The organism is Rhodoferax sp. P2_H8_2, assembly GCF_056403235.1.
The window spans coordinates 57436-170608 of the sequence record NZ_JBFUFW010000007.1; the positions used below are offsets into that span (position 1 = coordinate 57436).

Here is a 113173-nt window from a genome sequence, read left to right on the forward strand (position 1 = left end):
CGACCGCAAGCACACCGCCATCCTCAAAATCAACTACGCACCCATCGAGCAATACGCCGATTCGACGGACTTGCGGGAGGGGCCATGGACGGACTTGTATTCCATCGCCGCCGTGATGCACGGGTGTCTGCGCAACGAGCCGCCGTTGCCGGCAACGGTGAGGGCGGTGAAAGACACTTTGCCCAGCTTCGCGAAACTGGCCGAAACCACGGCCAGCCATTTCGGTACACCCTATTCAGCAGGTTTTGTTCGCACCATTGACCACGCCTTGCTGCTCGCGCCCAATGACCGGCCTGCCAGCGTGGAAGCATTCTGCGTCGAGATGCGCTTGCGGCGTCCCGCACACATTGCGCGCTTTGACTGGCGGGAAGCGTTGGGTGACCGTTTGCTGCATTCTGCGCCGGAGGGGCTTCTGGACACGGGCGCAACGCAGGAATTTGTCACCACCCAGGCCCAAGCCCTGCCGGATGTTCCCCATGCCCCACAGGCCACCATCGTGGTTCCCCGTGCTGAGCGCTCCCGTGGCAAACGCCGAAGAGACAAATCGTCACGCCCTGACAGTTCCAAATCCCCCGCATGGCTTCCGCCATTGTTATGGGCGGGCGTCGCTCTGGCATTTGCAACGGCCATATTTTGGGGATTGTCGGGTCGCGGAAAGTCAGTGCCCACACATGTGCCATCGCCAGTCAATACAGTGGTTGAGGCGGAGTCCAAACCGATGGCTCCAGCCATAAGTGCGCCGGTTGACTTGGCTCCTGTCGCTTCGGAGCCCGCAAAGCCAGCTAGCGCAGTGTCCGTAGCACGGGATGCGATGACGGTTCCTGCTGCAAAACCAGTACCGCCTGTCAAAGTCACGCGGGCGCAACCCAAGCCGCCGCCCACTCCCGCCTCGGCGCCGAAGCCGGAAGTTGCGGTGGTTCACGAACCCGTCAGCAAGCCTGTCAGCGATGCCAAAGTGGAGTCGGCTGCCAGCATCAAAGAGAACGCCTCACACGCACCGGTTGTTGCGGGGCACAAGGAGCTTTGCCGTGACAGCAACTTCTTCACGCGCCCCATGTGCATTTATCAGGAGTGCCAAAAAGCCGAAAACACCAAGCTTCCTGTCTGCATTGCAGACCGAAAACGCTGGGAAAACCGGGATAAAACGCAGTAAGCGGGCCTACGGTCGCGCAAGGTACTAGCCAAAACGGGCGGGTTTTCGTATAATCGAAGGCTTCGCAGCGCTTTTGTGGTTCCGCGGCGAAGAGGTTGCAGTGCATGCCGCTGCAGCAATCCCCACCTAAGAGATTCCCATTAGAGGAACGCCGACCGTGGAAAAGAGCCCGACAAACCCTCCTTTAAAAGAGAAATCTCATGTCTACTTTCAGCGCAAAACCCGCTGAGGTCGTGCACGAGTGGTTTGTGATTGACGCGACCGACAAGGTCCTCGGACGAGTAGCCAGCGAAGTTGCTCTCCGTTTGCGCGGCAAACACAAGGCCATTTACACGCCTCACGTCGATACCGGTGACTTCATCGTCATCATCAACGCATCCCAATTGCGTGTCTCTGGTGCCAAGCCCATTGACAAGGTGTATTACAGCCACTCTGGCTACCCAGGTGGCATTTCTGCCATTAACTTCCGCGACATGCAAGCGAAGTTCCCTGGCCGCGCTTTGGAAAAAGCCGTCAAGGGCATGCTGCCCAAGGGTCCTCTCGGCTACGCCATGATCAAGAAGCTCAAGGTTTATGGTGGTGCTGAGCATCCCCATACCGCCCAGCAGCCCAAGGTTTTGGACATCCCCGGTATTTCCGCCAATGCAGTGAAACGTGAGGCCGCCAAATGATCGGTGAATGGAACAATGGCACAGGCCGTCGCAAATCCAGCGTCGCCCGCGTGTTTCTGAAAAAAGGCTCCGGCCAAATCGTGGTGAACGGCAAGGCCATCGAAAAGTTTTTCGGTCGCGCAACCTCCATCATGATCGCCAAGCAACCTCTGTTGCTGACCAACCATGCAGAAACCTTTGACATCATGGTCAATGTGGCTGGTGGCGGTGAGTCGGGTCAAGCTGGCGCTCTGCGCCACGGCATTACCCGCGCACTGATTGATTACGACGCAACCCTCAAGCCCGTCCTGAGCCAGGCCGGCTTCGTGACGCGTGATGCGCGTGAAGTCGAACGTAAGAAGGTCGGCTTCCACGGCGCTCGCCGTCGCAAGCAGTTCTCCAAGCGTTAATACGGACCTGCTTCCAAGAAAAGGCCCCCAGAATCCTTCTGGTGGCCTTTTTTGCTTTTGCCGCTTTCACTTTTTTTGGGAATCCCGTTGTGTTTACTGTCTTCGAGAATTTGCTGAGTGCTGCGCAAGTGAGTCAGTTGCGGGAAGTTTTGCTGCCTGAGCGATTTACGGACGGCGCCGCCACCGCGCATGGTGATGCGCTACGGGTCAAGAAGAACATGCAATTCACCAGCACGCATCCGAAATGGGCGGCGTGCTCGAATATGGTGATCGGCGCAGTCAATGCCTGCCAGCCACTGATGCAATATGCGCTGCCCATTCGGATGACGCCACCGCTCTTCAATCTGTATGGCGAAGGCATGCACTACGGGCAACACACCGACGCAGCCATGATGAGCGCCAATGGCTGGCCCATGCGGACCGACTATTCGATGACCATTTTCCTGAGCCCGCCCGGTGAATACGAGGGTGGGGAGCTGGTCTTTACCGATACAGGGAAATCCCACAGGGAAGTCAAGCTGGGCGTAGGGAGCGCCGTGGTCTACCAAAGCAATACGCTGCACGAGGTTCGCACGGTCACCCGCGGCCAGCGTTTTGCGGCCATTATGTGGATGCAAAGTGCATTGCCTTCCGAGACGCAACGCAATGTCGTGCAGACGCTGGACCAGGTACGCGAGCTGCTGGACGGCAATAAGACTGCAGATGCGCGTGACCAGCTGCGTTTGGCTCGGGAAAATCTCGTCCGAATGTTCGCGCAGCCCTGAACTAGATTCGCAACGCGCCATGCGCGTGAGGTCGAGCGGAATAGGGTCGGCTTCCACCGCCCGCCGTCACAAACAGGTCTCCTAGCATCAACACGCCTCTGAAACGCTCAGTTGCAAAGCAAAAGTCGTCATGGTGCAAGCTCTTACGGCCCTTTTGCCTTTGGGTGCCGCGCTTAACTTTGTTTTACAAAGTAGCCGTTGACGCTAGTGGACTTGTGTTTTCGGGCTGCTAGACTTCGCGCTCCATGAGATTCCGCCTGCTCCGCCGCCGCCTCACCATCAGCGCTCCACGTATGGCGGTACGCAGTGCACTGCCTTGGCCGTTCCGTTGGGCTGTGGCGGCCATCGTGCTGGGATTTTGTGCTGCGATTGGGCTGTGGGCATTCGAATTTGGCAAGGACATTGCGGGCCTTGATAAAGGATCCAAGGAAGAGCTAACCCGGCTGCGCACGGACCTCAGTGACACGCAGGCGGAGTTGGCCCGGATCAAGGAAGAGCGGGACCATGCCCAGTCGGTTGCCAACACGGCGGGAACACTGGTGACCACTGAGAAGGCCTCGTATGAAAAGATACTGGCCCAGGTCAAATTGCTGGAAATCGAAAATCGGACTTTGCGTGATGATTTGGGATTTTTTGAGAAATTGATTCCTGCCGGGGCGACAGACGGTGTCGCTATTAGGGGTTTGCAGGCTGACATTCAGGACGCCAGAACGATAAAATGGCAGGTCTTGGTGATCCAGCCCGGCCGCAATGTACCGGAATTCAGCGGCCAACTCAGTCTGGAGTTCAATGGGGTCTCCGATGGCAGGCCCTGGATTGCCAAGTTGAGTGAAGGGTCCCTTCCAATCAAGATGCGCCAATACGGGCGCATGGAAGGGGAGTTTGAGATCCCGCCCCAAGTCGTTGTTCGGGGTGTCACAGCCAGAGTGATGGATGGCGCTGTCGTCAAGGCAACCCAGTCCATCAAACTATAAATTCAGTTTGGGTTTATCCATGTTCAATAAAAACAAGCAGCCTCCGATCAAGAGTTTGATTGCCGAGGGCAGCCATATCACCGGGCATATCCAGTTTTCCGACGGGTTGCGCGTAGACGGCGAAATAAGTGGCAACGTTCTTGCCAAGACCGAGGCCCCCAGCATTCTGGTGATATCGGAAACTGCCAAAATTACGGGCCAGGTCAGTGCGGACCACATCATCATCAATGGCTCCGTCAAAGGTCCGGTGGTCGCTCGGTTGATGCTGGAGCTGCAGCCCAAAGCCCGTATCGAAGGCGACGTGGAGTACGCTGCCTTGGAGATGCACCAGGGAGCGTTGATCACGGGCCAATTGCGCCCTGTTCTGGTTGGCGAGGAAAAGCCCACACTCAAGCTGGCGGCGAATAACCTGTAACAAGCAATCCCGAGTAAATTGCTGTACTATTCTCCCCAACAAGACATTTGACCGGAGTTCGCCATGAGCGCCTTAGCTGAAAACATCACCACCGAAATGCCTTCGCCCATCCTGTTTACCGACAGCGCGGCGGCCAAAGTAGCGGATTTGATTGCCGAAGAAGGCAATCCCGATTTGAAATTGCGCGTATTCGTTCAGGGTGGCGGATGCTCGGGTTTCCAATACGGATTCACCTTCGACGAGATCACCAACGAAGACGACACCACGATGACCAAAAATGGTGTGTCTTTGTTGATCGATGCGATGAGCTACCAGTACCTGGTAGGTGCCGAAATCGACTACAAGGAAGACTTGCAGGGCGCGCAGTTCGTGATCAAGAACCCGAACGCCACCACCACCTGTGGTTGCGGCTCTTCTTTCTCGACCTGATATTTCAAGCGGGGTAAATTGCCCCCAGAACGCGTGCCGCGCTGGCGCCCGTGACCTCTTTCACACTCGAGGCATTGCGCTCCATAGCTTGTTGCGCAAGCCACGCGAAGGCAGTCGCTTCCACCTGCAACGGCGGCAGCCCATAGTCTGACGATGGCGTGACTCTGCAGGCCGGCAAGTGCATGGCAATGCGCCGCATTAGATCCCTGTTCAGCGCGCCGCCGCCACATACGATCAGCAACGAAAGCCCCGCTCGGCCAGTCGCAACGCTTTGTGCACAAGCGCGCGCGGTCAGCTCGGTCAGCGTGGCCTGAACATCCTGTGCGGATGCGGTGTCGAAACCCTGCAGATGGCTTTGCAGCCAGGGCCCATTAAACAAATCGCGTCCAGTGCTTTTGGGCGGCTTGCGCGCAAAGAATGGCTCTTGCAGCATGTTGGACAGCAGCAATGGAATGACATTTCCGCCGGCGGCCCACGCACCGTCCCGGTCAAACGGCTCGCCCGTGTGCGTCTTGCACCAGGCATCCATCAGCGCATTGCCCGGGCCGCAATCGAATCCGAGCAACGCACCTTCATTGGAGCTGTCGATCAGCGTGATGTTGGATATTCCGCCAATGTTGAGCACGCCCACCTGCGGCGCAATGCTCCCAAAAAAAGCACGGTGAAAGGGCGGCACCAAGGGCGCGCCTTGGCCGCCAGCTGCCACATCACGACTACGGAAATCAGCGACCACATCGATGCCGGTCAGCTCCGCTAATAGGGCTGGCTGGTTCACTTGAATCGTGTAACCCGTGCCGTCAAATTCCTGCGGGCGATGCCGCACGGTTTGGCCGTGGGCGCCAATCGCTCGCACTGCGGATGCTCCTACATTGCCTGCTTTCAAAACGGAGTGGACAGCTTGCGCATAAATGCGCGCCAATGCATTGCCAGCCAGCCAGGCGCGGTGCAATTCGTTGTCGCCAACGCTGTTGAGCGCCAGCAATTCATCGTGCAATGTGGTGTCGAAAGCGACCGTGCTGTGGGCCAACACGTGCGGACGTTCAGAAGAAAAGTCTGCAAGGACCGCGTCTACGCCGTCCAGCGAGGTGCCGGACATCAAACCGATGTAGAGAGAAGAAGCGGCTGCCGACATGCAGGTCGGCAGCAATTACTGGGCGCTGCCAGCCTGCATATTGGCTGCAGCGGCGAGTTGGGTGCGTACCATTTGGGCCGCTTTGTCGAACATGGGCTTGGACGCCGCTGCGACCGGAATGGCTTCGCTCTGGCGCGCAATCATCAGGGGGTCCTTGAACTGCCCGTTGACGCGGAATTCGAAGTGCAGATGGGGGCCAGTCGCCCAGCCTGTCTGGCCCACGAGACCGACCGTCTGACCTTGGGCGATGGATTGGCCACGTTGCACCAGAATTTTGCTCAGGTGCGCATAGACGGTGACATCGCTGCCGCGGTGCCTGACCATGACCACGTTGCCATAGCCGTTTTGCACTCCGGCAAATTCGATCGTGCCATCACCAACGCTACGCGCGGGCGTACCCGTGGGAGCGCCGTAGTCCACGCCGGTATGCGCACGCCAGGTCTGCAAAATCGGGTGAAAGCGCATCGAAAAGCCGCTGGTGACCCGTGAGAACGCCAGTGGAGACGCTAGATAGGCCCGGCGCAGGCTGTCGCCAGCCAGTGTGTAGTAGCCGCCCTTGGTCAGGTTGTGGGTAGCTGCCGATTGCTGGCTGTTACCCGGAGCAGGCTCCTGGAACCACATAGCTTGATGGGCTTTGCCGGCATTGACGAACTCTGCACTCAACACACGGCCTGCACGCAAAGGCTCGCCGTCACCTTCCAGTGTTTCGTAGACCACCGAGAAACGATCGCCCTTACGCAAGGAGCGATGAAAGTCGACATCACCCGAGAAGATTTCAGCAATCTGCATGGCCACGGCATCCGGAATGCGTGCGTCGTCGGTCGCGGCAAACAATGACGATGTAATGTTTCCGCTGGCCAGACGCGACGATGCGGTCATTGGCAACGTCTCCAGACGCGAGACGAGTCCTGCGGGTGACTGTTCAACGGTCAGGCGCTTGAACATGCCGTCGTCTTCAGGGCTCCAGCGGGCTACCAGGCGTTGCAGGCTGCCGTTGGCGGCTGTTTCTGCGGTGACGTAACGGCCATAGCGGCCCAACAGTGTTTGCTGCACCTGGCGATCCGAACGCAGGAAGGCAGCGGCCTGTGCGTCAAAAATACCGAGGCGTTTGAGCAAGGTGTCCGCGGTATCGGAAGAGCGGGTGACGTCGGAGCGGTACAGCAGCATGCTTTGCTGCGCCAATGCGTCCATTTGTTCCTCTACCGGCAGAGGTTGTACGGCTTCCACGACGGTGCGTACGGGCAGATCCGCTGGGTCTGGCGCCAGACTGGCGACTGCGTAGGTAGCTCCGGTGCCGCAGACCAACAGGGCAGCAACGACTGCAGTGGCGTGGCGGGGGTAGGCTTTGAGCACATTCGCGGCATCGCGAACGCAGTCATCGGCAATACGAATCCATTTAGCTATCAAAATGGGGCTCCAGTTTTGGGATGCGGCACGACTAAAATTGCGCCGCTGGCAACGCGTGCGTTGCAGGAGGGAGGACGCAGTATAGCGGCCTACCGCACAGACATAGTAAAAAAACCTTATGAATCAAGCCTCAAGCCTCCCTTTTGTTGTAACCGACCGTGTCCGGGAAGCCCTGGCCGTGAGCCTGCGCGGCTGCGAAGAACTTCTGCCCCAGGAGGACTGGATCAAGAAACTGGCCCGTTCGGAGGCGACAGGCACCCCGTTGCGCATCAAATTGGGCCTGGATCCGACAGCGCCAGACATCCATATCGGCCACACGGTGGTGCTGAACAAGATGCGTCAGCTGCAAGATCTAGGCCATACGGTGATCTTCCTGATTGGTGATTTCACCAGCATGATTGGCGATCCGTCGGGTCGCAACAGCACGCGCCCTCCGCTGACGGCCGAGCAGATCAAGATCAACGCGGAGACTTACCGCGCCCAAGCCGACAAGATTCTGGACCCGACCAAGACCGAGCTGCGCTACAACAGTGAATGGAGTGACCCGCTGGGCGCGCGCGGCATGATCCAGCTCGCCAGCCGCTACACCGTGGCGCGGATGATGGAGCGCAACGACTTTCACGACCGCTTCAAGGCCGGTACGCCGATCGCGGTGCACGAATTCCTGTACCCGTTGATGCAAGGCTATGACAGCGTCGCGCTGAAGAGTGATCTGGAGCTGGGCGGTACCGACCAGAAGTTCAACCTGCTGATGGGTCGCACGCTGCAGGCTGAATACGGCCAGGAGCCACAGTGCATTTTGACGATGCCTTTGCTCGAGGGGCTGGATGGCGTCGAGAAGATGTCCAAGAGCAAGAACAACTACATCGGCATTTCAGAAGACCCGAACACGATGTTTGCCAAGGTGCTTTCCATCTCGGATGTGCTGATGTGGAAGTGGTACACGCTGCTGAGCTTCAAGTCTGAGGCCGAGATTGCGGCGCTGAAGGCCGAGGTGGATGGCGGACGCAACCCCAAGGATGCCAAGGTGGCGCTGGCCAAGGAAATCACAGCGCGCTTCCACAGTGCAGCGGCGGCCGACGCCGCGGAGCAGGACTTCATCAACCGCAGCAAGGGCGGCGTGCCGGACGAGATTGACGAAATCACATTGCCATTGGGCGAAGGTGGTGCCGCAGTGGGAATTGGCGCGTTGCTCAAGTCCGCAGGACTTGCCGCTTCGTCGGGCGAAGGCAACCGTCTGATCGATGGCGGTGGTGTGCGCATCGACAGCAATGTGGTCAGCGACAAGGGCTTGAAGCTGTCCGCCGGCACCTACGTGCTGCAAGTGGGCAAGCGCAAGTTCGCGCGCGTGACGCTGGGTTAGTGGTTTAAGGGACTTCAGTGCTGGCGCTGGTTCAACGGGTACGTCGCGCCAGTGTGGTGGTCGATGGCAATACCGTAGGTGCGATTGAGCGGGGCCTGCTGGTATTGGTCTGCGCCGAGCAGGGCGACACCGAAACGCAGGGCGACAAGCTGCTGGCCAAACTGTTGAAGCTGCGCATCTTCAGCGATGCACAGGGCAAGATGAACTTGAGCGTGCAGGACATGGATGGCACCGGTCAACAAGGTGGGCTGTTGATCGTCAGCCAGTTCACATTGGCCGCGGACATAAGTGGCGGCAACCGGCCCAGTTTTACGAATGCCGCCGCACCCGCCGAAGGGCGTCGGCTGTATGACTACTTTGTAGGCCAAGCCCGTGCAGCGCATCCCATTGTGCAAACCGGCATCTTCGCCGCAGACATGCTGGTGGAATTGGTCAACGATGGTCCGGTGACGATACCGATGCGGATAGCACCCACTCCGTAGTTGCTATCAATACAGTAGCTGCTTACGCAATCTGTATGCGCTCTGCAGGCCATTTTCACTGGAATTTCAATACGGATTCTTGAATCCCAGTCGGGCCATGATCTCGGTCTCGCGCAACTCCATCACTTCGGCGTCCTCGTCCATCTCGTGGTCCCAGCCTTGCGCATGCAGCGTGCCGTGCACGATCATGTGGGCGTAGTGGGCTTCCAGTGTTTTCTTTTGCTCTTTGGCTTCCTTGCTGATCACTGGCGCGCATAGCACCAGGTCTGCAGTAACCGGCTCCTGCGTGTAATCGAAGGTCAGCACATTGGTCGCGTAGTCCTTGTGGCGGTACTCGCGGTTGAGCGTCTGGCCTTCTTCGGCGTCGACGATGCGCACGGTGATTTCGCCGTCCACTTCCAGCGTGTTGCGGATCCAGCGGATCACCTTGTGGCGCGGCAGCGCGGCGCGGTGTTTGTCGGCGTCCTTGAATTTGCCGAATTGCAGGGAGAGGGTAAGTTCGGGCAGCATCAGCGCGCTTTCGGGGTTCGGGTTTTGGGCAGGCCTACGCGGGGCAGTTCCGCTTCTGGCTCCGGGATCGTGATACGCGGCAGGTCTTCCAGCCGCGCAGCGTCATAGGCGTCCACGATGCGCGCGACCAGCGGATGCCGCACGATATCGGCGCTGGTCAGTCGCGTGATCGCGATGCCGGGCGTGCGGCGCAGGATGCGCTCCGCTTCCACCAAGCCGCTGATTTGAGTCTTGGGCAGATCGATCTGGCTCACGTCACCGGTGATGACGGTCTTGGTGCCAAAGCCCACGCGGGTCAGAAACATCTTCATCTGCTCGGGCGTGGTGTTTTGCGCCTCGTCCAAAATCACGAAAGCGTTGTTCAATGTGCGCCCGCGCATAAAGGCCAGCGGGGCAATTTCCAGTTGCTGGCGCTCAAACGCCTTGTACACCTGGTCATAGCCCATCAGGTCGTACAGCGCGTCGTACAGCGGGCGCAGATACGGGTCGACCTTCTGGTTTAAGTCGCCCGGCAGAAAGCCCAGTCGCTCACCAGCTTCCACCGCGGGGCGCGTGAGCACGATGCGTTGTACCGAATTGCGTTGCAGCGCGTCTACTGCGGCAGCTACGGCGAGGTAGGTCTTGCCGGTACCGGCAGGGCCGATGCCAAAGGTGATGTCGAACTCGGCGATGTTGTCCAGATAGACCGCCTGGTTCTGCGTGCGCGGCTTCAGATCGGCACGGCGCGTGGCCAGCGCGGGACCCTCGGATCCATCCGCAGAACCATCGCCCGACAACATCAGTTGCACGGTAGAGGGCTGAATCGGTCGCGCAGCGATTTCGTACATCGCCTGCAGCATGTCCATCGCCCGCTGTGCTTTGGCCTTGGGGCCTTCGACCTTGAACTGCTCATGCCGATGTGCAATGCGCACCTCCAGCGCCAGCTCGATCGTGCGCAGATGCTCGTCGGTCGGGCCACACAAATGGGACAAGCGTGTGTTGTTAGGCGGTGAAAAAATGTGTCTGAGAATCAAGCTGATAATTCCTTACGGAAACGAGGCGACTAACGCCACAAGAACACCCATGATAGGCACAAAATGATTGGCAAGCTAACCGGTATCCTCAGCGACAAAAACCCGCCCCAGATCATTGTGGATTGCGGTGGCGTGGGTTACGAGGTGCAGGTGCCCATGAGCACCTTTTACAACCTGCCTGCCGAGGGGCAAAAGGTGTCGCTGCTGACGCATTTTGTGGTGCGTGAGGACGCACAGATTCTCTACGGTTTTGGCAGTTCTTCCGAACGCGAAGCCTTTCGGGAACTGATTAAGATTTCTGGCGTAGGCCCACGTACCGCGTTGTCTGTGCTGTCCGGCATGGGCGTGGCTGATCTGGCGCAGGCCGTGACTTTGCAGGAGGCAGGTCGCCTGATCAAGGTGCCAGGCATCGGCAAGAAAACCGCCGAGCGCTTGTTACTGGAACTCAAGGGCAAGCTGGGCGCCGACATAGGTGTGCCCGTTGGCGGTGCCCATGACGCGCAGAACGACATCCTGCAAGCGCTGTTGGCGCTGGGCTATAGCGACAAGGAAGCAGCGCTGGCGCTGAAGGCTTTACCCAAGGATATCGGTGTGAGTGACGGTATCAAACTCGCTCTGAAGGCGCTGGCCAAGTAAACCCATTGAAGCGGTTTTGCTACAAGGCCTCGCGTACGGGGCGCCCATTTAACGGCTGTATCGGCCGCGCATTGTTGGGGTAGAGCTGCTGGAACAGCCGCATCTGGGCTTTGCTGATCTGCACTGCTTGCTTCATCACCAGCCACAACACACCTTCGGTGCAGGGCGGCGTGGTCAGTGAACCCATGAACTGGTAGTAGCGCCGGTCTTTGGGCAGTAGGTCTGCCAGATTGAGCGCCTCGGCGGGCATGCGGACCCGGTCATTCGCGTCCAGCGGCATATAGGTCCACACCCGGTCAATCACGGCGTTAGAGTCGCCTTGCTCCAGCAGCACGGCGACCACCGCGAGCTGGCCTTCGGCATTCTTGTGCACCAAGTGCGCGACCATGGGGTAGCGCTTGAAGTTGATCTGCTCTTCGGACGGTGTGTGGAAGTGAAATTGCAGCAGGCGGTAGTTGGAGCCACGCACCGTGATGGAGTTCTCGCCCTGCACATCAACCTGAATCGTGTGGCCGTTATTGACGACGGCTGCATTGCTGGGCAGATAACTGAACTGGATGGGCTCGGCCGGGCCTTGCAGCGTGGCACCATCTTCAATGTTGATCGGTGACTGGCGTTTGCCGATCGCGCAGGTGTTGAGGTCCATCTTGAGTTTGCCCCAAGACTGTGGCCCGGCTTCGCCTTCGTAGGCCCATTGGACATCGCCGCCAGATGTGGCTGCCAACTCCCGCGGCATCAGGGCGTCTTTCCCCATTCCCAATGCCCTTGCCTTGCCTTCCAGGTAATGGCGATTAGTCTCACGCGCTAGCCCGCTGTTGGCGCTGGATGCTACGCCCGGTTTGCCCGCTACCACCACTTTCAACTGTTTGTTCGGTGCAACGCTGGTACCCAGCGCCTCCCTTACTTGTTCCCCCACCTCTTTGGGGTTGGCGGCAGAAGTGGTGGAAATGTCGGCCGCCATCTTCTTGGCCGGTGCTATAGCGCGCTCGTCGGCGGCCCAAAGGGATGCATGTACCAGCATGCACAGTGCACCCGCCAAGCCCCAAGACGCAGCCGAAGTGCGTGGATTGCGAAAACGGGACAGAGTATTCATGGCGGGGCCTTTAGACGGGAGCATCCAACATACTATCGGCCACCACGAGGTGCAACTTGAATTGGGCAACTCGTTCGTGTGCCGCGCTATAGTGCGCAGGTGAGTATCCAGACCGATGATTTTGCGGCAAGCCCCCTGCGGGTTGTGTCCGCCAGCCCGACTTCCCCCAATGAAGAAGCGATTGAGCGCGCGCTTCGCCCCAAGCTCCTCGACGAGTACGTCGGCCAGGCCAAGGTGCGCGAGCAATTGGAGATTTTTATTGGCGCTGCCAAGAAACGCTCCGAAGCGCTGGACCATGTGCTGCTGTTTGGCCCGCCCGGCCTTGGCAAAACCACGCTGTCACACATCATTGCGCACGAGCTGGGCGTGAATCTGCGCCAGACCAGCGGGCCGGTGCTGGAAAAACCCAAGGATCTGGCGGCGCTCCTGACCAATCTGGAAAAGAACGACGTTCTTTTCATCGACGAAATTCACCGCCTCAGTCCGGTGGTCGAAGAAATTCTCTACCCCGCGCTGGAGGATTACAAGATCGACATCATGATCGGCGAAGGCCCAGCGGCGCGCTCCATCAAGCTCGATTTGCAGCCCTTCACCCTCGTCGGCGCGACCACCCGTGCCGGCATGCTGACCAACCCGTTGCGCGACCGCTTTGGCATCGTGGCGCGGCTGGAGTTTTATACGTCGGAAGAATTGGCGCGCATCGTCAAGCGCAGTGCGGGCTTGCTGAATGTACCGCTGGTGGACGAAGGCGGTTTCGAGATTGCCCGCCGTTCCCGCGGCACACCGCGCATTGCCAACCGCCTGCTGCGCCGTGTGCGTGACTATGCCGAGGTTAAGGGCAACGGCACGATCGATCTGGACATCGCCAACCGTGCGCTGGCCATGCTGGACGTGGACCCGCAAGGCTTCGATCTGATGGACCGCAAGCTGCTGGAGGCGGTAATCCACCGCTTTGATGGTGGGCCGGTGGGGCTGGATAACATTGCGGCCAGCATTGGTGAAGAGCGCGAGACGATTGAGGATGTGATTGAGCCGTACCTCATTCAACAGGGGTACTTACAGCGGACGCCGCGGGGGCGGATTGCTACTTTGGCGGCCTACCGCCACCTGGGCGTTGCGCCGCCAGCCAACCCTACGCCTGAGTTGATTTAGTTCTTTTGCTCTCTGCGAGGGCTTCTTAACTCCCCACTCCCCCCAACCCCCTCGCCCCCGTCGGGCGAGGGGGAGCCTTAACAGCCGATTTGGTGGTTTCGCTCCGAATACGGAATTAAATGCGTGAGGTTGCCACTGCTACTTCTCGGAGCGGCATGAACCGACGGTTGGGGCTGCCTCGCATGAAGTAACTCGGAGCGGTCTGGCGCGCAGCGCCAGCAGCGAGACACGGGCGCCGAGTCATGCTTGATGAATCGTTACTGGCCGCAAGCGGCCAGCAGTGCCACACGACTCTGTTGGAGGTCACCGCCACCGCAGGTTCACGCCGTGGTGCGCCAAAAATGGTGGCAACCTACCCCAGTAATTCCATAGCCGGCGCGACGAAACAAGATCGGCTGTTAAAGGCTCCCCTCGCCGACGGGGCGAGGGGCTAGGGGAGTGGGTGTTAGAAACCCCGCTGGGAAAGCAGAAGCATCACTTATCCTGAGGCCGTGCAAAATGAACAATCAACATCTGCGCCGCAAAGTAAGTCAACAGAATCCACAACGCTGACAACGGTACCGGCGTCAAAAACTTATTGACTGCAATCAACGAGTCACTGAGCATGAAGATGCAGGCACCCGCTGCGACCCAGCGCGAGGCCGAATCGCCACGCACCTTGGCTCGCCCTATGGCCTGCGCCGCCATCAGCGAGATCACCGTCACGTAGGCAGCCACTGCGCCCTTCAGGATGGGGTCGCCCAGGCTGCTCCACAAAATCGCGTACATCACTGCGCCAAAGCCCAGTACGACGGCCAGCGCACCTTTGCTGGGGAACCAGGGCTGGTTTTGGCGGAACAGGGCAATGTAAAAAACGTGGGCTACCAGGAACGATGCCAGGCCCGGAATGAACAGGTCGCCTGGCAGCATCAGGAAGATGTCACCACCCAAAGAGAACACCGCGGCACCCAGCAGCAATAGGTCCAATTTTCCGATTCCACCCGTGGATATTGCGCGAGCAGCTATAAAAACAATAGCGATTGACATGGGCATGGGTTTGAACACCATAAAAAATTGCAGCATGCCGATCGCGCTCACGGTGGCGAGCGCTGAACTCTCCAGCAGCAATACCTCCAGCATGGACAGGCGCCCTTGCATGAACAGGCCCAGGCTCCACATGCAGGCGGTCAGCGCGGCGCACCAGATGGCCGCTTCGCCCCAGGGCATTGCGTCGGCGTGCCACAAGAAGACCGATACCGCCGCAATGGCGAGTACGAACTGCAAAACGGCAAACATGTGCTGACCGGTGCTCATGGGCGGGTTGTAGGTGGTGACCTCCTGCAGCCGGAACACGGGATAAGGGTGATTGCGTGCCAGGTCCGCCGATTGCCAGCCCGGTGGCTTGAACCAGACGCGTACTTTGTCGCTCCATTTTTCGGCATGCCAGGAGTTCTTCACCAGCGTCCAGTAGACCGCCATGTTCGCCCATAGCGGGTCCCAACTGTCGAGCTGGCCGCGGGTGCCGTAGACACAGGGATGTTTGTCATCCTCTTCCTGGAAGCTGCCGAAGATACGGTCCCAGATGATCAGAATGCCGCCGTAGTTGCGGTCGATGTAGGGATCATTGACCGCGTGGTGCACGCGGTGGTTGCTGGGGGAACAAAACCATCGGTCGAACCAGCCCAGTTTTCCCACTTGCTCGGTGTGGACCCAGAACTGGTACAGCAGATCAATCAGCGCAACGATGCCAAAGATCAGCGGCGGTACACCGGCTATGGCCATCGGAATGTAGAAGATCCAGCCGAAGAAGGCCCCGCTGGAAGTCTGACGCAGCGCGGTGGACAGGTTGTAGTGCTGACTCTGGTGGTGCACTACGTGCGCCGCCCAGAACAGGCTCACCACATGGCCGGCACGATGCAGCCAGTAGTAGCAGAAGTCATAAAAAATCAGCGCTAGCACCACACCGTACCAGGTGCTCCAGAACTCCAGATTCGGGTAGATGGCGAAAGCGCCAAACACCACGGTGTAGGTGCCAATGCTCAGCAGCTTGGTCAGTACGCCGCTGAGCTGGCTGATGATGCCCAAACTGATGCTGTTGATCAGGTCATTCAAACGGAACGCCTTCGAACCAGGTACGCGTGCTGTGGCGCGTCGGCTCCAGGCAAATTCCGCGGCGATCATCAACAGGAAAACAGGGGTGGCTAAAACGATGACTTGGAATGGGCTCATGCGGTGATTTTCACCGAGCAATTGCTTTGTCAAATGCGTATCTACCCTTAAGCGCAGGGCAGTAGGGCGTTTTCAGAGGACGCACTCTAAATCTTTGGCACATCGGTTGCTTGACGTAGGGCGAGCGCTTGTGCTCGGTCTATTGGAGGCTCTCATGAAACATCCATCGCAAAAACCTACTTCCCTGCTGGCGCCTGTGGCGCTGACATGGGCTGTCCTGTTGTCTGCGGCCGTGTTCCCGGTTGCAGCGATGGACGCGGAGCAGGTCTCTGGCACCACGCTGGTGCTCCGTGGTGCAGGCACCCGCACACAAGGTGCGCAGGCGCTGTACACAGCAAAGCTGTATTCCGCGCAGGCGTCAGCAGATGCGAGTCAGATTCGCGTTGTGATGTCGCGTGATGTGCAAGCATCAGAGATTACGGGCTTGCTGGCCCGTGGTTTGGTGGCAAATGCTTCCGAAGAAGAGTTGTCCCATCTGATCCCCGAATTGTTTGGCCTGGGTGCAGTAATAGGCGAGCAACACAGTTTGCGTGCCGGCGACAGCTTCCAGATCATTGCCAATGCCGACGGCAGCACAACCATTCGCATCCACGCGCGGGGTGCTGCGCAGCCGCTGGAGGTGAGCTTTGAGCAGCCGGAGCTCTTTCCCGTGATGCTGAAGATCTGGCTGGGTCCGCAGCCGGCGGATAGTGCGTTGAAGCAGGCACTGCTGGGGCAGGCGATCTGATCCATAGTGGGCATTGACCCGCGCTGGTCGCGGGAGGATACTTCTCTCGGGGCTTTCAATGCCCCGTGAGGAGATGCCACCATGGTCAAATTCCTTTGTGCTGGCGCGCTGTCATGTGTGCTGTGGGGTTGTGCCGCGCCCCAGGTAGCCACGCTTCCCACAGATCGACTGTGGCAGGACGCCACGTTTCAGTACAACCCGGCGTTGGTAGAAGAAACTCCGCAAACCCTGTTTGCGGTAGACCAATCCATCATTGCCGAACTGCGCACCCACACCGGGCGGGTCATGAGCACCGAGCGCAGGCTCAATGAATTACTCACGCTGCTGTATGGAGAACAGGGGATCCGGTTGGGCTATGCCGCCGGGCACTCCACTAGCGCCATCCAAACCTGGGAGCGCAAGCAGGGGGACTGCCTGTCGCTGACCATACTGACCTATGCGGTTGCCAAGGCGCTGGATATTCGGGCAGTGATGCAGGAAGTGATTGTTGCGCCGGTGTTTGACCGGCGCGATGGCGCGGATTACGTCAGCCACCATGTCAATGTTCTGATTCCAACCAATGCCACCATTCTCATCAACGATCAGGTGATTGATGCTGGCGGCATTGTGGTGGACTTTCAACCCCAAGTCGGGGCACGCTCCAGAGGGCGCGCGCTGACGCAGGATCAGATCGTGGCACGCTTCTACAACAACCGTGCCAGCGAGTATTTGGCGAAAAAGCAGGATGACTTCGCTTACGCCTATTACAGAGCCGCCATTGCGGCGGACGTGCACTACGGCCCGGCCTACAGCAATCTGGCGCAGTTGTATTACCGGCGAGGTTTGCAAAAGAGTGCCGAACAGTTGTTGTGGCACGCTGTTGCACTGGACCAGGTAAGTGACGCGCCGATGCGCAATCTGCACGCTCTGCTGGTGGCCCAAGGACGCGATCAGGAGGCGCTGGAAGTCAGCGTCATGATGGAGCGCTTGAAATACCAGGATCCCTACCACTGGTTGCGCACTGGCGTTGAGGCTTTACAGAAGGGCAATACCCGCAGTGCCATTTCGGCGTTGGAGCGTGCTGAAACGTTGGCCATCGGGTTTCAGGAAATCCATTACTACCTAGCGATTGCCTACGTAAGAAACGGACAACGTGAGAAAGCGGCCAAACAGATCGCTGCGTTAGACGCGATCAAGCATGATGATCCGAGTGTTGCAGTGTTAAACAGAAAACTGCAAAACATGAGTGCAAAATCGACATTCTTCTGACCGTCGATGGAAAGCCCTCACTATGGTGCCCAGCGCACACGATATCTACCGCACGCCGTTTGAACGCGGCAACCAGAACCAGACTACCGAATGGAGTGAATGCATTGCGTTCTACGAGCGCCTTGCAAAAGACTTCCCGGATGTACTGCGTTTCTTTCAAATCGGCATTTCGGACAATGGCGTACCGTTGCATGCTGGGGTCGTCAGCTCTGACGGTGTGCTTGATCAGGCGCAACTCAAACAGGCCGGGCGACCGGTATTCTTCAACAACAACGGCATCCATCCGGGTGAACCTGAAGGCATAGACGCCTGCATGGCGCTGGTGCGCGATTTCTGTGTTGAACCCGAGCGTCGCGCCGCTCTTGGGCAAACGGCGTTCCTGTTCATTCCGGTCTACAACGTGGATGGTTGCCTTAATCGCCAAAACACTTCCCGCGTAAACCAGCTGGGACCGGAGCAATTTGGCTTTCGCGCCAACGGCCGCAACCTGGATCTGAACCGCGACTTCATCAAATGCGACAGCCTGGCCGCGCAGGCCTTCAACCGTTTCTTCACGGAGTGGGACCCGGACGTGATGGTCGACACCCACACCTCCAACGGTGCCGACTATCAGTACACGATGACACTGATCCATACACAGACCGACAAGCTGGGTGATGGACTTGGTACTTTCCTGCGCGACACGATGCTGCCCGCGATTTATGCTGATATGGAGCAGCGTGGCTGGCCGACCTGTCCTTATGTGAATCCGGTCAAAGCGACGCCGGACGATGGCATTGAAGATTTCCTGGAGGTGCCGCGCTTTTCTACCGGATATGCGGCTCTGCACCACACGATAGGTTTCATGCCCGAGACGCACATGCTCAAACCGTTTGCGGACCGTTATGCGTCGATGCGGGCGCTGGTGGAATCGGTGCTGGCGTTCACCGTAAACAATGCCACAACAATTCAGGCCATGCGGCGCGCGGCGCGCGAAGCCAGCGGCTCGCAGCGGCAATGGCCCGTGACGTGGAAGCCCGACTACAGCCGCCCTGACACGTTCCGGTTCAAAGGGTATGCAGCAGTCTATAGACCGAGTGTGTTGGGGCAGTACAGCCGACTGGCGTATGACCGCAACCAGCCGTGGGAGCGCGACATCGCTTGGTTCAACCGCTGCATGGCTGATGTAGTGGTCGACACGCCCAAGCACTACCTGATCCCGCAAGCCTGGCGCGAAGTGATTGATCGGCTGCTGTGGAATGGTGTGGTGATGGAGCGTCTGTCGGCTGATCAAACTATGCAAGCGCAGGCCTATGTGATGGAGTCCATCGTGTCGCGACCCGGCCCGTATGAGGGGCATATGTTCCACGACGAAGTGCGGCTCAGCAGCCGCGCGGTGACGTTTCAGGCACGTGCTGGCGATGTACTGGTGTCGTTGGATCAGCCGCGTGCCCGCTATGCCGTGGAAACGCTGGAACCGCAGGCGCACGACAGCTTTTTCCGCTGGGGATTTTTCAACAGCATTCTGGAGAAGAAGGAAAACTTCTCCGACTACGTGTTTGAAGATACGGCACTGGAAATGCTGCAGGCCGAACCCGCATTGCGCGAAGCCTTTGAGCGATGGAAAGTGCAGAATCCGGACAAGATGACCGATCAGGAGGCCGTGCTGTCATTCATCTTTGCTCACGGCCAGCGCCATGTAGAGCTGGAATGGCGGCGGTATCCGGTGTTGAGGATTTACTAGGCGGACGTTTCGTCCAGCGTGTCTTCGAGATGCCGTGTGTCGGACCAGCCTACCAACGTCAGTCCATTGGGCGTCCACAACAGGCGGTTGATCGCTGCGTTGCCCAGTTCCCAGGTGCGCGTTGCACCGACTGTTTGTTGCGTGGCCAACCGATACAACATATCCATTACGCCGCCATGCGCCACCAGAACAATCTGCTCGCCCATATGTGGCGCTGCCAAGGCATTGACGGTGGCGGCTACGCGTTCCAGAACCTGGGTCGGTGTTTCTCCACCGGGCGGCGCGAAATGGGGGTCACGCTGGCGCCAGCGTTTGGAATCTTCCGGCCATTTGCTTTCAATGTCCGCGTAGGTCTGGCCTTCAAACATGCCAAAGCCACGCTCGCGCAGGCCGACATGCACTTCCACCTCTTGCGCCCGCGGGTCAGTGCTGTGTTGGGCGATCGCCAATGCGGTGGCATGGGCACGTGACAGGTCGCTGGAGTAGATGCGTGCAATGGACTCCTCCGACAGGGCTTGCCCTGCGCGCTGCGCCTGCCATCGCCCTTTGGTGTTCAGGCCAATGTCCAGTTGACCCTGGATACGGGTCTCCACGTTCCAGGCGGTCTCACCGTGGCGAACGGCGATGATGCGTGTGGCCACCATCAGCGCTGAGATGCGCCGGTCTGGCCCAGTTCCACCTGGACTTTGCGGGTGCTGGTAGGGGGCACGGGATAGTCCCGCAGTGCCGCCTTCAGCAGCGCCGGAATCATGTTGATCGAGTCGGACCACGGCACTTCGAGCTCCGCGGTTGTTTCGTAGGCGACTCTGGCGGTGCTGGTGTCGCGCATCACCAGTCGCAACTGGTAGCGATACGAAACACTGTCCATCATGGACGGGTAATAGCCGGGCCAGAAAAGGCGGTCGGAGGGCATCACAAAACGCGAATAGCGGCCCATGACCACAAAAGGCTGGCGCAGGAATTGCTCGCTGACCATGCTGATTTCCACGCTGTAACGGGCCGCCGCATCGTCGCGCTTCAAGCCAGTTTCCGAAAGCGCTTTTTCTGCCATGGCCTGGATCTCGCCATACAAAGGCTCTTTGCTTTGCGATGGCAGTTGTTCAAAGCGATAGGTCGCCCCGCTCACCGCCGCGGCTTGACCGGCAAAGCTGGTCACGCTGCTGTCGGCGGTGCGCACCGTAGAACATGCGCCCAGCACAATGGCCAGCAGCACAGCCGATGCAACTTTCAATCCACGCAACGCATTTGCAGTTTTCATAGTGTCACTACCTGTAATCCCGGCAAGCCGGAAAGGGTTGGAGGCGTGAACTCCTCGGCATCGAAGGCCTTGTCACCCTCTTCATCCGGAACACCCGTGGTCTGGATGTTCTTGAAGTCGTGGTGCTTGGCGTCCATCAAATGCGAAGGCACCACGTTTTGCAGGGCAGTAAACATGGTCTCGGCACGCCCGGGGTATTGCTTTTCCCACTCCCTCAGCATATTTCCGATTTGCTTGCGTTGCAAGTTCTCCTGGCTTCCGCACAGTGTGCAGGGAATGATAGGAAACGCTCTGTGCGCCGCCCAACGAACCAGATCTTTTTCGGCGACATACGCGAGGGGGCGGATCACGATGAATTCGCCGTTGTCGCTGGCCAATTTCGGTGGCATGCCTTTGAGTTTGCCGCCGAAAAACATGTTCAGGAAGAATGTTTGTAACATGTCGTCACGGTGGTGACCGAGTGCAAGTTTGTTGCATTTGAGGCGGCGTGCGACGTTGTACAAAATACCCCGGCGCAGGCGGCTGCACAGGCTGCACATGGTCTTGCCTTCGGGGATGTTCTTCTTGACGATGGAATAGGTGTCCTGCGTCTCGATGTGGTACTCCACGCCAAGATTTTTCAGGTATTCGGGCAGGATGTGGTCAGGGAAGCCGGGCTGCTTCTGGTCCAGATTGACCGCGACGATCTCGAAGCTGATGGGCGCGCGCTGCTGCATCTTCAGCAGGATGTCCAGCATGCCGTAACTGTCCTTACCACCGGACATGCAGACCATCACGCGGTCGCCTTCCTCGATCATGTTGTAGTCGATGATGGCCTGGCCCATCTGGCGGCACAGGCGCTTCTCGAGCTTGTGCGTTTCGCGCTCGATCTTCATTTCCTTGTCGTGGTTCGACAGGGCCACTTCTTCATCTATCCACACTGCATTCATAAGCTTTCTCCTGTTACCACTGGCCGGCTTCGACCCGTATGGCAACTTCACAATCGTCAAAAATTTCCAATTTCGCAATCTTCACCCGCACGCCCAGCACGCCGGGCAATTGCAGCAGGCGATTTGCCAGCTTGCCAATCAGGCTCTCCAGCAGGTTCACATGCTCGGCGGTGCATTCGTTGATGATGATCTGGCGTACCTTGCGGTAGTCCAGCACATGGTGAATGTCATCGTCATGCGGCAATAGCGGCTGCTTGCCCAAACTCAGTTCCGCATCGACCTGGATCGGCTGCGGCGCGCGTTTTTCGGATTCCAGAATGCCCAGGTTGGCGTCAAAGCGCAAACCGGTGAGCGTGAGAATCTGGCTACCCGTTGTGGGCGTCGTGTGTTCTTGGGTCATGGGTGGGTCACATCAGCGAAAAATCGCGTTCAAAACGCATCAGATGCTGCCCGCCGTCAACCAGCAGGGTGGTGCCGGTGATGGACTGGTTTTGCAGCGCAAACAGCACCGTACTGGCAACATCTTCAGGCGTGGAGGACCGGCCCAAAGGTGACATTGTATGCAAGGCCTTGAATTTGGCCTCGTCCAGCAGGTGGCTGGTCAGTGTCAAACCGGGGGCCACGCCCACTACGCGGATCGAAGGGCTCAGCGCCAGCGCCAGCATTGTGTTGGCTGCTTCCAGCGCGGCTTTGGACAGCGTGTAGCTGAAAAAATCGGGGTTCTGGTTCCAGAGTTTCTGGTCCAGCAGGTTGACTACTGCGCCACGTGCATTCGAGTCCGTTGCAGAGCGTTCCGAGATGTGGGTGTGCAGCGCTTGCGCCAGCAAAATCGCCGCGCCGGTATTGGCCCGCAGGTGCTTTTCCATCGCAGCAAAGCTGAAGCTGGCGGCATCGTCGTGCTCAAACGTGGAGGCGCTGTTGACCACCGCGTCCACGTGGCCCAGCGTTTCCACCACTTTGGGCAGCAATTGGCGGGCTGCGGTCTCGTTCCCCAAGTTTGCACGAAAAGCCGCTGCACCGCCCGTCAAACGTGCGCAATCAGCTACTGTTTTTGTAGCATCTTCAAGCGAGTCCCGATAGTGCACAGCGACCCGCCAGCCGCTGGCGGCCAACTTCAGCGCGATCTCGCGCCCCAGCCGCTTGGCTGCGCCGGTGACGAGAACGGTGGGGATACGGGTGGGGGAAGACATTGGGAGACAATCCTTTGCGCCATGACAGCAACCCCGATTTTACCGACCCCCCTTCCTTCACACGTTCACAAGGACTCTTTGGCCCATGGTCAGAGCCTGGAAGCCCATATAGCGCAAGAAATCGCGGCACACGGCGGCTGGTTGCCGTTTGACCGCTTCATAGCGCTGGCGCTGTATGCGCCGGGGCTGGGTTACTACACCGGCGCGCGGGAGAAATTCGGCCAAATGCCTGCCGGTGGCAGCGATTTTGTGACCGCACCCGAGTTGTCGCCGCTGTTTGGCCAGGCGCTGGCTCGGCAGGTGGCGCAGGCGATGGATGCAACGGGGACCGATGAAATCTGGGAATTTGGCGCGGGCACGGGTGCGCTGGCGCGACAACTGCTGGATGGGCTGGGCTCCAAGGTGCGCCGCTACACCATCGTGGATCTGTCGGGTTCGCTTCAGGCACGCCAGCGCGAGACGCTGCAGGCCCATGCGGACAAGCTGCATTGGGTGAGCGAACTGCCTGCCCAATTCAGTGGGGTCGTGGTGGGCAACGAGGTGCTGGATGCGATGCCGATTCAGTTGCTGGTGCGCACCCAAGGGCAGTGGCATGAGCGCGGAGTTTCATGGCGCGAGACAGGCGGATTTGTCTGGAGTGACCGGCTTACAGAACTGCGGCCACCATTGGAAGTGGATGGCGTGCACGACTACCTGACCGAAATCCATACCCAAGCCGAAGCCTTTGTACGCACTCTGGGTGACCGCTTGCAGGCCGGGGCCGCGTTTCTATTGGACTACGGCTTTCCAGAGAGTGAGTATTACCACCCACAGCGCCACATGGGCACCGTGATGTGCCACCAGGCGCACAAGGCCGATGCCGATCCGCTGGCCGATGTGGGCAACAAGGACATCACCGCGCATGTGAACTTCACCGGCATTGCCGTGGCGGCACAGGACTCTGGCCTGGAGCTATTGGGCTACACGAGCCAGGCGCATTTCTTGATCAATTGCGGTTTGGCCGAAGCGATGCAGGCAGCGAGCTTGCCCGATCGCGTCGCAGCCAACAAGCTCTTGATGGAGCATGAGATGGGCGAGTTGTTCAAGGTCATTGGTTTGTTCAAAGGGCCGTCCTTTGATGCGATGGGTTTTGCCCAAGGCGACCGTACCCACCGGCTCTAGCGCGAAGCTTCGCGTGCAGCCACCATGTTTTCAAACTCGCCAGCGGGCATAGGCTTGGCAAAAAAGTAGCCCTGCCCAAAGTCGCACCCCGCTTCTTTCAACAGATCGCGCTGCTGCTCGGTCTCCACGCCCTCGGCAATCACCTGCATGCCCAGCGCATGGGCCATGACGATGATGGCCTTGCACAGCGCAAGATCCGTGGAATTGGGGATCAGGTGGCGCACAAATGACTGGTCGATCTTGATGTAGTCAATGTCAAATTTCTGCAAGTAGGAGAGTGAGGAATACCCGGTACCAAAGTCGTCCAGCGACATCTGGATGTTGGCATCAATCAGCTCCAGCAACTCTTCAGCCACGCCTTCGTTGGTGTCCAGCAGCAAGCCCTCCGTAATTTCTACGACGATGCTGTTGCCCGGCAAACCCAATGCCTCAAGCTGTTTGGGCCAGGGCGCGTAGCCAGACTCGTTGCGATGGAACTGCACCGGAGAGCGGTTCACGCTGATCTGGAATCGCGCATCCAGCGAATTGCGCCATTGCAGCACCTGCTGTGCCGCCTGGCGAAACACCCACTCGCCAATGTCCACGATCAGCCCGCTGGATTCCGCAATCGGAATGAACATGGCGGGGCTGACCATGCCGCGCACCGGGTGCTGCCAGCGGATCAGCGCTTCGGCCTTGTGGATGGTGTCGGTCGCAAGCTCCACAATGGGTTGGTACACCACGCGAAACTGCTGCTCGGCAAGACCCATGCGCAAATCGTTGGCCAGCCGCACCCGGGTTTGTGCCGCTTCCTGCAATGCGGGTGTGAAGAAACTGAAGCGGTTGCGCCCCGCGCCTTTGGCCACGTACAGCGCCTGGTCGGCATTTTTGAGCAGGTCTTCCACATCGCCACCGTCTACCGGGTACATCGTGATGCCGATACTGGCGGAGACAAACACCTGCTCGTCCCCCAACTGGAACATCAGCGCCATCGAATCCAGAATGCTTTTGAGCACGCGTTGGAGATCGACGTCCTCCGACAACTCGGTCAGCAGAATGGTGAATTCGTCGCCGCCCATGCGGGCAACGGTGTCGGTATCGCGTACACAGTGGCTCAGGCGCCGTGCCGCCTCGATCAACAACAGGTCTCCCCGGTCGTGTCCCAGCGTATCGTTGACTTCCTTGAAATGGTCGAGGTCGATAAACAGGATAGCCAACTGGGTCTGGTCGCGTTTGGACTTGCGGATTTCCTGATCCAGCCGGTCGCGCAACATGCGGCGGTTCGGCAAGCCGGTCAGCGCATCGAAATACGCCTGCTTGCGGATCATTTCCTCGGACGCTTTGCGCTCGGTGATGTCTGTGTGCGTGCCAATCATGCGCAGCGGCTTGCCAAGCGCATCGCGCATCACCACCAGGCCGTGTGTCAGTACCCATTTCCAAGTGCCGTCTTTGCATTGCACCCGGTGCTCGTTCACATACGTGGGTGTCAGCCCATCAAAGTGCGCCTTGCGATCAAGCTCCATCTGCGAGCGGTCATCCGGGTGGGTGCGGCGGTCCAGTTCGTCGGGGCGTTGGGCCAGTTCATGGACGTCAAAGCCGAACATCTCGATCAGGCGCCGCGAGAAGATTTCGGTACCAGTTTGCAGGTTCCAGTCCCACACGCCATCGCTGGTGCTTTCCAGCACCAGTTTCCACGGATCCTTCTGCGGATCTCCGGGTTCGATGGTTAACGGAGTGGACATGTCAATGCGTAACAGTATGCGCTTGGAGTATTACGCAGTTGTCAGCCCGTTGGCAACTGCCGCAACCCTCGCCTCGCGTATCTTTTCTCCAATCTGTTGGCCGCTAGCGCCCGTGGATTGTGCGTGAGCAGCTATTGAATTGGTAGCGACGCCGAGAGCGCGCTGCAATGCTTCATGCAGCCGCACGCCCTGTGGGTACGCGCTGTCCTGCAATCCGGTGCGGCCACGCGCGTCGCATTCGCAGGCCAGCAGCACGTGTGCAAATCGCTCCGGTTTGCGCAGCGCGTCGCAGCGTTCCAGCAGGCGCATCACGGCTTCGGCGCGCAGTTCGCCGCTACGGTGGATGTTGCCGTGCTCGCGCGCCACCACCTCCGCCAGCTCGGCGCACTCGTTAGGTACGCGCAGGCGCTCGCACACGGCGTGCAGCAGACGCACGCTGCGCGCCTCGTGGCCAATGTGGCGCGGTAGCACGTCGGCAGGCGTCGTGCCCTTGCCCAGATCGTGCGTCAGCGCGGCAAAGCGCACGGGCAGGGGGGCCAGCAGTTGCGCGGCCATTTGCAGCACCAGCATCACGTGCACGCCGCAGTCAATCTCGGGGTGATGCTCTGGGCTTTGCGGCACGCCCCACAGGCGGTTCAGCTCGGGCAATATTTTTTGCAGCGCGCCGCAGTCGCGCAGCACCTCAAAGAAGCGTACAGGCTGCGGCTCCATCAGCGCGGTGGCCATCTCTTGCCAAACACGTTCCGCCACCAGATGGTCGACTTCGCCACTGTCCACCATCTCGCGCATCAGCACGAGCGTTTCGGGGGCTACCTGAAAATCCGCAAAGCGTGCGGCAAAGCGTGCCACGCGCAGGATGCGCACCGGGTCTTCGCGGAACGCGGGGGTGACATGACGCAGCACCTTGGCCTCAATGTCGGCCTGCCCCCCGAAAGGATCAATGATTTCGCCCGGAGTGCCGGTGGAATGTGCGTAAGCAGCTATGGAATTGATAGTAAGGTCACGCCGCGCCAGATCCTCTTCCAGCGTCACTTCGGGTGAAGCATGGACGACAAAACCGCGGTAGCCCGGTGCGCTCTTGCGCTCGGTGCGGGCCAGCGCGTACTCCTCTTTGGTCTCTGGATGCAGGAACACCGGAAAGTCCCGGCCCACCGGCGTATAGCCCGTGTCCAGCATCTCCTGCACGGTGGCACCCACGACCACCCAGTCGCGGTCCTTGACGGGTAGCCCCATCAGCGCATCACGCACTGCTCCGCCGACCAGCCAGGTTTTCATGCTGGATCTCTATGCCTTGAGGCGGTAGGGCTCGTCGCAATCGACAAACGTTTTTTCTTGAAGCGCCTCGTGCACCCAGGCTTTCACCCCGGGCAGGGCGCAGACGCGGTCCATATAAGCGGCGATGTCGGCAGGTACGGGCAATGCGTAGCTGCGTATGCGCATCACCACCGGTGCAAAGTAGGCATCGGCCACCGAAAAGTCACCAAACAGCATGGGCCCGCCATGTTTGCGCAGCAGCTCCGACCACATGCGAACGATGTAAGCCACATCGGCCCGCACGGCGGGCTGGTCGCGCCAGATGATGGCGCCCGTGTCTGCCAAATCGGCTTCGATATTCATGGGACAGGCCGAGCGCAGCGCGGTGAAGCCAGCATGCATTTCCGCGCAAATGCTGCGCGCATGCGCACGCGCTGCGCGGTCGGTCGGCCACAGTGCAACAGAGGGCGTTTTCGCCGCCGCATATTCAGCGGCGTACTCAGCGATGGCAAGCGTGTCCCACACGGCCAGCGTGCCGTCTTGCAGTACCGGCACCTTGCCCGTAGGGGTCAGCGCGGCCAGCGTCTTCTTGAAAATCGATTCGGCGTTGAAAGAGTCGAAGGGCACCATGACTTCTTCAAACGGAATGCCAGCCTGCTTCAGCAGCACCCAGGGGCGCATGGACCAGGACGAGTAGTTCTTGTTGCCAATATAGAGTTTGAGCATGTGGTTCTCCCAACCATTAGAGATGCGCCAAAACGCGTTGGCGGCTGTAGACTGTACCTGTGATGTCGTCCACCTCCGCCATGACAGTATTGCGCCGTGCAGCTGTATTGTGCCTTTGGCTGGTGGCCGGAATGCTGCCCATCGTGGTCTGGAGCCAACCCTCCGCAGTGCCATTGCGGGCGCAGGCTGGTGGACTTTCCCTGGCGGGGCATGTTGGGTATTTCGTTGATGAGACCGGGCAATTGGGGATCGATGATGTACGCAGCGATCGCCTTGCAACCAGGTTTGCGATTCCTGAGACGAGCTTGGCTATGCCTGGCAGTGCTCAAGCGGTATGGTTCGCGATGCGTTTTCGCCAGGACACACCCCATGGCGACTGGGTCCTGAGCCTGCCCGCAACCGCCATTCAAGACCTGCGTTTTTTCGGCCCCTTTGATGCCACGGGTCAACCTGTGCAGGCGCCTGTGACCACCGGCTCCTGGCGGCCCTTTGATACGCGCCCCCTGGCCAGCGAGTTCCTGTCCTTGCGCATGCAATTGCCAGCAACCGGTGAGTACACGCTGTATGTCCGTGCGGTATCTCTGACTTCTCGCGTTTACGACTTCCGCGTGGCCGAAATTACCGACTTCCACGTGCATTCGCAGGACAAGCGCATTTTCGATGGCCTGTGCTACGGCGTCATTTTGTCGATGCTGATTTACAACCTGGTGTTGCTGATGGTGTTTCGCGATCGGACGTATGCGCTGTATGTCATCTCTGGTGCCTTTGCATTGTTGTCATTAGCAAGCTTTAACGGTCATGTGTCGCACTATCTATTGCCCAATATGCCGCAGCTCAGTGACCGCTTGAACGTGGTGGTGCCGTCTTTATGGATATTGTCTGGCGCGTTGTTCGCGCACAGCTTTCTGGATCTCAAGCGCCTGGCACCCAAACTGGGATGGATCGTGTTGGGCGTGGTCGCGGTAGCTACCGTGAACACCGTGGTCGGCATGGCAGGCTTCCAGACACTGGCGCAGGCCGTCAATGAGTATTCATCATTAGCCGGAACTGCGATCATTTTTGTGGCCGCCTTGCTGTCCTTGCGCGGCGGCTTTGTTCCGGCACGCTGGTACGTCAGCGGACAGGCCGCACTGTTTGCCACCGTCATCATCACCGTGCTCAACAACTGGGGCTATCTGGACTGGTCGTTCATCGGAGAGAACGGTCTACAGATTGGTGTCAGCATCGAAGTCATGGTGTTCGCAGTGGCTCTGGGAAGTCGCGTCCGCCTGATGCAGGCTATGCATGCCGAGCTGACCCGCAAGGCTGCGCACCTGGCCATTGCCGCCGAGACCGATCCTTTGACGGGCGTTGCCAACCGCGCCGGGCTGGCTGCGCGTGCGCAGGAGTTGCTGCAAAACCCGTTTGAGCGCACTTTGCTGTTGCTCGATCTGGACAAATTCAAACCGGTCAACGACGTCTACGGTCACGACGCGGGCGACGCCGTACTGGTGGAAGTCACCAAGCGTATCAAGGCACAGATCCGCAGTGCGGACGTAGTAGCGCGGATTGGCGGCGATGAGTTCGTAGTGCTGCTCAGCGAAACCCTGGACCGCAAGACGCTGGAAATCATCGCCAATCGCCTGATGCAGACCATTTGCCAGCCGGTGCCATTCGGCGCACACCAGTTGTCAGTAGGTAGCAGCGTAGGTATCGCGCGTTACCCGGGCAATGGGCTGGCACTGGCAGACCTGATGCAGGCAGCCGATGTGGCGATGTACCACGTCAAGAAGAATGGCCGGGCTGGCTTTGCGTTTTTTGATGACTTGTCGGGGGAGCAGGCGCAGGTGGCGGCGCAGACTGCGGCTACCAGCAATGCGAAAGAAGACGACGTAGTCCTTTTTTAGGCTTTTTAAACGCCCACTCCCCCAACCCCTCGCCCCGTCGGCGAGGGGAGCCTCTTAACAGCCGATCTTGTTTCGTCGCGCCGACTACCGAATTACTGGGGATAGGTTGCCACCGCATGAAGTACGCCACGGCGTGAACCTGCGGTTGGAGCAACCTGGGAAGAATGTAATGCGGCACTGCTGGCCGCTCGCGGCCAGTAACGGGTCATGGTCACTCCGGCGCGCGTGCCTCGCTGCTGGCGCTGCGCGCCAGATCGCTCCGACCAGCGTTGTTGGAGGCAGCCCCAACCGCAGGTTCATGCCTCTGCAAGCAATAACAGTGGCAACGCCACGCACTTAATTCCGTATTCGGCGCACAGCCGCCAAATCGGTTGTTAAAGGCTCCCCTCGCCGACGGGGCGAGGGGCTGGGGGAGTGGGTGTTAAAAAAACAGGAAGAAAAAACCTAGATGGTTTCGTTCTTCTTCACTTTGCTAGGCGCGTAAATCATGGCCTGCTTGGCGAGTTCTCCAGGTGCCTGGGTCGGTACGATGGGAGTCGGCGTGGTGAGCTGGTTGTGGACCTGCTCCACCTGAATCGCGCTGGCGCTGGCGGTCCACATGGTCTTCAAGTGGTCCATCAGGATCTGCGAAATCGGCTTGGGTGGCGGGTTTTCCACCTTTTGCTGCGGCGGGCGGTGAATCGTCCAGTCCTTGGGCACGGCTTCTGCGATGGATTTCTGTTCGATCGGGTCGGGCAGGGCGACATGCACCCGGTCCAGCTCAGGCGACTTCAGCGCCGGATTCACGGCGTCAATGACGCCCGGCTGCTGCACCTCCAGTTTGGGGCTTGCATGCACCGCAGGATTGACTGGCGCCACCGGAATCACCCTGCTTGCGCCAGACGAAGCCACATCTGCGCCGGAGGGGCGCACATTTTGGGTTCGATCAATGGTTGGCAATTGCATTTTGCATAAGGGCTTGGAGGCCCCTCCGGTGACTTTTAGCTGTTGACGTACGTTTCTTAACGGCAGATTTAGGGGGTTATTTAGGCCTATTTCAAAAATAAATCGAAAAAAGATGGGTTTTCCACAGCTATTTCTACTTTTCATGCACCGTTTTGGTGCTGCGTAGCCATTACCCATCTTTACACCGATGTGCTGGTCACACCGCGCGTTTAGGTCATTCGACCGTCACGCTCTTGGCAAGGTTGCGCGGTTTGTCTACATCCGTACCTCGCGCACAGGCTGTGTGGTACGCCAGAAGTTGCAGCGGCACCACGTGCAGCAACGGAGACAGCTCCCCATAGTGCTCGGGCATGCGGATCACGTGCAGGCCATCGCCACTGTCTATCCGTGTATCGGCATCCGCCAACACATACAAAACCCCGCCGCGCGCGCGCACCTCGTGCAGGTTGCTCTTGAGCTTCTCCAAGAGCGCATCGTTGGGTGCGACGGTGACCACGGGCATCTCGCCCGTGACCAGCGCCAGCGGGCCATGCTTGAGCTCACCTGCTGGATACGCCTCGGCGTGGATATAGCTGATCTCTTTGAGCTTCAAGGCGCCTTCCAGCGCAATCGGGTAATGCAGGCCGCGGCCCAGGAACAAGGCGTTTTCCTTTTTCGCAAAGTCTTCCGACCAGGCAATGACTTGGGGCTCCAGCGCCAGCACGGCCTGCAATGCGGCAGGCAGATGGCGCATTGCCTTCAGGTGGCGTGCCTCTTCGGCCTCGCTGAGGCGGCCCTTGGCATGCGCCAGTGCCAGCGTCAGCAGGAACAGGCCCGCGAGCTGTGTTGTGAAGGCCTTGGTGGAGGCCACACCGATTTCGACACCGGCGCGCGTGACATAGGCCAGGCTGCATTCGCGCACCATTGCGCTGGTCGCCACATTGCAGATCGTCAGCGTGTGCTGCATGCCCAGGCTCTTGGCATGGCGCAGGGCGGCCAGCGTGTCTGCGGTTTCGCCGCTCTGTGTGATCGTGACCACCAGCGTATTGGGGTTGGGTACCGAATCGCGGTAGCGGTATTCGCTGGCCACTTCGACTTGCGTTGGCACCTTGGCAATGCTTTCCAGCCAGTACTTGGCTGCGCAACCGCTGTAATAACTGGTGCCGCAGGCGAGGATCAGTACCGAATCAATTTTGGCAAACACGCGCGCCGCATTGCTACCTGGCGCGTGGTTCATCTGCGCATCGAATAGCTCCGGCACGATGCCTTCGACGCCTTCCAGCGTGTCGGCAATCGCACGCGGTTGCTCGAAGATTTCCTTTTGCATGTAGTGCCGATAGGGTCCCAGCTCAGCAGCCCCACTGTGCGCCACCACGGTTTTCACCGGCCGCTGCGCAGGCGCAACTGCCTTGAGCGCCTTGTCCAGTAGCCAGTACTTGCCCAGTTGCAAATCGACCAGGTCACCTTCTTCAAGGTAAACGATCTGGTCGGTGACGCCAGCCAGCGCCATCGCATCGCTGGCCAGAAAGTGCTCTTGCCCGTCCTTGCCCACACCCAGGATCAGCGGCGAGCCCGCACGTGCCCCCACCAGGCGGTGCGGCTCGTCCTTGCAGAACACTGCAATCGCGTAGGCGCCATGCAGTTGCGCCACCGCGGCTTGAACGGCCTCGAACAGATCGCCGTCATACAGGCTGTCAATCAGATGGGCAATGACCTCGGTGTCAGTTTGGCTGTCAAAGACATAGCCTTTGGCTTGCAATGCGGCGCGTAGCTCGTCGTGGTTTTCGATGATGCCGTTGTGCACCAGCGCAACACGGCCGGCCTTTTGCGCCGCATCGGCACCCGTACCGTGGCTGAAATGCGGATGGGCGTTGTGCACCGCCGGCGCGCCGTGGGTCGCCCAACGGGTGTGGGCGATGCCCAAGGTCCCTTGCACGGTGCCGTTGGCGACCTGCTGAGCCAACTCCGCCACGCGTGCCGTGCTGCGAGCTCGGCGCAGGCCCGGCGTGCCGTCTTGCGCATACACGGCCACGCCGCAAGAGTCATAGCCCCGGTATTCCAGTCGCTCTAGCCCCAGAACCAGCACAGGAACGATATCGCGCGTAGAAACTGCGCCAACGATGCCACACATAACGCTCTCCTCATTTGTTAATGGGCGCATCGTAGGACTGGCGTGAAAAAATAACTAATTGAAATTTACATATTTATGAATGAAAATTTCATGAAATAGAATTAATTGAATTAAATTCCGAAAAATTAGTGTTTATGGAATCATTGGCGTTAGATGCAATAGATCTGCAACTGCTCACCCAGCTGCAGCGCGATGCCAGTTTGAGTAATCTGGAGTTGGCCCAGCGGGTCAACACCTCACCACCTACCTGTCTTCGCCGCATCAAACGACTGCGCGATGCGGGGCTGATTGAAAAGCAGATTGCGATCCTGCAACCCGAGCGCATGGCTGATGCAACGGGCTACGGGCTAACCGCTATCGTTGAAATCACGCTGGACCGGCAAGACGCAGACGCGCTGGACCGATTCGAAAACCGCGTTGCAGATGAAGAGACGGTTCAGCAGTGCTACCGCGTGTCGCCGGGGCCGGACTTTGTGCTCGTGGTGCACGCTGCCCATATGCCGGATTACCAGGCGCTCACGCAGCGCTTGTTCACGGCGGACGCGAATGTGCGCAACGTGAAGGCTTTCTTCAGTGTGAAGCGCAGCAAGTTTGGGGCGGAATTGCCGTTTAAGGCAGCGTCAAAATAACCTGGCAACCCGCATCCAGCTTCGCTTCAATCCGGATGCCTCCACCCATACGCGCAATGCTTTTGTGGGCTAACGCCAGTCCCATACCCAGTCCGGGAAATTCCCGCACGGAGTGCAGGCGTTGAAAGGGCTGCAGCAATTTGGATTGCATGGCTGGATTGAATCCTGCGCCGTTGTCCGCAAACTCCAAAGCCAAATGCCCGCCATCCGGAATGGCACGTACTGAAATCTCGGCCATATCCTTCTTCGCCGTGAATTTGACCGCGTTCTCCAACACCTGCTTGAGCGCTCCGCGCAGCAACGCAGGATCAGCCTGAACAACGGGCAAGTCATGGGCAATACGCCATTCAATCTGTCGAGTCGGGTTAGCCGCAACCAGTTCGTCAGCGACTTCCTGCGCCAGCATCTGCAATGACACCGGCACAGGCTGCAACGGAACCGTGCCTACGCGCGACAACTCCAGCAGCGCGTCCAGCATTTGCGTCAGGTTCTGCGCGGAGTCGGTGATGGTTGCAAGAAACCCCTGTACCTCGCTGCTCAGCTGTGGGCCGGCATCTTCCTGCACCAGCTGTGCGAACGACACGATGTGCCGCAGTGGCGCGCGCAAATCGTGCGACACCACATAAGTGAAATCCTGCATCTCGCGTTTGAGTGCGGCCAGCTCGGCTTCGAGGTCGGCAATGCGTGCTTCGGGATCCATATCCGTTTGGGCCATGGCGAAAAGGATCAGGCCTTGGGCTGCTTCTTGGGGCGCGACCAGTTCGCAATGCTGACCTGCTTGCCGCGCGCCACACTCAAGGCCCCGGGCTCTGTGCTCTTGGTGATCGTCGATCCACCACCCACTGTGCCGCCTGCGCCTATCGTCACTGGAGCGACCAGCACGCAGTTGCTACCCACGTGCACGTCGGCCTCGATCACCGTGCGGTGCTTGTTGGCGCCGTCGTAGTTGGCGGTAATGCTGCCAGCGCCATAGTTGACGCGCTCACCCACAGTGGCATCGCCCAGATAGGCCAGATGGTTGGCCTTGGCACCCTTGGCCAGCGTGGAGTTTTTCACTTCCACGAAGTTGCCGATATGCACCTCTTCGCCCAAGCGTGCACCGGGGCGCAGCCGTGCAAACGGGCCTATCAGCGCGCCGGCGCCCACGGTCACGCCCAGCTTCTCGCCATCGATATGTGTGAACGGGTGGATCACCGCACCTGCATCAATCACCGCATTCGCAATCACGCAGTTCGCGCCAATCGACACACCTTCGCCCAGACTCACCTGGCCTTCAAACACGCAGTTCACATCGATGGACACATCATGGGCACACAGCAGATCACCACGCACATCGATGCGAGCGGGGTCGGCCAGTCGTACGCCTTCTTCCATCAGACGGTGCGCCTGCTGCAATTGATAGGCACGCTCCAGTTCGGCCAGTTGCACCGGGCTGTTGACGCCTGCGACCTGCACCGCGTCCGTAATCTTGTGGGCGACCACAGCCACACCATCCGCCACCGCGAACTTCACGATGTCGGTCAGGTAGTACTCGCCTTGGACGTTCTTGTTGTCCAGTCGCGCCAGCCAGCGTTTGAGCTGGGCTGCGGGAACGGCCATGATGCCGCTGTAGATCTCGGTAATCTGCCGCTGCGAATCGGTAGCATCCTTGTGCTCGACGATGGCTTGCACAACGCCGCCCTGCGAACGTTCAATGCGTCCATAGCCGGACGGGTCCGGCATTTCCAGAGTCAGCAGTGCAAGGCTTCGGCCGGCGCTGGCCTGGATCAGATGGAATAGCGTGTCGGCTTGGGTCAACGGTACATCGCCGGACAACACGATCACAATGGCGTCATCGGTCAGCGCAGGCACGGCCTGTTGCACGGCGTGGCCAGTTCCCAGTTGCGGCTCCTGCCTTACAAAATTGATATCAAAACCGGCTGCAGCGCCCGTCGAATGTGCGCAAGCCGCTTCTACTTCTATAGCACCGTGGCCGGTGATGACGACCGCTTTGCGGGCCTGCAGGCTGCGCGCTGTGTCCAGTACATGGCCGAGCAAAGGCTTGCCGCCCAGGCGGTGCAAGACTTTGGGCAAACGGCTTTTCATTCGGGTGCCTTTGCCCGCCGCCATAATGACGACGTCGATGGGCATGCCGGTTTGGGCTGGTGTGGCCTGAAGCTGGGGTGTCACGTGTCAGTCTCTCTTATAGGCGTTGTACTGTGCGTTCATTGGGCAGATGGGTTTCCATTATCGGCTTGCTTTGGCTGGCTTTGTTGATGCAAGGTTGCAGCGCCGTGCGGCTGGGCTACAACAATTCACCGCAGCTCGCCTACTGGTGGCTCGATGGCTACTTCGATTTCGACCGTACCCAATCCGTCAAAGTACGCGCCGATTTGCAAACCCTTCTGAACTGGCACCGCAAAGAAGAGGTGCCGCTCCTGGAGCAGCAACTGGCGCGCCTGCTGGTGCTGGGTCCGCAAGACATTACGCCAGCGCAAGTCTGTAGCGTTTATGCAGACCTGCAGGCACGGGCGGTTGCGGCGATGGACTCAGCCGCGACCACACTGGCGGCGACGGCGACCACGCTGCAGGAGCCGCAAATCCAGTATCTGGACCGCGCCTTCGAGAAAAAAGACCGCGAATGGCGCGATGAGTGGCTCGAGGGCACGGCGGAAGAACGGGCCGAGCGCCGCCTCAAACGCGCAGTCGAATGGTCGGAGTGGTTTTACGGCAGTTTGTCAACAGCCCAGGTGGCGATGCTGACCAGCCGCTTTGCCAACTCACAGTTTGATCCCGAGGTGCAACACCGCGAAAAGTTGCGTCGCCACCAGGACCTGCGCACCACGCTGCGCAGCCTGCTCGCCAAACCCGCGCCACAGGCGCAGGCCGATATGCGGGCGCTGCTGCAGCGTACCGTGGTCTCCGCCGACCCGTCCTACCGCCAGCACCTGGAGTTGCTGGTGCAGGAAAACTGCGTCACCGTCGCGATGCTGCACAACAGCAGCACGCCGCGCCAGCGCGCCAAGCTGGTCAAAACCCTGCAGGGTTACCAAGGCGACGCGCAGGCGCTTGTCAATCCATCCTGAAACACCATGGCCGGTATTGATTCCGAATTTGCGCAGTACTGCTGCGAGTTGTTGTCAGGTGTCGGGCCGTGCACCGCCAAGCGCATGTTCGGAGGCTGGGGCATTGGCACGGACGGCATGAACATCGCCATCCTTGCCAATCTGGGCGAGGGAGACACGCTGTGGCTTAAGGTCAATGGCGATACCCGTGCGCAGTTTGAAGCCGCGGGCTGTGCACCCTTCACCTATGAGGCGCGCGGAAAATCAGTGTCTCTGGGCTATTACAACGTGCCCGCGGAGGCGATGGAATCTCCACCGCTGATGCTGCCTTGGGCACGGCTGGCCTTGCAGGCGGCTCTGGTGGCGCGCAACAGCAAGCCAATGCCCAAACCGAAAACGATGAGCCCCAGAGTGGCCAAACCGAAAACGCTCAACCCCACCAAGCGAGCAAAGCCCTAAACCGGCCAGACGACGCCGTTGTCATTCAGGATCGCATCCAGCGGCACATCGTGCGGCTCGGGTTCAAAGTCGGGAACAAAGCCCACGCCGAACCCCAGGCCCACGGTGAATGGTTTGGGTTCCAGGCTGGCCAGCATGCGGTCGTAAAAACCACCGCCATAGCCCAGGCGATATCCGCCCGGCCCATACCCCACGCAAGGCGCAAACAGCAGGGATGGGAAGATGATTTCAGTGTCCTTGGGCTTGGGAATGCCGTAGGCGTCTTCTTCCATCGGACACCCCGGATACCAGACATGGAAAGTCATGGTTTTGTGTTCTTTATTGACCACGGGCAGACCAATGCGACGCAGTTGCGGCTCATCGAGCAGTTCGCCATCTTCCTTCCAGCGGTGCAGCGCGGGCAAAGGGTCGAACTCACCCTTGATCGGCCAATACGCGCCAATCACGGTGTCGGTCCGCCCTATGAGCCAGATGCGCATCACCTGCTGCAAAAGATCGGCGCGCTGTAGGCGGTCGGGCAGGTTCAGGCGTTGTTCCAGGAGTGCCTTGCGAAGGGCTTTTTTTTCTGCGGCCTTGCCGTCTTGCGAGTTGTCCATAATCCCCACATGCAGTTCTCCGCCATTCTGACATCGTTCGCCCTATGCAGCACCTTGGTGGGCGCTCTGCTGTTGCCCACCGTTTCCACCGCGCAAGCACAAGGTCGCGACGCGACGTGGTACGACGACACGATCCAGGACATGGCGCAGGCCTACAAGCAGCGCGACCGCAAGCGCTTGACCCAGTTGTTGCCGCAAATGCGCGGCTATGTGCTTGAGCCATGGGGCGCCTATTGGGAGCTCTCGGCGCGGTTGGACGACGCCAGCCAGACCGACATTCAGGACTTCATGGCCCGCTACGCCGGCACCTACCAGGAAGACCGGCTGCGCAACGAATGGCTGTTGCAGCTCGGCCGCAACCGCGACTGGACCGCCTTCAATCGCGAATACCCCAAGTACCGGATGAACGACGACCGCTCGGTACGTTGCTACGCGCTATTGGCCGACCACATGAGCGCGGGCGTTGATGTGACCGAGGCAGTGCGCGACACCTGGTTGGCATTGAAGGATGCCGATGAAGGCTGCGCCAGCGCGGTCGAGCAATTGCTCAAAGAGCAGACCAGTAACAACCATTTCGTCTGGCTGCGTGCACGTCTGGGCATGGAGACTGACAAGCTGCGCGTCACTACACAGGCGGTTGGTTTGCTCAACCCGGCCTGGACCAAGACCGTCAACAACATCTACCTGAACCCGGGAAAATACCTCAACGACAAGATCACCGCATTGCGTCCGCAAACGCGCGAGATGGTTTCACTGGCCCTGATCCGTCAGGCCTATCTGGACCCACTGGAAGCCGCCACCGAAGTCGAGAAGCTGCGCTGGAAGGCGCAACTCACGCAGGAGGAGCGCAGCTGGATCTGGGGCGTGATCGGCAAGCGCGCGGCGCAAAAGCTGTCGGATGACGCGGTTGGCTATTTCGCCAAAGGCCAGTTGCAGCAGATGCACGAAGACCACAAGGCCTGGGCCGCGCGCGCTGCCCTGCGTGGAGGCCAGTGGAGCAAGGTGCAAGAGGCGATTTCCAGCATGGACGAGAGCCAACGCAACGACACCACCTGGGTCTACTGGCGCGCCCGCGCGCAAATGTTGGCCGCCAGGACCGAGGCGGATCGCGCCCAGGCGGTTCAGTTATTTGAGCGCATCGCTGGAGTCCGCGGCTTTTACGAACAACTGGCGCTGGAAGAACTGGGCCAGCCCATCAGTACCCCACCCAAGCCGGAGCCTCTGACGCCCGCGGAGCGCGAAATGGCACGCACGGACCCTGGCTTGAACCGCGCGCTGTATGCCATTGCGCTGGGCCTGCGCGCCGAAGGCGTGCGCGAATGGAACTACACCACCAATCTGCACCTGCGCGGCGGCATGGACGACCGTGCATTGCTGGCCGCGGCCGATTTGGCTTGCAGCAAGGAAGTGTGGGATCGCTGTATCAACACCAGCGAACGTACCAAGAGCGTCATCGACCAGGACACCCGCTACCCGATGCCGTTCAAGAACGCGGTCGTGGCCCGCGCGCGCCAGATCGGACTGGACCCGGCCTACGTCTATGGCCTGATCCGCCAGGAGAGCCGCTTCATCATGGACGCCAAATCGCATGTGGGTGCCTCTGGTCTGATGCAGGTGATGCCCGCAACCGCGAAGTGGACCGCCAGAAAAATTGGTATTGAGAATTTCCAAGCCAAACAGATCACCGACCGCGACACCAACATCGCGATTGGCACGGGTTACCTGAAGCTGGTGCTGGACAACTTTGGCGGCTCCATGCCTATGGCTGCAGCGGCCTACAACGCAGGGCCTGGTCGCCCCCGCATCTGGCGCGGGCAAGCGGGTGCGCCGGTCCTTGATGCGGCCATCTGGGCAGAGAATGTGCCCTTCCCGGAGACGCGGGATTACGTGAAGAAGGTATTGGCCAACACGACCAATTACGCGGCACTGATTACCGGGCAACCGCAGTCGCTGAAGGCGCGGTTGGGGACCGTGGGGCCGGCGTCGGCGCAGACGGTTGAGAACCAAGAATTGCCCTGAGAATTTCCCCAATCCATGCACACCACAGCCCTCGTACTTTTCTCCGGTGGCCAAGACTCCACCACTTGCCTTGCCCATGCGTTGGCGCGCTACGAGCGCGTAGAGACAGTCGCTTTCGATTACGGTCAGCGCCATGTGATTGAGCTCGAAGCCCGTAACAACGTCTTGCGGGAAATTCGCCAGCAGTTCCCGCAGTGGGCCCACAAACTCGGCGAGGACCATCTGCTGGATCTGGCGGTACTTGGCAAAGTCAGCGAAACCTCGCTGACGCGCGACACGGCGTTCAAGATGGAAGCCAATGGCCTGCCGAATACCTTTGTGCCGGGCCGCAATCTGTTGTTCATGACCTTGGCCGCTGCGCTCGCCTACCGGCGCGGCCTGCAGGTGTTGGTCACAGGCGTGTGTGAAACGGATTTTTCGGGCTATCCGGATTGCCGCGATGACACGATGAAGGCCTTGCAACTGGCATTGTCACTGGGCATGGACCAGCGCTTTTTGATCGAGACGCCGTTGATGTGGATCGATAAGGCGGCGACCTGGAAGCTGGCTTTCGATTTAGGAGAGGCTGCCCATACAGATGGTGGTCAGGCGCTGGTCGACCTCATCGTCGAGCACACGCATACCTGTTACCTCGGCGACCGTGTCCATCGCCATGCATGGGGCTACGGTTGCGGTACTTGCCCTGCGTGCGAACTGCGCGCCCGGGGCTTTGAGAAGTACTCAGGCGCTGCGCAGTAACCCGTTCAGCGAAGCGTCCCAGGCATAGCCAGGGAACAACGTGTCGATGGCCGGCTTGTCCAGGCCCATGACGCCGTTTAGCACTTGCGCAAACACGCCGCGGAAGTCGTGCAACACCGGCAGGTCGCGGCCTTCATGCAGGTTCTCTTTGGCCAAGCCATTCCACGCGCCATGCCATCGTCCGCCCTGCACGCGGTTGCCCATCAACCACATCGTGTTCCCATGGCCATGGTCGGTGCCGCGCGTGCCGTTTTCTGCGCTGGTGCGGCCAAACTCGCTGAACACCACGATCACATCATTGGGCTGGGAGAAGTCGCGGCGCAGTTGCACCAGGGTCTGCGCCAGGTTGCCCAGGTTGTTGGCGAGCGCACCCGTCGCCGCGCCTTGGTTGGCGTGGGTGTCCCAGCCACCGGCCGATAAAAACCCGAGCCGCAAATTGCGCTCTTTGCGCATCAATGTGCCCAGGTGCTGCGCGTCCAGCAGCAGGCCTTGCGCGGAGCCCGCACCGTTGTTGGCTGCGAGCATTTCCTTGCTCGCCATGGATGGGTCCATCATGCCCTTGTCCGCATCATCGTTGAGTGTCTGCGCGGTCTGCATGCGGCTGTCGGCGCCAGCGCGAAACGCCTGCGACAAATTGTCCTGGCCGCCGTACAGCTTCATCACCGCGTCGCGCGTGCGTTCATCGCCCAGCGCGCCCTGCTTGGTAGCTGCCTGCCCCTTGGGCACCAGTTGCACACGGCTTGCGCCCGCCAGGATCAGCGGATTGGCTTCGCCGACACCGATCGCACGTGTGCCGTTGCGCATGCCCGCCAGGATATTCATCCAGCCGGTCGCGCCGCTGCTCTTGCCAGGCACGCCGACTTCCCAGTGGTGCTGCGCGTCGAAGTGGGAGCGTGTGGCGTCAGGCGAGCCGGCGGCGGGAATCACACCCAGAACGCCTTCCTTCCACAGCGGCTGCAACGCAGCCATTGCAGGGTGCAGACCAAAGTTCGCGTCCAGTGCAACAACGCTTTGCGTGCCACCGTCTGGCGCGGGGATGGCGATGTTGGGGCGCAGTCGGTAATAGTTGGCATCGCCGTACGGGACGAACGCGGACAAGCCGTCGTAGGCACCGCGCAGAAACACACAGATCAAACGTGCATCGCTACTGCCGGATTGCGACTGTGCCCAGGCTATGGGCGCTGCCCACGCCGCACCAACGCCTATAGCCGTTTGCAGCAATGCACGGCGTGACAAGCCTGTCTTGGAGTTTGTATTGGCATGCATGGTCGAGGCCTCTTTATTTGTACATGAAGTCGGGGCTGGCCAGCGCCAAGCCGGCGCGCAAGGGCGGCTTTTCCTGCGCCAAAGACTGGCGGGTGGTGTCAGCCAAAAACGGATTGAGGAAATCCAGCGCGGGCACTTGCCTGCCGATGGCCAGCGCGAAATCGGCGCGGCGCGTCAGGGCCTCGGGTACCAGCCAGGTCGCTGCATCAAACTTGTAGCCATCTGGCGTTTGCCAACCGTGCAGCGGTTGCCCGGCATTGGACAGAAAGCCCAGCGCCAGCACCAGGCGGCGTCGGTCCTGCGCTGAGTCGGTGGCCACTAGCGCCGAGCAGGCGTAGTCCATCGGTGTTTTGAAAAGGCGGTTGTCGCTGTTCCAGAAGTCTGGAGATTCCAGCAGGGAACGCATCACCGCACGCATGTCGCCCTGGGTCGACAAAAAGGTATCGCTCAGGCGCTTGACGAGTTCGGGGGAGGGGTTGTCTGCAACAAAAAATTGCGCCAGGCGCAGACTGATGCGCCGCGCGGTGCTGGGGTGGCGCGCCAGCATGCGGATCGCGTCTTCACCTTCGTGCAGTCCATTGCCAAACGGGCCGGTAGAGAACGTGCGGCCCAACACCTGCTTCTTGCCGCTGTCATGCAAACGGTCCACATACCGAAAGCCGCTGTTGTCTTGCGGACCCACAGTCCAGCCGGTCAGCACCCGCGCCATCTCGCGTACATCGGTTTGCGTGTAGCCGCCATTTACGCCCAGCGTGTGCAGCTCCATCAACTCGCGCGCGTAGTTCTCATTCAGGCCGCGGCCCCGTTTATCGCCGGCACCGGCCCGAGACCCTTCGGCCACGCTTTGCGCCTGGTCCAGATAGAGCAACATCGCCGGATGCTGCGCGCTGGCCAGCACCAGGTCCTCAAATTTCCCCAGCGCATGGGCGCGTGCCACGTTCACGACGTAGTGGCCTACAAAAGGCCGTACCGCGCCCTTGCCCGCATACACATTGAAATGGTTGAACCAGAATTCGGTCATCCGGGCCAGCAAGGGGTTTTCTTCGCCAGGGCTGGCACAGGCAGTCAGACGCCAGGCCGCAGCCTGCATCTCCACCATGCGAGAGAAGTAGATCGGGTCATTGGTGTCGGAGAAGTCGAGCTTGCGCATCGCCTGTGCTTCGGCAATGTCTTTTTCTGTGCCCTTGGCCTTCTGACGGGCTTCGCGTTCGGCGCGGGCTTTTTCAATGAGTTGTGGCAGGGGCTGGTTGAAGTTGCGCAGGTCTGCTGCGATCACCGGAGCTTGTTGGCTGCCCGCATAGGCGAGATCCACTTGCTGCAAAGCCCAATTGCGGGGCGCGGCGCTGGATTGCACCGCTTGAAGCTGGCTGGGGTTGAAGCCGTAGCCGAGTCGGGACAACACGCGCCAGGTATCTGCCAGGTTTTTGTCAGTTGTAGCGTTTGCGGGTAATTGAGCCCAGGCCAGGTTTCCGATACCTGCGGCTGACAGTCCGCCTGCCAGTGCCAGCATCAGGACCAGGGTGCGGCGTTGCAACACGGGTAGGGATTGGTTGGTTGTTTGCATGGGTGTCTTCCTGGCACAGCGGGCGTGCATGCTCAACGGCATGGTACGGCGCAGTGCCTACGGGGACACCCTGGCTTTACATTAAATTACCCAGCAAAACCCGCCCAACTCACGGCTTAGACGGGGCCATGCGGAACTAGACTCGGTGCGATATGGATGCGATGGGATCGCTGCAGGCCACGTCCCGGCCCGCAATTCCTGCATGGATTGGAACAACATGAAAACGCGTTTTGCCCGATTGGTACTAGCTTTGGCGCTGGCATGCTTGTCCGCCTGCGGTGGCGGTGGTGGCGGCGACAGCAGCACGTCGACCGGTTCGGTCGCGGAAACTCCGGCGCTCAAATCGATTGTGGTCTCGCCCGCTACCGTGACGCTGGCCATAGGAACCAGTCAGCAGATGGTCGCCACCGGCACCTATGCGGACGGCAAGACCGCGTCCATCACCACGGGTATCACCTGGTCCGCCAAGGGAACGACGGTATTGACGACCTTTACCAGTGGGCTGGTCACCGGCAAGGCCGCGGGTACCGATACGGTCACCGCCAAGGTGGGTGATATTTCCGGCACAGCAACCGTCACCGTGGTGGGGCCCTACAAGAGCGTAGCCACGGGTGGCAGTCATACGCTAGCCGTCAAAGCCGACGGCAGTTTGACAGCCTGGGGCCTGAACCGTTCTGGGCAACTGGGAGACGGCAGCACGATCGATAAATTGGCGCCGACCACGATCGGAACGGCCAAGACCTGGTCGGTCGTGTCTGCAGGCGAATTTCACACCGTAGCGCTGTTCGGCACCAACTGTGCGGTTAACGGCTGCCCACTCTACGCTTGGGGTTTCAACCAGAACGGCCAGTTGGGCGATGGCACGACCAAGGACATCAGCGTACCGACCAAGATTGGCACCGTGACCACCTGGATCGCTGTCGCGGCCGGAAAGGCGCACACCCTGGCGGTCAAAAAAGACGGCACGCTGTGGGCTTGGGGCCGCAACTTCAGCGCGCAGCTCGGAGATGGAACGCAAATTGACAGAGTCGTGCCAACTGCGATTACCGGAATCGGCTCCATCGCCATTCCTCTCAATCCCAAAGGATGGAAAGCGGTGGCGGCCGGGGAGGAGCACTCCATAGGCATACAAAGCGATGGAACAGTGGCGACCTGGGGAACCAGGGCACTCGGACAAACAGGTCAGGGAGATGCCAGCGTGCTGCCCTTGGACACGCTTCCGCTTCCCGTTTCATTCGTACCGTACACAGACCGTCTTCAGTTTGTGGGCATCGCTTCGGGTTACAACCACAGCCTGGCGATCCGTAACAACGGAACGCTGTACGCCTGGGGCGACAACCAATTCAACCAACTGGGTACCAGTGGCCCCACGCCGGTTGCCTGCCCGTTCTATGCCCCCCTCACAGTGTGTGAGTTTGATATCCAGCAGGTCAAGCTGGATCCGTCGATCGGTGCCGACAATGATTGGGCTGTCATTTCGGGGGGGGCGACGCACAGCATGGCCATCAAGACCGATGGCACCTTATGGGCTTGGGGAAATAATGACTTCGGTCAATTGGGGGATGGATCCACCGCGCCTATCAACGCGCCCACAAAAATTGGCACAGAAAAAAACTGGATTGCGGTGTCCGCAGGCAAGTACCACACCTTCGCGATCAAAGCCGATGGCACGCTGTGGGGCTGGGGCCGCAACGCCGAAGGTCAGTTGGGCAATGGAACCAGCACCTCCAATGTGCTGATACCGACAAAAATGCCCTGAAGACTGGCAATTTTCCGCAGGGCCGCCCCCAAGGAAAATTAGCCCCCTTGGGGGGCAGCGACCCGCGTAGCGGTGGAGCGTGGGGGTCAGTTCCGCACTCCGCTGGCCACATGGCCGGACGGCACGTGGCGGGCGGCGGATTCTATATGACCGGTCTGGTCATCGAAGAAGAAATCGGGCTCAAATTCGCGCAGGAATTCGCCCTTGTCTAACCCGCCGAGGAACATCGCCTCGTCGATTTCAATGTTCCAGTCCATCAACGTGCGGATCGCACGCTCATGCGCTGGGGCGCTGCGCGCCGTCACCAGCGCGGTGCGAATGCGCATATGTGGAATCTCGGCCTGTTGCATGCGGTGCAGCGCTACTAGCAGCGGCTTGAACGGGCCATCGGGCAGCGGCAGCGCTACGTTGTCCTGCTCGTGCTTCTGGAACGCAGATAGCCCGCCGCTTTGATACACCCGTTCGGCCTCGTCGCTGAACAACACGGCGTCACCGTCGAATGCAATGCGCACTTCATTCGGATGCGCAACGCTGGCGTGTGCCGAATGCGGGTACACCTGCGCCGCGGGTACGCCGGCTTCCAGCGCGGCGCGCACGTCGCTCAAGTGGGTGCTCAAAAACAGGTTGGCGTGTAGAGGCTTCAGGTAGCGCCAGGGCGCTTCGCCACGTGTGAACGTGCAGCGGATGATAGGCAAGTTGTAGTGCTGGGCCGACTTCATCACGCGCAGGCCGCTGACTGGGTCGTTGCGCGACAGGATCACCACTTCGACGCGCTGCGATGGGGTTTCGTTAAAGGCCAGAAGTTTTTGCACCAATGAAAATGCGACGCCGGGTTTGGCAGGAATGTCGAGACGATCGCGCTGCAATTGCATGTAGGCGCGGTCGTCGGTTTTCTCGAAGAGTTCGTTTTCTTCTTCGAAATCAAACAGAGCGCGCGACGAAATCGCCACTACCAGTTTGCCGTCGAGTGTGAGTCCCATAGCAACCTTATTTGACCAACTGATTCAATTGAATGATCGGCAAGAGTACGGCAAGCACGATCAGCATCACCACCATGCCCATCACCACAATTAAGAGCGGCTCCAGCAGAGTCGCCAGATGGATGGCGCGGCGTTGCACTTCGTTGCGCAGCTGCACGGCGGCGCGGTCCAGCATGGCAGGCAACTGCCCGGTCTGCTCGCCCAGGCGGGCAAACATGCCCAACAGAGCCGGGAAGCGTTGCTTGTGCGCCAGCGCGCTGGCCAGCGGCGCGCCTTCGCGGACCAGTGCCAGCGCCTGCAAGGCATCGGCGCGCATGGCGTTGTTGGACAGCGTTTCGGATGCAGCTTGCAGCGACTTCAGGATAGGTACACCCGCCGCACCCAGCATCGCCAGTGTGCTGGCAAAGCGCGCCGCGTTGTAGCCGCGGGCCAGACGACCGACTATGGGCACTTGCAGCAAGGCGGTATCGAATTTCAGGCGAAAAGAGGCTCTAGACCAAGCAAGACGTGCGCAAGCAGCTACTAAAATAATAGCAATCAACATCAACCAGCCGTAGTTGCGCACGGCCGCGCTGATGGACAGCATGATCTCGGTCAGCAGCGGCAGCGCCTTGTGCGAACCCGCGAACACGCTGGCGACTTGCGGCACCACATAGGCCAGCAGGAACAGCACGATCACCAACGCCACGACGCTGACGATGGCCGGGTACAGCGCGGCGCCCAGCAATTTGGCGCGCAGGTTTTGCTGCTCTTCCAGATCGTCGGCTAGGCGCTCCAGCACCAGACCCAACTGGCCGCTGTGCTCGCCCGCACCAATCACCGCGACAAAGATGGACGAGAACTCACGTGGGTGTTGTGCCAACGCGGCCGCCAGCGTGGAGCCACCATTCACTTCGGCGCGGATGGTGGCTACCAAATCGCGCTGCGCGGGCTCTTCCGCTTCTTCGGCCAATGAGGTCAGCGCGCGCTCGACCGGCAACCCAGCGGCGACCAGACCAGCCAGTTGGCGGGTCCAGATGGACAGCGCATTGGTGTTGAAGGCGCGGCGTTTGAGTAGTGCGCTCTTGCCTTGTGCGGCGGAGTTGGCAGCGTTGCCCAGCGGTTCGACGCTCAGTGGCACCAGTGCACGCGCGCGCAAGGCGCTGCGGGCTGCGCGTGCGGTGTCGGCATCTAGCACGCCCTGTTGGTTACTTCCTTGGGCGTCCAGCGCGGTGTAGCTGTAAGCAGGCATGGTGGGGCTCTAGTTCCCCTCGCGGGTCACGCGCAGCAGTTCTTCGCGGCTGGTGATGCCGGCCTGGACCAGGCGCTCGCCGTCATCGCGCATTTGCACCATGCCTTGGGCCAACGCCGCATCGCGTATGCCCGCTTCGGACGCTTCGTTGTGGATCAGCGCGCGCATAGGGTCATCGGTGACCAGGAGTTCAAACACACCGGTACGGCCCTGGTAGCCCGTTTGGCCGCATTCGGCACAACCTGCGCCTTGGCAATGCGTGCAGGTTTTGCGGACCAGACGTTGTGCCAGCACGCCGCGCAATGAAGAGCTCAGTAGGAATGGCTCCACGCCCATATCGATCAACCGTGTGACCGCGCTGGCCGCGTCGTTGGTGTGCAATGTCGCCAGCACCAAGTGACCTGTGAGGGATGCCTGAATCGCAATCTGCGCGGTTTCGAAATCGCGGATTTCGCCGATCATGATCACATCCGGGTCCTGGCGCAGGATCGCGCGCAGGGCCTTGGCAAATGTCAGGTCGATCTTCGCGTTGACTTGCGTCTGCCCGACACCGGGCAGCTCGTATTCAATCGGGTCTTCCACCGTCATGATGTTCTGACGCGCGGCATTCAACCGACCCAGCGATGCGTAAAGCGTGGTCGTCTTGCCCGAGCCGGTGGGGCCGGTCACCAGAATGATGCCGTGCGGTTGCGCGATCAGGCCTTCGAAGCGTTGCAACACACTGCCTTGCATGCCCACCGCTTCCAGGCTCAATTGGTCCTGGCTCTTGTCCAGCAAGCGCAGTACGGCACGTTCGCCGTGTGCGCTGGGCAATGTGCTGACGCGCACGTCGACAGCGCGCGTGCCTATGCGCAAGCTTATGCGGCCGTCCTGCGGCAAGCGCTTCTCCGAAATATCCAGGTCAGCCATGATCTTCAGGCGTGAGATCAGCGCCGCATGCAGCGCGCGGTGCGCCTGCACGATTTCGCGCAGTGTGCCGTCGACGCGAAAGCGCACGCTGGAGTGGCGCTCGTAGGGCTCGATGTGGATATCGCTGGCGCCATCGCGCGCGGCCTGCGTGAGTAACGCGTTGAGCATGCGGATGATGGGCGCGTCGTCGGCCGTCTCCAGCAAGTCTTCTACTGCGGGCAGGTCCTGCATCATCCGTGAAAAATCGGCATCGCCCTGTACTTCGCTCATCACCGTGGCGGCGCTGGATTCACCTTGCGCGTAGGCCGCGCTGATGCGCTGGCTCAAGACCGCGCTGTCCAGCGTCTGCACCGACTGTGGATCAAACTTGCGCATCACCTCGCCGACCGCCGACGCGGGCGTACCTGCGTGCACCCACAGCGTGCGCGTGTCGCCATGCTCTTCCAGCAAGGCTTGCTGGGTGCGGGCGAAGGTATAGGGCAGGGGATAGCGCATGGATGAACTCAAGGACGTATGCTTCAAGGGCCTTTTGGCGCGCTGCGTGCCGGGGGTGCGGAGGGCGCAGGCAGTGCGGGCAGCACGGCGGCTTCGTTGATAGGCACCATCACACTGGCTTCGGGTTGTGCGGTTTGCTGGCCACTGCGCATTTGTTCATAGCGGTCATTCGACAGCTGCGCCGTACTCGCGGCATCACGCACGACAACAGGCCGCAGGAACACCATCAGGTTTGTTTTCTTGCGCGAGCGGGCCTCGCTCTTGAACAACGCACCCAGCAGCGGGATGTTGCCAAGACCGGGTATCTTGTCCTCGTTGCCCGAGTATTCGTCTTGCAGCAGGCCACCGAGTACGACCACACCACCATCTTCGACCAGCACACTGGACTTAATGGTGCGTTGATTCACAGTGGGGCCGTTGGCGGCAGTGGCAGTGGACGCCAGCACACTGGAGACTTCCTGCTCCACGATTAACTTGATGGTGCCGTTTTCGCTGATTTGCGGCTTGATTTTCAGTTTCAGGCCTACGTCCTGGCGCTCAATCGTCTGGAACGGGTTCACAGTGCCGCTGGTGCTGCCGGAGTTGGTGTATTGGCCGGTGACAAAGGGCACCTTCTGGCCAATCTTGATTTCAGCCTCTTCGTTGTCCAGCGTCAGGATGTTGGGTGTGGACAGCACGTTGCCGCTGCCGGTCGATTCTATGAAGCGCGCCAGAAAGCCCAGCACATACACACCATTGACCTGATTCACGAGGCCGAAGTTGAGCCCAGTCGATGGCACCACCGTGCCGCCGCCTGCAGCCAGAGCAATGATGTTTTTACCGGCGACCGCGCCAAAGTTGGTACCCAGCACACCGATGGTGGAGTCGCCGGCCTTACCCAACGCGTTTTGCCACTGGATGCCGAACTCGGCGGCCCGGTCGGTGCTGACTTCGGCAATCACACTTTCCACATAGACCTGTGCGCGGCGAGAATCCAGCTTGTCGATCACCGCGCGCAACTGGCGGTACTGTGGTTCGCTGGCGGTGATGATCAGCGCATTGGTCGCCGTGTCGGCCTGGATCTGGCCACCCGTGGTGGCTGCGCTGGCATTGGCGCTGGAGCCGAACGCGGAAGAGGTCTGTGTGCCTGTAGTGTTCGCTCCACCGGTCGTGGCTACAACTGGCGTGCTGCCTGCAGATGGCGCATTGCGTGCTTCGCCGCTGATGGCGGCGCGCAGCGTGCTGGCCAACTGCACTGCGTTCGCGTTCTTCAGGTAGACCACATAGATATTGCCCGCGGCGCCATTGGCCGTAGTGGGAGCGGGTTGGTCCAGCTTGTCGACCAATGACTTCACCAGCGCCAGGCGCGCCTGGTTGGCGGCGCGCACGATCAGCGTGTTGGAGCGTGGCTCGGCAATCACAGTGGTCTTGTAGCTGCCGTCTGCGGTGGCGTTAGGCACGCCGGCGCTGGGCTCGGACAGCTTTTGTACCAGCGGCGCCAGATCGGACGCACTGGCGTGCTTCAGCGCAATGATCTCTACGTCGGTGGCGTTAGCCACATCCAGCGCGGCGATGATGCGCACCAGACGGCGCATGTTGTCGGCGTAGTCGGTGATGACCAGCGTGTTGGTGCCGGGGTTGACGTTGATCGGGCTGTTGGGGTTCACCAGCGGGCGCAACACGGGAACCAGGTTGTTGGCGTTTTCGTGTTGCAGACGAATGATTTGCGTGACCAACTGGTTGCCGCCCGCGGTGTTGGCGCTGACGGACTCCGACACCGCACCTCCCTGCACCTTGGCGTCGGCTTCGGGCACGATCTTGTCCATGCCGTCGCTGCTCACCACCGTGTAGCCCTGCATGCGCAAGGTCGCCAGGAACTGGTTGTAGGCGATTGCGGGGGCGACCGGTGCATCGGTGCTTAGCGTGATCGTGCCTTTGACGCGTGGGTCCACAACCACATTACGGCCGGTGACGGTCGCCAGTGTCCGGGCCACGGCTTCGATCTCCGCATTGTTGAAATTCAGCGTGATCGCTTCGCCACGCTTGGGGGTTGCTACCGGGGCCTGCGCCAGAGTTTGAGTGACAAAAGTTCCTGAAAACCCCGTGAACAGTGCGTAAGCAGCTATTAAATAAGTAGCAACTGGCAGACGCTTGAACGAAGCGGACGAAGGGGTGGAGCTGGTGTACATGCGAATTAACCCACTTTGATGATGGAGCGTGCGCCATCGCGCCGTCCGATGATATTCAGAAGATTGGACAGTGCCTCGACGCGATCGGGGGCCGCACGCGCCTCGCCAGTAAATTGCAGCCGTCCGCCCACCCAACGCCCCGCGCCTTGCAACTGCAGGCTACCGTCCAGTGTGCTGAGGTCCAGTGTTGGTGTCGGCCCGCCATTTAGGGCGATGCGGTAACTGCCGACGGGCTTCAATGTAGACAGGCTGGTGCTCATTCGTTCAGCGTCCAGTTGCAGACTGCCTTGCATTTCCCAGCGCCCGGCCTGTTGTTGCAGCACCAGTGCTTGCGTGGTCAGCGCCAGCGTGCCTTGCAGTTGCAGGGTGTTCCACGGCGTGCCCAAGCCCGCCAGCACGGCGGTGGGCCAGCGGGATGGTGCGGCATTGCCATCCAGGCTGCGCAATTGCAGTCCCGCGACGGCGGGCGTTGCTGCCCACGTCCATGCCGTGTCCATGCAACAGTCGGCCTGTACGGCCAGTTGCACACCCTGCAGCGCGGGGCGAAGTTTCCATTGCACGCGGCCCGGCAGGCGCGCACTGTCCTGTGTACCAGCGCCAGCAGCCAGTACCAGTTGGGCCGATCCGGTCCACACGGTTCCCTGCGTATCGACCAATTGCACGCGGCTTTGTGAGGCGCTTTGAACCGCTTGCGCCAGCCAGCGCGCTGGGGCGAAACAAACCAATGCGAATACTGTCCCGATCAGCACACCCGACAGCGCCCAAGTCCACGGCGCGATACGGCCGTTAGGGCCGTTGGAGCGTGGGAGCATGCCCGCACGGCGGGGCTGGGCGGGCATCCACTTCACGATGTGGGCAATCCCAATTGCAGCGTGCCACTCCAGGTGGCGCCGGTGCGGGTCATGCGTGCCTGCATCGGCACGGCGTGGGCGTTGGTGCGCGCGGTGGCGAGCCACTGCGCCAGTGCATCGGCGCTGACACCGCGCAGCGTCACGCTGGCGTCGCCTGCGCGAATCGTGATGTCAGCGGCGGCACCAAAGGACTGCTGTACCGATGCGCTCAGTGCCGCAGCGGCTTCGGACTGGGATAGCGGCGCTTGCGATTGCAGCGCCTTGGCCTGTGCCTGCATGCGCGCCATGGTTTGCAACTGGTCTTGTAGTGCGATCTGCTGCGCGGCAGATTTTTGCAGCGTGCGCAGCGCAGGTGCAATGGCAATGCCCCAGACAAGGGCTGCGCTGACCAGAGTGGCGGCCAAGGTCAGCAGCGTTTTTTCGCGCGTATCGCGCTGTTGCCACCAGGCTTGCAGTGCGAGTTGCATATTGGAAGGGGCTTTGCTCATGGTGTGCCCCGGGTGCGAACCAGCACCGCAGCGCCGTCGGCTTGCGCTGACAGGCCACTGGCGCGCAGGTGTTGGTCCAGCGCGGTGGATTGCTCGACAGTCAACGTCAAACCGCCCACGCGCATTTCGCCATTGACGTATTCCACGCTACCAGGTGCGCCTGCAGGCAATAGACCCGGGTTCGCGGTACCGAGTGCGGCCAGCATGGACTCCAGATCCTTGGATGATGCGGCGCCGCGCGTCTGGCGCAACAGCGCGAGTTCACGTTCCATCTGGATCGGCGCATCGACCACCACCTTCACTTGCGGAAAGGTCGTGACCAGTGTGTCGCGGATGCGGTCGCGCTGTGCTTGCAATTGGTTGTTGGTGTGCCATGCATAGGCGTTGAGGCCTACGATCTGCACCAGCGCAATCGCCACCAGTGCCCAGCGTGCGGGCTTCCATTGGTCGGTCTTCAGGAACGACAGCACCGCGCGGCGGATTCTCTCCATCAACGGATTGCGACGCGCCAGATCGAATTGCGCGAGGCTCCAAGCGGACTGCGCCGCGCGCTCCCAGCGCTCTGCGTGGCTTTGCACGTGGGGTTGTTTGTTCAGCGTCTTTTCTGCCAGTGCGGCGACGGCAGGCTCGGCCCACAGCGCATAGCTGTCGCGGACCTGTGCCCAACCCGCGGTACCCGCGTCTGCGTTTTGCGGTAGTGGCACACGGTGCAGACCTTGTGCATCGGTCCAGACGGCTTGTGGCGCATCCTCGGTGCCCGTTATCCACAACTGATCGGTGGGCGAATCGGGTGTCCATTCCGGCACGAGACGCTGCGGCGGGCGCCCCAGTCGGGTCAGTGATTCGACGGCCTCACGCAACCAGGCCCGGTCACATACCGCGACCCATACAGGTGCGTCGGTTCTTGCTTGCGGTTGCAGCGCGAAGTGCAGTTGCGCCGGGTCATCGAGCAATTGGTCTTCCAGCAGGCCTTCGAGTACGGCGCGCAGTCGGGGCGCGCTGCGCTCCTTGAATATGCCGCCATCCAGCGTGCCCGGTGGCAATTGCACCCGGTGCCAGGACAGCGCGTGCGCGGGCACCAGTGCAACCGTTTCTGCGGCGAGGATGAGGGGAATGAGTTCGGTGGACATGGCGTATGAATTGCGGCTCATTGTAAGGACGCTGCAGGGCCATTGGGCGCTCCGGCACCCCGTTCGCGCCACAGCACTGTGACCTTTTGGTTGTCCCGCTGCACCAGCGAATGCTCCAGCACCAGGCGCTCACCCAGCCGCACCTGCCCGCTAACCTCGAAAAATCTGGAGTTCAAGCCATGCCGGGTTTCGACGACGGCGTCGTCCGGGCCCCTTAGCAAACGGTTCACCTCCGAGAGGCTGCGAAAGTGCGATTGCGCGCGCGCCGCAACCAGCCGCTGGGCATCGGCCATCGTGGCGCTGGTGATGCTGGCGTAGACCACTTCGAGGGGCGCGGTGTTGAGGTTCACGGTAGTGGACCTTGGCAGCACCGTCACAAAAGGCTGCAACGCCGCGACAACCGGCTTGGAAAGACCTAACCAAACCAGTTGTTCGGTCGTGCGCGGTAGTAGGGGCCGCTGCCCTGCAGGGGTGGGATTGCCACCGCTTGTGTCTTTGTCTGCGGCATCGGTTTCCAGTGCGGCGCGCATGCCTGCCACTAGGTTGACCAGTTGCCCTTGTGGCAGACGCAGAGTTTCAAACAGCCGGGAGAAAGCCCTTGCAGTAGGCGCATCTACTTTGCCGTCCTGCACCAGGTTCATCACATTCAGCCGGCCCTGCAGATCAACGATCTGGCCCGACAGAAAGGCTTCTTCCAGGCCCTGGCTGGTGGTGTCGCTCTCGCGGGTTGCCAGAAAAGTGGAGAGGCGCGCTTCCTGCAGCGGCACGGCCCACGGCTCGGCCAGATGGTCGACGCTGTTGCCACTGCGCGCATCTTCGCGCAGGATCAACCGCGCCCAGTCCAGCGCACCTTGCAGTATCCACGCGGCTTGCAGGCGTTCGCGCTCTGCCGTCTCGACTTCAATGCCGCGCCACTGTTGCCACAACGCCGCCGAGCTCAGCGCGGCAACCAATGTCACCGTCAACATTGCGGTCAGGATGGCGGCGCCGTACTGGTGCGTGGGGGGCGCAAATTTGCGCCGGGCCGCCCCAAGCAAATTTAGCCCCCTTGGGGGGCAGCGACCCGCGAAGCGGTGGAGCGTGGGGGCAACATTCTTCATTGGGCACTACCTGTCAACGTGGGTTGGGCCCAATCCCGCGTGATGGTGCCAGCCAATGGGTGCGGTGCGGTCACACCGAGCACCAGCCGGACACCATCGGGCAAGCTGTTGGCTTGCGCGGGTTGCGCGGGGCCAGCCCCCGGCGTACCACTGCTAGACAGCGGGTTGCTCCATGCACCTCCGCGGTAGTAATAGATTTGCCACTGGTCGAGCGCCGTGATGGCTATTTCCTGTTTTTTTGCGCTGTCGCTGGGGCTCTGAGACCATTGGTTTGCCAGCTCCCAAGCGGTTCCCCAGTCCTGGCGCAAATGCAAGGGCGGCGATTGCCAACGCAGCCATTGCTCGGAACCGTCGCGGTTGCCGCGCGTCCAGGCCACGACCAGCAGGCCGTCGCCCGGCTCCGTAACATTGCGCCGCGTGATGCGCAGCACGCGGCCATCCCAGTCCATCGGGATCGGTGCGCCGGACGATGCGCTGGGTGCCACCATCGTGTCCAGGTCTGCGCCCCATTGCGCCAGACCGGCTTCCAGCGCCAGAACCGCGTCGGCATGCGCGCGCGTGCTGTGGGTCGCGCTCTGCATGCCATCAAGTCCACGCCAGGCCATCAATGTCATTACGGCCATGATGCTGATGGCAACCAGCAGCTCCATTAGCGTGAAACCTTGGATACGTTTGATTTTCATCAATACCGCCCCACCACGGTGCTGAGTTGTAACAAGGGCTGCGTATCGCGAAACAACTGCGCTTCAACACGGCGGAAATTTGGATTCGGCGTGGGCTGCACCAGCAAGCGCAAGGACAGGGTGCGGCCTGCCTGTTCGCAGGATGTGGTCGTATCGCCCACGTCGGGCAATTGCCGCGACAGGCGTACTTTCGCCATGGCGTTTTCAGCACAGAGTTGCGCCAGCACGCGGTCGGCCTGGCGTTCCGCATTGCGGGTCAATGAGGATGTGGCCTGCGCGCCTGCAATCAGCGCAATTGCGACGATGGCCAGTGCTACCAGCACTTCGATCAGCGTAAAGCCTCGGTCTGTCATGGGGCAGCCTCAACGCTAAATGGGCGCAGGCCATCGGTAGCAATCAGTACTGCGCGCTCCGGTTTTTCGATGCGCCACAGTCGTACGCTGGTACGGGCCATCAGTGGCTCAGGCCCCAGCACCAAACCTTGCGGCGGGGCTTCGGCAGCTATGCCCGGGTACTGCCATGCGCTGGCCTGACCATTCAGCGTGTAACCGTTGTCGCTAGTCTTCCACCGCACCGCAACGCCAGTAGCCCTTGCCTGGGCTCGCGCGGCGTCCAGCACAGCGGCCAGACGTTGCGCTTCCATCTCCAGTTGCGATTGCGCCGAATCGCGCAATGCCAGACTGACCCCGGCGGTCGCCATCGCAATGATGGCCACTACCAGGAGCAGCTCCAATAACGTGAAGCCGTGGATAATTTTTCGCTGGGCGGCCCCGAGAAAAATTAGCCCCCTCGGGGGGCAGCGACCCGCGCAGCGGTGGAGCGTGGGGGTCACATCTTTACCAACTACCGATGTCTGCATTCTTCCCTTCGCCGCCAGCCTGTCCGTCGGCGCCAAAGGACATCACGTCCACCTCACCCTTGATGCCAGGGTTCAGATACTGGTAAGGGCGGCCCCAGGGGTCATTGGGCAATTTGTCGAGGTAAGGGCGCCAGTTCGGCGCAGTGGGGCCGGCGGTGGGCTTGGCAACCAGTGCTTGCAATCCTTGCTCACCGGTGGGAAAGCGCTGGTTGTCCAGCTTGTAGAGCTTCAACGCCTGCACCAGATTGGCGATATCGGTCTTGGCAGCAGTGCTGCGCGCATCGTCCGCGCGGTCCAGCACATTGGGCACGATCAGCGCGGCCAGCACGCCGATGATGACCAGCACGACCATCAGCTCGATCAGCGTGAAGCCAGCATGGCGGATGCGGCGCGAGAAACGGGTGGCAATTGTCATAGGAGTGCGTTGTGAAGAAAGCATGTTGCCTTCCATGATAATGCGGCCCATGGTATCGACCGTGCAATCTCTGTGGGGAACCCGTTTAGCAACGCTGGCCTTGGCCGCGCTCGCAGCGGCAAGCGCCATGTATTGGGTGCTGAAGTGGCCTGCCGCACCCGCGCCCATCAGCGCTGCAGACTCGCCGCCAGCAGCGCCCGTCGACAGCGCCGCGGTGGCGCGCGCCTTGGGTGGCGGTGCGGCTCCCGTAATGAATGCAGTTGCGCCCGCATCCAGTCGTTTCAGCCTGGCAGGTGTGGTGTCCGGTGGCGTGCATCGGGGTGCAGCGCTGATCGCCATCGACGGCAAACCGGCCAAGCCTTACCGCGTGGGTGCGGTGGTCGATGGGCAGTGGGTGTTGAGCAGTGTGCAGCCGCGCCGTGCGGTGTTGGCGCCGCAGGGTGGCGGTGCTGCAGACGCTGGCATCACACTGGAATTACCACTCAAAAAATAGACTCAATCGGGCTGCAGGCAGCGCAGAGTGTGCGTAAGCAGCTACTTTTTTGTAGCAATCCGCCGCTGCCCCCCCCAAGGCGAGTTGCGACCCCGCTGGGGGCAGCGGCCCGCAAAGCGGCGGAGCGTGGGGGTCATTTCATTGCTGCAGAAACATCCGGTACACCGGATTGTTCGTCTCTTCCACGTAAGGGTAGTCCAGATTTTTCAGGAACTGGGCAAATGCCTTGTCATCCGCTTTGGGCACCTGCAAGCCCACCAGAATGCGACCGTAGTCCGCGCCCTGGTTGCGGTAATGGAACAGCGAAATATTCCAGTTCGGGCGCATCAAACTCAGGAATTTCATCAACGCACCGGGGCGCTCCGGAAACACGAAACGCAACACGCGCTCGTCCTGCGCCAGCGCCGAGTGGCCACCCACCATGTGGCGGATGTGCTCCTTGGCCAGTTCGTCGTGCGTCAGGTCCAGCGTGGCGAAGCGGTGTTTGTTGAAGTTGGCGGTGATCTTTAGCGACTCGCCTTTGCCGTGCGTGGTCAGGCCAACGAACACATGGGCTTTGTTCGAATCGCTGACGCGGTAGTTGAACTCGGTGACATTGCGCTGTCCGCCCGGCAGATTCCCGATGAGTTCACAAAAACGTTTAAAGCTGCCGCGTTCTTCGGGGATGGTGACCGCAAACAACGCTTCGCGCTCTTCGCCCACCTCGGCACGTTCGGCGACAAAGCGTAGACGGTCGAAATTCATGTTGGCGCCACACAGGATGGCGGCGTAGGTCTCGCCTTTGGTCTTGTGCGTCGCGACGTATTGCTTGATCGCCGCTACCGCCAGCGCGCCAGCCGGTTCGACGATGGAGCGGGTATCGATAAAAACGTCCTTGATCGCCGCGCAGACGGCGTCGGTATCCACCGTCATGAACTCGTCCACCAGATCGCGCGCAATGCGAAAGGTTTCCTCGCCAACCAGTTTCACCGCCGTGCCGTCAGAGAACAGCCCGACATCGGTCAGCGTGACGCGCTTTTTCTTTTCGATCGACTGGATCATCGCGTCCGAGTCGTTCATCTGCACGCCAATCACCTTAATGCGCGGGTCGACTGCCTTGATGTAGTTGGCCACGCCGGACACCAGGCCGCCGCCGCCGATGGCGACAAACACGGCATCGAGATGCGGGCCGCCAATGTGACTGGACTTTTGTCCCGATTTGGCTGCCTTGTCTGCTCCGAGGGTCTGTACCTGGCGCAACATTTCCATGGCCACCGTGCCCTGGCCCGCGATCACGTCCGGGTCGTCAAAAGGGTGCACAAAGGTGAGATGCTCATTCTTTTGCAGCTCCAAGGAATGCTGGTAGGCGTCGGAGTAGCTCTCGCCAAAAAGCACGACTTCACCGCCCAGGCTCCGTACGGCATCGACCTTGACCTGGGGCGTTGTGGTCGGCATCACAATGACCGCACGGGTGCCCAGCTTGCTGGCGCTTAAAGCGACGCCCTGGGCGTGGTTGCCTGCGGAGGCGCAGATGACGCCGTTTTGGAGCTGTTCCGGCGTCAGGTGCGCCATCTTGTTGTAGGCGCCCCGCAATTTGAAGCTGCGCACGGGCTGCTGGTCCTCCCGTTTGAACAGCACCGTGTTGTGTAGCCGCCGGCTCAAGGCGCGAGCCGGCTCCAGAGCGGTTTCGTGCGCCACGTCGTAGACGCGGGCCGTCAGGATTTTCTTCAGGTAGTCGGCAGGGCTGAGTGCCTTGGCAGGAGAAGAGGATGGCATGGGGCTACACTTGGTTCGTAATCACAAAAGAATGCGCTCCGCGCGGAGCAGTTTAAGACATTGTAGCGATGGATTAATTTGCCCCGCGCGGAGCAACTTGAAAGGACTGCGAAGATGGAATGCACTGTGAGCTGGACAGGCGGGTTGCAAACCCGCTCAGGAATGGGATTTGTCGCTGAAACCGGCAGCGGTCACACGCTGATGATGGACGGCGCGCCGGACGCCGATAAGCCTGAGAACGGTGGTCAGAATCTGGCACCCCGCCCTATGGAAACGGTATTGGCTGGCACCGGTGGCTGTACGGCCTACGACGTGGTGTTGATCCTCAAGCGGGGTCGCCACGCCGTGCAGGGCTGCACCGTCAAGCTCAACGCCGAGCGCGCGCCCACCGAGCCCAAAGTGTTCACAAAGATACACATGCACTTCACGGTGACCGGCAAGGGTGTGCCAGCGGCTGCGGTTGAGCGCGCGGTAGCAATGAGCCACGAAAAGTATTGCTCGGCCACGATCATGCTGGCCAAGACGGCCGACATCACGACCAGTTTTGAGGTTGTGGAGGCCTAAATCCGTTGTGCCACGGTCGTCATGACTTTGGCCGCGGCGCGCATCATGTCTTTGACGGGTTGTGGCAACTCCGTAGCGCCGGCTGCACGCGCGCCGGCCGCGTGCGCGATTTCGTCGTCGTGCATTTGCACCACAATGGCGCGCGACGCATGATCGCCTTGGGGCAACAGGTCCAGATGGCTTTTCAAATGGGCGCCAACCTGGGTCTCGGTTTCCACGACAAAGCCCAAGCTGACCCGGTCACCCAATCGCCCGGCCAGCAAACCCAGCCCAAAAGCGCCAGCGTACCAAAGCGGGTTCAGTAACGACGGCCTTGAACCTAATTCATCCAGTCGTTGAGCAGTCCAGGCCAAATGGTCGGTTTCCTCCTCGCAGGCTTGGGCGAAGTGGGTGCGCAATGTCGCGTTTGGTGTGGCCATCGCTTGGGCTGTGTAGAGGGCTTGGGCGCAGACCTCGCCCACATGGTTCACGCGCATCAGGCCTGCGGCGATTTGTTTGTCCGCGGCGCTCAGTTCTGTCGCACTATCCGGTACCGTGGGGCACGGATGCGTCGCGCGTGGCTTGGTGAACAGCGTGCGCAGGGCAGAGTCGGCGGCAATCAGCAAGGCATCCATGGGATCAAGGTTGAGCGTTTATTGCGGTGTGTCCAAGTCTAGCGGGTTAGGCAAAATCTTCCGTTCTCAAGCCTTTTTCAAGCATTGGCACCATTATTGCTTTGCATTAAATGTCGCCGCATAGGCGGCACCTTTAGCGACGTCCAGTGAGACGGTAGGACGGCAGCGCCGTAACCTGCTGGTAATTGCGTCGTGCGAGTGTTTCATTTTTGTAACAGATGACGCCTCATTTGCCGTCATTAGCCCTACTTTGGCCGCTTCAGGCTTGATCGGGGTGCGCTCCCATGTTCCAATAAATTCGGATTTCAGGTTTCCGTGGTCTTTGGCATCGCCAATTACCAAGGTTCCGTTTTTTCTTTCATTCCAATATGGAGATATCTAAATGAAAAAGACCCTCGTCGCATTGGCAGTTTTGGCTGCAGCAGGCACGTCCTTCGCACAAGTAACAATCACCGGCAAGCTGGGCTTCGGCGCTCAAAAACTGCCGACTACACAGAATTCGAGCACCGTGTTCGGCCAAGGCACATTCACTGGTGGCGGTCAAGGTCTGTTGGTGACGGACGGCGACGTGCTGTTCACCGCTACAGAAGATCTGGGCGGCGGCATGAAGGCAACTGTTGCCTCTGAAATCCGTCTGCGCGGCCGTGACGACCAAGTGTCCTCACGCAATGCAACCCTGTCTCTGACTACCGGTTTTGGCCTGATTTCGATTGGTTCCATCGAAGCGGTGTCTCCCCTGTTGACTGTCGGTACCGCTGGCGCCCCCATCGAACTGGCCACCAACATGGACGGCAATGCTTCTTCTCGCACTGCCACCCCTATCGCTCCTCGCACCAACATCGATGCAGTTTCGCTGACTTTGCCTATTGGTCCAGTCGTTGCAACCGTTCTGTACTCTGAAGTGAACGGCGCTGCCGGTAACGGCGCGGCTCTGGGCTTGCTCGACGGCGCTAGCGAATTTGGCAGCAAGACCGGTGGCAATGTCACCGGCACCACTGCATGGACTGTTATCGGTCGCTACAACGCTGGCCCCATTGGCCTGTACGCTGACTACACTCTGTTCGATTCCAAAACGACTTTGACCAACTCTAACCCCGTTGTCGCCAAGTTCTACAAGGATTGGGGCCGTACCCGTCTGGCTGCAACCTATGATTTCGGCGTGGCCAAGATCGGCGTGGGCTACCTGGTGGCTGACCACGACTATCCAGACCAGTACTCTGCTGGCCTGACAGTTCCTATGGGCGCTGTGACCTTCGGTCTGACATACGCTGCAGTTGACAAGGCCAAGGCAACTTATGCCCTGTCTCCAAGCCGCATTGAGCGCACCTTCACCGGCGCTGGCGTTCAGTATGACTTCAGCAAGATGACCAACATCAACCTGAGCTACGGCACCTTCACTGGCTCCGAAGGTCTGGCTGGTGGCGGCAAGAACCCCGTTGCTGAGTACAGCGACGAATACCGCATTCGTCTGTTGAAGAAGTTCTAATCGTTTCGCTGGCATCTGCCAGCAGCGTTTGATACTTTGAAAGCCTCGTTGCGTAAGCAACGGGGCTTTTGTATTTGTGCGGCAACACGGTGCGAGAATTTTCACGTCACCTAGGATCAACCCCATAGGATGCAGAGTGCATGCGATGCAAAAATACACGGGTATCAACTCTGTCACGCGTATTTAGGAGACGCATAAATAATGAAAAAAACCATCATCGCCATGGCCGCACTGGTAGCCACCAATTTGGCATTTGCCGGAGTCACCGTCACTGGTGAAGTCGGTATGGGATATGCCAAGACACAACCCTCACCTGGCGTTGCTTCGGATCCCAGCAAGGTAGACGGTACGAACGAGCTACAGTTCACCAGTGGCAATGTGGAAGTCAAGGGCGAAGCCGAGGTGTATCCCGGATATACCGCTAAGGGCGCGTTCAGCTATGCGCTCAAGCGCCGTGACTCCGACAAGCCCATCACCGCAAATAATGGTGTCTTTCAGGTGCGCGATTGGACCACTGCGCTGCTGACACCTGTTGGGCAAATCACATTCGGCCACATCAACACTGAAACCGAGCAACCACGTGCTTTCGCGGGCTCCAAAATCGAGTTGCAGTCGGATGCCAAGCTGTCTGGCGGCGATGACATCGATGTACTGGCTTTCACCACCAAGCTGTTCGGTGTCTACATCACGCCTTCCTACGCTGAAGGCGGTACACAGGACGTGCTGGACTTGGCGAACTCATTGGGAGGCACACTGATTCCGGTAGGTCCGTTCAAGTTGCCACTCTTGAATGGCGGCTCCGTGGCCAACCAGGTCAACGGCGGCCCTGGCCCCGGTACGGGTCCTGTGCAGATCTATGGCCTGAACCTGACCTATGAAGAAGGCCCCTGGTCAGTTGGTTTCAGCTACAGCGACTACAAAGTGACCTTGAACGGCGCAGTGCAAGACCGCGCTGGCGCAGAGCTGTTCAAGGCGGCCTATGACGGGCGTACCGATACCGAGCTCTCCCTGTCCTATGACTTCGGCGTGGTCAAAGTGGGCGGCGGCTATAAAGCCAAGACCAAGGGCTGGGGCAACGAGACCCAGGCTGGTTTCTCCATCCCCATGGGTAAATGGTCGTTCGGCATGACCTATGAAGTTAAGGACGACGACAGCGCCAGCATCGGACGCGGTGCGGAAGCCAGTAAATATGCCAGCGGCGCGTTGCTGGCTGCTGCTGGTGGCGACTTCTCCAAACTGGGCCAGACCAATATTGGTGACTTCAGCGGCGTATTTCAGTTGCCTCCGGCCTACGGTGGCTACGGTCTGCCAGGCCTGATAGGCGCGGATTTGAAGGGTGGCGCCAAGCGCACCAAGATCCGCTTCGGTGTGGACTACGAGTTTGACAAGCACCACTCGGTTAACTTTAGCTACGGCAGCTACGAGCTGGGCAATCCGGAGCGCCGCGTAACCGGTCTGCCGGGTGTGTACCAGCCGGGCAACATCACAACGACCGAGAGCCAGGCGCGCTACTTGTTCAAGTTCTAAAGAACCTCATCCCGGGCCTCACTTGGGATTGCAAGTAAAAAGCCGCCCGGTGCAAACCGGGCGGCTTTTTTAATGGGGTAATTCCCCTTGGGGCGGCGGAGCGTGGGGGCGATATTTCAGGCGTAACGCTTGCTGCGCAGGTTCTGCTTCATCTCGCGCAGCAATGGTTGCAGTGTGGTTCCGCCAATGCGCAATGCGACGCAGGTGGCCAGGATGTCGATGATCATCAGGTGCAGCAGGCGCGAGACCATGGGGCTATATTTGTCAAAACCTTCGGGGTGGTCTGCGCTCAGGTGGATATGCCCCGCGCTGGCCAAGGGCGATCCGCTGGCGGTGATGACGATGGTGGTCGCCCCGTTCTTGCGCGCAATGTCGCAAGCGTCCATCAGGTCACGCGTGCGGCCCGAGTTGCTGATGACCACCACGCAGTCGCCTGGCCCCAAGATAGATGCGCTCATCACCTGCATATGGCCATCGCTGTAGGCGGTGGTGTGCATCCCTAAGCGGAAAAATTTGTGTTGCGCGTCTTGCGCGACGATGCCGGAGTTACCGACACCAAAAAACTGGATTTTTCGACCAGTTTTGAAGGTTTCGGCCAGCGCCAGTACGGCCTTCTCGATGGCGACCGTAGAGGCGTCATTGCGGTATTTCAGGAAAGCGGCGACGGTGTTGTCGATCACCTTGACCATCACATCGCCAGTCTTGTCGTCGGCATCGACACTGCGGTGGATGAAGGGCACGCCTTCATTGACCGTGCCTGCCAGCTTTAGTTTGAAGTCTGACAGGCCGTCGTAGCCCACACTGCGGCAAAAACGCACCACCGTGGGTTTGCTGACGTGCGCGCGGTCGGCCAGTTCGCTCACCGGTAGTTTGGCAAAGGCGCGCGGGTCCAGCAGGCACAGCTTGCCTACACGCTGCTCCGCGGGCGCCAATGACGGCAGTGAAGCTTTGATTCGGTCAAGCATGGGGTCTCCTTTTAGTTTTCTTCGGACCAGCAGAAACCGTCGCGTGCAATCATCGCGCTCGATGCGCTTGGCCCCCAGGTGCCAGCAGCGTAGGGCCTTGGGCCCTGTGCATCGCCAGCCCAGTAATCCAGCATGGGTTCCACCCAACGCCAGGCTTCTTCCTGCTCATCGCTACGTACAAAAAGGTTCAGTCGGCCATCGATCACGTCCAGCAGCAAGCGCTCATACGCGCCGACGCGCTCGGAGCCGAAGCGCTTGTCAAAGTCCAGATCGAGTTGCACTGGAGCCAGCGCCAGCGCTGCGGCGCTGCGCGATTGGCGGTTGTTCTGGCCCTGCGCCAACAGGTGCAACTCCAGGCCATCCTTGGGCTGCAGGTTGATCACCAGGCTGTTGGTGACATCGCTGTGCGTGTTGAAAATTGCGTGCGGCGTCGGGCGGAAATTGATCACGATGCGCGCATCACGCCCAGCCAGGCGTTTGCCTGTGCGGATGTAAAACGGCACACCAGCCCAGCGCCAGTTTTCGATCTCGGTGCGTAGTGCGACAAAAGTCTCGGTGTTGCTGTTCGGGTTAACGCCCGGCTCTTCGCGGTAGCCGGGGACTTGCGTACCGCCGATAGAGCCACTGGCGTAGCGACCACGCACCACGTCTTGCGACAAAGACTCCTGCGTCCAGGGCTTCAGCGAACGCAACACCTTGAGCTTTTCGTCGCGGATTGCATCGGCGTGGGAGTTGATTGGCGGCTCCATGCCAATCGCGCACAGCAGCTGCAGCGCATGGTTTTGCACCATATCGCGCAGTGCGCCGGTGGTCTCGTAAAACGCACCGCGGCTCTCGACGCCCAAGTCTTCGGCAATCGTGATCTGGATATTGGCAATGTGTTCGCGGCGCCACAGCGGCTCGAACAGCGCGTTACCAAAGCGCAGCGCAAACAGGTTTTGCACTGCGGGCTTGCCCAGGTAATGGTCGATGCGGAAGACCTGCTTTTCTTCGAAGAATTTGCGCACGGTGTGGTTGATCGCGCGGTTGGAGGCCAGGTCATGGCCCAGCGGTTTTTCCAGCACGACGCGGGTGTGTGGTGTGTTGAGCCCGGCAGCGGCCAGTTGCTCGCACACCGTGGTGAACAGCGAAGGCGCAGTGGCGACATACATCACGACTGTCTCGGCGTTGCGCTCTTTCAGCGTCGCGGCCAGCGCGGCGTAGTCGTCTGGTTTGGACAGGTCCATGCGCACGAATTCGAGAAGGGCGGCGAAGCGGGCGAACTCTTCGGCGCTGGGGCGCTTGGCCAGATCGACTTTGTCAAAACGCGACTGGATCAGTGCGCGGTACTGGTCGTGGCTCAGGGCATCGCGGCCCACACCAATGATGCGTCCACCTTCAGGCAGCGTGCCATGGCGAAACGCCTGAAACAGTGCGGGCATCAGCTTGCGCCAAGTCAGATCGCCGGTGCCGCCAAACAGAACAAGATCGAAGCTCATTTTTTCGGGTTACATAAATAACGACGTTGTAATGTAACTTTGTTTCACCGATAATTCAACCGCTCTTTCAAGTTTTTCTTCATACAAAGCTCCCATGAACCAACTCGACGCGCTTAAACAATTCACCACCGTTGTGGCCGATACCGGCGACTTCAAGCAACTCGGCGCCTACCTGCCGACCGATGCAACCACCAACCCGTCGCTGATCCTGAAGGCTGTGCAAAAGCCTGACTACGCGCCGCTGCTGAAGGACACCGTGAACCAGTTCCGCGGTCGCCCCATGGACGAAATCATGGACCGCCTGCTAGTGCGCTTCGGTTGCGAAATCCTGTCCATCATTCCGGGCCGCGTGTCCACTGAAGTCGATGCACGCCTGAGCTTTGACACCAATGCCACCGTGACCCGCGGCGAGCGTCTGATCGAGCTGTACCAGGCACAGGGCATCCATATCGACCGCGTGCTGATCAAGGTCGCTTCCACTTGGGAGGGCATTCAGGCCGCGCAGGCGCTGGAGCGCAAAGGCATCCATACCAACCTGACTCTGCTGTTCTCGTTCTGCCAGGCCGTCGCTTGCGGACAGGCCAAGGTGCAACTGATCTCCCCCTTCGTCGGCCGCATTTATGACTGGTACAAGAAATCGGCGGGTGCAAACTGGGTCGAAACCGATAACACTTTGTCCAACGACCCTGGCGTGAAGTCGGTCACGCAGATCTACAACTACTACAAGAAGTTCGGAATCGCCACCGAGGTGATGGGCGCGAGCTTCCGCAACGTCGGCCAGATCACGGCGCTGGCCGGTTGCGATCTGCTGACCATCAGCCCCGACCTGCTGGCCAACCTCGCAGCAACCGACGCACCGCTGACGCGCGCGCTGGATGCCAAGGCGGCGAGCGAATTGACATTGGAGGTCATCAACTACGACGAAGCCGGTTTCCGTCTGGCGCTGAACGAAGACGCAATGGCGACCGAGAAGCTGGCCGAAGGTATTCGCGCGTTCTGCGTCGATGCGGTGAAGCTGGAACAACTGATGCTTGCGGCTTGAGCATGGCACGTACCCGTTGTGACCGAACGCCGGTCTGGGCGCAGTTGCAGGCCCAATTTGACGCCCAGGGTAAAGCGTTGGATCTGCGTGACGCGTTTGCTTCCGATGTACAGCGCTTTGAACGTTTCAGCCAGAGCGCGCCCTATGTGTTTGCGGACCTGTCCAAGAACCTGATCGACAGCGCCACCGAGAAGCTGCTGCTGGATCTCGCGCGCCAGAGCGGCGTCGAGGAACACCGCGATGCGATGTTCGCGGGTGAGAAGATCAACCACACCGAAGGCCGCGAGGTTTGGCATGTTTTATTGAGGAATCCAGAAGAGAATTCGGCTGCAGCGCCCGCAGAACGTGCGCAAGCAGCTACGAATTCAATAGCAATCCACAAGGCGACCGAGCAGGCCAAGGTGCATCACACGCTGGACGCGATGCTCGCTTACGCAGAGCAGGTACGCGCAGATGCTGCGATCACCGATGTGGTGAATATCGGCATTGGTGGTTCAGATCTCGGCCCGCAAATGGCCGTGCTGGCGCTCGATGCATTTGCGACCAGCGGCAAGCGCCTGCACTTTGTGTCCAACGTGGATGGCCATGAACTGGCGGCGACGTTGAAGCACCTGAAGGCCGACACCACGCTGTTCCTGATCGCTAGCAAGACCTTCACCACGATTGAGACCATGACCAATGCGCGCTCAGCCAAGGCGTGGTTTGACGCGCATGGTGGTACGAATACAGCTCGCCATTTCGCGGCGCTGACGACCAACGTGGCCGCTGCGAATGCGTTTGGCATCACGACCACGTTTGGCTTTTGGGATTGGGTGGGCGGCCGTTACTCGATGTGGTCGGCCATTGGTCTGCCGCTGGCGATTGCGGTAGGTGCGACAGGTTTCCGTGAGTTCCTTGCTGGCGCCCATGCGATGGACGAGCATTTCCGCACCGCGCCGCTAGAGAGCAATCTGCCGGTGCGTCTCGCGCTGCTGGACATCTGGTACCGCAACTTCCACGGCTTCACCAGCCGCTGTATCGCGCCGTACCACAGCGCGTTGCGCCGTCTGCCTGCGTACTTGCAGCAACTGGAGATGGAGAGCAACGGCAAGCAGGTCGATGGTGAAGGCGAGCCTTTGCCGTTTGGTACGTCACCGGTGTTGTGGGGCGAACCGGGTACCAACGGGCAGCACGCCTACTTCCAGATGCTGCACCAGGGTACCGATGTCGTGCCGTTGGAATTCGTTGCGGTGAAGAAGCCGCGCCACGCGCTGCCGCAGCACCATGAGCTGTTGCTTGCCAATGTGTTGGCGCAGGCGCAGGCGCTGATGGTGGGCAAGGCTGATGCAGGGGGACACAAGAACTTCCCCGGCAACCGGCCCAGTACATTTTTGCTGCTCGACGATCTGACACCTGCCTCGCTGGGCGCGTTGATTGCGCTGCAGGAGCACCGGGTGTTTGTCAGCGGTTCGCTGTGGGGCATCAACAGTTTTGACCAATGGGGTGTGGAGCTGGGCAAGGTGCTGGCCAAAGACATCGAAGCGCGATTGGCGTCTGGCGATGTAGCGGGGCTGGATGGGTCTACGGCCGGGTTGTTGGCGCGGCTGCGGGACTAAAGGGACTACTACTTCACCGCAACTGGCTTGGGGGCGCCTTGTTTGGTCGTCAAGATGGCCGGTATGGTGATGTTGTTGCGCTTGGCCATGCTGGCGTATTCGCCGGATGAGATCAGTTTTCCCATGCCTGCATTGAAGGCCTTGCGAAGCGCTTCACGGCCTTCACCCTTGGCATATGCGAAGTAACCGACCTCGGTGCCAATTAGTGGCGTGACCGCTGTAAATTGCTCCTGCATGCCCATCGCGGTCATGCCAGCCAGTGTGTTTCTCTCGTTGGCCACGAAAAAATCCATACGGTCATTCAACAGCATGGTCAACCCGCCTTCCACCGTGCTGACGTTGGTCACTCCGAGTTTGGCGCGTTCTTGATCGAACGCTGGCCCATAGGCCCAACCATGCACCGCTACCAGACGTTTGCCTTTGAGCGAGTCGTAGCTGCCATCCCAGCTGACCTTGGCCCCAACCAGTTTGTAAAACACCATGTTGTCCTGGTAGAAGGGCTGGTCGGCAAAAATGAATTGGGCTTCCCGCGCGGGCGTTTTGTAGGGGCCAATCAAAATATCTGCCAACCCGCTGGCAACCATATCCTGCGCCCTAGCCCATGGATAGATGCCAAACTTAATAGTGAGACCTTGTTGTCGTGCAATGGCGCGCGCCAGGTCGGCACCCAAGCCGACGTACTCCCCTTGCTCGTTCTGCTCGAAGATCCGTGCGAACGTGGTGCCCACGACCAAGATATCCTTGGCCTGGCTCGCACCCATGGCAAAGAATATAAAAATACTGATTGCGCTTCGCAGCAAGGTCACAGGCATGGACATGTTGTCTCATTTATAGCGCATCTACTGATGAAAACTATGAACTTATCGTTGCCGCAAGCACGCGCGCTGCATCTGGCGGCGCAGGGCTTACTTTCGGCGCCAGACAAGTCCGCTACACGCGCCGCGTTGCGCGCCTGCATTGCGCGCATGCAGTTGCTGCAGATCGACACGATCCATGTGGTGTCGCGCAGCCCTTATCTGGTGTTGCATTCGCGCTTGGGTGACTATCCATCGCACTGGCTGGAAGAAACTCTGGCCGCAGGCCATGTGTTTGAGACTTGGGCGCATGAAGCCTGCTTTGCGCCTACGCCGGATTTGCATCTGCACCGCACCTACAACGCCGTTACGCGCAGGCACTGGGGCCTGGCGAATGCGGAACGCAATGCGAAGTCTCACCGTAAGCAGTTGGACCAGTTGCTGGCGCATGTGCGCGACAACGGGCCGGTGAAGTCGTCGGACTTTGAGCGCACCGATGGCGGAGGTGGTGCGTGGTGGGGCTGGAAAGATGAGAAGCGTTGGCTGGAGACGCTGTTTGCGCAGGGCGAGCTGATGGTCGCGCGGCGGGAGAATTTCCATCGGGTGTATGACATTGCCGAACGGGTTGCGCCGCAACTGGCGGCGAAAGATGTTGCATTGCACAGCGCAGATCAGGTGCATATCGGGTTCATCGAAAAAGCGATTGTTGCGCTGGGCGTTACCCAGGCGCGGTGGGTCAACGATTACTTTCGCCAGAAGCCTCGGCTCAAAGATGCCGACCTGAACGCATTGGTTGATACTGGCGCGATCTTGCGGGTGGAGGTCGACGGCTGGGAGATGCCTGGCTATGTGCACGCCAGCAACAAGGCTTTGCTGAGCAAGGCCCGCACCAACAAACTGGAAGCCAGCCACACCTGCCTGCTGTCTCCATTTGACCCCGTGGTCTGGGACCGCGAGCGCGCCTCAGCGTTGTTTGATTTCGACTACCGCCTGGAGTGCTACACGCCCGAGCCCAAGCGCGTCTACGGCTACTTCGTGCTGCCCATCCTGTGCCGCGGCGAACTGATTGGCCGCCTCGATGCCAAGGCGCATCGGGCAGACGGCGTGTTTGAGGTCAGGGCACTGCATGCGCAGACGGGCATGCGCTGGACCGCGGAACAGATTGCAGACGTCGCCCAGGCCATCCATCGCAGCGCCGTCTGGCATAGAACCCCCACGGTGAAAATTAGCCATACCCGACCCCAAAGGCTGAGAACCGCATTGCTGCGGGAGATCAAGCAGCTGGCTGGTTAAGCAGGCTCAAAACCTGATGCAGCGTGGGGATTATTGCGCAGTAGCCGTAATACCAAACGCCCAAACGCGAACGTCGACAAATATTCTTGGGCTGTTGCGGGGAGCCTACGGCCCGATTCGCGGGCATGTTGTCGTCTGACAACATGGTGGAAACATGTTGGTAACGTTTCATTGTGTCAATCTAGTGAAGATGTGTAAAGTAAATGTTCCTAGTTCGCTGCACTCCAAGTAACTCAAAAGTAACTTTCAGCGTGTGCAGCCTGTATTTCCCCCCTCAATTTAGGAACCTGAAGTAAAAAAACATGGCTTACATATATAAACCCATTCAAAAACCTGTTTCACTGGCAGTTTTAGCGCTGATCCTCTTGCAGTCCGCTGCGGCACAAACGGTACCCGCAGACAAAGACGCAACTGCCGCCAAGCCTGCATCGGAAGCTCCGAAAAAGGTGGAAGAGCAAAAACTGGATACGGTGGTTGTCTCCGGTTCGCGCATCAAGCGTGACAACTACAACACGTCTGCGCCAGTCACCATCATCCGCAATGAAGATGCGGCGTTGGCAGGCTTTACTTCCGTTGGACAGGTGTTGCAAAGCACCGCGGTCACGGGCGGTCAAGGTCAAATCAACAACGCCTACGGCGGATTCGTCACCGATGGCGGCCCAGGTGCCAACACCATTGGCCTGCGCGGTTTTGCCCCCACGCGCTCTCTGGTGCTGCTGAATGGCCGCCGCATGTCCCCATCGGGTACGCGTGGTTCGGTCGGCGCGGCTGACTTGAACACCTTGCCCAACTCCATCGTTGACCGTATCGAAGTCTTGAAGGATGGCGCGTCTTCCATTTACGGATCGGACGCGGTGGCTGGTGTGGTGAACATCATCACCAAAAAGAACCTGACCTCGATCACGGTAGACGCGTCTACCTCCCGTCCGGTCGATGGCGGCGGTAACTCGCACAATTTCGCGATTGCCGGCGGCTATGTCACCGACGACACCCGCTTTCTGGCTTCGTTCCAGATCAACCAACAAGACAGCCTGACCTTGGGTCAGCGCGACTGGACTGTCTGTAACACCGACTACCGCCGCACCAGCGTCAATGGCGTGGTCGGCGCATGGGGCAGCTTTGACTATGTCGATCCCAAAACCGGCAAGCCCAAGTGCTACCCGATCAGCGGCACCGGATCCAACGGCGTCACAATCAATACCCTGGGCACAGTCAACAAGACTGGCGTTGGCGCCGTAGGCTCCACTGGAACCACCTTCAACCGCTGGCGCCCGAATGCAGCCATTACCACCGGTCTGGTGGGCTATGAAGGTGTTGGCGGCGGTAGCACCACCAACACGAACGTTCGCGATACCTTTGATCCGCGCACGCTGGACCGCAACATCTTTTCTCCGGTCCGCAACCAGAACGTTTATGTTCAGGGCGGCGTGGATCTGCATGCGCTGGGTGATGCTGAGCTGTATTACGAAGTGCTGTTGAACCGTCGGGAATCCAGCCAAACCGGTTATCGCCAACTCTCGCTGGACTATATGCAAGGCAGCCCGCTGTTGCCTGCCAATCTGCGCAACGACGTGTTCCTGACACCTCAGGTCACCACCAACGGCGCCAATGTCGGGGCACGTGCCTTCATCGGCTTCGGCAATGACAAATCAACGCAAACAGTCGACTTTGGTCGAGTGGCCGTTGGTTTGCGGGGTGCGTTGGGAAGCACCGGCTGGGACTACGATGTTTCGGCGACAAGCAGCCGCAGCTCGGGTGACTATATGTTCCAAGCCTTCCTGGTCGACCGCATGGCACAAAGCGTGAACGTGGTTGCAAGCGGCAACGGCTTCGTCTGCAAGGACACATCCAAAGGTTGCGTTGCAGCGCCTGCCCTCAGTGCCGCAGTGATCGCTGGCAACCTGCCCCAGGACTGGGTGAATTTTGTGTGGAAAGACGTCACCGGTAACACCAATTACAAGGAAAACGTGGTGACCGCATCGGTCACAGGTCCCCTGTTCACGCTGCCGTACGGCAAGGTGAAGGGCGCCTTCGGTGTTGAAACCCGTAGTGCCAGCATCGACGACTCGCCAGCGGCCGATTCGATTTCCGGCAACCTGTACAACTTCACTTCTTCAACACCGACCCGCGGTAGCGATCGCGCCAATGACGCGTTCGTCGAAGTCGAAGTGCCTTTGTTGAAGGATTTGCCTTTTGCGCAAGAGCTCACGCTGAGTGCATCGAGCCGCTGGGCCAATTACGAATCGTACGGTTCCGGATCCACCTACAAGGTCGGCATGGTATGGACACCGGCGAAATGGATCACATTGCGTGGCGCCAACGGCACGTCTTACCGTGCTCCGGCGTTGTACGAACAGTTCCTGGGTGCCACCTCCGGCTTCCTGAGCAACACCAACGATCCGTGCAACAACTGGGATGCGCCCAACAATGCCGGTACCGTGCGTCGCACCAATTGTCAAAGCGAAGGACTTCCAGCAGGCTTCAGCTCCACACAAAGCATTGCCGTGCTGGGTGTTGGCGGGCGTGACGCGGGCCTGAAAGCAGAAACATCGACCAACAAGTCTGTGGGCATCATCATTCAACCGGCCATGCCATCCGGCTGGGGTGACCTGTCGCTGGCGCTGGACCGTTTTGACATCCAGGTTGACAACGGTGTATCGAGTGTTGGTGGCGCGGCCATCCTCTCCCGCTGCTATGACGACCCGGCTTTCCGTTCCGGTGGCAGCTTCTGCCGCCTGGTATCGGGGCGCGCTGCGGGAACCAATGCGCTTACTGTTACCAACGGCTTCATCAACTTGGCAACCGACGTGGTTCGCGGTTACGACTTCACCGGTCGCTACACCAACGACGTAGGCATCGGCCGTCTGCGCACGAACGTGGCCATTACGAAGTACCTGGAAACGTCCAACAAGTTGTTCACCACTGACACGTTGCGCGACAACAATGGCACGATCGGGAACCCCGATTGGTCCGGCGCTGTGGACTTCAACTTCACCGTCAAGGCCTGGAACTACTACTACGGAGTGGAATGGGTCGGCAAGACCTCAAGCTACGACTTCCTGAGCGAAAATCCAGATACGAGCACCTTCAAGCTGGACACCCCCAGCTACGTGCTGCAATCAGCTTCGATCCAGTACAAGGACTCGGTTGGCAAGTGGGCGGTCACGTTTGGGGTTCGCAACCTGGCCGACGTGAAGCCACCATCCATTTCCGCACAAGCCGGCTACAACCGTATCGGCAATGCCGCGTTGTACAGCGGCTATGACTATGTGGGTCGCCGCTTCTACTTGAACCTGTCGAAGACGTTCTAATCAACGCCCTCCAAGGCCCTGACGATTGCATTGTCAGGGCCTTTTTTTATTTCTAGGATTGTTCATGAATAAAGCAGCTTCATCGTTGGGACATCTGGGACTGTGGACGGCACTATCGTGCCTGTTTACAGCTCCCACTTTTGCGCAAACAGCCGCGCCATCCGCGGCCATTCGCGTTCCAACTGTTTCGCAACTGGCGCAGTTTCCTGCCATGACGGGATTCCAGATATCCCCGGATGGCAAGCACATGATTGCCATTGAAAGCGCGGGAGACACGCGCAATATCGTGGTCTGGAAGCTAGCCGATTTGACGGCAAAGCCCACTGTCATTGGTGCCAACAATATGCAGATCAGCAGTGCGTCGTTCCTGAAGAACGACATGCTGCAGGTGACGTTTACCCAACCGTACGACTATCGCGGCGACAGGCTGATCAAGACCTTCATCAGCAAACTGCTGTTCACGGACCTGGAGGGAAAGAAGTGGATTGAGCCTATGGCGGCCGTCGAAATCGCCCGGACGGCCGATGGCAAGACAGCAGCTGCGCTGGCCAACCCCTCGGTGTTGAGCCGAATGCCGGGTGACCCGGACAACATCGTTCTGGAGAGTGATTCCCGGGGCGATACCCGCGACATATTTCGCTACAACGTGCGCACCGGTGTAGCCACCCGGTTGATGCGATTGGGCGAGAACGACAGTGGTGTATTGGTCAATGCGGCGGGCCAGCCGTGGGCGAAAAACCGCTACGGAAGCGATGGGCGCGGTGCGTTTTTGGCCATTGATTTCCGTGGGGCCAATGGCAATTGGGAGGAGCACTTCCGCAGCTATGTCAAAGACCGTGATGTGGTGGACGTTATTGCCCCCGGGGCCAAGCCCCAGGTCGCCATCGTTCGGAGCAACGTCGGCCAGGAGTTCTCTAGCATTTACGAGTACGACATCGCGGCAAAAAAGATGGGTCCCAAGCTGTTTGAGCACAAGTTTTTTGATGCCACCGGCGTACGCAGTCTGACAAGCAGCGAGGAAGCGGGTGCGGATGGTTTTGATGGTTATGTTTACGCCGGGCTTTTTGGACGGGATGTTCATTGGGAAAATCCGGAAATTGAATCGGTGATTCAAGGTCTGGCGCAAGCCTTGGGCATTAAGAAGACCAACCAGAAGCTGATGGCGGTGTCCGGATCGAGCCAAGCCGAGGTCAGTATGTTGGACGGTGTGTCGGTAGACCTGGTGCGGCGTATCGGCGGTGAATCGCCGACCTACCTGTTCCGTGTCAGTGGACTCTCTTATCCGACTGAGTTTTACCTGCTGCAAAAGCAACGGCTCCAGTTGCTGTCCAAAACCTACCCCGCCATCGACCGCGCGGCATTGGGCAGCGCGCGCTTCGTTTACTACCCTGCGCGCGACGGACTGAATATCCCTGCTTACCTGACAGTTCCAAACGAGAAACTGTGCGGTCCAGGGCCATACGCCGCTGTGGTGCATCCGCATGGCGGTCCCTGGGCTCGCGACACGATGAATTTTGACGGTTCAGGCTGGGTGCCTTTGCTGGTGAGCCAATGCCGCGTGGTGCTGCAGCCGCAGTACCGCGGCTCTGCCGACTGGGGTCGCACGCTGTGGTACGCCGGTGACCGCGAGTGGGGCCAGAAAATGCAGGACGATAAGGACGACGGTGCCAAGTGGCTGGCAAGCGAAAAGCTGGCCGACCCAAAACGTATCGCGATGTTTGGATTTTCGTACGGTGGTTATGCGGCCTTTGCGGCGTCAGTGCGCCCCCACGATTTGTACAAGTGCGCGATTGCCGGTGCCGGTGTATCCGACATCGAGCGAATCTGGGCGGCGTTCTACACCAACCCCATCTTCAAGGAACGCCAGGAGCCGACCGTTCGAGGCTTGAGCCCGCTGACACAAGCCGACAATATCAAGATCCCGATCATGGTGTACCACGGCGATCGCGACCAGACCGTTCCGTTGATCCAGTCGGACCTGTTTGTAAACAAGGCCAAAGCCGCGGGCAAACCGGTTGAGTACCATGTCCTGAAGGACTACGCCCACGGCCCCGCATGGACGCGCGAAACCATGACCAAGCAACTGACCCTGATCAGTGACTATCTGAAAACGGGTTGTGGCGGCGGTGGACTCTGATTTTTGCAAGTGTGCGGCGGGATCTCCAATCACTGATCGGTTGATCCTGCCTTAAAGCCCGAAAGACAGGCGTGAGCAGCTATGAAAAACATAGCAACTGACGGCCTGACCCACCCAAATAAAAACCCCGCAAGGCTTGCCTTGCGGGGTTTTTCTTTTTTGGTTCCAGTCGAGAGCACAAGTGCAACTCGACGCTGCATGAGGGCTTAGCGCAAGGCGCTTGGGCGCTGACAGTACCAGAGGTACGGCAAGCCCAAGCAACGCGGCGATCAGCCTTCAGGCAAGGAGCAAGGGAGCAATTACATGCCCATGCCGCCCATGCCACCCATTCCGCCCATGCCACCCATGTCACCGCCGCCGCCAGCGGATTCCGCCTTGGGAGTTTCGGAAACCATGCACTCAGTGGTCAGCATCAGGGATGCCACGGATGCTGCGTTTTGCAGAGCAGTGCGTGTCACCTTGGTGGGGTCCAGGATACCCATTTCGATCATGTCGCCGTAGGTGTCGTTGGCTGCGTTGAAGCCGTAATTGCCCTTACCGGCCAACACAGCGTTCACCACCACAGAGGCTTCGCCGCCTGCGTTGTAAACGATCTCGCGCAGAGGCGCTTCGATGGCTTTCAACACCAGCTTGATACCGGCGTCTTGGTCAGCGTTGTCGCCCTTGATGGCGCCAGCCATTTGCTTGGCGCGCAACAGTGCAACACCGCCGCCAGCCACGATGCCTTCTTCCACAGCGGCACGGGTAGCGTGCAGTGCGTCTTCAACACGCGCCTTCTTTTCCTTCATTTCGACTTCGGTGGCAGCGCCCACCTTGATCACGGCAACACCGCCGGCCAATTTGGCCACGCGCTCTTGCAGCTTTTCCTTGTCGTAGTCGGAAGTGGCTTCTTCGATTTGCACGCGGACTTGCTTCACGCGGGCTTCGATGTCAGCAGCAGCACCAGCACCGTCGATGATGATGGTGTTTTCCTTGCTCACTTCGATGCGCTTGGCAGTGCCGAGGTCAGCCAGAGTCACTTTTTCCAGCGACAGGCCGATTTCTTCAGCGATGACCTTGCCACCGGTCAGGATGGCGATGTCTTCCAGCATGGCCTTGCGACGGTCGCCGAAGCCAGGAGCCTTGACAGCCACGACCTTCAGAATGCCGCGCAGGGTGTTCACTACCAAAGTTGCCAGGGCTTCGCCATCGACATCTTCAGCAATGATCAACAGAGGACGGCCAGCCTTGGCGACTTGTTCCAGGGTAGGCAGCAGGTCACGGATGTTGCTGATCTTCTTGTCGAACAACAGAACAAACGGGTTGTCCAGCAGAGCGGCTTGCTTTTCTGGGTTGTTGATGAAGTAGGGCGACAGGTAGCCGCGGTCAAACTGCATGCCTTCAACCACTTCGAGTTCGGATTCCAGCGATTTGCCGTCTTCCACGGTGATCACGCCTTCTTTGCCGACCTTGTCCATTGCGTCTGCAATGATCTTGCCGATGGTCTCGTCGCTGTTGGCGGAGATGGAGCCAACCTGCGCGATTTCCTTGGAAGTGGTCGTAGCCTTGGAGGACTTCTTCAGCTCGGCGATTAGGGCAGTCACTGCCTTGTCGATACCGCGCTTCAGGTCCATCGGGTTCATGCCAGCAGCCACGTACTTCATGCCTTCGTGCACGATGGCTTGAGCCAGCACGGTAGCGGTTGTTGTGCCGTCACCAGCGATGTCGGATGTCTTGGAAGCAACTTCCTTGACCATCTGCGCGCCCATGTTTTGCAGCTTGTCTTTGAGTTCGATTTCCTTGGCCACGGACACACCGTCCTTGGTCACGGTAGGGGCGCCGAACGAGCGCTCCAGAACCACGTTACGGCCCTTGGGGCCCAGGGTCACCTTGACCGCGTTGGCCAAAATGTTCACGCCTTCAACCATGCGTGCGCGGGCTTCGCCGCCGAAAATTACGTCTTTTGCTGCCATGTTATGACTCCAAATTTATGTGAAATGTGCCGCTAGCCCGCATAGATATTGCGTAACCAGCTATGAATTTGATAGTGTTCGTTTAATCAATTGAGGACAGAGCTTCGCGTTGCTCAGGTCTGTCCCGCAAATTACTTTTGAACAACCGCGAACAGGTCGTCTTCCTTCATGACCAACAGCTCATCGCCGTCGACCTTGACGGTCTGGCCGCTGTACTTGCCGAACAGAACGCGGTCACCGACCTTGACGTTCATGGCAATCAGGTCGCCCTTGTCGTTCTTCTTGCCTGGGCCTACGGCCAGCACTTCGCCTTGGTCCGGTTTTTCGGCCGTGTTGCCGGGCAGCACGATGCCGCTGGCGGTCTTTTCTTCAGCTTCAAGGCGTTTAACGATCACGCGGTCTGCCAGTGGGCGCAGGTTCATGGGGAATCTCCTAGGTTTAGAAACGGGGGTAAACAAAGGCCAACTTGTTCAAGTTGGCGCTCATTAACTTGTGAAGCCGGTGCTGTTAGCACTCAACTACTACGAGTGCTAATGATAAGGCCTTTTTGGCCGTATTCAAGACTTGGGCCACTGCAAAAACAATCCCCCCAACTGGCGGTAACCAGCGTGGGGGTTTTGCACCGTAGGCGCGACGGATAAGCCCCGCTGCAGTTCCCCCAAGTATTCCTGCAGCAGAGCCAAATAGTTTCCCGTATTTACCGAAATATTCTTATATATAAGAATATTCATCTGAATATCTGAAATATCCAGTAAATTATGCTTTATGGATACTTTGGATCGGAAAATTCTTCAAGTTTTGCAAGCGGACGCGCGCGCCAGCCTGCAAGACATTGGCAAAGCCGTTGGCCTGAGCCCCTCGCCCTGCTGGGGGCGCATCAAGAAGATGGAGGAGGCTGGAGTCATAGAGGGCTATACCGTGCGCCTGAATGCGCAGGCCCTAGGCTTGGGCGACTCGGTCATGGTGCAGCTGACTCTGGACAGCCATTCCGAAAACACGTTGGAGAAATTTGGTGAAACCCTGGCCGCCATTCCCGAGGTGATTGAGGCTTGGCTTGTGTCCGGCGAGTACGACTATTTGCTGCGCGTCGCCGTCAAGGACACCAAAGACTATGAGCGCCTGTTGCGCGAGCGGCTTTACAAGATCAAGGGCATACGCCACAGCAAATCCAGCTTCGTTTTGCGTACGCTCAAAAAGGCAGACCTGCCGCTGCTGCTCTGAGCGAGGGGGAGCTGGCGCACTACGCGCCCGAAGCCGCGCATTGCAAGCTCAGCGCCTGCAGGGGTGCCAGGGTTTTGGGATCGCTGACCACCAGGTTGATCTGGCGCGGGTGTTCCGCCTGGCCGGGAATGGCGGTCAGCTGCAGCAATTGCGGCCCCTCAAAAGACCCTGTGGGGACCAATTGGCGTACCACGAAGTCGTGCTGTAAGTAAGAACCGTTGTTTTCACCCGCCTTGACCTTGGACGCATGGCCATGCTCGGTGACGGTCCAGTAGGCGCTCCAATGGGCGACACCCGCCAGCGGCGTGACACGGGCTTCGTACTGGTTGCTCTGGCCAATGCGTTGTAGGGCGATCCGGACGCGTGCCACGTCACCCGCTTGCGGCACCTGGCCCGCGTAGTCGCGCCAGTCCTTGCCGTTGCGCACGATTTGGGGGGTGTAGACAAAGCGCGCGCCTTGCTGTTTGGCCAAGTCACGTTGGCGGGCGTTGAAAACCGGGCTGGCAAAGCGGTCCGTCCAGCCGATGTAATCCCAGTAGCTCACATGAAATGCCTGTGCCACTACCGGCTTGCCTTTGAGGCTGCTGAGCCACAAGTCGGCTGGCGGGCAAGAGCTGCAACCTTCAGAGGTATATAGCTCGATCACCGGCGTGCGCAGCGCGCCCGACTGCGCGCTGCAAGGGGTGTCGGCCAACGCGGTGCTGCCCAGACAAGCCGCCAGTAGAGGGGTGACAAACAAGAGTGATGGATTGCGGCGCATGGACCTTGGTCGCAGATCCGGCCCACTTCTTACACGGGTTAGAAATCCACGGCCGGCCGTACCGACCCTGGCCGCACAAACCGCCAGCGCCCTACGAAGCAGGCAAACAATGCCGCCACCAACCCTGCCAGCGCCACCATGCTCAAGGGCCCCAACCACGCGTGGTCGTAGGCGCCGGACATCGTGGCCTTGAAGGTGCGCACTACCCAGGTCAGTGGCAGCCACGGACTGATGTCGGCAAAGAGCGCACCGCTCAGCTCCACTGGTAGCACACCCCCAGAGGATGACAGTTGCACGGCCAGAAAGAGCATGGCCAGCGCCTTGCCTGCATCGCCAAAGGCGCGGGTCAGCGCAAAAACGATGCACAGGAAGGTCAGCGACGCGACCACCAGTGCCAGCGCAAAAGGCCAAGGGTGACTGATCTGGATACGCAGCACGTACAGCACTGTCAGCAACAACAGCCCGGCCTGAACCAACACGATGGCGGCCGGGATGACCAATTTGCCGCCGACCTGCGCAAAGCGCGAGAAGCCGCGCGCATCACGCGGCAAGACCCGCACATGGAACAGGAACGCCGCAATGCCGGCGCCCAGCCACAACGCGGCAGGCAGGATATTGGGCGCAAAGCCGCTGCCGCTATTGGCGACGCTGGCCTCCAGTTCAACACTGGGCTCGACCGATGTGGCCAGCCCTTGGGCGCTGCCCTCCAGGCCGTCGACCCGGGCTGGCAATGACTCGGCCAGCAACTCCAGGCCTGAGGCCAGCCGGTCGACACCGACGCGCAGCTTTTGCGAGCCATCGGACAGCGCCTTGCTGCCATGGACCAGGCTGCTGGCTCCGTTATTCAGTTCGTCGAGCTGGCTGTCTTCCGGCAAGTGGGTGGCGGCATTGTTGATGCTGACAAACATCGTGCGCAGGCCCGTATTGAGCGTGGCAACGCCAGCGTTTAGCGTGTTGGTGCCTTCCAGCAATTTCTTGTGGTTGCTGCTGGCGGCTTGCAGGCCGTTGTCCAGTTGCACCAGACCACCGTGTACCTTGTCCAGTCCCTCGCCGACGCTTCCCGGCGTAAGGATACTGTCGCGCGCCTCGTCCCGGAAAGCGACTACGCCTTCGCGCAGGCGTTGGCTGCCGGATTGCAGATCGGTCAGCCCCTTGTCCAGCTCCACGTGTCCCACCGCCAGCGCATCCACGCCGTTTTTCAGCCGGGTCAGATCGCCACCGCGCGGGCGCTTGGCCTCCATGGTGCGAATGCCGCCAGCCAGTTGTTTAAATCCCTGGGTGAACTGTTCGACACCGGTGTTCAACTTGTCGCTGCCATTGGCGACGGTGCGGCTTCCCTGCGCAGTCTGGCGCGCGCCAGCGCTAAGTTCCTGTGCGCCGGCCTTCAGCTGGTTCACGCTTTCACGCAGTACATCCACATTGCGCTGCGACCCCGCCGCGCTGGACAGCACCAGTTGCCAGCGCCGTTCGTTCAGGTTTTCATTGACGTCATGGCCCAGTTCCTGGGCAAAGTGGCGCGCGATCTGGGCGCTCTCAAAGTTGTTGCCTTCACTGACAAACACCACCAGTTTGCCGCCGCCACGTTGCTCTCCGGGCAATGCATTCGAGCTGAAATCACTGGGCACGATCAGCGCAAAGGCCAGCTCACCACGACGCACCTTGCCTCTGGCTTCGTCTTCGTTGGCAAAGTCCACGTAGCCAAAATTGCGCGCCGCACGCAGCTTGCTGACAACGTCCTGGCCGATATTGAAACCATGCTCGCGGTAGCGTACGCCCTGATCCAGATTGACCAATCCAACGGGCAGGGCGCCGGTGTTGCTCGCCGGGTCCCAGACGCTGGACAGATAAATCGTGGCATATAGCGCGGGCAGCAGCGCGACAAATACGGTGGCCCACATCAATTGCGGGAAGTGCACGAAGAACCGCGCTTCCACGCGCAGGATTTGAAGGGTCTGGTTGAAAAGCTTCACGGGAGCTATTGTGCCCCCACGCTCCGGCGTATTGACCGCTCTTGTGCTGAAAGGGATACTGCGGCGATGAGCACTCTGAACGAAGAACAGGCCAAGGCCTATATGCACAAGCTGCTGGGAGCGATGAGCCAGGCCGGTGGGTCCGACCTGTTTATCGCGCATGATTTTCCGCCCAGCATGAAAGCCAACGGCTCCATGCAGGCACTGACTCAGCAAAAACTGACAGGTGAGGTGACCCGGGTACTGGCCCATGCGCTGATGAACGAGCGCCAGCGCGAAGAGTTCGCCAAAGAGATGGAGTGCAACTTTGCGATTTCCATTCCCAGTATCTCGCGCTTTCGGGTCAACGTATACGTACAGCAGCAAAACGTGGCGATGGTGGTGCGTACGATTGCCTCGGAAATTCCCAATTTCGAGAAGCTGCTGCTGCCGCCGGTTCTCAAAGACGTGATCATGAACAAGCGCGGTTTGGTGCTGGTGGTGGGCGGTACCGGTTCAGGCAAATCCACCAGCTTGGCTGCCATGATTGACCACCGCAACGCGAGTTCGGCCGGCCACATCATCACCGTCGAAGACCCGGTGGAATATGTACACATCTCCAAGAAGTCGTTGATCAGCCACCGTGAAGTGGGGGTGGACACGCACTCCTGGCACCACGCGCTGAAGAACACGCTGCGCCAAGCGCCGGATGTGATCCTGATTGGTGAAATTCGCGACCCTGAAACCATGGAGCATGCGATTGCGTTTGCGGAGACGGGCCACTTGTGTCTTGGCACGCTGCACGCCAACAACGCCAATCAGGCGATTGACCGCATCATCAATTTCTTCCCCGACGAGCGGCGCAATCAGTTGCTGATGGATCTGTCCGCCAACTTGCGGGCCATCGTGTCCCAGCGCCTGGTGCGCACCGAAGACGGCAAGGGCCGCAGGGCGGCGATCGAAATTTTGCTGAATACCCCCACCATTGCCGAGCGCATCTTCAAGGGTTCGTTTGGGGACATCAAAGCCATCATGGAGAAGTCGCGCGAGCTGGGTATGCGTACTTTTGATTGGGCGCTGTTTGAACTCTACGACGACGGCCACATAGGATTTGAAGAGGCCATTCGCAACGCAGACTCCGCCAACGAATTGCGCCTCGCCATCAAGCTCAAAAGCAAACGCGGCGAGCCTACCGGCGCGTCAGGACCAACGCTGTCGTTTGACAAAGAACCCACTGCCGAGGAGGTCGCCAAACTGCGCGAAGAGGAGCAGCGCAAGCAGGCGCAGCGCAAGCGTGAACTGGAAGACCAGGAGTTGGAGCGCAAGATGAAAGAAAAGGGCATCGACAGCCGTTTTCGCGACAGCCAGATGCCGGGCTAGGGCCGACCTGAAGGTGCGGCAGGTCTTGTCGTCAGCTTTGGCTGTAGTGCGCCACAAAGCGCCGGTCGATCCAGTTTTTAAGCCACCAGACCCAACGGCCTTCGGTGCTACGGCCGCCCCAGCTCGCAATCGCGTAACGGTTGCCGCACGAGATCAGGTTGAGTGGATTGCGGGCGGGCTCGTAGGCGCGTAGCGGTTCACCGCTAGTGGCATGGCCAAGGTTCTGTGCCAACGCGGGGCCAACACGCACCGTCTGCGCACCGCGTGCGAGCGGTTGATCGGGCTGGTCAGCGCGGCTGCATATGTCTCCCACGGCAAATACGTTGGGGTGGTTGACCGATTGCAAAAAGGCGTTGACGGACATCAGGCCCTTTGCGTCCAGTTGCAAGCCACTGCCAGCCAACCATTGGGGTGCCTGTACTCCGGTGGCAACGATGCTGACATCGCAGGCCAGACCGGCACCGCAGCCCAATTGCACTTCATCAGCTTGGATGGCGGTGGCTACGTCCTGCAGGATGGTGATGCCGCGTATCTTTAAAGCCTGAACCATGCGTTGATGCACGGCCGGTGGATAGTTGTCACCGATGGGTGACAGCCCGGCCAACAGCGTCACCGCCGCATTCGCCATGCGCTGACGCACTGCGCATGCGAGCTCAAAGCCATTGGTACCGCCGCCAATGACCGTGATCCGTAGCGGGCGCTTGGTGCCCATGTCGGCAACTTGCGGCCACAGGGATGCAAAGCCTTCTATGGGGCGCATGAATAACCCGTGCTCGCGTGCACCGGGCATGTCGCGTTCGATCTGTTCCCGGTTTTGCACAGGGCCGGTATTGATGGACAGCCAGTCGTATTGCACGCGGCTGCCATCGTCCAGCAACACCGCTTGGTGGTGTGCATCCAAATGCCGCACTGTGCGTTGCAGCCAGCGCACGCCTGCGCGGCGCACCAGTGGCTCCAGCGCGATGGCGCATTCGTCCAGCGGGTAGTGCCCGGCTACAAAGCCAGGCGCCATGCCTGAATACACCTGTCGCGGATGGGGCGCTACGAGCACCACACGCACACCCACCAACGGGTGCGCGGCAAGCGCCTGCAAAACATGGACATGGGCGTGGCCCGAACCCAATAGCAGCAGTTGCCGGGGCTGGTAGCCCGGCCCAGGGCTGGGCTGGTCGGACTCTTCAGAAGCGTGCATTTCAGCGGGTTGCATGGGTGCTATTGTTCCACGGGCAAGGCGGCCCGAAGCAGTTTATAGTCAGCCGCTTCCCACCTACGAGGGCCTGAATATGAAATGGATTGCTTTTGTTTTGAGTTTTTTTGTGTCTGTGTCCGCATTCGCGGCGGATCAGTTCTACGACGAACAAGCCGACGCGAACAAGGAAATTCAGCTGGCGTTGGTTGAAGCGGCCAAGGCCAAGGTGCCGGTCATCCTGGTGTTTGGTGCCAACTGGTGTGGGGATTGCCGGGTGCTGGACACAGCGATGAAGAGCGGTGCGGTGGCACCTCTGATCGCGCGTGATTTTCGCGTCGTCAAGATCAATGTGGGTCGCTTTGACCGCAACACCGACATTGCACAAGCCTACGGCGTGCCGTTGAAAAAAGGCATTCCTGCGGTCGCCATCCTGTCTGCGAACAACGAAGTCCTGTATGCCACGCGCAGTGGCGAATTGGCTGATGCGCGCTCCATGGGAGACAGCGGCATCCATGAGTTTATGAAGCGCGCAGCTGCTTCGACACGCCCCGGCTCTTAATTCTTCGCACTACCGGAGATCAACTGCCTATCCCGGCAGCAATGCAGATGCACCCGGTGGCGTCTACCGTCACCGGAATCGGCAGCAACGACTCGCCCTCGCAATCTCCGGCTACGCACACACCATCGCTCCAGCGGTAGCGGGCGTAGTGCACGTTGCAGGTGATGCTGGTGTGGGGCTTAAAAATCAGCAAATCCTGACGTTCCGCCAAGGGAACTCCAAAGTGCGCGCATCGGTTCACGTAGGCGTGCACCTGCATCCCACTGCGCAGTAACAGCACACGAAACGGCTTGTCTTCAGGGCTTGCGGTATTCAGCGCATGCATCGTTGCCTGCCCATCGACGAGCGCCTGCAAATGGCCCAATTCCGTTCCCGGTGCCGGTGCGTTCGGCAATTCATGCCAATGGCGAGGGTCCATCGTTCAGGGGCGCTCCAGCTTTGGGATCGTGAGCGGTTTGTCACTATGCAAGCTCTTGGCGCGTTGAATGGACACGGTGGCGGCGATGGCTATCACGAGGGCAATTACGACGCCCGCCAGCAGAAAGACACGGCGGGCATTGCGTTGTGAAAGCTCGTCTTGTTGCAAATCGTCCAGTGTCTCGCGCACATTGCGCAGCGCGATCTTTTCGGCAGAGCGTTGGCTACGTGCGCGGCGGATGTCTGGATCGCCCAGCGACGTCAAGCCAAAGGCGTTGCCGAAAGGATCGTAGACGATGGCTTCTTCTGTGCCATCGCGCAGGGGTGTCAGTGTTTGAGGGCTGGAAGTCTGCAGCGCCAGCAAACGCCGCCATTCGCCGGCCACATCGTCTACACCCCAATACACCACAGGTGTCTGTGGGCTGGGCGTACCGATTGCCAGCAGGACGGTAAAGCCCTGTACGTGAAACGTGACAGCGTCCCCATGCACTTCACTGGGCTCCAAGTCAAATGCCTGCGTGTACCACGCAGTGGCCACTGGCAGATCTGGAACGGAGATGCGTAGCGCGCGGGGGCTTTCGATCATGCGGCCATTGTAGAAGCGGCGCCGGCGTAGGCAAGGCCTGCCGCCACGCCGCCAAACAGATTGCCTTGCACCAGTTGTGCATCGGGCATCGCGCGTTGCAATGCATCCATCAGGGGGCGCAAAGCGGATGAGCCACCGGTCAGATACACCGTATCCACTGCGGTGAGCCCCGCCTTGCGCACGCACTCCTGGGCGCAGGCAATCACCTCAGCGATAGACGCATCCAGGCTTTTCGCCATCGTTGGTATATCGACGGCGCTTTGAACCTCACCCTGCAGAAAACCCAGATCAATGGGCGCCTTGTTGCCGGAGATGGAGCATTCGATCTTGGCAGATTCGACCTCTGCCAGCAGGCGGTGGCCGTATTGCAGTTCCAATACCTGCATCAGTCGCTGGTGCAAGCTCTGGTCGGTGTAATCGGTCCAGAGCTCCTTGGCAAAGTGCATGGCCTTGCGCGTCGTCGTCTGATGGATCAGGTGCCAGGTCGACAGGTCAAAAAATACGCTGTTAGGAACGGGTCGCTTGCCCACACCAATGTGGCGGTACCCCAGGTGCGGCATCACCACATCCAGATCCAGCAGGCGGTCAAAGTCGGTGCCACCGATGTGTACACCGGTGGTGGCGAGGATGTCGCTGCTGCGGTCGCGCGTGCCACTGCGCGCCGGGTGCAGGCGGATCACCGTGAAGTCACTGGTGCCGCCACCGATGTCCACGACCAGCGTGCTGGTTCCCTTGCTTACGCGCTGTTCAAAATCCAGCGCCGCCGCAATCGGCTCCATCTGGAAATCAATGTGCGTAAAGCCTGCGGCGCGGGCAGCGCGAGCCAGTGTGTCCTGTGCCAGCGTGTCACGTGCGGCATCGTCGTCGACAAAGTGCACCGGGCGGCCCAGCATGGCATGCGTCAGCGGCTGGCCCACCTGCAGTTCGCAGCGGCGCTTCAGTTCCTTCAGAAAGATCACCACGATGTCAAAGAACTGGATCGTGCGATCGTTGACGGCGGTGTACTCGTCCATCAGCCTGCTACCGAGCAGGCTCTTCAGCGAGCGCAACAAGCGGCCTTCGTTGCCTTGCAGATAAGACTGCATGGCTTCGCGGCCAAAGAGCAGGGCAGGTGGGTCCGCGCCGAAGAACACGGCGGTGGGCATCTCAAGGCGATTCGCGTCCAGCGCCATGACCTGCAAGTCGCCACGTGCGTCTATCAGCGCTGCGGCGGAGTTGGACGTACCAAAGTCAATGCCCAGCACCAGCGGGCGTGCTTCAACCTGCACGTTCATGCGGCCTTTGCAGTACCCAAAACCTGGGTCAAAAAGACAGAGATGTCCGCAATTTCGCGTGGATGCACGCTGTGTTGCATAGGGTAGGTGTGCCATTGCACGGGGTGGCCCAGTGCGGCAAGGGCGTTGCGCGACTCTTCACCGCGCTGTACCACCACGACAGGGTCCGCAGTGCCGTGCGCCATGAAGACCGGGGTTTGCGCATTAGCTGCATTACGTTCGGTTGAAAAGCGGTCCGCCAATGGCAAATAGCCCGACAAGGCCATGATGCCAGCCAGCCTGTGCGGCAAGCGCAGACCGGTGTGCAATACCATCGCGCACCCTTGGCTGAAACCCGCCAACACAATGCGCTCATGCGGAATGCCCCGCGCCACTTCGTTGGCAATCAGTGCCTGTATTGCGAGTTCGGACTTCTGGATGCCTGCAGCGTCCTGCTGACTCACCAGATTGACGCCAAGGATGTCGTACCAGGCTGGCATCACATAGCCGCCATTGATGGTGACCGGCATGCTGGGCGCATGCGGAAAGACGAAACGGATAGGGGGGCAACCGGACAAATCCAGCTCGGGCACGATGGCCGCAAAATCATTGCCATCGGCACCCAGGCCATGCAGCCAGATGACAGCGGCGGTAGGGTTGGGAGCGGATTCGAGCTCGATGCGGGGTAGCAGAGTGGTCATGGTGATGGAGGATCGGAGTTATTTGTTTGGCAACCAGCCCAGCCCATGTGCATGTAGGCTTTGCACGTAGAGGCGGTCTTTGGTTTCTGTGATGGCCGTTGTTTCGGGGTAAGCACCGGTTGGATCTTGCAGGTCGGCGACGATCTTGCCGTCTTCGGTGAACGCGACCACATGGCCGTAGGACTTGGGCACTGGCCAGAAAGCGCGTGGCAGGCGCAATGTCAATGAACGCAACCAGGGTTTGTCGCTCAGCTTATCGGCGACCGGGTTGCGCGGTTTGGCAAAGCCCAGCCAGATTTTTCCGTTCAGACCGCGCATCAGGTTGTCCGGGTAGCCGGGCAGGTTTTCCATGAACACTATGGCCTGTGGGTTTTGCTGCGCCGCGAGCGTGCGTACATCCAGATCATTCGCACCCACTGCAATCTTCCAGACACGGTAACGTCCCGTCTCATTGACGAAAAGACTTTGCTCGTCCTGGCTCAACGCGACGCCGTTGGCAAAGCTCAGACCTTTGGCGACGATGCGGGTGGTCTTGGTGGCGGGATCAAACTCCAGAATGCGACCCGTGGCAGCCTGTTCAATGATGTCGAGCACACTAGCCTCGAAGGTTCCACCCCAATCTTTGGGTGCGAAGCGGGTCGAAGCGTCGCTCAAATACATCTTGCCGCTCTTGGCAACTACGACCGCGTCGGCATAGCGGATGGGGTCGCCATTGACGCTGTTGGTTAACACGGTGATCTTTGCATCTGTGGCGATGGAAATCAGGCCCTTAACGGCATCCGCAGCGACCATATTGCCGTGCGAATCAAAGTCAAAGCCCAGCACGCGCCCGCCGGTGTTGGCGAAGACATGCTGGTCTGAGCCATCGGCGTTCATGCGCAGGATATTGCCGCTGGCGACTGTGGTGTAGAGCTTGCCGTCCGAGCCGAATGCAATGTGCTCGGGGCCGACTTCGCCTTTCAGGTCAATGATCTGCAGATTGGCAAGTTTGGTGTTGACAGCATGTACACCCGCGTAGCCGGGCTGTGTAGGTACAGGCAGGGACACCGGCTGAATCGGCACGGGCCACAGGAATAGGTAGGCAAGCAGCGCTACCAAAAGCCCACCCACTATTTTCAATAGTGTTTTCATGGTTGTCCTCTCCTCTTATGTCTTCAGGTGATCAAGGCCTGCGCAAATTCCCGTGCATTGAAAGTCTCCAGTTCGTCCAGTTTCTCACCGACGCCGATGAAGTACACCGGAATGGGCCGTTCGCGGGCGATGGCGGCAATCACGCCACCCTTGGCTGTGCCGTCCAACTTGGTGACGATCAGGCCCGTCAGACCCATCGCATCATCGAATGCGCGCACTTGGGACAGTGCGTTCTGGCCGGTATTGCCGTCAATGACCAGCAGCACTTCATGCGGCGCTGTGGCATCGGCTTTCTGGATCACACGTTTGATCTTTTTCAGCTCTTCCATCAAATGCAGTTGCGTCGGCAGGCGGCCTGCCGTATCGACCAACACCACATCCTTGCCACGCGCCTTGCCTGCGCTGACCGCGTCAAAACTGACTGCGGCCGGATCGGCGCCGTCCTGGCTGATGATTTCGACGGTATTGCGATCGGCCCAGACCGTGAGCTGTTCGCGCGCCGCAGCGCGGAAGGTGTCGGCAGCAGCCAGCAGCACACTGGCACCGCTGTCACCCAGATGGCGGGTCAGCTTGCCAATGGAGGTGGTTTTGCCAGCGCCATTGACGCCTGCCACCATGATCACGGTTGGTGTGTGTGCGCCAATCACCAGCGGCTTTTCCAGCGGCTTGAGCAGTTCGGTCAGCGTCGCAACCAGAATATTTTTTAGTGCCACCGGGTGGGTGACACCACTTTCCTTGACCTGTCTACGCAGCTCGGCCAGCAAATACTCCGTAGCGGCCACACCCGCGTCCGACATCAGCAGCGCACCTTCCAGGTCTTCGTACAGCGCTTCATCAATCTGCGCGCCGGTAAAGACCGAGGAAATGCCGGATGCAGTTTTGCCCAGTCCGGCCTTGAGCTTGTCTATCCATTTCTGCCGCTCCGGCGGGATGGCACCTGGCAGGGGAACCTCAATGGGCGTGACCAGCGCGCTGCCGATCAGCGAGCCGCTAGTAGGCAATGCGGGCAGTTCTGGAGCGGGGCTGGCTACCGGGGCGGCAGTCGGGGGAGTTTTTTTCTTGAAGAAGCTGAACATGTGCGGGGTTCTGGGAATCCGCCATTCTATGAAACGGCTGCTTGCGCGTCTTTTCGCTGCGGGCATCCTCGTGGGTTGGCCTTGCGGTAAGCTGCTTCCATGACGAAGAACCCCACCAAACCAGCGAAAACCTCGGCAAAACCTTCGCACCATGCGGGCCGCAATCAAGGCACCCCGTCCCACGAAATCCGCATCATTGGCGGCCAATGGAAACGCACCAAGCTCAAGGTGGCGGACAAGCCCGGCCTGCGCCCCACGCCAGACCGCGTGCGCGAAACGCTGTTTAACTGGCTCGGTCAGGACTTGAGCGGTTGGCAGTGCCTGGATGCATTTGCTGGCACGGGAGCTTTGGGGCTGGAAGCGGCCTCGCGGGGTGCCAAACAGGTGACGCTAGTGGAGCAGGATGCCGCATTGATTGCGCAGCTCAACAAAACGCTGCAGCAATTGAAAGCCAATGGCGTTCAGGTGGTGCGCGGGGACGGCGTGGCAGCCCTTCGGCAGGCAGCCCTCGCCAGCCTGCAACTGATTTTTCTGGATCCGCCGTTTGATGCGCCCTTGTTTGAACCCGCTTTGGCAGCGTGCAGCAAGGCTTTGGCGAGCCAGGGCTTTGTGTACTTGGAAGCGCCGGTGAAATGGACCGATGAGCAGTTGGCACCTATGGGTTTGGTCGTCTATCGGCACCTGAAGGCCGGTGCAGTCCATGCCCATCTGTTGCAAGCCGCATAATCCGCGAAAACTGAGGCCTACCCCATGTCTTCCAACGTCATCGCAGTTTTCCCTGGAACCTTTGATCCCATTACGCTGGGGCATCAGGACCTGATCCGTCGCTCGGCGCAGATGTTCGGCACGGTCATCGTGGCGGTAGCGGCAGCCCACCACAAGAAGACGATGTTCACGCTGGATGAGCGTCTCGATGCAGTGCGCGAAGTGATGCAGCCGATGGCCAATGTGAAAGTAGAGCCGTTCACAGGGCTGGTGCGCGACTTTGCGGTGGCGCAGGATGCTGCTGTGATGGTGCGTGGTGTGCGCTCGGTGACCGACTTTGATTACGAGGCGCAACTGGCCGGCATGAACCGCGCATTGGCCGCGCAAGTGGACACCATATTTCTCACGCCCGATTCGCGGTTCCAATTCATCTCCAGCACGCTGGTGCGGGAGATTGCGACGCTCAAGGGTGATGTTGCGCAGTTTGTGGCGCCTTCTGTGCACGCCCGTTTGCTCGCCAAGCTTTCTGCTTAGTTGAGCGGCATCAGGCCGGATGGAATGGCAGGGGGCGGCTGCGGCCAATCCCGCTGCGGATCGCGCAACTTCTCAAACGCCCGACTCAAACGCAGCACCCCCAAGTCATCAAATCGCCGCCCGGCAATCTGCAGACCGATGGGCAATCCATCTGACGTGTAACCGCAATTGATACTGGCGGCAGGCTGCTCTGACATATTGAATGGCACGGTAAACGCGATGTGCTCAAGAGGGCGCATCGGATCGTTGGTGGGCGAGGGCAGCTCGGCGGCAAAGGCCGCAATCGGAGCCGTAGGAGAAATCACAAAGTCAAACGGATGGCAGGCCGCTACCGTGGCCACACGGGTGGCGTGGAACTGGCTCATCGCGACGAAGGCGGCGGTGCCTGGCATGTCCTTTACGCTGTCTGCCCAATCGCGGATGTAGGGCAACACCTTGCCGCGCTGTGACTCGGGCAACGCCGCCAAATCCAGGTGCGAGCGCATGCGCCAGGCGTGGTCCATGCCATCGAGCATCTGGCGGGTCAGGAAAGGTTGCATGGGCTCCACGATGGCGCCCGCAGCTTCCATCAGTGCCGCAGCGCGCAGCACAGCTTCATGGATTTGTGGATCGACCAACAAGCCGCAGCCCGCGTCAATCAACAAACCAATGCGCAGACCGCGCAACATGCCGGGGTCTGCGTCCCAGTCGTCCCAGGCAATGGATTGTTCCGGCAGGCTCATGCAGTCGCGCGCATCGGGTTGGCTGAGCACCTGCATCATCAATGCCGAGTCGGCCACCGTGCGCGTCATAGGCCCAGCTGCGCGGCCCGTGTAGGGTGGGTCAATCGGAATACGACCCAGGCTGGGTTTGAGGCTGTAGATGCCGCACCAGCCCGCTGGCAGGCGCAGCGAGCCGCCGATGTCGGTGCCCATATGCAGTGGCCCATAGCCCGCAGCTGCCGCGGCGGCGGCGCCTGCGCTGGAGCCACCGGGTGTCTTGCGCAAATCCCACGGGTTGCGTGCCGTGGGGTGGAAGGTCGATACACCGGAGGACAGCATGCCGTAGTCTGGCATCGTGGTTTTGCAGACCATCACCACGCCAGCTTCGCGCAAGCGTGCCGCTGGCGGCGCATCTGCACTGGCGGGTATCTCCTGTGTGGCGAGCGTGCCCAGAGGGGTGGGGTCGCCACGGGTCGCGATGTTTTCCTTGATCGTCACCGGAACGCCGTCCAGTAGCCCGCAGGGTGCATTGCGCAGCCAGCGCGACTCTGATGCGCGGGCTTGTATCAGGGCCTTTTCGGGCTGAAACAGGTAACTGGCGCACAGGTGCGGGTCACAAGCTTCGATATGTGCCAGCACGTCGCGTGCGACTTCTACAGGTGACACGGCTTTGCTGCGGTAGGCCGTAAGCAGTTCGCTGGCGCTCCAGGCATGCAAGGGGATGGGTGTATTGGGCATGTCGACGTGAGTGTTATGGCCGCGTGGCTGCAATGATTATGGGCGGGGCGGCGATAATTCGGACATGGAGCAAACCCCCGCATGGCCCTGATCATTACTGACGAATGCATCAACTGCGATGTGTGCGAGCCCGAGTGCCCGAACGAGGCGATTTATCTGGGACCCGAGATCTATGAGATCGACCCACACAAGTGCACTGAGTGCGTGGGGCATTTTGATGAGCCGCAATGTGTGCAGGTGTGCCCGGTGGCCTGTATCCCGGTGAATCCCCAGTTCATTGAGGACAAGGAAACGCTGTGGCAGAAGTACCGCCGCTTGCAGGCAACGGTAGCCAAGCCCTGACTACTTTTTGCTGTCTTCGCTGGCTTTGCCGGTGGTCTTCTTGGTTGTTTTCTTCTTGGGCGCATCGCCCTTGCGCACTTCGTCCTTCACGGGCTTGCTTTCTTTCGGGGCCTGCGCAGCACTGATCTTTTCAATCACCTTGGCAGATTCCTTGCCACTGGCCTGAGCCCTCTTTTCCTCGGCCAGGCGTTCTTTCTCCATCGCCTTTGCGGCCTGCATGTCGCGCGCGACAGCCTTTTCCGATTCCTTTTTCTGAATCGCTGTGCGTGTGTCGTCAGCGCCCACCTTGACCGCATCGTTGCATGGAATTTGGCTATAGCTATTGCCGCATTTGTAGACTTTTTGGGCCGCAGCGCCCGTAGATATTGCGTAAGCAGCTATTAAAACAATAGCGATTCCGTGTGCGCGCATGGTCAGTCCTTGGTGTTCGGAGTGATGGCTGTATCGGTTGGCGTAACCGTTGCCGCCGGCTCTGTTGCGGGTTTTTCCAGGCGCGGTGGTTTGGGGCGTGGCGGTTTGCTGGTGTGAATCTGCATTGTGGCCTTGTTCATCTCGCCCAGCAACAAATCGGGCAGCGCTTTAATGCAGCGGTCTATGGTCTGGTCGATCGCGATACGGTCGTCCAGTGGGGGCTTCTTCAACACCCAGTTGGCTACCTCGGCCTTGTTGCCAGGGTGACCAATCCCTATGCGCAGGCGCCAGTAGTCGTCACTACCCATCTGGGCGTGGATGTCGCGCAGCCCATTGTGGCCGCCATGCCCGCCGCCGCGTTTCAGTTTGGCTTCGCCGGGCGGCACGTCCAGTTCGTCGTGGGCGACCAGGATTTCCTCGGGCAAGACCTTGAAGAAGCGCGCGAGTGAGGCGACTGACTTACCCGACAGATTCATATAGGTCTGCGGCGCCAGCAGCCAGACGGTTTGGCCATGCACCGTGGTGCGTGCAACCGTGCCGTAATAACTCTTGTCCATGACCAGGTTGACTTTGAGTTGGCGCGCCACGCTATCCAGCCACCAGAATCCTGCGTTGTGGCGCGTAGCTTCATATTCCGGCCCGGGGTTGCCCAGGCCAACGAACAGTTTGATCATCATTTGAGTTTAACTAATGTGGCCCCCGCGCTCCGCCGCTGTGCGGGTCGCTGCCCACAGTGGGGGCGCTTTCTGCGCTTCGGGCGGCCGGGCGCGTGCAGAAATAAAAAAGGCCCACCGAAGTGGGCCTTTGCAGCAGACGCAGGGAATGCTTATTTCTTGGCAGCAGGTGCCTTGGCTGCGGGAGCAGCCTTGCCAGCAGGAGCAGCCTTGCCACCCTTGGCGTCAGCAGCAGGTGCGGCAGCAGCGTCAGCAGCAGGTGCTGGCTCAGCACCGGCAACAGCCACCACGGACACGATCACGGGGTTGTTCTTGCCGTGGGTCACAGCGCTCACGCCCTTAGGCAAAGCGATGTCAGCCAGGTGCAGGGACTTGCCCTTCTTCAGGCCGGACAGGTCCACAGCGATGAACTCGGGCAGATCCTTGGGCAGGCACAGCACGTCGATTTCTGTCATGACGTGATTGGCAATGCAACCGTCGGTCTTGACGGCAGGCGACAGTTCGTCACCGCTGAAGTGCAAAGGCACCTTCATGTGCAGCTTGGTGTTTTCGTCCACGCGCTGGAAGTCGATGTGCAGGATCAGTTGCTTGAACGGGTGCATTTGCACGTCGCGCAACAGAACCTTGTGTTCCTTGCCAGCCAGTTCCATGTCCAGCACGGAAGCGTGGAAAGCTTCTTTCTTGATGGCATGCCACAGGGCGTTGTGATCGAGTTCGATCAAGGTGGTGTCGGTGGTACCACCGTACACGATGCCAGGGGTGCGACCCGAATTGCGGAGACGGCGGCTCGCACCCGTGCCCTGCTTAGCGCGCTCAAAAGCGACAAATTTCATAATCAACTCCAATAAGAAGTCCACCGCGACCAGTGTGACTCCGGTTTAACAAAGACGCTGAATCACTGCACCATGCAGTGGCGTCTGTCTTGTCTCGTTACTCCGAGAACAAACTCATCACCGACTCACCCTTGGCAATACGCATGATCGTGTCTCCGATCAGCGGTGCCACGGTAAGCTGGCGAATCTTCTGGCACTGCATCGCTGCAGCGCTCAGAGGAATGGTGTTGGTGACGACGACCTCATCGAGGGCGTCACCGTTGGCAATGCGTTCAATCGCAGGGCCGGAAAAAATTGGGTGCGTGCAATAGGCGTACACCTTTTTGGCACCGCGTGCTTTCAGCACTTCAGCTGCCTTGACCAGTGTGCCGGCCGTGTCAATCATGTCATCCATGATCACGCAGTTGCGACCTTCAATTTCGCCGATCACATGCATCACTTCAGACACATTGGCCTTGGGGCGGCGCTTGTCGATGATGGCCAGATCGCAGTTGAGCTGTTTGGCCAGAGCACGGGCACGCACCACACCACCCACATCGGGCGAGACCACAATCAGGTCTTCGTAATTCTTCTGGCGTACATCGCCCAGCAATACCGGCGACGCATAAATGTTGTCCACCGGGATATCAAAAAATCCCTGGATCTGGTCTGCATGCAGATCCATTGTCAGCACGCGATTCACGCCCACGGCTTGCAGCATATTGGCCACCACCTTGGCAGTGATTGGCACACGGCTGGAGCGGGGGCGGCGATCCTGCCGCGCATATCCAAAATACGGAATCACTGCGCTGATGCGTTCGGCAGAGGCACGCTTGAGTGCGTCTACCATGATCAGCAATTCCATCAAATTCTCGTTCGTGGGAGCACATGTGCTCTGCACCACAAACACATCACGTGCTCGCACGTTTTGGTTGATCTCAACGGTGACTTCACCATCCGAGAAGCGTCCTACAGTGGCAGCTCCGAGGGAAATACCCAAGTGCTTGGCAATGTCCGCTGCCATGCCAGGATTGGCATTGCCCGTGAAAACCATGAAATCAGGAGGTGTAGGTGCCTGCATGTGGGTTCCAGCGAAGATTGTGGGTTTATGTCTGTACGCCGTGAGATCCGCTTCCGGACCACTCCGGACAGCATATTTGGCAGGGGAAGAAGGATTCGAACCTTCGCATGCTGGAATCAAAATCCAGTGCCTTAACCAACTTGGCGACTCCCCTACACAGGTTGGCAGCTAAAAGCTACCCACCGCTAAACCGTCATTTTGCCGTCGCTGGAGCCCAACCCCACAAAGGGTGAACATCCAAACTGCTGCATGCTCTGACCTGAAACCCTTGCGGAGCTTCCGGTACATCCATGTCATGCGGCAAGTGCGCAAACACCGCACTTCCAGATCCTGTCATCCTGCCACGTAAGCCTAAGGACTCAAGCCAATTAAGGGCCTGCGTTACACCGGGGCAGAGTTTTTGGGCAACTGGCTGGAGGTCGTTTTGGCCGAAATTGAAATCTCGATCAAAGGCGTTCGCAGCGAAGCCTGAAATTATAGCAGGCTCCGAGTCCCGCTTTAGGCTCGGGTCGCCGAAAATTTTTGCAGTGTCCAATCCCGCGTCGGGTTTGACCACCAAAAAGCGTGATGGCGTCACAGAAATCGGCGTGATTTTCTCGCCAATGCCCTCAACCCATGCGTTGTGGCCGCCTACGAAGAAAGGGACATCGGCGCCCAGCTTCAATCCTATTGCAGACAGCGTAGCGACCGACAAATTCAAACCCCAAAGGCGGTTCAGAGCCAGCAGCGTGGAGGCCGCATCTGACGACCCTCCGCCCATGCCGGCTTGGGCGGGAACTGATTTCGTAATACTGATATGGGCACCCAGCGGGCATTGGGTGGCTGCTTGCAGGGCGCGCGCGGCACGCAAGACCAAGTCATCCGCGGGCAATGGCGTGGTCAGGTCTTCCCGGCTGAGCTGTCCATCGCGGCGCAACTCGAAATGCAGTGTGTCGCACCAGTCAATCAGCACAAAGGCGGACTGCAGCAGGTGATAACCATCCTCGCGCCGTCCGGTGATGTGCAGGAACAGATTGAGTTTGGCGGGTGCCGCGACGTCGAAGAGAGACTGCATGGTCTGATTATGAGGGGGCGGGCGACCGGCGCAGCGCGCAGCAAGGGGGCTCTACTTCTCGAGCACGATGCGCAGATCCACTTCTGGCAAAGGGGCGCTGCGGTGGGCGTTGATGCGGCCTTGCGGCTGTGCTGATAGATCCATTTCCCATCCCGGGCTCGGCGTAGCCTGCCCCTGCAGCCAATCGAAGAGCTGGGCTACGGGCAACTCGGCGCCAGCGGCGTACAGCGTCAGTGCATCCATATCGGGGAAGCTCTGCGGGCTGGAGACGGTTTGCAGCGTGGCGGAACCGGGCGCCCAGGAAATGCGCGCGAGTATCGTGCCCAGCGCGTTGGTGAATGCCAGTTGCCCGGTGGTGGCGTTGCCTTGCAATTCAAAGCTGGAAGAAAAACTGGATGGGTTGGGTCCAGCGACCTTTACCAGCAGGCGGCCCTGCCAGTGCGGTGTTTCATCATCCATTGCGCCTGTTTGGCGCATAGGAACTGCGCAACCAGCTATCAAAATGGTAGCGATGAGCGTCGTAACGAGAAGGCCAATGCGGCCAAAGCGCGCCGCCCAGCTCACGGCTTGGTGCCGAAGCGTTGCACGGTTTCCAGTAGCGTCTCGTTTTGTGGATTCAGTGTCTTGCCTTCATTCCAGATAGCGCGTGCCGGCTCGCGTTGCCCCAGGCTCCACAACACCTCACCCATATGCGCCGCAATTTCGGCATCGGGGCGTGACTTGTAGGCAGCTTGCAGCAGGCGCAGCGCCTCGTTGGCATTGCCGCTGCGGAACTCCACCCAGGCCAGGCTGTCCATGATGAATGGATCGTTGGGCGCAAATTCCAGCGCCTTGGTGACCAGCTGCCGGGCCTCTGGCAGATTGACACGGCGATCGGCCATGGAATAGCCCAGTGCGTTGTAGGCATGGTGGTAATCGGGCTTGATGGCAATGACCCGGCGCAACAGGGCTTCCATGTCCTTCACTTTTCCAATCTTCTCGGCGATCATGGCTTGGTCATACAGAAAATCCGCGTCGTCTGGATAGGCTTGGGTGGCTTCGCTCAGAACTTCATACGCTTGCTCGTTGCGCTTGTTCTCGCGCAAGAGCTGCACCTCAATGGAGATCTTGGTGCGCGCGTCTTCTGGTTTGGTTTCCGGCACACCGCGGATCAGCGCGATGGCTTCGTCCATCTTGCCCTGGCGTGCCAGGATCATCGCGCGGCGGGTCTGTACGCGCATCGGGTCTTCGACGGCTTCCAGCTTGTCCAACCAAGTAATAGCCTCGTCGAGGCGGTCAGTTTGCTCTGCCAATTGCGACAGCAGTAAATACCCCTGGGTCAGGCCGCGCTGGGCTTCCGGGGTGTCGTGTGCAGGTTCCGATACGGGAAACAGCGCGATATATGTCTTCAGGGAGGACTCCGCCATCACGAACTTACGGTCCTGTACTTCCAGTGAGCCGCGCACCAGCCAGCCGTCTGCAAACTCAGGCTTCTCGGTGGTGAGCAGCAGCATCTGTTCATAGGTTTCTGCATAGCGCTGGCCATCCATCAGTCGGCGCGCGTAGGACATACGCAGTTCCGGCATGGGTTTGCCTGCGAGGTAGTTGCGTACCAGCTCTTCTGCTGCGGGTACGCTGGGCTGCATTAAATCCAGCGCCAGAAAAATGGGGTCTGCCGATTGCGGATTCATCGCGACGCCTTGCTGAGCTGCCTGAAGGGCGCCCGGCGCATCGCCCGCCATCGCCCGCATGCGCCCGACCGTTGCCCAGGCAGTCGGCCCGGTGCTTTGGACAATCAGTTGCGCGGTGAGGGCTTTCTCCACCAGGTCAGCCGCCTGTTTGCGATCATTGGCGCGTACAAAGAAGCGCGGGATCAGGCTGATGAAGGCTTGCCGCTCGCGGACAGGCAAAGCATCCAGCGAACGGCGGATGGAGTCGGAAATCTCCGGCTGCTTGTTCAGGCCAATCAGAATCTGCAACTGGTAGCGCCGTGCTTCCAGCGAAGTGGGCTGTGCCTGAACCCAGGCCTGCGCGGCCTGCAATGCAAACTCGCCATTGCGGGCAAATAGCGCTACCTCAACCGCACGCTCGAACAACCGCGGTGAGCCGCTCTTGCGGGCGGCGTCCAGCATCAGCGCATAGGCAGCAGCCTGGTCGCCATTGCCGGCACTGATTTCACTCACCAGCAATTCATAAAACAGTTCGGCAGACAGCGCAGAATTGTTGACAACGGGCTCTTCCGGCTCGGCGCTCCACGCGTTGTGGCAAGCTGCCACTAAGGCCAATGCCACGAATATCTGACGGGGTTTGCATCTCATCGGACCATAATAATCCAACCACGTCTACGCTGTGTGAAGCCCTGCCCTATATGCCTGAATTGCCGGAAGTTGAAGTCACCCGCCTGAGTTTTGCACAGCGTATTGCGGGTGCAACGATCGAGCAGGTGCGCATGGGAAAACCTTTGCGTTGGCCTATAGGTTTGCAACCATCAGAATTGCACGGACGACAGGTGCTTGGCGTGCGCCGCCGCGGTAAGTATTTGTTAATGGATTTGAGCGACGGCATGCTTTTGCTGCACCTCGGCATGTCCGGCAGCCTTAACTTTTCGCTGACCTTGCCCCCAGCGGGTGTGCATGACCACTTTGATTTGCACACCAGCCAGGGACTTTTGCGGTTGCATGATCCGAGACGCTTTGGTGCGGTGGTGTATGCCAGCAGCGAAGACGATCCGGTTGCCCAGAAATTGTTGGCACATCTGGGTGTAGAGCCATTGGATGATGGCTTTGACGTCGTGGCGTTTCAGCAGGCGATCAGGCAGCGCAATGCGCCCATCAAACAGGTCTTGTTGGGCGGAGAGGTGGTCGTGGGCGTCGGCAATATCTATGCCTCCGAGGCCTTGTTTTTGGCGGGTATTCGGCCCACCACCCGCGCCAGTCGCCTGAGCCGGGCGCGCGTTGCGCGCTTGCGCGAGACGGTGCGCGAAGTGCTGGCGCGTGCCGTGCAAAAGGGCGGCAGTACGCTGCGGGACTTTTCCAACGCACAGGGTGAGTCGGGCTACTTTCAGTTGGAGGCAATGGTCTATGGCCGCGAAGGTGAAGCCTGCAGGGTCTGCGGCACCTCGATAAAGGCCATTCGCCAAGGCCAGCGGTCCACGTTTTTCTGCCCGGTGTGCCAGAAATAGCCCTCACGCTCCATCGCCGCGCCACAAAGAGGCCCTCCGCCTTGGGGTGGCTCAGCCGTGGTCGATGCTCTTTTATGAAAAAATTGCCTCTCCCAGTGCTATATTGGCCGATTATTGGGGGAACTTTTGGCTACTTCATTCAACGAACAATTTGACCAACACGGCACTTGGCGGCGTGAATTCGCGCTGCGACTGAAGCTGTTGGGTGAATGGATGAAGGACCACGAGCTGCTGGACGCGGCCGTGGAGGAGCGCTTGCGCCGCCTCGAGACCCAAGTACGGTCTGACAAGGTGATGGTCGCTTTTGTCGCCGAGTTTTCCCGCGGCAAGTCGGAGATGATCAACGCGATCTTCTTCGCCGGTTATGGCCGTCGCATCATGCCCGCCAGCGCCGGCCGCACCACGATGTGCCCGACCGAAATGGGCTACGACGCCGATGTGCCGCCCTGTCTGCGCCTGCTTCCGATCGAGACCCGTTTGCAGCCGCAGGCGCTGATGGAATGGCGCATGGCGCCCGAAAAATGGACGCGTATTGATCTGGATGTGAACAATCCGCAACAGTTGGCTGCTGCGTTGGAAAAGGTCGCCGAAACCCGCCGCGTGTCACAAGACGAAGCCCGTGCTTTGGGTTTTTGGCACAACCAGTCGCCCGATGACAACCCGATGGTGGATGCGCAAGGTATGGTTGAAGTGCCGAAATGGCGCCATGCGTTGATCAATATTGCCCATCCGTTGCTGAAACAAGGCTTGGTGATTTTGGACACTCCGGGTTTGAACGCGATTGGCGCCGAGCCGGAATTGACCGTCAGCCTGATTCCGCAAGCACACGCCGTCGTCTTCATCCTGGGTGCCGACACCGGCGTTACCAAATCCGATCTGGCGATCTGGCGCGAGCACTTGATCACAGAAGGCAATGATGGCGACACACGCCTGGTGGTTCTGAACAAGATTGACACGCTGTGGGACGAGCTCAGCACGCCTGCGCAAATCCAGACCCAAATTGAACGGCAGAAATCCAGCACGGCCGAGATTCTTGGCATTGGGGCCAATCAGGTCATTGCCGTCTCGGCCCAAAAGGGCTTGGTTGCAAAAGTCACCGAAGACGCTGAGCTGCTAAAGCAAAGCTGCCTTCCCGTGCTGGAAGAGGCGCTGGGGCGCGGCATGATGGGCGCGCGCCAAAGGATCTTGGCGAAGGCCATGGCGGGTGGCATCACGGAGTTGCGCGCTGAAACCGGCCGGGTGATCAACATCCGCAAGCGCGATTTGACCGAGCAGATGATGGAGCTCAAGGGCTTGCAGGGCAAAAACGCCAGCGTCATCAAACACATGCGTTCGCGCATTTCGCAGGAGCAGGGCGAATTCGATGTGGGTGGCGCCAAGATCCATGCGGTGCGCTCGGTGCACCTCAAGCTGTTGCGTGAAGTGTTCAGCGTTCTGGGTTCCAAAGCGTTGAAGGCTGAAATGGCGCAGCTCAATGGCGCGCTGATGCAAAAGGGTCTGAAGCTGGGCGTCAAGCGCGCCTATGGCGAAACCTTTGACCGCCTGCGCGCCAACCTGAATCAGGTGCAAACGCTGTGCGGCGATATCCAGACCATGCTGGCTGCCACCTTTCGTCAGCTCAACACCGAATTTGGCTTCTCATTGCAGCCGCCGAGTGAGCCGCTGATGGATGGTTACCTCCAGGAGCTCAATACTGTGGAGCGCAGCCATCTGCAGTACTTGGGCATCAGCAATGCTTTCAAGCTGGCCCAACCGGAGTTTTCGGATCGCCTGGTGCGGGCCTTGTCCACACGGCTGCGCAGCATCCACGAAACGGCGCTTGCCGATGTGGAGATGTGGAGCAAGTCCGCTGCTGCGCAACTGGACGCGCAACTGCGTGAACGCCGCCGCAACTTCGCCCGCCGCATTGAAGCGATTGACCGCATCCAGCAGGCCGCGGGTGGACTGGATGAACGCATTGGGGAAATCGAGTCTCAAAGCACCGCACTGAATCAGCTGGACGTCAAACTCGCTGAGCTCACTTCTTATCTCATTGCCGTGCGCGAACCTGCGGCCGAGTCAGAAGTCGACGTCGCAATCGCCTGAGTGTGGCCTGAGCGTGCAACGCACTGCAGGTGACTTCGCCACTGCGGTGGTGAAGTGGCAAAAATCACACGGGCGCAACGATCTGCCCTGGCAGAACACACAAGACCCTTATCGGGTCTGGTTGTCCGAGATCATGTTGCAGCAAACGCAGGTAGTCACTGTCAAAGGCTACTTCGCCCGCTTTGTAGAGCGTTTCCCCAATGTAGCGAGTCTGGCAGGGGCTTCAGAAGATGAGGTGCTGGGACTGTGGAGTGGGCTGGGCTACTACAGTCGCGCCCGTAACCTGCACCGCTGCGCTCAGCAGGTGATGGCCTTGCATGGCGGCAGCTTTCCGCGCGACGCATTGACGTTGGCCACATTGCCGGGCATTGGTCGTTCCACCGCCGCTGCGATTTCCTCTCTGTGTTTCGGCGAGCGCGTGGCGATTCTGGATGCCAATGTGAAACGTGTCATTACGCGCGTTTTGGCATTCGATGCCGATTTGGCTAGTACTGCCAACGAGCGCGCTTTGTGGCTCGCTGCCGAAGAACTCCTGCCCGTGAAAAATCTGGCGACATCGATGCCGCGTTACACGCAGGGCATGATGGATTTGGGCGCCACCGTGTGCCTGCCCAAAAAACCAAACTGCCTGGTCTGCCCCGTATCCGACTTGTGTGCAGCGAGGGCGGCAGGCAACCCGGAACGCTACCCGGTGCGCACGCGCAAACTCAAACGCAGCAGCCAGTCGATCTGGTTGTTGTGGTTGCAAGACCCCAAGGGCGCGGTCTGGCTGTCACGCCGACCGGTGCCAGGTGTCTGGGCCGGTTTGCAGTGTTTCCCATTGTTTGATAGTGAAGAAGACTTGCGCGCAGCGGTGCCGCGGGCTTTACAGCGGCGTTTGCAAATGCAGTCGGTGTTCACCCATGTGCTGACGCACAAAGACCTTTTTCTGCATCCATGGCGCATAGACAGTGCGCAAGCAGCTATCGATTTAGGAGCGGGTGCGTGGTTCTCGCCATCTGAGTGGACTGCTGCGGGGCTGCCTGCGCCGATTCGCAAACTGCTGGAAACGTGGCCCCCACGCTCCACCGCTGCGCGGGTCGCTGCCCCCCGAGGGGACTAACTCGCCTTGGGGCGGCCCTGCGGCGAGTTGTCTTAAAGCGCGTCGATTTCGCGATGGCGCTTGAGCGTGACCCAGTCGCCTGCAAAGCGCTGCGCCAGTTTCTCCACCAGGTACACCGAGCGATGCTGGCCGCCGGTGCAGCCGATGGCTACGGTCACATAACTGCGGTGGTCGCGCGCCAGTGCATCCAGCCAGTTATCGAGAAAACCGGCAATGTGCTGCAACATACGGTTCACATCTTCCTGCGCATGCAAATAGTCGATGACAGGCTGGTCCTTGCCGGTCAGATGCTTCAACTCCGGGTCGTAGTGCGGATTCGGCAGCATGCGCACATCGAACATGTAGTCCGCATCCGTCGGTACGCCGCGCTTGAACGCGAACGACTCAAACACCAAAGTTAACTGCTCTCCACCGGGTGCAGAGATCAGTGATTTGACATAGGCCTGCAACTGCGCGGGCCGGATGATGCTGGAGTCGATCACATGGGCCTGCTCGCGCAGTGCGGCCAACAATTCGCGCTCCAACTCAATCGCATCGACCAGCGCACGGCGCTCGTCCTGCTCAGCGCGGCCTGGGTCTGTCTGTGATAACGGATGTTTGCGGCGGGTTTCGGAATAGCGGCGTACCAGTGTGTCGGTGTTGGCGTCCAGAAACAGCGGTTTCACCACCAACCCGAGGGCGCGTAACGCATCGAGTTGCTTGGGCACCTGCGGTAGTGACGTTGCGCTACGCACGTCGATCGCGATGGCCAAGCGATGCGCCTGGTGCTTTTGCTCAAGCTCCACAAACGGCAGCAGCAACTCGGGAGGCAGGTTGTCAACGCAGTAATAGCCTGCATCTTCGAGCGCATGCAGTGCGACCGATTTGCCCGAACCCGACATGCCGGTAATCAGTACGATCTCCATCACAACCCCGATTGCAGCATTTCCTTGGCGTGGGCCAAGGTGGTGCTGGAGAGTTTTTCTCCGCCCAGCATGCGGGCAATCTCGCCCACACGCTGCTCGCCTTTGACTGCCGCTACGGTACTGAGCGTGACCGCGCCTTGCTGCTGTTTGGATACAACCAGATGGTGGTCCGCGCACGCGGCAACTTGGGGCAAGTGGGTGACGGCCAGCACTTGTCTGTCCGTGCCGAGCTGCTTCATCAAGCGACCCACAGTTTCGGCCACCGCACCACCCACGCCGGAATCCACTTCGTCAAAAATCAGTGTCTGTGCCGTACCCAAGCGGCTGGTTGTCACGGCAATCGCCAATGCCATGCGCGACAACTCGCCGCCGGATGCAACTTTGCCAACCGGGCGGGGTGTGCTGCCTGCATGGCCCGCGACCAGAAACGAAACATCTTCCAGGCCGCTTTGCATGGGTTGGGCCGCTGCTTCCAGTGCCACCTGAAATTGCCCGCCCTGCATGCCCAGGCCCTGCATGGCCTGCGTGATGCTTTGCGCCAGCAGTGGCGCGGCTTTGGTGCGTTGTTTGGAAATGGCCTTGGCCTCAGTCAGATACGCTGCATGGGCCTTTTTTTCTACCGACTGCAGTCCATCCAGATCAGCGGCAGCATCGAGCTGAACCAGCTCCTCCTTCCATTGGGCCCAAAGCGTCGGCAATTCTTCTGGCGCGCGTTTGTAGCGCCGCGCCAGACTGACCCAAAGCGCCATGCGCTCGTCCAGTTCGGCCAGGCGATCCGGGTCCAGCTCGGTGCGCCGGGCGTAGCCGCGCAGTGTGTGCACAGCGTCTTCAATCTGTGCCACGCTGGACGTCAGCACGTCAATGGGGTCTTTGAAATCTGCTTCCAGATGGACTTGCGTCTGCAGCAATTGCAGTGCCGCGTGCAGCGGCTGCAAGGCATTGGGAGATTCATCTTCCAACAGGTTGACAACGCCCTGCGCCGCGTCCAGCAGTGCCTGTCCATTGGCGAGACGGCTGTGGGAGGTGTGCAACTCTTCCCATTCGTTTTCTTGTGGCGATAGTTTGTCGACCTCACCAATCTGCCAGGCTAGGCGCTCGCGCTCGCGCTGGAGCGAGTCTTGGGCTTCCACGGCTTTGGACAAGGCGCTTTGTGCCTGGCGCCAGTCGGTCCACAGCTTGGAAAGCGGTTGGGCATCCACCTTGGCATAAGCATCCAGCAGACCGCGCACCGCATCGGGCCGGGTCAGGCTTTGCCAGGCGTGTTGACCATGGATGTCCAGCAATTGTTCGCCCAAGGATCTCAGTTGCTGCGCTGTCGCTGGACTTCCATTCACCCAGGCGCGGCTTTTTCCTTGCGTATCGACTGTGCGGCGCAACAGCAGCGAATCACCTTGCTCAAATCCGGCCTCTTCCAACAAGGCTTGCACGGCTGGCGCCGCGTCGAACTCGGCACTGACATCGGTGCGCCCAGCGCCTTCGCGAATCACGCTGGTGTCGGCCCGGGCGCCGGTGACAAGTTGCAGCGCGTCAATCAGGATGGACTTGCCAGCACCCGTTTCACCGGTAAGCACCGAAAAGCCAGACTGTAGATCAAGCTCCAGCTCGCTGACGATCACAAAATCTCGAAGGACTATTCGCTTAAGTGCCATAGCTATGCCTGCCCCCACGCTTCGCACTGCGTGTCTTCGCTGAACAAGCCTTTGCCAGAGGCAGCGGCCCTTCGCGCTGTCCCAGCCTGCGCGGGCAGGCTGTGAGCCGCAACGCTCAGCCCCAAGGGGGCGCTCGCTTGCTTGAAGCGGTTCTGCGCTGCGCTCATGCCACTCCCTCATTCCAGTGCATCTTCTGGCGTAGCGTGTCGAAGTAGGTCCAGCCCTTGGGATGCAGAAAGCGAACCTGGTGCTCCGAGCGGGTCACCACAATACGGTCACCGTGCATCAGCGAAGCCAGGCTCTGCATGTCGAAATTGGCACTGGCGTCCCGGCCTGCAACGATTTCGATAGCTATCTCCGCACTGTTGGCGAGCACTATCGGCCGATTTGACAGCGTGTGTGGAGCAATGGGCACCATCACCCAGCCGGCAATCGACGGGTGCAGCAGCGGTCCGCCAGCGGAAAGCGAATACGCGGTAGAACCGGTTGGGGTCGCGATGATCAATCCATCTGCGCGCTGGCTCGCCACAAAATTGCCATCTACCTCTACGCGCAATTCCACCATGCCCGAGGTCGCGCCGCGGTTGACCACCACATCATTCATCGCCAGCGCGCTGAACACGCAGCGGCCGTCACGCATGACCTTGGCCTGGATCAGGCTGCGGTCATCCACCTCGTAGGCGCCAGCCAGCATCGGCTGCAGCGTGGCCTGGTATTGGCCAAAGGGAATGTCCGTGATAAAGCCCAGGCGCCCCTGGTTGATGCCAATCAGCGGCACTTTGTACTGGGCCAACTGGCGGCCAATGCCCAGCATCGTGCCGTCACCGCCCACCACCAGGCACAGATCGCACTGCGCACCAATGCCGGGTACGTCCAGCGTCTGGTAGCTGGTCAGCCCCATGTTGGCGGCAGTTTCCTTCTCCAGCACCACCTCGCAACCCTGGTCCAGCAGGAAGTGTGCAAGGTCGTCCAGCAACTGGCGCGATGACGCGCCAGCGTTGCCTCCCGAGGTGGCCTGGTACTTGCCAATGAGTGCTACATGCCTGAATTGGGACTTCATTCGCAAATTAGACACCAAATAGGTCACTAAAATGACCTGATGCTCGACGACCGTTCCAAGATGTTGATGAAAGCGCTGGTAGAGCGCTACATAGCCGATGGGCAACCGGTGGGTAGTCGCACGCTATCCAAGGCCACGGGGCTGGATTTATCGCCGGCCACGATTCGCAATGTGATGTCGGATCTGGAAGACCTGGGCCTGATCGTCAGCCCGCACACCTCGGCCGGGCGCGTGCCCACCGCGCGAGGTTATCGCCTGTTTGTCGACACCATGCTGACGGTGCAGCCCAACCAGTTCCCGTCCACCCAAATTTTGGCACCCGACCAACCGCAGAAGGTGTTGTCCAACGCGGCCAACCTGCTGTCCAACATGTCGCAGTTTGTCGGCGTGGTCATCGCACCGCGGCGCACCTCGGTGTTTCGGCACATCGAGTTTTTGCGCCTCTCGGAAAAGCGCCTGCTGGTCATCATTGTTTCGCCCGAAGGCGATGTGCAGAACCGCGTGATCTATACCGAGGTGGACTACACCCAGGCACAACTGGTCGAAGCAGCCAATTTCCTGAACAGCCAATACGTGGGTATGGACATCGAACACGTGCGCGGGCGCATCCAGAACGAAGTCGAATCCTTGCGCGGCGAGATCGCCACGCTGATGCAGGCGGCAGTGAATATCAATTCCGACGCCATGACCAACCCGCAAGACGAAGTCGTCATCGCAGGGGAGCGCAACCTGCTGTCGGTGTCCGATTTCTCCAGTGACATGGGCCACCTGCGCCGTGCGTTTGAGCTATTCGAACAAAAAACCCAGTTGATGCGCTTGCTGAATATTACCGGTCAGGCCGAAGGTGTGCGCATCTTTATCGGCGGCGAAAGCCAGGTCGTTCCGTTTGAAGACCTGTCCATCGTCAGCAGTCCGTACGAGGTGGACGGCAAGGTGGTTGGCACGCTGGGCGTCATTGGCCCCACGCGCATGGCCTACGACCGCATGATCCAGATCGTGGACATCACCTCCAAGCTGGTCAGCAACGCGCTGAGCCACCATAAGTAAAGTGCGCGGCCATTAATTAACGATGGCCCATTGCTCGGTCTGCGTGTTGATAAACCCACATTCACGCATCGCCCGCACAAAGGTGCCGTCTTCGCGCATGCGAAGCAGTTGGGGGAAAACTGCATCGGCCAGGAGTTGCCCCTGCTGGGTCTTGGCCGTGGCGTAATGGCGTGTGCCTTGTAGGCATACGCGCTGGTTGGGAATGGGAACCAGCGTGCAACCGTCCAGCACGATGCTGAGGTCTGCTGACTTTGAAAATGGCGCAAGCACCGCATCGACTTCACCGCTGCTTGCCATGTAAACCATTTGCGGCCAGGTTTTAACATTGACACGGTGCGTAATGCCCATGGCGATAAGCGTGGCCCAGTCTGCGCTCCAGTCGTTGTTCGATGCGATCCGTAGTTGCTGGAGATCTGCAAGCGTACGGCACGACAACGCCTTCGCATTGGCCGGGCTGGCATAGATTCCCACCAGTGTCTGACCCTGTTCGATGACGGCATCCGAGATGTTGAGCTCCTCGCTGCGACTCTCCAGATCAGACTTCCAGGAGGTGGTTGCCAGCGCGGCGAGCGTTCCGGCGCGCAACTGCTCAATCCCCATGGCGTAGTTGTCCGTGGGGCAAAGTTCCACTTGGAGATCCGGGAGCCGTTGCAGCAGTGCCTGCATGAACAGAGAAAGCTCCACCACGTCACGGCGGGTGTTCAATTCGGTGAATTGGGTGATTCCCTGAATAAGGCGACCATTGAGGAACTTGGTGTAGTCGTCCAGAACATCTTTAGGCACGCCAATTCTGACGAGTCCTCCTCGCGGAACAGGCGCTACCAGCGGCAGAACCATCACGAAGCGCGTGCCATCGCCGGGCGCGGAATGGACATCAATTTTCCCACCCAACACTTGGGTGACAAAGGTGTGGGCAAGATGCAGGCCCAAGCCACTGCCCCCTTTTCCGAGCTTTGTGGTAAAGAAAGGTTCGAAGACACGACGCAGTATGCTGGCGCCAATGCCATTCCCATTGTCGGAGAAGGTGATGGTCACCGAGTCCGACTGCGCCAATTGCGCCGTCAGGACCATGGTGCCCTGCGCTATGCCCTCAAAAGCATGCAGCAAGGAGTTGTTGATCAAAATAATGAAAATCTGGCTTAACGGCCCCGGGTAGGCATTCAAGGTAATAGTTGGATCGATTTCGATGCGCAGATCGTGCGAGGTCTGGCGAATGCGGTGCATCATTGCGAGTGATGTCTCGTTCGCTACCTGAGCGAGACTGAAATCTCGGCGTTGCTCGGAGTGTTGGTCGGCTGAAAGCTGTTTGAAACTGGCGATCAGCGTTGCGCTACGTGCAAGGTTTTGCTCGAGAATTTCTATGCCCCTGCGGGCCTCAACAAAAAAGTCGTTGAGGGTCTTTCGCGACATGGCGCTGCGACTGGATAGTTCCAGGTTCTTCAGCATGTCCGCAAGGGTGCTGCTGACGAGTACCGCGTTACCCAGTGGCGTGTTGAGCTCGTGGGCGATGCCTGAAACCAGGGCTCCCAGAGCGGCATTCTTTTCATTTTGTACCAGCTCGTGTCGCGCAGAATCCAGGGTTTGCATGGCCTCAATGAGACGGGTATTGCTTTGCGCCAGCGCGCGGGTGCGTTCTTCCACTCGGGACTCAAGCTCGGCATTGACCCCATGGAGTTGCTGTTGAAGCAGTGCGGACTTGCGGACCTCCAGCGTTGAACGGCGCCATTCCCAGACAAGAAAGAACACCAGTACGGCCAGCCAAATAAAAATGACTCCCAGGCGGAAGGTGGCCGGTGTCACCCATTGGCCCACCAGTTCGAACGACTCCAACCGGATGTGGTGCTCCCCGGGGCCCGCCGTACCGGAAGTCGACAGGTTCACCTCACTGATTTGATCGAATTGTGGCCCCAGATTCGCAAGGGAGGTCGGATGCTCTTGGGCCCACCAGGTTGCAACCGCAAACTGGTTTAACCGGAGTTCAATGACCGATGGTTCGCTATTGGGGTCCACCGAAAGTTCTTGCGGCTTCAGACTGGAGAAGTCGCCGGGCTTTGAATATGCCGGATTGAAGTTGCGCAGAAAAATACGGATTTGTTCATTGGGTCCCACCCCGTGACTGCTCAGGCGCAAGCGGATGAAGTCGAAATCGTTGAAGTTGACTCCCCCTTCGGGATTGCCAAAGTTCAGGTTCATCTGGCAATACGGCCACTGGTAGGCCTGCACTATGGTGCACGTCAAGTGGTGCCCTTGCGTGTCTTGCTGATGAGCGGCCAAACTCTTTCCGCCGACACTCCTGTCGTCGGCTGCGGTCACCGTGGTATGGGGGGCCGTATCCAGCCGCAGCGTGCGCGTCATCCAGTGCGCGTTTGCATACAGAGCTATCAGGGTCAGCACAGCCATGCAAACGAGAAGCCTTTTCAATGCTTTGCTCATATTGTCATGGTTGAACAGGGTTGTGCATTTTTGATGCATTGCACTGTACACCCTGGCAGCGTATTCGCAGTGGATGCTTAAGGGAGGCAACATGGCCTATCCAGCTACAATCGCCGGTTCGGTTGGGGCGTTAGCTCAGTTGGTTAGAGCAGAGGACTCATAATCCTTTGGTCGAGTGTTCAAGTCACTCACGCCCTACCATTTCTTGGCCCGCGGCGCCGCGTCACAGATGCATATTGGCATGTTGTAGTGAATGCATTGATCCAGCATGGTGCGATATGCGGGGCATGCGACAAGGAGCATGCGCTCCTTATTTCATAGCTGCTCACGCACATTCTGCGCTGCTTGGAGCCATATTTCCCTCTAAATCTTCTTGCTGCGCTTGCGCTCGTCCAGATGCTTGCGGCAGGTGGTGTTGATGACGCGCAACTCGGCCAGTGTGGCGTCGATGTGGGCGCGTTTTTTTTCCAGCTCCGAGATTTCCTGGTCGGTGCGCTCAATCACGTAGTTGAGCTGTTGCGTCCGGCCTTCGCCTTGATCGCCATACAAATCCAGATAGCGCTTGATCTCGGACAGCGGCGAACCAATCGCCTTGGCCCGCAGGATCAGTGACAGGCGGGCGCGGTCGCGCCGCGTGTAGACCCGGGCGCCGTTGATGCGCCGTGGTGCCAGCAGTCCTTTGTCTTCATAAAACCGCAGGGCGCGCAGCGTGATGCCGAACTCACGGCACAGCTCAGTGATGCCGAAGAGTTCGGTGGCGCCTTCGTCGCGGTGCGAGTCAACGAAGGCTTGCGCGTCAGACTTGCCCATTGGGTCTGTCAATCAGATGCCGCGACTAAATGACACGCTGGAGGCGCATCGCCACGCTCATGTCGCCAGAGACCTTGAGCTTGCCAGCCATGAAGCCAGTGGCAGGGTCGAGGTCGCCGTCCAGCATGGCTTGCAGGTTTTCCATCGTGATAGCCACGGTGCAGTCGGCATCGCCGTTGTCGTTGGTTACCGTATTGGGGGTGGAGTTGCCGTCTACAAAGACCACGCCGTCAGCGCCGCAATCGAACTTGACGCTGGCGTTGAGCCCGCTGTCAGCACCGACTTTGGTGCGGATGGCTTCGGTGATGGTTGCTAGAGACATGGCGGTTTCCTTGGTGAATGGGTTGAAAGATCAGTCGACCTGAATGCTAGCAGTCGGACATTACCTATACCTCAGTATAAACACCTATACGGCAACAGGTTGACGTTAACGTCACCTTTGGCTTTAATGGCTCAACTTCTGCTCAGGATTCGTACTGCCATGCCTGCTCTTCCGTCCAAGATCAATCCCCGCTCCGACGCCTTTGCCGCCAATGCCAAGCGCATGACCGACCTGTTGGCCGAGGTGCAGCGTCTGGAGGGGCTGGTGATTGCCGAGTCCGAATCCAAGCGCGACAAGTTTGAGAAGCGCAAGCAGCTGCTGCCGCGCGAGCGCGTAGCGCGCCTGCTGGACCGTGGCACACCGTTTCTGGAAATAAGTCGCTTGGCTGGACTCAACATGCACGACGACGACGGCAAGAAGTCGGTGATGGGCGGCGGCGCGATTGCCGGTATTGGCGTGGTGGCGGGCAAGCGTGTGGTGATCTCGGCCAACGACAGCGCCGTCAAGGGCGGCACCGTGGCGCCCATGGGGCTGAAGAAGGGCCTGCGCATTCAGCAGATCGCGCAGGAGAACAAGCTGCCGCTGATCTCGCTGGTGGAAAGCGGCGGTGCCAACTTGATGTACCAGGCCGAAATTTTTATCGAAGGCGGGCGCAGCTTTGCCAACCAGGCCCGCATGTCGGCGATGGGACTGCCGCAGATTGCGGTGGTGCACGGCTCCAGTACGGCGGGCGGCGCGTATCTGCCGGGGCTGTCGGACTATGTAATTCTGGTACGCGGCCGCTCCAGTATTTACCTGGCCGGTCCGCCGTTGGTGAAGGCTGCGATTGGTGAGGACTGCACTGACGATGAACTTGGCGGCGCCGAAACCCATGCCCAGGTGACGGGCTTGGGTGAGTACCTGACCGAGGACGATGCCCACGCGATTGCGATGGCGCGCGAGGTGATGGACAAACTGAACTGGGACACCGCACCGACGCCAGCCACTTTTGTCGAACCGCTCTTTGACGAGCAGGAGTTGATGGGCATAGTCCCCGCAGACGAGCGCGAGCCGTACGACGTGCGCGAGGTGATTGCGCGGCTGGTGGATGGCTCGGACTTTTTGGAGTTCAAGGCCAGCTATGCGCCCGAGATGATGTGCGGACACGCCCGCGTGCAAGGCCAGTTGGTCGGCATTCTGGGCAACAACGGCCCCATTCAGCCCGCGGGCTCCACCAAGGCCGCGCAGTTCATTCAACTGTGCGACCAGAGCGGCACGCCGCTGGTTTTTTTACAAAACACCACGGGCTACATGGTGGGCTCGGTGGCCGAGCGTAGCGGCGCGATCAAGCATGGGTCCAAGATGATTCAGGCGGTGGCGAATGCGCGCGTGCCCAAGTTCACTTTCATTCTGGGTGGCTCTTACGGCGCGGGCAACTACGGCATGTGCGGGCGCGGCTTTGATCCGCGTTTCATCTTTGCCTGGCCGACCGCGCGCACCGCGGTGATGGGCGGTGCGCAAGCTGCCAAGGTGATGGACATCGTCAACCGCGCCAAGCTGGAGCGCTTGGGGCAAGAGGCGAATGACGAAGCGCTGCAAGCCATGTCAGACGGTCTGCGCATGCGCCTGGACAAGGAGTCGGCAGCGCTGTTTGGCACGGCCCGTCTGTGGGACGACGGCATCATCGATCCGCGCGATACGCGCCGCATCCTGGGCTTGTGTCTTTCCCTCGCAGCAGAAGCCGACAAGCGTACTTTGCGTCCCAACACCTTCGGCGTCGCCCGCATGTAAGCACTTATTCAAGAACAACACTCGAGCAGACACACAAATGAAATTTACTCCCGAGCACACGCAGATCTCCGACACGGTGCGCAAGTTCGTTGCCAATGAAATCAATCCCTTCACCGCCGAGTGGGAGAAAGCAGGTCAGTTCCCCGCGCACCAACTGTTCAAGAAGATGGGCGACCTGGGTCTCTTGGGCATCAAGTACCCGACAGAGTTTGGCGGCATGGGGCTGGACTTCAGCTATTCGATGGTGGCGGCAGAAGCCTTGGGGGACTGCAATGTAGGCGGCGTGCCCATGGCCATCGGCGTGCAGACGGATATGTGCACCCCGGCGCTGGCGCGCTTTGGCTCGGATGAACTGCGCCATGAGTTTCTGGCGCCCGCGATTGCGGGTGACATGGTGGGTTGTATTGGCGTGAGCGAAGTGGGTGGCGGCTCCGATGTGGCCGCGCTCAAGACGACTGCCCAGAAAGACGGCAACGATTACCTGATCAACGGCTCCAA

Annotated in this window: 106 protein-coding genes and 2 tRNA genes (2 of these 108 running past the window's edge); 44 read left to right on the plus strand and 64 right to left on the minus strand. The window is 59.7% G+C overall.

Annotated elements, in window-relative coordinates; genetic code table 11:
• The 7 genes from AC1DV6_RS13335 to erpA form a co-directional block, all read left to right on the plus strand.
• Positions 1-1153, plus strand: partial view of a serine/threonine protein kinase gene (locus AC1DV6_RS13335; protein WP_477978114.1) — the 3' portion only. It extends 605 nt beyond the left edge of the window; the window shows 1153 of its 1758 coding nt (coding positions 606-1758); the start codon falls outside the window, past its left edge; its stop codon occupies positions 1151-1153.
• A 200-nt stretch (positions 1154-1353) separates the two neighbouring features.
• Entirely contained in the window at positions 1354-1824 is a 471-nt protein-coding gene (rplM, locus tag AC1DV6_RS13340; RefSeq protein ID WP_477978116.1) for a 50S ribosomal protein L13, read from the plus strand.
• Positions 1821-2213 (plus strand): 30S ribosomal protein S9, encoded by a 393-nt coding sequence (rpsI, locus tag AC1DV6_RS13345; RefSeq protein ID WP_477978118.1) that lies wholly within the window; start codon positions 1821-1823, stop codon positions 2211-2213. The genes rplM and rpsI overlap by 4 nt, the downstream gene beginning before the upstream one ends.
• 89 nt (positions 2214-2302) lie before the next feature.
• Positions 2303-2977: a Fe2+-dependent dioxygenase gene (locus tag AC1DV6_RS13350; RefSeq protein WP_477978120.1), complete on the plus strand. Its 675-nt coding sequence runs from the start codon at positions 2303-2305 to the stop codon at positions 2975-2977.
• A gap of 245 nt (positions 2978-3222) precedes the next feature.
• Entirely contained in the window at positions 3223-3951 is a 729-nt protein-coding gene (locus AC1DV6_RS13355; protein ID WP_477978122.1) for a DUF6776 family protein, read from the plus strand.
• A gap of 19 nt (positions 3952-3970) precedes the next feature.
• Positions 3971-4366, plus strand: coding sequence for a bactofilin family protein (locus AC1DV6_RS13360; RefSeq protein WP_477978124.1), 396 nt, complete (start codon positions 3971-3973; stop codon positions 4364-4366).
• A gap of 63 nt (positions 4367-4429) precedes the next feature.
• Complete coding sequence (gene erpA, locus AC1DV6_RS13365) at positions 4430-4795, plus strand: iron-sulfur cluster insertion protein ErpA (RefSeq protein WP_477978126.1); 366 nt, start codon at positions 4430-4432, stop codon at positions 4793-4795.
• A gap of 4 nt (positions 4796-4799) precedes the next feature.
• Here the strand turns inward: erpA and AC1DV6_RS13370 are convergent, their stop codons facing one another.
• Positions 4800-5927, minus strand: a complete 1128-nt coding sequence (locus AC1DV6_RS13370) for an anhydro-N-acetylmuramic acid kinase (RefSeq protein ID WP_477978128.1) — start codon at positions 5925-5927, stop codon at positions 4800-4802.
• 15 nt (positions 5928-5942) lie between these two features.
• The gene (locus tag AC1DV6_RS13375) at positions 5943-7334 is read right to left on the minus strand and encodes a M23 family metallopeptidase (protein WP_477978130.1); all 1392 of its coding nucleotides are present in this window, start codon (positions 7332-7334) and stop codon (positions 5943-5945) included.
• Positions 7335-7452: 118 nt separating this feature from the next.
• On the opposite strand from AC1DV6_RS13375, the gene tyrS reads away from it, so the two are divergent.
• Entirely contained in the window at positions 7453-8697 is a 1245-nt protein-coding gene (tyrS, locus tag AC1DV6_RS13380) for a tyrosine--tRNA ligase (RefSeq protein WP_477978132.1), read from the plus strand.
• Positions 8698-8714: 17 nt separating this feature from the next.
• Positions 8715-9179, plus strand: a complete 465-nt coding sequence (gene dtd, locus AC1DV6_RS13385) for a D-aminoacyl-tRNA deacylase (protein WP_477978134.1) — start codon at positions 8715-8717, stop codon at positions 9177-9179.
• 66 nt (positions 9180-9245) lie between these two features.
• Here the strand turns inward: dtd and ybeY are convergent, their stop codons facing one another.
• Both ybeY and AC1DV6_RS13395 read right to left on the minus strand, forming a co-directional pair.
• Positions 9246-9689 carry an rRNA maturation RNase YbeY gene (gene ybeY, locus AC1DV6_RS13390; protein WP_477978136.1) on the minus strand — a complete coding sequence of 148 codons (444 nt, stop codon included), beginning with the start codon at positions 9687-9689 and terminating at the stop codon, positions 9246-9248.
• The gene (locus AC1DV6_RS13395; protein WP_477978138.1) at positions 9689-10702 is read right to left on the minus strand and encodes a PhoH family protein; all 1014 of its coding nucleotides are present in this window, start codon (positions 10700-10702) and stop codon (positions 9689-9691) included. The genes ybeY and AC1DV6_RS13395 overlap by 1 nt, the downstream gene beginning before the upstream one ends.
• Positions 10703-10765: 63 nt before the next feature.
• Here AC1DV6_RS13395 and ruvA point away from each other — a divergent pair, with 63 nt between their 5' ends.
• Positions 10766-11338: a Holliday junction branch migration protein RuvA gene (ruvA, locus tag AC1DV6_RS13400; protein WP_477978140.1), complete on the plus strand. Its 573-nt coding sequence runs from the start codon at positions 10766-10768 to the stop codon at positions 11336-11338.
• A gap of 19 nt (positions 11339-11357) precedes the next feature.
• On the opposite strand, the gene AC1DV6_RS13405 is transcribed toward ruvA, so the two are convergent.
• Entirely contained in the window at positions 11358-12431 is a 1074-nt protein-coding gene (locus AC1DV6_RS13405; RefSeq protein ID WP_477978142.1) for a carbonic anhydrase, read from the minus strand.
• A 99-nt stretch (positions 12432-12530) separates the two neighbouring features.
• On the opposite strand from AC1DV6_RS13405, the gene ruvB reads away from it, so the two are divergent.
• Positions 12531-13583, plus strand: a complete 1053-nt coding sequence (gene ruvB / locus AC1DV6_RS13410) for a Holliday junction branch migration DNA helicase RuvB (RefSeq protein WP_477978144.1) — start codon at positions 12531-12533, stop codon at positions 13581-13583.
• A 474-nt stretch (positions 13584-14057) separates the two neighbouring features.
• On the opposite strand, the gene AC1DV6_RS13415 is transcribed toward ruvB, so the two are convergent.
• Positions 14058-15791: a lysoplasmalogenase family protein gene (locus tag AC1DV6_RS13415; protein ID WP_477978146.1), complete on the minus strand. Its 1734-nt coding sequence runs from the start codon at positions 15789-15791 to the stop codon at positions 14058-14060.
• Positions 15792-15945: 154 nt separating this feature from the next.
• Between AC1DV6_RS13415 and AC1DV6_RS13420 the strand changes: the two genes are divergently transcribed.
• The 3 genes from AC1DV6_RS13420 to AC1DV6_RS13430 all read left to right on the plus strand — a co-directional run bounded on the left by AC1DV6_RS13420 (position 15946) and on the right by AC1DV6_RS13430 (position 19489).
• Positions 15946-16518, plus strand: a complete 573-nt coding sequence (locus AC1DV6_RS13420) for a chalcone isomerase family protein (RefSeq protein WP_477978148.1) — start codon at positions 15946-15948, stop codon at positions 16516-16518.
• An 81-nt stretch (positions 16519-16599) separates the two neighbouring features.
• Positions 16600-17766: a tetratricopeptide repeat protein gene (locus tag AC1DV6_RS13425; protein WP_477978150.1), complete on the plus strand. Its 1167-nt coding sequence runs from the start codon at positions 16600-16602 to the stop codon at positions 17764-17766.
• Between the two features lie 22 nt (positions 17767-17788).
• Complete coding sequence (locus tag AC1DV6_RS13430) at positions 17789-19489, plus strand: M14 family zinc carboxypeptidase (RefSeq protein WP_477978152.1); 1701 nt, start codon at positions 17789-17791, stop codon at positions 19487-19489.
• On the opposite strand, the gene AC1DV6_RS13435 is transcribed toward AC1DV6_RS13430, so the two are convergent.
• From AC1DV6_RS13435 to AC1DV6_RS13455, 5 genes are read right to left on the minus strand one after another with little or no spacing between them, the layout of a single operon-like run.
• The gene (locus tag AC1DV6_RS13435) at positions 19486-20133 is read right to left on the minus strand and encodes a histidine phosphatase family protein (protein ID WP_477978154.1); all 648 of its coding nucleotides are present in this window, start codon (positions 20131-20133) and stop codon (positions 19486-19488) included. The genes AC1DV6_RS13430 and AC1DV6_RS13435 overlap by 4 nt on opposite strands.
• Positions 20133-20747 carry a DUF4136 domain-containing protein gene (locus tag AC1DV6_RS13440; RefSeq protein WP_477978156.1) on the minus strand — a complete coding sequence of 205 codons (615 nt, stop codon included), beginning with the start codon at positions 20745-20747 and terminating at the stop codon, positions 20133-20135. Before AC1DV6_RS13440 ends, AC1DV6_RS13435 begins: the two co-directional genes overlap by 1 nt.
• Complete coding sequence (gene ttcA / locus AC1DV6_RS13445; RefSeq protein WP_477978158.1) at positions 20744-21676, minus strand: tRNA 2-thiocytidine(32) synthetase TtcA; 933 nt, start codon at positions 21674-21676, stop codon at positions 20744-20746. The genes AC1DV6_RS13440 and ttcA overlap by 4 nt, the downstream gene beginning before the upstream one ends.
• Before the next feature lie 13 nt (positions 21677-21689).
• Entirely contained in the window at positions 21690-22076 is a 387-nt protein-coding gene (locus tag AC1DV6_RS13450) for a dihydroneopterin aldolase (protein ID WP_477978160.1), read from the minus strand.
• Between the two features lie 7 nt (positions 22077-22083).
• The gene (locus tag AC1DV6_RS13455) at positions 22084-22866 is read right to left on the minus strand and encodes an SDR family oxidoreductase (protein ID WP_477978162.1); all 783 of its coding nucleotides are present in this window, start codon (positions 22864-22866) and stop codon (positions 22084-22086) included.
• A 21-nt stretch (positions 22867-22887) separates the two neighbouring features.
• Between AC1DV6_RS13455 and AC1DV6_RS13460 the strand changes: the two genes are divergently transcribed.
• The gene (locus AC1DV6_RS13460) at positions 22888-24027 is read left to right on the plus strand and encodes a class I SAM-dependent methyltransferase (protein ID WP_477978164.1); all 1140 of its coding nucleotides are present in this window, start codon (positions 22888-22890) and stop codon (positions 24025-24027) included.
• Here the strand turns inward: AC1DV6_RS13460 and AC1DV6_RS13465 are convergent.
• From AC1DV6_RS13465 to AC1DV6_RS13475, 3 genes are read right to left on the minus strand one after another with little or no spacing between them, the layout of a single operon-like run.
• Positions 24024-25748, minus strand: coding sequence for a putative bifunctional diguanylate cyclase/phosphodiesterase (locus AC1DV6_RS13465; protein WP_477978166.1), 1725 nt, complete (start codon positions 25746-25748; stop codon positions 24024-24026). The two genes, AC1DV6_RS13460 and AC1DV6_RS13465, sit on opposite strands and share 4 nt — an antisense overlap.
• Before the next feature lie 30 nt (positions 25749-25778).
• A complete protein-coding gene (locus tag AC1DV6_RS13470) occupies positions 25779-27023 on the minus strand; it encodes a multifunctional CCA addition/repair protein (protein ID WP_477978168.1) in 1245 nt (414 codons plus the stop codon).
• A 9-nt stretch (positions 27024-27032) separates the two neighbouring features.
• A complete protein-coding gene (locus AC1DV6_RS13475) occupies positions 27033-27728 on the minus strand; it encodes a glutathione S-transferase family protein (protein ID WP_477978170.1) in 696 nt (231 codons plus the stop codon).
• 62 nt (positions 27729-27790) lie between these two features.
• On the opposite strand from AC1DV6_RS13475, the gene AC1DV6_RS13480 reads away from it, so the two are divergent.
• The gene (locus AC1DV6_RS13480) at positions 27791-29614 is read left to right on the plus strand and encodes a diguanylate cyclase domain-containing protein (protein ID WP_477978172.1); all 1824 of its coding nucleotides are present in this window, start codon (positions 27791-27793) and stop codon (positions 29612-29614) included.
• A 444-nt stretch (positions 29615-30058) separates the two neighbouring features.
• Here the strand turns inward: AC1DV6_RS13480 and AC1DV6_RS13485 are convergent, their stop codons facing one another.
• Positions 30059-30559: a hypothetical protein gene (locus tag AC1DV6_RS13485; protein ID WP_477978174.1), complete on the minus strand. Its 501-nt coding sequence runs from the start codon at positions 30557-30559 to the stop codon at positions 30059-30061.
• A 214-nt stretch (positions 30560-30773) separates the two neighbouring features.
• The gene (glmS, locus tag AC1DV6_RS13490) at positions 30774-32669 is read right to left on the minus strand and encodes a glutamine--fructose-6-phosphate transaminase (isomerizing) (RefSeq protein WP_477978176.1); all 1896 of its coding nucleotides are present in this window, start codon (positions 32667-32669) and stop codon (positions 30774-30776) included.
• A 134-nt stretch (positions 32670-32803) separates the two neighbouring features.
• Between glmS and AC1DV6_RS13495 the strand changes: the two genes are divergently transcribed.
• Positions 32804-33298 (plus strand): Lrp/AsnC family transcriptional regulator, encoded by a 495-nt coding sequence (locus AC1DV6_RS13495; RefSeq protein WP_477978178.1) that lies wholly within the window; start codon positions 32804-32806, stop codon positions 33296-33298.
• Here AC1DV6_RS13495 and AC1DV6_RS13500 read toward each other — a convergent pair.
• Positions 33279-34013, minus strand: coding sequence for a sensor histidine kinase (locus tag AC1DV6_RS13500; protein ID WP_477978180.1), 735 nt, complete (start codon positions 34011-34013; stop codon positions 33279-33281). The genes AC1DV6_RS13495 and AC1DV6_RS13500 overlap by 20 nt on opposite strands.
• Before the next feature lie 11 nt (positions 34014-34024).
• A complete protein-coding gene (gene glmU, locus AC1DV6_RS13505) occupies positions 34025-35428 on the minus strand; it encodes a bifunctional UDP-N-acetylglucosamine diphosphorylase/glucosamine-1-phosphate N-acetyltransferase GlmU (protein WP_477978390.1) in 1404 nt (467 codons plus the stop codon).
• 125 nt (positions 35429-35553) lie between these two features.
• On the opposite strand from glmU, the gene AC1DV6_RS13510 reads away from it, so the two are divergent.
• Both AC1DV6_RS13510 and AC1DV6_RS13515 read left to right on the plus strand, forming a co-directional pair.
• Positions 35554-36363: a DUF6279 family lipoprotein gene (locus tag AC1DV6_RS13510; protein ID WP_477978182.1), complete on the plus strand. Its 810-nt coding sequence runs from the start codon at positions 35554-35556 to the stop codon at positions 36361-36363.
• Between the two features lie 6 nt (positions 36364-36369).
• On the plus strand, positions 36370-36801 hold the full coding sequence (locus AC1DV6_RS13515) for a TfoX/Sxy family protein (protein ID WP_477978184.1): 432 nt from the start codon (positions 36370-36372) through the stop codon (positions 36799-36801).
• On the opposite strand, the gene AC1DV6_RS13520 is transcribed toward AC1DV6_RS13515, so the two are convergent.
• Positions 36798-37397, minus strand: coding sequence for a 5-formyltetrahydrofolate cyclo-ligase (locus AC1DV6_RS13520; protein WP_477978186.1), 600 nt, complete (start codon positions 37395-37397; stop codon positions 36798-36800). The genes AC1DV6_RS13515 and AC1DV6_RS13520 overlap by 4 nt on opposite strands.
• Before the next feature lie 9 nt (positions 37398-37406).
• On the opposite strand from AC1DV6_RS13520, the gene AC1DV6_RS13525 reads away from it, so the two are divergent.
• Complete coding sequence (locus AC1DV6_RS13525; RefSeq protein ID WP_477978188.1) at positions 37407-39416, plus strand: lytic transglycosylase domain-containing protein; 2010 nt, start codon at positions 37407-37409, stop codon at positions 39414-39416.
• Between the two features lie 15 nt (positions 39417-39431).
• Positions 39432-40154, plus strand: coding sequence for a 7-cyano-7-deazaguanine synthase QueC (gene queC, locus AC1DV6_RS13530; protein WP_477978190.1), 723 nt, complete (start codon positions 39432-39434; stop codon positions 40152-40154).
• Here queC and AC1DV6_RS13535 read toward each other — a convergent pair.
• Together AC1DV6_RS13535 and AC1DV6_RS13540 are read right to left on the minus strand one after the other, a co-directional pair.
• Positions 40137-41420: a DUF1501 domain-containing protein gene (locus AC1DV6_RS13535; protein WP_477978192.1), complete on the minus strand. Its 1284-nt coding sequence runs from the start codon at positions 41418-41420 to the stop codon at positions 40137-40139. The genes queC and AC1DV6_RS13535 overlap by 18 nt on opposite strands.
• 13 nt (positions 41421-41433) lie before the next feature.
• On the minus strand, positions 41434-42984 hold the full coding sequence (locus tag AC1DV6_RS13540; RefSeq protein WP_477978194.1) for a DUF1800 domain-containing protein: 1551 nt from the start codon (positions 42982-42984) through the stop codon (positions 41434-41436).
• A 217-nt stretch (positions 42985-43201) separates the two neighbouring features.
• Between AC1DV6_RS13540 and AC1DV6_RS13545 the strand changes: the two genes are divergently transcribed.
• Positions 43202-44743, plus strand: a complete 1542-nt coding sequence (locus AC1DV6_RS13545) for an RCC1 domain-containing protein (protein ID WP_477978196.1) — start codon at positions 43202-43204, stop codon at positions 44741-44743.
• A gap of 86 nt (positions 44744-44829) precedes the next feature.
• Here the strand turns inward: AC1DV6_RS13545 and AC1DV6_RS13550 are convergent, their stop codons facing one another.
• The 12 genes from AC1DV6_RS13550 to gspG all read right to left on the minus strand — a co-directional run bounded on the left by AC1DV6_RS13550 (position 44830) and on the right by gspG (position 56052).
• Complete coding sequence (locus AC1DV6_RS13550) at positions 44830-45723, minus strand: 5'-nucleotidase (protein WP_477978198.1); 894 nt, start codon at positions 45721-45723, stop codon at positions 44830-44832.
• A 7-nt stretch (positions 45724-45730) separates the two neighbouring features.
• A complete protein-coding gene (gene gspF / locus AC1DV6_RS13555) occupies positions 45731-46954 on the minus strand; it encodes a type II secretion system inner membrane protein GspF (RefSeq protein WP_477978200.1) in 1224 nt (407 codons plus the stop codon).
• A 9-nt stretch (positions 46955-46963) separates the two neighbouring features.
• On the minus strand, positions 46964-48358 hold the full coding sequence (locus tag AC1DV6_RS13560) for a GspE/PulE family protein (RefSeq protein WP_477978202.1): 1395 nt from the start codon (positions 48356-48358) through the stop codon (positions 46964-46966).
• Between the two features lie 23 nt (positions 48359-48381).
• Positions 48382-50526 (minus strand): type II secretion system secretin GspD, encoded by a 2145-nt coding sequence (gene gspD, locus AC1DV6_RS13565; protein ID WP_477978204.1) that lies wholly within the window; start codon positions 50524-50526, stop codon positions 48382-48384.
• Between the two features lie 5 nt (positions 50527-50531).
• Positions 50532-51365 carry a type II secretion system protein N gene (gene gspN, locus AC1DV6_RS13570; RefSeq protein WP_477978392.1) on the minus strand — a complete coding sequence of 278 codons (834 nt, stop codon included), beginning with the start codon at positions 51363-51365 and terminating at the stop codon, positions 50532-50534.
• Positions 51366-51370: 5 nt separating this feature from the next.
• The gene (gene gspM / locus AC1DV6_RS13575) at positions 51371-51865 is read right to left on the minus strand and encodes a type II secretion system protein GspM (RefSeq protein ID WP_477978206.1); all 495 of its coding nucleotides are present in this window, start codon (positions 51863-51865) and stop codon (positions 51371-51373) included.
• Positions 51862-52995 (minus strand): type II secretion system protein GspL, encoded by a 1134-nt coding sequence (gspL, locus tag AC1DV6_RS13580; protein ID WP_477978208.1) that lies wholly within the window; start codon positions 52993-52995, stop codon positions 51862-51864. The genes gspM and gspL overlap by 4 nt, the downstream gene beginning before the upstream one ends.
• A 17-nt stretch (positions 52996-53012) precedes the next feature.
• Complete coding sequence (gene gspK, locus AC1DV6_RS13585) at positions 53013-54032, minus strand: type II secretion system minor pseudopilin GspK (protein WP_477978210.1); 1020 nt, start codon at positions 54030-54032, stop codon at positions 53013-53015.
• Between the two features lie 59 nt (positions 54033-54091).
• Entirely contained in the window at positions 54092-54778 is a 687-nt protein-coding gene (locus AC1DV6_RS13590) for a prepilin-type N-terminal cleavage/methylation domain-containing protein (protein WP_477978212.1), read from the minus strand.
• On the minus strand, positions 54778-55131 hold the full coding sequence (gene gspI / locus AC1DV6_RS13595) for a type II secretion system minor pseudopilin GspI (RefSeq protein ID WP_477978214.1): 354 nt from the start codon (positions 55129-55131) through the stop codon (positions 54778-54780). Before gspI ends, AC1DV6_RS13590 begins: the two co-directional genes overlap by 1 nt.
• Positions 55128-55511, minus strand: coding sequence for a type II secretion system protein GspH (locus AC1DV6_RS13600; RefSeq protein WP_477978216.1), 384 nt, complete (start codon positions 55509-55511; stop codon positions 55128-55130). Before AC1DV6_RS13600 ends, gspI begins: the two co-directional genes overlap by 4 nt.
• A gap of 103 nt (positions 55512-55614) precedes the next feature.
• Positions 55615-56052, minus strand: a complete 438-nt coding sequence (gene gspG, locus AC1DV6_RS13605; protein WP_477978218.1) for a type II secretion system major pseudopilin GspG — start codon at positions 56050-56052, stop codon at positions 55615-55617.
• A 49-nt stretch (positions 56053-56101) separates the two neighbouring features.
• Between gspG and AC1DV6_RS13610 the strand changes: the two genes are divergently transcribed.
• The gene (locus AC1DV6_RS13610; protein WP_477978220.1) at positions 56102-56545 is read left to right on the plus strand and encodes a type II secretion system protein N; all 444 of its coding nucleotides are present in this window, start codon (positions 56102-56104) and stop codon (positions 56543-56545) included.
• 138 nt (positions 56546-56683) lie between these two features.
• Here the strand turns inward: AC1DV6_RS13610 and ilvA are convergent, their stop codons facing one another.
• Positions 56684-58300 carry a threonine ammonia-lyase, biosynthetic gene (gene ilvA, locus AC1DV6_RS13615; RefSeq protein ID WP_477978222.1) on the minus strand — a complete coding sequence of 539 codons (1617 nt, stop codon included), beginning with the start codon at positions 58298-58300 and terminating at the stop codon, positions 56684-56686.
• A 114-nt stretch (positions 58301-58414) separates the two neighbouring features.
• On the opposite strand from ilvA, the gene AC1DV6_RS13620 reads away from it, so the two are divergent.
• Complete coding sequence (locus AC1DV6_RS13620; RefSeq protein WP_477978224.1) at positions 58415-58864, plus strand: OsmC family protein; 450 nt, start codon at positions 58415-58417, stop codon at positions 58862-58864.
• On the opposite strand, the gene coq7 is transcribed toward AC1DV6_RS13620, so the two are convergent.
• Positions 58861-59478 carry a 2-polyprenyl-3-methyl-6-methoxy-1,4-benzoquinone monooxygenase gene (gene coq7 / locus AC1DV6_RS13625; protein WP_477978226.1) on the minus strand — a complete coding sequence of 206 codons (618 nt, stop codon included), beginning with the start codon at positions 59476-59478 and terminating at the stop codon, positions 58861-58863. The genes AC1DV6_RS13620 and coq7 overlap by 4 nt on opposite strands.
• Positions 59479-59860: 382 nt before the next feature.
• Between coq7 and AC1DV6_RS13630 the strand changes: the two genes are divergently transcribed.
• Together AC1DV6_RS13630 and AC1DV6_RS13635 are read left to right on the plus strand one after the other, a co-directional pair.
• The gene (locus AC1DV6_RS13630) at positions 59861-60964 is read left to right on the plus strand and encodes a porin (RefSeq protein ID WP_477978228.1); all 1104 of its coding nucleotides are present in this window, start codon (positions 59861-59863) and stop codon (positions 60962-60964) included.
• A 201-nt stretch (positions 60965-61165) separates the two neighbouring features.
• Positions 61166-62491 (plus strand): porin, encoded by a 1326-nt coding sequence (locus AC1DV6_RS13635; protein ID WP_477978230.1) that lies wholly within the window; start codon positions 61166-61168, stop codon positions 62489-62491.
• A gap of 116 nt (positions 62492-62607) precedes the next feature.
• Here the strand turns inward: AC1DV6_RS13635 and AC1DV6_RS13640 are convergent, their stop codons facing one another.
• Together AC1DV6_RS13640 and zwf are read right to left on the minus strand one after the other, a co-directional pair.
• Positions 62608-63456, minus strand: a complete 849-nt coding sequence (locus AC1DV6_RS13640) for a MurR/RpiR family transcriptional regulator (protein ID WP_477978232.1) — start codon at positions 63454-63456, stop codon at positions 62608-62610.
• Positions 63457-63467: 11 nt separating this feature from the next.
• On the minus strand, positions 63468-64934 hold the full coding sequence (gene zwf / locus AC1DV6_RS13645) for a glucose-6-phosphate dehydrogenase (RefSeq protein ID WP_477978234.1): 1467 nt from the start codon (positions 64932-64934) through the stop codon (positions 63468-63470).
• A 94-nt stretch (positions 64935-65028) separates the two neighbouring features.
• On the opposite strand from zwf, the gene tal reads away from it, so the two are divergent.
• Positions 65029-65976, plus strand: coding sequence for a transaldolase (gene tal, locus AC1DV6_RS13650; RefSeq protein ID WP_477978236.1), 948 nt, complete (start codon positions 65029-65031; stop codon positions 65974-65976).
• Positions 65977-65978: 2 nt separating this feature from the next.
• Entirely contained in the window at positions 65979-67571 is a 1593-nt protein-coding gene (gene pgi, locus AC1DV6_RS13655; protein ID WP_477978238.1) for a glucose-6-phosphate isomerase, read from the plus strand.
• A gap of 8 nt (positions 67572-67579) precedes the next feature.
• Here the strand turns inward: pgi and AC1DV6_RS13660 are convergent, their stop codons facing one another.
• Positions 67580-68332: a substrate-binding periplasmic protein gene (locus AC1DV6_RS13660; RefSeq protein ID WP_477978240.1), complete on the minus strand. Its 753-nt coding sequence runs from the start codon at positions 68330-68332 to the stop codon at positions 67580-67582.
• A gap of 84 nt (positions 68333-68416) precedes the next feature.
• Here AC1DV6_RS13660 and AC1DV6_RS13665 point away from each other — a divergent pair, with 84 nt between their 5' ends.
• From AC1DV6_RS13665 to AC1DV6_RS13675, 3 genes are all read left to right on the plus strand, one after another.
• Positions 68417-69658 (plus strand): winged helix-turn-helix domain-containing protein, encoded by a 1242-nt coding sequence (locus AC1DV6_RS13665; protein ID WP_477978242.1) that lies wholly within the window; start codon positions 68417-68419, stop codon positions 69656-69658.
• A 302-nt stretch (positions 69659-69960) separates the two neighbouring features.
• Entirely contained in the window at positions 69961-72969 is a 3009-nt protein-coding gene (locus tag AC1DV6_RS13670) for a TonB-dependent receptor domain-containing protein (protein WP_477978244.1), read from the plus strand.
• A gap of 64 nt (positions 72970-73033) precedes the next feature.
• Positions 73034-75106: an alpha/beta hydrolase family protein gene (locus AC1DV6_RS13675; RefSeq protein WP_477978246.1), complete on the plus strand. Its 2073-nt coding sequence runs from the start codon at positions 73034-73036 to the stop codon at positions 75104-75106.
• A 299-nt stretch (positions 75107-75405) separates the two neighbouring features.
• Here the strand turns inward: AC1DV6_RS13675 and groL are convergent, their stop codons facing one another.
• Positions 75406-77058, minus strand: a complete 1653-nt coding sequence (gene groL, locus AC1DV6_RS13680; RefSeq protein WP_477978248.1) for a chaperonin GroEL — start codon at positions 77056-77058, stop codon at positions 75406-75408.
• A gap of 131 nt (positions 77059-77189) precedes the next feature.
• Positions 77190-77480 (minus strand): co-chaperone GroES, encoded by a 291-nt coding sequence (gene groES / locus AC1DV6_RS13685; RefSeq protein WP_477978250.1) that lies wholly within the window; start codon positions 77478-77480, stop codon positions 77190-77192.
• Between the two features lie 343 nt (positions 77481-77823).
• Here groES and AC1DV6_RS13690 point away from each other — a divergent pair, with 343 nt between their 5' ends.
• The gene (locus AC1DV6_RS13690; RefSeq protein WP_477978252.1) at positions 77824-78279 is read left to right on the plus strand and encodes an Lrp/AsnC family transcriptional regulator; all 456 of its coding nucleotides are present in this window, start codon (positions 77824-77826) and stop codon (positions 78277-78279) included.
• Positions 78280-78298: 19 nt separating this feature from the next.
• Here AC1DV6_RS13690 and AC1DV6_RS13695 read toward each other — a convergent pair whose 3' ends face one another.
• Both AC1DV6_RS13695 and AC1DV6_RS13700 read right to left on the minus strand, forming a co-directional pair.
• A complete protein-coding gene (locus AC1DV6_RS13695; protein ID WP_477978254.1) occupies positions 78299-79039 on the minus strand; it encodes a DUF1223 domain-containing protein in 741 nt (246 codons plus the stop codon).
• A 38-nt stretch (positions 79040-79077) separates the two neighbouring features.
• Positions 79078-81009 carry a YhgE/Pip domain-containing protein gene (locus AC1DV6_RS13700; protein ID WP_477978256.1) on the minus strand — a complete coding sequence of 644 codons (1932 nt, stop codon included), beginning with the start codon at positions 81007-81009 and terminating at the stop codon, positions 79078-79080.
• Positions 81010-81075: 66 nt separating this feature from the next.
• Here AC1DV6_RS13700 and AC1DV6_RS13705 point away from each other — a divergent pair, with 66 nt between their 5' ends.
• Positions 81076-82368, plus strand: a complete 1293-nt coding sequence (locus AC1DV6_RS13705; RefSeq protein ID WP_477978258.1) for a PilT/PilU family type 4a pilus ATPase — start codon at positions 81076-81078, stop codon at positions 82366-82368.
• 31 nt (positions 82369-82399) lie between these two features.
• On the opposite strand, the gene AC1DV6_RS13710 is transcribed toward AC1DV6_RS13705, so the two are convergent.
• Positions 82400-83575: an FAD-dependent oxidoreductase gene (locus AC1DV6_RS13710; RefSeq protein WP_477978260.1), complete on the minus strand. Its 1176-nt coding sequence runs from the start codon at positions 83573-83575 to the stop codon at positions 82400-82402.
• 76 nt (positions 83576-83651) lie between these two features.
• On the opposite strand from AC1DV6_RS13710, the gene AC1DV6_RS13715 reads away from it, so the two are divergent.
• Positions 83652-84116: a thioredoxin family protein gene (locus tag AC1DV6_RS13715; RefSeq protein WP_477978262.1), complete on the plus strand. Its 465-nt coding sequence runs from the start codon at positions 83652-83654 to the stop codon at positions 84114-84116.
• A gap of 19 nt (positions 84117-84135) precedes the next feature.
• Here AC1DV6_RS13715 and AC1DV6_RS13720 read toward each other — a convergent pair whose 3' ends face one another.
• From AC1DV6_RS13720 to ftsY, 6 genes are read right to left on the minus strand one after another with little or no spacing between them, the layout of a single operon-like run.
• A complete protein-coding gene (locus tag AC1DV6_RS13720) occupies positions 84136-84534 on the minus strand; it encodes a Rieske (2Fe-2S) protein (protein WP_477978264.1) in 399 nt (132 codons plus the stop codon).
• A gap of 3 nt (positions 84535-84537) precedes the next feature.
• Complete coding sequence (locus tag AC1DV6_RS13725; RefSeq protein WP_477978266.1) at positions 84538-85119, minus strand: VOC family protein; 582 nt, start codon at positions 85117-85119, stop codon at positions 84538-84540.
• Positions 85116-86393: an Hsp70 family protein gene (locus AC1DV6_RS13730; RefSeq protein ID WP_477978268.1), complete on the minus strand. Its 1278-nt coding sequence runs from the start codon at positions 86391-86393 to the stop codon at positions 85116-85118. The genes AC1DV6_RS13725 and AC1DV6_RS13730 overlap by 4 nt, the downstream gene beginning before the upstream one ends.
• A complete protein-coding gene (locus AC1DV6_RS13735; RefSeq protein WP_477978270.1) occupies positions 86390-87073 on the minus strand; it encodes an alpha/beta hydrolase in 684 nt (227 codons plus the stop codon). The genes AC1DV6_RS13730 and AC1DV6_RS13735 overlap by 4 nt, the downstream gene beginning before the upstream one ends.
• An 18-nt stretch (positions 87074-87091) precedes the next feature.
• Positions 87092-88204, minus strand: a complete 1113-nt coding sequence (locus AC1DV6_RS13740; RefSeq protein ID WP_477978272.1) for an SMP-30/gluconolactonase/LRE family protein — start codon at positions 88202-88204, stop codon at positions 87092-87094.
• Between the two features lie 23 nt (positions 88205-88227).
• Positions 88228-89280 carry a signal recognition particle-docking protein FtsY gene (gene ftsY / locus AC1DV6_RS13745; RefSeq protein WP_477978274.1) on the minus strand — a complete coding sequence of 351 codons (1053 nt, stop codon included), beginning with the start codon at positions 89278-89280 and terminating at the stop codon, positions 88228-88230.
• Between the two features lie 99 nt (positions 89281-89379).
• Between ftsY and rsmD the strand changes: the two genes are divergently transcribed.
• Both rsmD and coaD read left to right on the plus strand, forming a co-directional pair.
• Positions 89380-90006 (plus strand): 16S rRNA (guanine(966)-N(2))-methyltransferase RsmD, encoded by a 627-nt coding sequence (gene rsmD, locus AC1DV6_RS13750; protein ID WP_477978276.1) that lies wholly within the window; start codon positions 89380-89382, stop codon positions 90004-90006.
• 24 nt (positions 90007-90030) lie between these two features.
• A complete protein-coding gene (gene coaD / locus AC1DV6_RS13755) occupies positions 90031-90519 on the plus strand; it encodes a pantetheine-phosphate adenylyltransferase (RefSeq protein ID WP_477978278.1) in 489 nt (162 codons plus the stop codon).
• Here coaD and AC1DV6_RS13760 read toward each other — a convergent pair.
• Positions 90516-91958 carry an amidase gene (locus AC1DV6_RS13760; RefSeq protein ID WP_477978280.1) on the minus strand — a complete coding sequence of 481 codons (1443 nt, stop codon included), beginning with the start codon at positions 91956-91958 and terminating at the stop codon, positions 90516-90518. The genes coaD and AC1DV6_RS13760 overlap by 4 nt on opposite strands.
• Positions 91959-92039: 81 nt before the next feature.
• Between AC1DV6_RS13760 and AC1DV6_RS13765 the strand changes: the two genes are divergently transcribed.
• A complete protein-coding gene (locus AC1DV6_RS13765; RefSeq protein ID WP_477978282.1) occupies positions 92040-92300 on the plus strand; it encodes a YfhL family 4Fe-4S dicluster ferredoxin in 261 nt (86 codons plus the stop codon).
• Here the strand turns inward: AC1DV6_RS13765 and AC1DV6_RS13770 are convergent, their stop codons facing one another.
• From AC1DV6_RS13770 to AC1DV6_RS13805, 8 genes are all read right to left on the minus strand, one after another.
• Positions 92301-92711 carry a hypothetical protein gene (locus AC1DV6_RS13770; protein WP_477978285.1) on the minus strand — a complete coding sequence of 137 codons (411 nt, stop codon included), beginning with the start codon at positions 92709-92711 and terminating at the stop codon, positions 92301-92303.
• A 2-nt stretch (positions 92712-92713) separates the two neighbouring features.
• Positions 92714-93385, minus strand: a complete 672-nt coding sequence (gene pth / locus AC1DV6_RS13775) for an aminoacyl-tRNA hydrolase (protein WP_477978287.1) — start codon at positions 93383-93385, stop codon at positions 92714-92716.
• 152 nt (positions 93386-93537) lie between these two features.
• Positions 93538-94218 (minus strand): 50S ribosomal protein L25/general stress protein Ctc, encoded by a 681-nt coding sequence (locus AC1DV6_RS13780; protein ID WP_477978289.1) that lies wholly within the window; start codon positions 94216-94218, stop codon positions 93538-93540.
• Between the two features lie 97 nt (positions 94219-94315).
• Entirely contained in the window at positions 94316-95278 is a 963-nt protein-coding gene (locus AC1DV6_RS13785) for a ribose-phosphate pyrophosphokinase (protein WP_477978291.1), read from the minus strand.
• 77 nt (positions 95279-95355) lie between these two features.
• Positions 95356-95432: transfer RNA gene (locus AC1DV6_RS13790), tRNA-Gln, on the minus strand.
• Positions 95433-95471: 39 nt separating this feature from the next.
• Positions 95472-96332 carry a 4-(cytidine 5'-diphospho)-2-C-methyl-D-erythritol kinase gene (gene ispE, locus AC1DV6_RS13795; protein WP_477978293.1) on the minus strand — a complete coding sequence of 287 codons (861 nt, stop codon included), beginning with the start codon at positions 96330-96332 and terminating at the stop codon, positions 95472-95474.
• A 51-nt stretch (positions 96333-96383) separates the two neighbouring features.
• Complete coding sequence (locus AC1DV6_RS13800; RefSeq protein WP_477978295.1) at positions 96384-96791, minus strand: lipoprotein insertase outer membrane protein LolB; 408 nt, start codon at positions 96789-96791, stop codon at positions 96384-96386.
• A 101-nt stretch (positions 96792-96892) separates the two neighbouring features.
• Entirely contained in the window at positions 96893-98602 is a 1710-nt protein-coding gene (locus tag AC1DV6_RS13805; protein WP_477978297.1) for a tetratricopeptide repeat protein, read from the minus strand.
• A 77-nt stretch (positions 98603-98679) separates the two neighbouring features.
• Between AC1DV6_RS13805 and mutM the strand changes: the two genes are divergently transcribed.
• From mutM to mutY, 3 genes are all read left to right on the plus strand, one after another.
• Complete coding sequence (mutM, locus tag AC1DV6_RS13810) at positions 98680-99492, plus strand: bifunctional DNA-formamidopyrimidine glycosylase/DNA-(apurinic or apyrimidinic site) lyase (protein WP_477978299.1); 813 nt, start codon at positions 98680-98682, stop codon at positions 99490-99492.
• 126 nt (positions 99493-99618) lie between these two features.
• Positions 99619-101577, plus strand: coding sequence for a dynamin family protein (locus AC1DV6_RS13815; protein ID WP_477978301.1), 1959 nt, complete (start codon positions 99619-99621; stop codon positions 101575-101577).
• Positions 101578-101590: 13 nt separating this feature from the next.
• Positions 101591-102679, plus strand: a complete 1089-nt coding sequence (gene mutY, locus AC1DV6_RS13820) for an A/G-specific adenine glycosylase (RefSeq protein ID WP_477978303.1) — start codon at positions 101591-101593, stop codon at positions 102677-102679.
• A 32-nt stretch (positions 102680-102711) separates the two neighbouring features.
• Here the strand turns inward: mutY and rapZ are convergent, their stop codons facing one another.
• From rapZ to AC1DV6_RS13835, 3 genes are all read right to left on the minus strand, one after another.
• Positions 102712-103584, minus strand: a complete 873-nt coding sequence (rapZ, locus tag AC1DV6_RS13825; RefSeq protein ID WP_477978305.1) for an RNase adapter RapZ — start codon at positions 103582-103584, stop codon at positions 102712-102714.
• A complete protein-coding gene (gene recN / locus AC1DV6_RS13830) occupies positions 103584-105233 on the minus strand; it encodes a DNA repair protein RecN (RefSeq protein ID WP_477978307.1) in 1650 nt (549 codons plus the stop codon). The genes rapZ and recN overlap by 1 nt, the downstream gene beginning before the upstream one ends.
• 163 nt (positions 105234-105396) lie before the next feature.
• Positions 105397-106293 (minus strand): NAD kinase, encoded by an 897-nt coding sequence (locus AC1DV6_RS13835; protein WP_477978309.1) that lies wholly within the window; start codon positions 106291-106293, stop codon positions 105397-105399.
• Positions 106294-106332: 39 nt separating this feature from the next.
• Between AC1DV6_RS13835 and hrcA the strand changes: the two genes are divergently transcribed.
• Positions 106333-107340, plus strand: a complete 1008-nt coding sequence (gene hrcA, locus AC1DV6_RS13840) for a heat-inducible transcriptional repressor HrcA (protein WP_477978311.1) — start codon at positions 106333-106335, stop codon at positions 107338-107340.
• Between the two features lie 12 nt (positions 107341-107352).
• Here the strand turns inward: hrcA and AC1DV6_RS13845 are convergent, their stop codons facing one another.
• Complete coding sequence (locus AC1DV6_RS13845) at positions 107353-109773, minus strand: ATP-binding protein (protein ID WP_477978313.1); 2421 nt, start codon at positions 109771-109773, stop codon at positions 107353-107355.
• 124 nt (positions 109774-109897) lie between these two features.
• Here AC1DV6_RS13845 and AC1DV6_RS13850 point away from each other — a divergent pair.
• Positions 109898-109974, plus strand: a tRNA-Ile gene (locus tag AC1DV6_RS13850).
• Positions 109975-110136: 162 nt separating this feature from the next.
• Here the strand turns inward: AC1DV6_RS13850 and AC1DV6_RS13855 are convergent.
• Both AC1DV6_RS13855 and AC1DV6_RS13860 read right to left on the minus strand, forming a co-directional pair.
• A complete protein-coding gene (locus tag AC1DV6_RS13855) occupies positions 110137-110583 on the minus strand; it encodes a MerR family transcriptional regulator (protein ID WP_477978315.1) in 447 nt (148 codons plus the stop codon).
• Between the two features lie 25 nt (positions 110584-110608).
• Positions 110609-110905, minus strand: a complete 297-nt coding sequence (locus AC1DV6_RS13860) for an SCP2 sterol-binding domain-containing protein (RefSeq protein WP_477978317.1) — start codon at positions 110903-110905, stop codon at positions 110609-110611.
• Positions 110906-111064: 159 nt separating this feature from the next.
• Between AC1DV6_RS13860 and AC1DV6_RS13865 the strand changes: the two genes are divergently transcribed.
• Together AC1DV6_RS13865 and AC1DV6_RS13870 are read left to right on the plus strand one after the other, a co-directional pair.
• Positions 111065-112675, plus strand: a complete 1611-nt coding sequence (locus AC1DV6_RS13865) for an acyl-CoA carboxylase subunit beta (RefSeq protein ID WP_477978319.1) — start codon at positions 111065-111067, stop codon at positions 112673-112675.
• A 37-nt stretch (positions 112676-112712) separates the two neighbouring features.
• A protein-coding gene (locus AC1DV6_RS13870) for an acyl-CoA dehydrogenase family protein (RefSeq protein ID WP_477978321.1) crosses the window boundary here: on the plus strand, positions 112713-113173 show its start. It continues 694 nt past the right edge of the window; 461 of the gene's 1155 nt are visible here — the first part of the coding sequence; the start codon lies at positions 112713-112715; its stop codon lies off the right edge, out of view.

Excerpts from the sequence above, each read along its gene's own strand:
- AC1DV6_RS13480 (WP_477978172.1), top strand. The coding sequence starts at position 27,791 with ATGTCGTCCACCTCCGCCATGACAGTATTGCGCCGTGCAGCTGTATTG.
- AC1DV6_RS13535 (WP_477978192.1), bottom strand. The coding sequence starts at position 41,420 with ATGCATGCCAATACAAACTCCAAGACAGGCTTGTCACGCCGTGCATTG.
- AC1DV6_RS13510 (WP_477978182.1), top strand. The coding sequence starts at position 35,554 with ATGCAAGGTTGCAGCGCCGTGCGGCTGGGCTACAACAATTCACCGCAG.
- AC1DV6_RS13785 (WP_477978291.1), bottom strand. The coding sequence starts at position 95,278 with ATGCAGGCACCTACACCTCCTGATTTCATGGTTTTCACGGGCAATGCC.
- rpsI (WP_477978118.1), top strand. The coding sequence starts at position 1,821 with ATGATCGGTGAATGGAACAATGGCACAGGCCGTCGCAAATCCAGCGTC.
- ttcA (WP_477978158.1), bottom strand. The coding sequence starts at position 21,676 with ATGAATGCAGTGTGGATAGATGAAGAAGTGGCCCTGTCGAACCACGAC.
- AC1DV6_RS13860 (WP_477978317.1), bottom strand. The coding sequence starts at position 110,905 with ATGTCTCTAGCAACCATCACCGAAGCCATCCGCACCAAAGTCGGTGCT.
- zwf (WP_477978234.1), bottom strand. The coding sequence starts at position 64,934 with ATGAGCTTCGATCTTGTTCTGTTTGGCGGCACCGGCGATCTGACTTGG.
- gspM (WP_477978206.1), bottom strand. The coding sequence starts at position 51,865 with ATGAGCAAAGCCCCTTCCAATATGCAACTCGCACTGCAAGCCTGGTGG.
- ilvA (WP_477978222.1), bottom strand. The coding sequence starts at position 58,300 with ATGCCATCCTCTTCTCCTGCCAAGGCACTCAGCCCTGCCGACTACCTG.
- groES (WP_477978250.1), bottom strand. The coding sequence starts at position 77,480 with ATGAACCTGCGCCCACTGGCAGACCGCGTGATCGTTAAACGCCTTGAA.
- AC1DV6_RS13485 (WP_477978174.1), bottom strand. The coding sequence starts at position 30,559 with ATGCAATTGCCAACCATTGATCGAACCCAAAATGTGCGCCCCTCCGGC.
- AC1DV6_RS13865 (WP_477978319.1), top strand. The coding sequence starts at position 111,065 with ATGCCTGCTCTTCCGTCCAAGATCAATCCCCGCTCCGACGCCTTTGCC.
- AC1DV6_RS13725 (WP_477978266.1), bottom strand. The coding sequence starts at position 85,119 with ATGATCGAAAGCCCCCGCGCGCTACGCATCTCCGTTCCAGATCTGCCA.
- groL (WP_477978248.1), bottom strand. The coding sequence starts at position 77,058 with ATGGCAGCAAAAGACGTAATTTTCGGCGGCGAAGCCCGCGCACGCATG.
- ruvA (WP_477978140.1), top strand. The coding sequence starts at position 10,766 with ATGATTGGCAAGCTAACCGGTATCCTCAGCGACAAAAACCCGCCCCAG.
- AC1DV6_RS13705 (WP_477978258.1), top strand. The coding sequence starts at position 81,076 with ATGAGCACTCTGAACGAAGAACAGGCCAAGGCCTATATGCACAAGCTG.
- tal (WP_477978236.1), top strand. The coding sequence starts at position 65,029 with ATGAACCAACTCGACGCGCTTAAACAATTCACCACCGTTGTGGCCGAT.
- recN (WP_477978307.1), bottom strand. The coding sequence starts at position 105,233 with ATGGCACTTAAGCGAATAGTCCTTCGAGATTTTGTGATCGTCAGCGAG.
- AC1DV6_RS13405 (WP_477978142.1), bottom strand. The coding sequence starts at position 12,431 with ATGAATACTCTGTCCCGTTTTCGCAATCCACGCACTTCGGCTGCGTCT.
- rapZ (WP_477978305.1), bottom strand. The coding sequence starts at position 103,584 with ATGGAGATCGTACTGATTACCGGCATGTCGGGTTCGGGCAAATCGGTC.
- gspD (WP_477978204.1), bottom strand. The coding sequence starts at position 50,526 with ATGTACACCAGCTCCACCCCTTCGTCCGCTTCGTTCAAGCGTCTGCCA.
- AC1DV6_RS13515 (WP_477978184.1), top strand. The coding sequence starts at position 36,370 with ATGGCCGGTATTGATTCCGAATTTGCGCAGTACTGCTGCGAGTTGTTG.
- ispE (WP_477978293.1), bottom strand. The coding sequence starts at position 96,332 with ATGCAGTCTCTCTTCGACGTCGCGGCACCCGCCAAACTCAATCTGTTC.
- AC1DV6_RS13370 (WP_477978128.1), bottom strand. The coding sequence starts at position 5,927 with ATGTCGGCAGCCGCTTCTTCTCTCTACATCGGTTTGATGTCCGGCACC.
- AC1DV6_RS13735 (WP_477978270.1), bottom strand. The coding sequence starts at position 87,073 with ATGACCACTCTGCTACCCCGCATCGAGCTCGAATCCGCTCCCAACCCT.
- queC (WP_477978190.1), top strand. The coding sequence starts at position 39,432 with ATGCACACCACAGCCCTCGTACTTTTCTCCGGTGGCCAAGACTCCACC.
- AC1DV6_RS13440 (WP_477978156.1), bottom strand. The coding sequence starts at position 20,747 with ATGAAAACTGCAAATGCGTTGCGTGGATTGAAAGTTGCATCGGCTGTG.
- glmU (WP_477978390.1), bottom strand. The coding sequence starts at position 35,428 with ATGCCCATCGACGTCGTCATTATGGCGGCGGGCAAAGGCACCCGAATG.
- AC1DV6_RS13780 (WP_477978289.1), bottom strand. The coding sequence starts at position 94,218 with ATGAAATTTGTCGCTTTTGAGCGCGCTAAGCAGGGCACGGGTGCGAGC.
- AC1DV6_RS13560 (WP_477978202.1), bottom strand. The coding sequence starts at position 48,358 with ATGCGCTATCCCCTGCCCTATACCTTCGCCCGCACCCAGCAAGCCTTG.
- AC1DV6_RS13640 (WP_477978232.1), bottom strand. The coding sequence starts at position 63,456 with ATGCTTGACCGAATCAAAGCTTCACTGCCGTCATTGGCGCCCGCGGAG.
- tyrS (WP_477978132.1), top strand. The coding sequence starts at position 7,453 with ATGAATCAAGCCTCAAGCCTCCCTTTTGTTGTAACCGACCGTGTCCGG.
- pgi (WP_477978238.1), top strand. The coding sequence starts at position 65,979 with ATGGCACGTACCCGTTGTGACCGAACGCCGGTCTGGGCGCAGTTGCAG.
- hrcA (WP_477978311.1), top strand. The coding sequence starts at position 106,333 with ATGCTCGACGACCGTTCCAAGATGTTGATGAAAGCGCTGGTAGAGCGC.
- AC1DV6_RS13465 (WP_477978166.1), bottom strand. The coding sequence starts at position 25,748 with ATGTCCACTCCGTTAACCATCGAACCCGGAGATCCGCAGAAGGATCCG.
- AC1DV6_RS13470 (WP_477978168.1), bottom strand. The coding sequence starts at position 27,023 with ATGAAAACCTGGCTGGTCGGCGGAGCAGTGCGTGATGCGCTGATGGGG.
- AC1DV6_RS13500 (WP_477978180.1), bottom strand. The coding sequence starts at position 34,013 with ATGGCCCAAACGGATATGGATCCCGAAGCACGCATTGCCGACCTCGAA.
- AC1DV6_RS13720 (WP_477978264.1), bottom strand. The coding sequence starts at position 84,534 with ATGGACCCTCGCCATTGGCATGAATTGCCGAACGCACCGGCACCGGGA.
- ybeY (WP_477978136.1), bottom strand. The coding sequence starts at position 9,689 with ATGCTGCCCGAACTTACCCTCTCCCTGCAATTCGGCAAATTCAAGGAC.
- AC1DV6_RS13425 (WP_477978150.1), top strand. The coding sequence starts at position 16,600 with ATGGTCAAATTCCTTTGTGCTGGCGCGCTGTCATGTGTGCTGTGGGGT.
- coq7 (WP_477978226.1), bottom strand. The coding sequence starts at position 59,478 with ATGGATGCCTTGCTGATTGCCGCCGACTCTGCCCTGCGCACGCTGTTC.
- ftsY (WP_477978274.1), bottom strand. The coding sequence starts at position 89,280 with ATGTTCAGCTTCTTCAAGAAAAAAACTCCCCCGACTGCCGCCCCGGTA.
- AC1DV6_RS13665 (WP_477978242.1), top strand. The coding sequence starts at position 68,417 with ATGAAAACTATGAACTTATCGTTGCCGCAAGCACGCGCGCTGCATCTG.
- AC1DV6_RS13660 (WP_477978240.1), bottom strand. The coding sequence starts at position 68,332 with ATGGGTGCGAGCCAGGCCAAGGATATCTTGGTCGTGGGCACCACGTTC.
- glmS (WP_477978176.1), bottom strand. The coding sequence starts at position 32,669 with ATGTGTGGCATCGTTGGCGCAGTTTCTACGCGCGATATCGTTCCTGTG.
- AC1DV6_RS13710 (WP_477978260.1), bottom strand. The coding sequence starts at position 83,575 with ATGCAACCCGCTGAAATGCACGCTTCTGAAGAGTCCGACCAGCCCAGC.
- AC1DV6_RS13360 (WP_477978124.1), top strand. The coding sequence starts at position 3,971 with ATGTTCAATAAAAACAAGCAGCCTCCGATCAAGAGTTTGATTGCCGAG.
- gspG (WP_477978218.1), bottom strand. The coding sequence starts at position 56,052 with ATGACAATTGCCACCCGTTTCTCGCGCCGCATCCGCCATGCTGGCTTC.
- AC1DV6_RS13760 (WP_477978280.1), bottom strand. The coding sequence starts at position 91,958 with ATGCCCAATACACCCATCCCCTTGCATGCCTGGAGCGCCAGCGAACTG.
- pth (WP_477978287.1), bottom strand. The coding sequence starts at position 93,385 with ATGATCAAACTGTTCGTTGGCCTGGGCAACCCCGGGCCGGAATATGAA.
- AC1DV6_RS13670 (WP_477978244.1), top strand. The coding sequence starts at position 69,961 with ATGGCTTACATATATAAACCCATTCAAAAACCTGTTTCACTGGCAGTT.
- AC1DV6_RS13355 (WP_477978122.1), top strand. The coding sequence starts at position 3,223 with ATGAGATTCCGCCTGCTCCGCCGCCGCCTCACCATCAGCGCTCCACGT.
- AC1DV6_RS13520 (WP_477978186.1), bottom strand. The coding sequence starts at position 37,397 with ATGGACAACTCGCAAGACGGCAAGGCCGCAGAAAAAAAAGCCCTTCGC.
- AC1DV6_RS13740 (WP_477978272.1), bottom strand. The coding sequence starts at position 88,204 with ATGAAAACACTATTGAAAATAGTGGGTGGGCTTTTGGTAGCGCTGCTT.
- rsmD (WP_477978276.1), top strand. The coding sequence starts at position 89,380 with ATGACGAAGAACCCCACCAAACCAGCGAAAACCTCGGCAAAACCTTCG.
- AC1DV6_RS13550 (WP_477978198.1), bottom strand. The coding sequence starts at position 45,723 with ATGGGACTCACACTCGACGGCAAACTGGTAGTGGCGATTTCGTCGCGC.
- AC1DV6_RS13730 (WP_477978268.1), bottom strand. The coding sequence starts at position 86,393 with ATGAACGTGCAGGTTGAAGCACGCCCGCTGGTGCTGGGCATTGACTTT.
- AC1DV6_RS13420 (WP_477978148.1), top strand. The coding sequence starts at position 15,946 with ATGAAACATCCATCGCAAAAACCTACTTCCCTGCTGGCGCCTGTGGCG.
- rplM (WP_477978116.1), top strand. The coding sequence starts at position 1,354 with ATGTCTACTTTCAGCGCAAAACCCGCTGAGGTCGTGCACGAGTGGTTT.
- gspF (WP_477978200.1), bottom strand. The coding sequence starts at position 46,954 with ATGCCTGCTTACAGCTACACCGCGCTGGACGCCCAAGGAAGTAACCAA.
- AC1DV6_RS13715 (WP_477978262.1), top strand. The coding sequence starts at position 83,652 with ATGAAATGGATTGCTTTTGTTTTGAGTTTTTTTGTGTCTGTGTCCGCA.
- AC1DV6_RS13845 (WP_477978313.1), bottom strand. The coding sequence starts at position 109,773 with ATGAGCAAAGCATTGAAAAGGCTTCTCGTTTGCATGGCTGTGCTGACC.
- AC1DV6_RS13590 (WP_477978212.1), bottom strand. The coding sequence starts at position 54,778 with ATGAAAATCAAACGTATCCAAGGTTTCACGCTAATGGAGCTGCTGGTT.
- AC1DV6_RS13765 (WP_477978282.1), top strand. The coding sequence starts at position 92,040 with ATGGCCCTGATCATTACTGACGAATGCATCAACTGCGATGTGTGCGAG.
- AC1DV6_RS13475 (WP_477978170.1), bottom strand. The coding sequence starts at position 27,728 with ATGCTCAAACTCTATATTGGCAACAAGAACTACTCGTCCTGGTCCATG.
- AC1DV6_RS13415 (WP_477978146.1), bottom strand. The coding sequence starts at position 15,791 with ATGAGCCCATTCCAAGTCATCGTTTTAGCCACCCCTGTTTTCCTGTTG.
- AC1DV6_RS13695 (WP_477978254.1), bottom strand. The coding sequence starts at position 79,039 with ATGCGCCGCAATCCATCACTCTTGTTTGTCACCCCTCTACTGGCGGCT.
- AC1DV6_RS13460 (WP_477978164.1), top strand. The coding sequence starts at position 22,888 with ATGACAGCAACCCCGATTTTACCGACCCCCCTTCCTTCACACGTTCAC.
- AC1DV6_RS13435 (WP_477978154.1), bottom strand. The coding sequence starts at position 20,133 with ATGGTGGCCACACGCATCATCGCCGTTCGCCACGGTGAGACCGCCTGG.
- AC1DV6_RS13540 (WP_477978194.1), bottom strand. The coding sequence starts at position 42,984 with ATGCAAACAACCAACCAATCCCTACCCGTGTTGCAACGCCGCACCCTG.
- AC1DV6_RS13630 (WP_477978228.1), top strand. The coding sequence starts at position 59,861 with ATGAAAAAGACCCTCGTCGCATTGGCAGTTTTGGCTGCAGCAGGCACG.
- AC1DV6_RS13430 (WP_477978152.1), top strand. The coding sequence starts at position 17,789 with ATGGTGCCCAGCGCACACGATATCTACCGCACGCCGTTTGAACGCGGC.
- AC1DV6_RS13455 (WP_477978162.1), bottom strand. The coding sequence starts at position 22,866 with ATGTCTTCCCCCACCCGTATCCCCACCGTTCTCGTCACCGGCGCAGCC.
- AC1DV6_RS13690 (WP_477978252.1), top strand. The coding sequence starts at position 77,824 with ATGGATACTTTGGATCGGAAAATTCTTCAAGTTTTGCAAGCGGACGCG.
- gspN (WP_477978392.1), bottom strand. The coding sequence starts at position 51,365 with ATGCCCGCCCAGCCCCGCCGTGCGGGCATGCTCCCACGCTCCAACGGC.
- AC1DV6_RS13525 (WP_477978188.1), top strand. The coding sequence starts at position 37,407 with ATGCAGTTCTCCGCCATTCTGACATCGTTCGCCCTATGCAGCACCTTG.
- gspL (WP_477978208.1), bottom strand. The coding sequence starts at position 52,995 with ATGTCCACCGAACTCATTCCCCTCATCCTCGCCGCAGAAACGGTTGCA.
- AC1DV6_RS13770 (WP_477978285.1), bottom strand. The coding sequence starts at position 92,711 with ATGCGCGCACACGGAATCGCTATTGTTTTAATAGCTGCTTACGCAATA.
- AC1DV6_RS13635 (WP_477978230.1), top strand. The coding sequence starts at position 61,166 with ATGAAAAAAACCATCATCGCCATGGCCGCACTGGTAGCCACCAATTTG.
- AC1DV6_RS13855 (WP_477978315.1), bottom strand. The coding sequence starts at position 110,583 with ATGGGCAAGTCTGACGCGCAAGCCTTCGTTGACTCGCACCGCGACGAA.
- coaD (WP_477978278.1), top strand. The coding sequence starts at position 90,031 with ATGTCTTCCAACGTCATCGCAGTTTTCCCTGGAACCTTTGATCCCATT.
- AC1DV6_RS13835 (WP_477978309.1), bottom strand. The coding sequence starts at position 106,293 with ATGAAGTCCCAATTCAGGCATGTAGCACTCATTGGCAAGTACCAGGCC.
- gspI (WP_477978214.1), bottom strand. The coding sequence starts at position 55,131 with ATGACAGACCGAGGCTTTACGCTGATCGAAGTGCTGGTAGCACTGGCC.
- AC1DV6_RS13610 (WP_477978220.1), top strand. The coding sequence starts at position 56,102 with ATGGTATCGACCGTGCAATCTCTGTGGGGAACCCGTTTAGCAACGCTG.
- AC1DV6_RS13495 (WP_477978178.1), top strand. The coding sequence starts at position 32,804 with ATGGAATCATTGGCGTTAGATGCAATAGATCTGCAACTGCTCACCCAG.
- mutM (WP_477978299.1), top strand. The coding sequence starts at position 98,680 with ATGCCTGAATTGCCGGAAGTTGAAGTCACCCGCCTGAGTTTTGCACAG.
- AC1DV6_RS13450 (WP_477978160.1), bottom strand. The coding sequence starts at position 22,076 with ATGACCCAAGAACACACGACGCCCACAACGGGTAGCCAGATTCTCACG.
- AC1DV6_RS13545 (WP_477978196.1), top strand. The coding sequence starts at position 43,202 with ATGAAAACGCGTTTTGCCCGATTGGTACTAGCTTTGGCGCTGGCATGC.
- erpA (WP_477978126.1), top strand. The coding sequence starts at position 4,430 with ATGAGCGCCTTAGCTGAAAACATCACCACCGAAATGCCTTCGCCCATC.
- AC1DV6_RS13620 (WP_477978224.1), top strand. The coding sequence starts at position 58,415 with ATGGAATGCACTGTGAGCTGGACAGGCGGGTTGCAAACCCGCTCAGGA.
- AC1DV6_RS13675 (WP_477978246.1), top strand. The coding sequence starts at position 73,034 with ATGAATAAAGCAGCTTCATCGTTGGGACATCTGGGACTGTGGACGGCA.
- AC1DV6_RS13800 (WP_477978295.1), bottom strand. The coding sequence starts at position 96,791 with ATGGATGATGAAACACCGCACTGGCAGGGCCGCCTGCTGGTAAAGGTC.